The organism is Streptomyces tauricus (assembly GCF_014650955.1).
GTDB classification, from domain to species: domain Bacteria; phylum Actinomycetota; class Actinomycetes; order Streptomycetales; family Streptomycetaceae; genus Streptomyces; species Streptomyces tauricus.
Map to the genome: position 1 here is coordinate 57,672 of NZ_BMVY01000022.1, position 98,355 is coordinate 156,026.

Below are 98,355 nucleotides of genomic sequence, written 5' to 3' on the forward strand. Positions count from 1 at the left end.
TGCGCAGGACGATCTCCTCGACCTGGGTGGGGAAGAGGTTCACCCCGCGCACGATGACCAGGTCGTCGCTGCGGCCGGTGATCTTCCGCATCCGGCGGAAGACGCGGGCCGTGCCGGGGAGCAGCGTCGTCAGGTCCCGGGTCCGGTAGCGGATCACGGGCATGGCCTCCTTGGTGAGGGAGGTGAACACCAGCTCGCCCTCCTCGCCGTCCGGCAGCACCTCGCCCGTGAGCGGATCGACGACCTCCGGGTAGAAGTGGTCCTCCCAGATGTGCAGTCCGTCCTTCGTCTCCACGCACTCCTGGGCCACGCCGGGGCCGATCACCTCCGACAGCCCGTATATGTCGACCGCGTCGATGGCGAACCGTTCCTCGATCTCCCGGCGCATCTCCTCGGTCCAGGGCTCGGCACCGAAGATGCCCACCCGGAGGGAGGTGTGGCGCGGATCCACGCCCTGCCGCTCGAACTCGTCGAGAATCGTCAGCATGTAGGAGGGCGTCACCATGATGATCCCGGGCTTCAGGTCCTGGATCAGCTGGACCTGGCGTGCGGTCATGCCGCCGGATGCGGGGACGACCGTACAGCCGAGCCGTTCGGCTCCGTAGTGTGCGCCCAGTCCACCGGTGAACAGGCCATAGCCGTAGGCCACATGTGCGATGTCACCGGACCGGCCGCCCGCCGCGCGGATCGAGCGGGCCACCATGTCGGACCACATGGAAAGGTCGTTCTCGGTGTATCCGACGACCGTGGGGAGCCCCGTGGTGCCGCTGGAGGCATGGATGCGGCGAATACGTTCCCGGGGCACGGCGAACATCCCGTACGGGTAGTTGTCGCGCAGGTCCGCCTTCGTGGTGAAGGGGAAGCGGGCCAGATCGGCGAGCGAGCGGCAGTCCTCGGGCCGCAGCCCCGCCTTGTCGAAGGAGTCGCGGTAGAACGGCACGTTCTCGTACGCGTGCCGCAGGGTCGTGCGCAGCCGCTCCAGCTGGAGCGCGCGCAGGCCGTCCGCGTCGAGCCGCTCCCCGGCGTCCAGCAGGTCCGTCACATCCGCCACAGGCCTTCTCCCTCGCCCCTGGACCATTTCGGGCGACCGATCATTCGGTCGTGTCCTCGGGGATCAAGTAATCCAGCCCTACGGGCGGCCGTCAAGGCGTGCGGCGGGAACCGGCACCTCCCCTTCGCCCCTCTTCCCCGCCGGGGAACGATCGCTGTCCGGGAGCGGGGAGGGGTGCGGGTGCCACGTACAAGGAAGAGGGCCGCCGGGGCGGGAGGACTGGTCGCCGTGCTGGCGCTGACCTGCCTGGGGTGCGGGGTGGGGGAGACGGCGCCCGCCGTACGCGACGAAGGTGAGGCCGTGCGGGCGGCGGTGAAGGTCCCCTGCCGGGAGGCGCTGCGGTTCGCGGACCAGGAGCGGCTGCCCGCCGGGGCGAAGGACGCCGTCTGCGTGACGCAGCACGGCATCGACACGCTGTACGACATCCGGTTCCGGATCGGCCGAACCGACCTCGACACCTGGCTGGCCGACAGCTACCCCGATCTGGAGTTGCGTACGGACTGCGTCCAGGAGAGCGCCGACCGCTGCGGGCTCCTGACCCTTGAGCCGTACGCCGAAGGTGGCGCCGTCGCGGTGGAGTTGACGGTGCGGGACGGGAGCGACGGCCGGGCCCTCGTGCACTACCGGCCCTTCAACACGTGACCAGGCCGCTCAGCGGGCGGCCTCCGCCGCCACCGACCGTGCCCACCGGTAGTCCGCCTTGCCGCTCGGGGACCGCTGGATGGAGTCCGTGATCACCAGCTGGCGCGGGATCTTGTAGCCCGCCAGCTGTGTACGGCAGTGGGTCTGGATCTCGTCCAGGGAAGGCCGCCCCCCGCCCTCGCGCAGCTGCACCACGGCCGCCACATGGTTGCCCCAGGTCTCGTCGGGCACTCCGGCCACCAGTGCGTCGTACACGTCGGGGTGGGACTTGAGCGCCTGCTCGACCTCCTCCGGATACACCTTCTCCCCACCGGTGTTGATGCACTGCGAACCGCGGCCCAGGACGGTGACGACGCCCTCCTCGTCGACGGTCGCCATGTCGCCGAGCAGCACCCATCGCTCGCCGTCCTTCTCGAAGAAGGTCTCGGCGGTCTTCCTCGGGTCGTTGTAGTACCCGAGCGGCACGTGTCCGCGCTGCGCGATGCGGCCGGGCTCACCGACGGCGACCGGCTCGTACGTCGCCGGGTCCACCACCTGTGTACGGGAGTTGACCTGGATGCGGAAGCCGCGCCCGGGGCCCGAGTCGGCGGTCGCCGTGCCGTTGAAACCGGACTCCGAGGAGCCGAAGTTGTTGAGCAGCGTCACGTTCGGCACGAGGGCCTGGAACTGTGCGCGCACCGTCTCGGACATGATCGCGCCGGACGAGGAGACGCTGAACAGGGAGGAGCAGTCGGTGCCCTTCATGGGTCCGTTCAGTGCGTCGATCAGGGGACGCAGCATCGCGTCGCCGACCAGCGACACACTGGTCACCCGCTCCTTCTCGATGGTCCGCAGTACCTTCTCCGGCACGAACTTGCTGTGGATGACGATGCGTTGGCCGAAGTTGAAGCCGATGAAGGCGGTGAGGGTCGAGGTGCCGTGCATCAGCGGAGCCGTGGGGAAGAAGGTGATCCCGTCGCCGCCGGCCGCCACCCGCTCGGCGAGCTCCTCCGGCTTCTTCACCGGCTCCCCGGTCGGCGCGCCGCCGCCCAACCCCGAGTAGAACAAGTCCTCCTGACGCCACATCACTCCCTTCGGCATCCCGGTCGTGCCACCGGTGTAGATGATGAACTGGTCGTCGCCCGACCGGGCCGGAAAGCCCCGCCCGGGGGATCCGACGGCCTCGGCGGCCGTGAAGTCCAGTGCGGGCAGCGGAGGCGCGTCCGGGGCCGGTTCCCCCACCCGCACGAGGAGGCGCAGAGCCGGGGTGCGCGGCAGGGCGGCCGACACCCGTTCGGTGAACTCCGCGTCGAAGACCAGCGCGACCAGGTCGGCGTCCTGGTAGAGGTAGACCAACTCCTCCTCGACATAGCGGTAGTTGACGTTGACCGGCACGATCCGTGCCTTCAGGCACGCCAGGACGGTCTGCAGGTACTCGACGCCGTTGTAGAGGTGCAGTCCGAGGTGCTCACCGGGGCGGATACCGCTGTCGATCAGCTGGTGGGCGACCCGGTTGGCCGCCGCGTCCAGCTCCGCGTAGGTGAGGCGGCGCTCGGCTCCCGTACCGGGATGGTCGATGTGGACCAGCGCCTCACGGTCGGGGACCACGTCGACGACCGACTCGAACAGGTCGGCAAGGTTGTACTCCACCGCTCCTCCAGACCCCGGCAAGCAGAGACGGACATCGACGTGCGCCGAGACGAGCATGGGACGCATGGGGCGTATCGGACGCGCATCGATGCATGGACGTGCGTCATCGCTTCGCCGGTCATCAGAGCAAAGCCCGCCACAACTGTGAAGGGTCCGCGCAGAAGAAATCTGACTGCCTGTCAGAAAACCCTTGAACTGCTTCGGCGCCTCCTGCAACCTGTTCTCGTTCCTGAGACGGGAGGACGGCTATGGGTGGGACGGAACACCTCACCGTGCAGCGCGAAGGCGCCACACTGGTGCTCACGCTCAACAGGCCCGAGGCCAAGAACGCGCTCTCGCTGCCGATGCTGGTCGGCCTGTACGACGGCTGGATCGAGGCCGACGAGGACGACGCCGTCCGCTCGATCGTCCTGACCGGGGCGGGCGGCGTGTTCTGCGCGGGCATGGACCTCAAGGCCCTCGCGGGCAAGGGGATGGCGGGGCAGCAGCACCGGGAGCGCCTCACGGCCGACCCCGATCTGCACTGGAAGGCGATGCTGCGGCACCACCGGCCGCGTAAACCCGTGATCGCCGCGGTCGAGGGCCACTGTGTGGCCGGCGGCACCGAGATCCTCCAGGGGACCGACATCCGGGTCGCGGGGGAGTCCGCCACGTTCGGACTCTTCGAGGTGCGGCGCGGACTGTTTCCGATCGGCGGCTCGACGGTGCGGCTCCAGCGGCAGATCCCGCGTACGCACGCGCTGGAGATGCTGCTGACCGGGCGGCCGTACTCGGCGCGGGAGGCCGCCGGCATCGGGCTGATCGGGCATGTCGTGCCCGACGGGACCGCGCTGGAGAAGGCGCTGAACATCGCCGAGCAGGTCAATGCGTGCGGGCCGCTCGCCGTCGAGGCGGTGAAGGCGTCCGTGTACGAGACCGCCGAGATGAGCGAGTCCGAGGGGCTTGCCGCCGAGCTGAAGCGGGGGTGGCCGGTGTTCGACACCGCCGATGCGAAGGAGGGGGCGCGGGCCTTCGCCGAGCGGCGGGCCGCGGTGTACCGGCGGGAGTGACGTGCCGTCGGCAGGCCCGTACGCAGCCGCGGGCCCGTTGTGGCCGGCCACGCGGTTCCCCGCGTCCCTGGAGGGGCGCTGCCCCCGACCGGGGTCGAAAGTCCCCCGTGTGTGAGGAGATCCCCGTGCCAGAAGTGCTCAAAGCTCCCCTCGTCGTCGAGTTTCCCTTCACCCGGTCCCTCGGGCCCGTCCAGAGCGCGTTCCTCACCGGGCTGCGCGAGCGCGTCGTCCTGGGAGTGCGGACCGCCGACGGGCGCACTCTGGTGCCGCCCGTCGAGTACGACCCCGTCACCTCGCGGGAGTTGAGCGAGCTCGTCGAGGTCGCGGCCACCGGGACCGTCACCACCTGGGCCTGGAACCACGAACCCCGCCGGGGGCAGCCGCTGGACCGGCCGTTCGCCTGGGTGCTGGTGCGGCTCGACGGCGCCGACACCGCCCTTCTGCACGCGCTCGACGTCCCCGGTGGGCCCGACTCCGTGCACACCGGTCTGCGTGTCCGGGTCCGCTGGGCCGGGGAACGCTCAGGTGCCATCACGGACATCGCCTGCTTCGAGCCGTACGAGCCGGCCACCGACGAGACCTTCGCACCGGGCGGTCACGACGGGCGGTTCGAGGATCTGGTGACCGGCATCGTCGCGCCCGCCCGGCTCGACTACACGTACTCGCCGGGTCGCGCGCAGACCGCCTACATCCAGGCGCTCGCCGAGCGGCGGGTCGTCGGGGAGCGCTGTCCGTCGTGCCGCAAGGTGTACGTCCCGCCGAGGGGTGCGTGCCCCACATGTGGTGTGGCCACAGCAGAACGGGTCGAGGTGGGTCCTCGCGGCACAGTGACGACCTACTGCATCGTCAACATCAAGGCGAAGAACCTCGACATCGAAGTGCCCTACGTCTACGCGCACATCGCCCTCGACGGCGCCGACCTCGCCCTGCACGGCCGGATCGCCGGCATCCCCTACGACCAGGTGCGCATGGGGCTGCGGGTCGAACCGGTGTGGTCGGACGAGGGCGGCCACCCCGACCACTACCGGCCCACCGGCGAACCCGACGCGGACTACGAGACGTACAAGGAGCTGGTGTAGATGCCCGCGCCCAGGCCGCTCAGGGACATCGCCGTCGTCGCCTTCGCGCAGACCGACCACCGGCGCACCAGCGACGAACTCTCCGAGGTGGAGATGCTCATGCCGGTCCTGCACCAGGTGCTGGCGCAGACCGGGATGAGGACCAGCGACATCGGCTTCACCTGCTCCGGCTCCACGGACTATCTCGCGGGCCGGGCCTTCTCCTTCACCATGGCCCTCGACGGCGTGGGGGCCTGGCCGCCGATCTCCGAGTCGCACGTGGAGATGGACGGCGCGTGGGCCCTGTACGAGGCCTGGACGAAGCTCCTCACCGGCGACGCGGACACCGCGCTGGTGTACGCGTACGGCAAGTCGTCCCCCGGCTCCGTACGCGATGTGCTGACCCGGCAGCTCGACCCGTACTACGTGGCGCCCCTGTGGCCCGACTCCGTCGCCCTGGCCGCCCTCCAGGCGCAGGCGCTCATCGACGCGGGCGACACGGACGAACCGGCGCTCGCCGCCGTCGCCACCCGCAGCCGGGCCGCCGCCGCCGGCAACTCCCATGCGCAGCTGCGCGGTTCGGTGCCGCGGGGCGAGTACGCCGTGTACCCCCTGCGCACCGGGGACTGTCCGCCCATCGGTGACGGAGCGGCCGCCGTCATCCTCGCCGCGGGGGAGCGGGCCCGTGAACTGTGCGAACGGCCCGCCTGGATACGGGGCATCGACCACCGCATCGAGGCGCACGGCCTGGGGGTACGGGATCTGACCGACTCGCCGTCCACGCGGCTGGCGGCGGAACACGCCGGGGTCTTCGAACGGCCCGTCGACACCGCCGAGTTGCATGCGCCCTTCACCTCCCAGGAGGTGGTGCTGCGCAAAGCCCTGCGGCTGGACGAGGGTCCGGACGGCGGTGTCGAGGTCAATCCGTCCGGGGGAGCGCTCGCCGCCAACCCGATCATGGCCGCGGGTCTCATCCGTATCGGCGAGGCAGCCGACCGGATCCGGCGCGGTGAGTCCGACCGGGCGCTGGCACACGCCACTTCGGGGCCCTGCCTCCAACAGAACCTGGTCGCCGTACTGGAAGGAGACCCGCGATGAGCCGCGCGACGAACCCAGCGACGGGCCCCGCGACGGGTCTCGCGAAGAGCCCCGCGACGGGCAAGGAGCCCGTGGCCGTCGTCGGGATCGGTCAGACCAAGCACGTGGCGGCGCGGAGGGACGTGTCCATCGCGGGGCTCGTCCGCGAAGCCGCGCAACGCGCGCTCCATGACGCCGAGTTGACGTGGTCGGACATCGACGCCGTCGTCATCGGCAAGGCGCCCGACTTCTTCGAGGGCGTCATGATGCCCGAGCTCTACCTCGCCGACGCCCTCGGCGCGGTCGGCAAACCGATGCTGCGCGTGCACACCGCGGGCTCCGTCGGCGGTTCCACCGCGCTCGTCGCCACGAACCTGATCGCGGGCCGCGTCCACGGCACCGTACTGACCCTCGCCTACGAGAAGCAGTCCGAGTCGAACGCCATGTGGGGCCTGTCCCTGCCGATCCCCTTCCAGCAACCCCTGCTCGCCGGGGCGGGCGGCTTCTTCGCCCCGCACGTGCGCGCCTACATGCGCCGCACCGGCGCCCCCGACACGGTGGGCTCCCTGGTCGCGTACAAGGACCGCCGCAACGCGCTCAAGAACCCGTACGCGCATCTTCACGAGCACGACATCACGCTGGAGAAGGTCCAGGCCTCGCCGATGCTCTGGGACCCGATCCGCTACTCGGAGACCTGCCCGTCCTCCGACGGCGCGTGCGCGATGATCCTCACCGACCGGGCGGGGGCGGCCCGTTCGCCGCGGCCGGCCGCCTGGATGCACGGCGGCGCGATGCGCAGCGAACCGACGCTCTTCGCGGGTAAGGACTTCGTCTCCCCGCAGGCCGGCAAGGACTGCGCGGCCGACGTGTACCGGCAGGCGGGCATCGCGGACCCCCGCCGGGAGATCGACGCGGTCGAGATGTACGTCCCGTTCTCCTGGTACGAGCCCATGTGGCTGGAGAATCTCGGCTTCGCCGACGAGGGCGAGGGCTGGAAGCTCACCGAGTCCGGGGTCACGGAACTGGACGGCGATCTGCCGGTCAACATGTCGGGCGGGGTGCTGTCCACCAACCCCATCGGGGCCTCCGGGATGATCCGGTTCGCCGAAGCCGCACTTCAGGTGCGCGGGCAGGCGGGAGAACACCAGGTCGACGGCGCACGCCGGGCTCTCGGGCACGCCTACGGCGGCGGCTCCCAGTTCTTCTCGATGTGGCTGGTCGGCGCCGAGCCGCCCACCTCCTGAACTGTCCTTCTTACGTGGCCTGTGCGCGGCAGGTGCCGAAAGCTAGGCTGGCCGCGGACGACGAACCGGGAGGAGCACGGACGTGGCCGAGAGCACCATCCAGCAGCACCCGCTCGCGGGCTGGGACAAGCCGGAGCTTGACCTCAGCAGCGCCGACTGGCATTCGAGCAGCCGTGGACAGGGGGATGTCCAGATCGCCTTTGTCGAGGGTTTCATCGCGATGCGCAACAGTGGCCGCCCGGAAAGCCCGTCCTTGATCTTCACGCCCGCGGAGTGGGGCGCGTTCGTGTCGGGGGCGCGGGAGGGGGAGTTCGACCTCACCTGAGATCCGGCCCTCACCGGTCCTTCTGCGAGATCCGGCCTCACCGGTCCTCATGTGAGATCCGGCCTCACCGGAACTCCGGCCGCACTTGACGTCCGGCCTCACTCGGCTGTGAGGTTCGATCTCGTGCGCGGGGGCGTTTCTCGTCCCTTTTTCCGGACACGCGATCTTCGACCCCTTCCTGGGGCCGTGCCTGAGCGAGGCTGGCCACAGGAAGCGGAAGAAGACGTTCCGGAGGCGAGAATTCCATGAACACCCTGCCGGTCGGCACGACGTTGCCGGTCATCGCCGCGGTCGACGGAACGGACGACAGCCTGCGCGCCCTCGACTGGACGCTCGACGCGGCCCGCCGACGCGAGGCTCCTCTGCGTGTGGTCCATGTGCGGGAGCACGGCCCCTTGCTGCGGCCGGAGACGCTCACCGCCGTCCAGCCCGAGCCGGACACCGACCAGGTGCTCGACCTGGTCCGCGACCGGCTCAAGGGCCTGGGCGAGGACGCGCCGGTCACGGAGTATCTCGCGCTGGACGGCGCCCCGGCCGCTCTGCTGCCCGGTCTGGGCTCCGAAGCGCAGCTGATGGTGTTCGGCTCCCGCGGCCGTGGCGGTTTCGCGAGCCTGCTCCTCGGTTCGAACGGCACGGCCGCCGCGCGCGACGCGGAGTGCCCCGTCGTGGTGGTCCCCAGGCCGGGGCGCGAGGTGCACGACTCCGAACTCGTCACCCCGGGACCGCGTGTGGTCGTCGGACTGCATGTGGACAGCCCGAACAGCGAGGCCCTCGCCTTCGCGTTCGCCGAGGCCACGCGGCGCGGGGCCCGCCTCCAGGTGGCCGCCGTGTTCCCCTGGCCGGTGCAGGCCGGTGACCTCGTACCGCCGCCGGTGGTCGACGAGGACGCCATCGAGTCCGAGACGAGGACCCTGACCACGGGTTTCGTCGCACCGCACGCCGAGCGGCACCCCGGGGTCGGCGTCGATCTGCACGTCCTGCCCGGCGACGCGGCGGGCCAGCTCGTCGCGGCGTCCCGAGGGGCGGACCTCGTGGTGGTGGGCCGCCACCGCCGACGCCTGCTCGCACCCGCCCGCATGATGGGCTCCGTCACGCAGGCGGTACTGCTGCACGCGGCGAGCCCGGTGGCGGTGATTCCGCCCGAGGGGACGGAGGGGTGAACTGGCCCGAGGCCCGAGGCCCGAGGCCCGAGGGGCGGTGTCGTCGCGCGAGCGGCACACGAAAACGGCATAACCTCCTGACATGAGCGGAACGAGCGGTGGAACGGGCGCGGAACGTGATCTCGGCCGGCTGCTGAGCGGTATGGAACCCGCCCTGCACCCCGGCCGCTACGTCTTCACCACCGTCCCCGGCAGGACGCCACCCCCCGGCCTCTCACCCGTCGTCACCGTCGTCGAGGACGAGGGACTCACCCTCGTCGTCGAACAGGAGGACGCCGACGCCGCACGTCTGACCTACGACTATGTGGCCGGGTGGATCACCCTGCGCATCCACTCGGCGCTGGACGCCGTCGGACTCACGGCCGCCGTCGCCCAGGCACTCGCCGAATACGGCCTGAGCTGCAACGTCGTCGCGGGCTTCCACCACGACCACCTCTTCGTCCCGCACGAGCGGGCCGCCGAGGCGGTGGCGCTGCTGGAACAGCTGGCCGACCGCTCCGGTCGGTAACCGTCGGACGGGCCCGCGGCACTCGCCCCCGGCGTACGCTGAGGTGCCTGTAAGCCACGGTGCGCACCGTCTCCCCGCGTCGGCCGCACCACCGTGGCAGGGGGTGCGTCATGGGGCGGCAGGGCATGCGGAGCAGCGGAACGCTCTTCGAACGCGAGATGGAACTCGCGGCTGTGGACGAGGCGCTGGGCGAGGTGACCGGGTCACGCACGAGCACCGGGCCGCACCAGGAGGGCGCGGGGCCGCGCCGGTCAAGCGCCGGGCCGCGGCAGGAGGCCACTGGGCCGCGCCGAGCAAGCGCCGGACCGCCCCAGGAGGGCCCTGGAACGCGCCGGTCAAGCGCCGGGCCGCAGCAGGAGGACGCCGGTTCGCGCCGGTCAAGCGCCGCACCGCACCGGCAGGGCAGCCCAGCACCGCAGCGTGACGCCACCCCTCTCAGGGACGCTGCCGAGCCGCCCGGTCGGCCCCGGGGCGGGTTGCTCGCCTTTGCCGGGCGTGCCGGGATCGGTAAGACCAGCCTCCTCGCCGAAGTGCGCAGGCGCGCCGAGGCCAGGGGCTGCACGGTCCTGTCCGCGCGAGGCGGCGACCAGGAACAGCGCGTCGCCTTCCACGTCGCACGCCAACTCCTCCAACCCCAACTGGCCGGCATCCCGGAGACCGAACTCCGTACCTCGCTGGGCAGTTGGTACGCCATCGTCGGACCCGCGCTCGGCCTGTGCGCCGCCACCGACGGCTCGCCGCCCGACCAGCAGGGCCTGCGCGACGGACTCGACTGGGTCCTCACCCACCTCGCCGTGCGCCGGGCACCGATGGTCCTCGTCCTCGACGACGCGCACTGGGCGGACCCCGAATCGCTTGAGTGGCTCGCCGCGTTCGCGCCCCGCGCCGAGCAACTGCCCCTGCTCCTCGTCGTCGCCTACCGGCCCGACGAACTCCCGGACCACGCCGAGGCGTTCCGGGGTCTGCCCGGCCGTGCGGGCGGGCGCCCCCTCGACCTGGAACCGCTGAGCGCCGACGCCGTCGCCCGCCTGGTGCGCGAGACCCTCGGCACGCGCGCCGACGACGCGTTCTGCCGCGAGTGCTGGGCCGTCACCGCGGGCAACCCGTTCGAGACCGTCGAACTCACCGCGAAAGTACGCGACCGCGGGCTGGCGCCGACCGAACCGGGCGCGCACCTGCTGCGCGACCTGGCCGCCGCGGTCAAGGGCAGCGGACTGGTCGCCCGCCTGGAACGCCTCGGCACCTCCACCGTCCGCTTCGCCTGGGCCTGCGCCCTCCTCGGCACCGAGATCTCCCCGGCGCTCGCCGCGGCCGTGGCGGGCCTCGGCTCCGAGGAGGCGGCCGACGCGGCGGACGCCCTGCGCGACGCCCGTATCCTCACCGCCGACCTGACGACCGCCGACGTGACGACCGCCGATCTGACGACCGGCGACGCGATGGGCAAGGGCACGTTCGAATTCGTCCACCCGCTCATCGCCACCGCCGTCTACCGGGCCATCCCCGGCAGCTTCCGCGTCGCCCTGCACGGACAGGCCGCCTGGTGCGTCATCGACGCGGGGCTCGGTCCGTCCGCCGCCGCCCGGCACCTCATGGAGACCCACCCCGACGGGGACACCTGGGTCGTCCAGCAACTGCGTGCCGCCGCCCGCGAGACCCTGCGCGCCGGAGCACCCGACGCCGCGCGCCGCTACCTGGCGCGCGCCCTGCGCGAACCCCCGCCCCTCGCTGAACGCGCCGCCGTCCTCCACGAACTCGGCTGCGCCTCCCTGCTCACCGAACCGGCGACCACCGTCAACCATCTGCGGGCCGCCCTCGAAGAGCCGATCGACGACCCCGCGCTGCGCCACAGCATCGTCTACCGGCTCTCCCAGGTCCTCGCCCACAGCGACTGGCTCGGCGAGGCCTCCGACACCCTCGCCCGCGAGATCAAGGTGACCGGTGACGTACGCGTACGGCTGCGGATGCAGTCGGAGCAGTTCATGTGGGACGCCTTCCGGGCCGACGAACCCGAATCGCCGGCCCGCTCCCGCCGGCTGGCCCGGCTCGCCGACCGGCTGACCGGCCGCGATCTCACCGAGCGCTATGTGATCGGCCTGCGCGCCTGGGACGCCACCCTGCGCGGCGAACCCGCCCACATCGCCGTCCACCACGCGGAGCGGGCCCTGGCCGGCGGCCTGGGCTGGGCCGAGGCCGACCGCGGCTTCGAGGTGCCCGTCCTCGTCGCCCTCACCTTCATGTACGCCGACCGGCCGGGTCGTACGGAGGAACTGTTCGCGGCCGGGATCGCCGACTTCGAACGGCAGGGCTGGCGCGGCGCCCACCTCTCCTTCGGCTACACCCTGCTCGCGTACGTCCGCTTCCGGCGCGGCCGGCTCGCCGAGGCCGAGGACTTCGTCCGCGCGGGACTCAGGCTGGCCGAACGGGTCGGGCCAGGCACCCCCGCCCACTGGTACGCGGTCGGCATCCTCGTGGAGATCCTGCTCGCCCGCGGCCGGCTCACCGAGGCCACGCAGCTCGCCGAGGACCACGCCTTCGCGGAACCGTTCCCCGCCGCCGTCGTCTTCCCCGACTCCCAGACCGTGCACGGCGAGCTGCTGCTGGCCAGAGGCCTGGCGAAGGACGCCGCCGCCGAACTCGCGGCGGCCGGGCGCCGCCTCGACCCGCGCGGTATGCGCAACCCCGCCTGGTGCCCCTGGCAGCTGCACCTGGCCCGGGCCGAGAGCCACGACGCCCCGGAGCGGGCCGTGGCCACGGCGGCCGACGCGGTACGGCGGGCCCGCCTGTACGGAGCTCCGTCGGCGGTCGGCCAGGCGCTGCGCGCGGCGGCCGACGTCTCCTCGGGGCTGGCGCGCGTCAACCTCCTCGAAGAGTCCGTCGCCCATCTGGAGTGCTCCCCGGCGGCGTACGAACTGGCCTGCGCGCTCGTCGCCCTCGGCGCGGAGCTGCGCCGCAGCAGCCGGCCGGAGGAGGCCGCCGAGCACCTCTACCGGGGGCTCGACGCGGCCGTGCAGTGCGGCGCCGACGGTCTGGCCGAGGCGGCGCGCGACGAACTGGAGGCCGCCGGGCTGCGGCCCCGCCGCCTGCACAGCGCGGAGACGGACACACTCACCGCCCGGGAGTGCGCGGTCGCGGAACTGGCCGTGCGGGGCCTCACCGCGGCGGCCATCGCCGACCGGCTCCGCACGGAGGAGACGACGGTGGTGCGGCTGCTGTCGGCGGTGTACCGGAAGGTGGGGACGGACCGGACGGGGCTGGGGGCGGCGTTGGGCACGGCGAGGAGGGAGAGCCCGGGGGCCTAGGGGCCGCCGGCGGATCTCCGGGGTCGGTGGCCGCCGACCCCACGGCCGTACGCCCTCCGATGCACGTACCATTGCGGCATGTCCTTCCTCCGCCGCCGCAGCGCCACTCCCGCCGGGCCAGACTTCGACGTTCTGGCCATGGATCCGGGCGACTGGCCGGGCAATCTCGGCGCGGGCCTGCTGCCCGCCCCCGACGGCAGCTGCCAGGGTGTGTTCCTGCGGTACGACCTCTTCGGCGGCCGCGGTCCTGCGATGATCATCGGCAATCTGCCGGAGGGCTCCCCGGCCCGGGAGGTCGCCGAGGGCGAGGTCCCGTTCGAGGTGGCCCAGCTGCTGCAGGCCCTGGAGAACGACGAAGAGGTCGTCGTCACCGGCGCCGAGGACATGCCGGTCATGCAGGGTGACAACCTCCTCATCGTGCGCCGCCTGAAGCTCTCCGAGACGCGTATCTCCTGTGTGCAGTTCGACCGCAGCGACAAGGTCCTCGTGACGATCGCCGCCTGGGACCGCCCCATCACCGACGATCTGTACGCGCTTCTGAAGCCGCTGCCCGCGGAGCTGTTCCAGCAGGGCTGAACCGCACGGCCACGCGTCGCCCCGACGTCTTGATCCGACGCCGCACTCCGGCGCCATGATCCGGCGCGTCACCTCCACCGCCCCTCCGCCGTCTCCGTCTTTGTCATGACCCTTGCCGCTCGGGTGATCGGACCTCTAGCGTCAGGGGTCATGTCGTTTCAGTCATCTGAATCACGCGATGCGCAGCCGACCCCTGAACCTTCCCGAAGAGCCACACTGAGGACCGCAGTTGGCGGCGCGGCCGCTATCGCCGTGGGTTCCGGAGCCCTTGCGGCCACCGAGGCGGCGGCTGCGGATGCATCGGATACAGCAGATACATCGGATGTGTCGGCGGTGACGTCCCTGTGGTCCCCCGGGCTTTCGTCCCTCTGGTACACCGCCCCGGCCGACGACTGGGAGCGGGAGGCGCTGCCCATCGGCAACGGCGCCCTCGGTGCCACCGTCTTCGGCACCCTCGCCTCCGAGCGGCTGCAGCTCAACGAGAAGACCCTGTGGACCGGCGGCCCCGGTTCGGTCCAGGGGTACGACCACGGCAACTGGCGCGACGCCCGCCCCGGCGCGATCACCGCCGTGCAGGACCGCATCGACGCCGGGACCCGCCTCGACCCCGAGGCCGTGGCCGACGAACTCGGCCAGCCGAAGTCCGGGTACGGCGCCCACCAGACCTTCGGTGACCTCCACATCGACGTTCCGGACGCACCGGCGACGCCCCCGGACACGTACCGACGTGCACTCGACCTCGCCGACGCCGTGGCGACCGTTGCCTACACCCATGAACAGGTGCGCCACCGGCGGGAGTTCTTCGCCTCGTACCCCGACGGGGTGATCGTGGGACGGCTGAGCGCGGACCGGCCGGGCAGCGTCGCCTTCACCCTCCGCCACACCTCGCCCCGCGACGACTTCACCGCCACCGCCGTCACCACCGCGGCCGGCGGAAGGCTGACGGTCCGGGGCGCGTTGGCCGACAACGGACTGCGCTTCGAGGCACAGATCCACGTACGCGCGAACGGCCGGAGCGCCTCCGTCACCGCGAACTCCGACGGCACCCTCACCGTGACGGACGCCGACAGCGCCTGGTTCGTGCTGGCCGCCGGTACGGACTACGCCGACACGTACCCCGACTACCGGGGCGAGGACCCGCACGCGGCCGTCACCCGCGCCATCGACAGGGCGGGGGAACGACGGTACGAGTCACTGAGGGATCGTCATGTGAGCGACCACAGAGCCCTGTTCGGCCGTGTGGCGCTGGACGTACGCGCCGAGGTCCCCGACGTCCCGACGGACCAGCTGCTCGCGGACTACACGGGCGGCACCACGGCCACGGACCGCGCCCTGGAAGCCCTCTACTTCCAGTACGGCCGCTACCTCCTCATCGCGTCCTCGCGCCCGGGCTCGCTGCCCGCCAACCTCCAGGGCCTCTGGAACAACAGCACGTCACCGCCCTGGTCGGCCGACTACCACGTCAACATCAACCTGCAGATGAACTACTGGCCCGCCGAGGCGGCGAACCTCGCCGAGACCACGGCGCCCTACGACCGCTTCGTCGAGGCACTGCGCGCACCCGGACGCCGCACGGCGAAGGAGATGTTCGGCTCGCGGGGCTGGGTCGTGCACAACGAGACCAACCCGTACGGCTTCACCGGCGTACACGACTGGGCCACGTCCTTCTGGTTCCCCGAGGCCGCCGCCTGGCTGACCCAACAGCTGTACGAGCACTACCGGTTCGGCGGGTCGGTGGCCTATCTCCGCTCGACCGCGTACCCGGTGATGAAGGAGGCCGCCGAGTTCTGGCTCGACAATCTGCGCACCGATCCGCGCGACGGCACGCTCGTCGTCACGCCCGGCTACTCGCCCGAGCACGGCGACTTCACCGCGGGCGCGGCCATGTCCCAGCAGATCGTGCACGACCTGCTGACCAACACCCTGGAGGCGGCCCGCACTCTGGGCGACAGCCCCGCGTTCCGCGCGGAACTGGAGAAGACACTCGCCGATCTGGACCCCGGCCTCCGCGTCGGTTCCTGGGGGCAACTCCAGGAGTGGAAGGCGGATCTGGACGACCCGAAGGACGACCACCGGCACGTCTCCCACCTCTACGCGCTGCACCCCGGCCGGCAGATCGAACCCGGCGGCGCGTGGGCCGACGCCGCGAAAGTCTCCCTGACCGCGCGCGGGGACGGGGGCACCGGCTGGTCCAAGGCCTGGAAAATCAACTTCTGGGCCCGGCTGCGCGACGGCGACCACGCACACAGGATGCTCGCCGAACAGCTCAAGTCCTCGACCCTGCCGAACCTCTGGGACACGCATCCGCCGTTCCAGATCGACGGCAACTTCGGGGCGACGTCCGGAATCGTCGAGATGCTGCTGCAGAGCCAGTACGACGTCATCGAGGTCCTTCCCGCGCTGCCCGCCGCCTGGCCGGACGGTTCGGTCCGCGGGCTGCGCGCCCGCGGCGGCGCCACCGTCGACATCGAGTGGGCCGGCGGCCACGCGACCCGCCTCGCACTGACCGCCTCCCGCACGCGGCGCCTCACCGTCCGCAGCGACCTGCTGCCGGACGGCGGGACGACGTTCAAGGCCATCGCGGGCCGGAGGTACGTCTGGGGCGAACAGCCCGACAGAACCCCCGACAGGACCTAGGCCTACGTTCCCAGGAAGTGGAAGCCGGGTCGCGGATGCATGAGGAAGTCGTGGTGCGAGATGTTCCACGCGTACGCACCCGCGAGCCCGAAGGCCACGCGATCGCCCGCCCGCAACGCCGGCGCCGGGACGTTCCTGGCCAGGACGTCCTTCGGGGTACACAACTGGCCGGTGAGCGTGACGAGTTCACCGCCCGCGACCGGCCGGGCCCACGGATGCGGCCAGTCCTCCACCCTGAGCAGGGTGCAGGGCTGGTCGTGTCCCTTGGTCGCCGGAGTGCGCAGATGATGCGTGCCGCCGCGCACCACGGCGAACTCCTCGCCGTGACTGGGCTTCACGTCCAGCACCTCCGTCGCGTACCAGCCGCAGTACGCCGTCAGCGACCGCCCCGGCTCGATACGCAACGTCAGATCCGGGTGCCGCGCCAGCAGTTCGGCGAGCCCGGCCCCGTACGCGGCCCAGTCGAAACGCTCCTCGGAAGCCGCGTAGTCGACCGTCATGCCCCCGCCGACGTTGACCTCCGCGAGCCGTACCCCGTGCCGCTCCGCCAGCCGAACGGCCCAGTCCACGACGGACTCGGCCAGCCCGAGCTGTTCCGGGGCCCGGAGTCCGCTCGCCAGGTGCGCGTGTACGCCGACGAGTTCGAGGTGCGGACAGGAGCCGTCGGTGAGCAGACGCATGACCGTGTCCGCCTGGGCCGGGTCCAGACCGAAGGGTGAAGGGCGCCCGCCCATGGCGAGCGAACTCGCCGCCAACGAGCTGCCTGCCACGGGGAGGTTGAAGCGCGGCAGCACAGCGATCCGCCCGTCCGGGCCTACCTGCCGGGCCAGTTCGGCCAGCATGCGCAGCTCGTACTCGCTCTCCACATGGAAGCGCCGCACGCCCAGCTCCAGCGCGGTGACGATCTCGGCAGGAGTCTTGCCGGGACCGCCGAAGGCCAGCGGGCGGCCCGGTACCGCCTTGGCGACATGGACGAGTTCGCCGCCCGACGCGACCTCGTATCCGTCCACGTACGAGCTCAGCGCGGCCAGGATCTCCGGCTCCGGGTTGGCCTTCGCCGCGTAGTACAGCTCGACGCGCTCGGGCAGACAGGCGCGCACGGCAGCCGCGTGCGCACGCAGCGCCGTCAAGTCGTAGACGTACGCGGGAAGTTCACCGGGGGACAGAGAGAGCACCCGGTCCCGTACGGCGGCGGTGGGCTCAGTCATCGGGTGCCCCCGCTAGAGGTAGAGGTAGAGGTGGACGTAGATGTGGTCGTGCGGGGCGGGGCGCCTCCGCCGAGCGGCTCGCCGAGCGGCGAGGGCAGGTGGACGTATCCGGCCTCACGGTCGGCCTTGCGCTCCCAGCGGGTCAGGAGGTTCGTCTTGGCGGGCAGGGGCACTCCCGCGAGCAGCGCGGCCAGCGGCGGCGGGCAGCCGTATCGGTCGGCGTACGTCCGCAGGGCACCGCGGACCTCGGCCCACAACGCGGTCTCGGCACGGGGATGCAGATCGGCGAGGGCCGCGAGCAGCTCGGCGACGTGGTTCACGAGCAGGCAGTAGACGACCCGGTCCCAGCCGCGCTGCGCGTCGTACGTCATCGGGCCCGCGACCTCGGGCGGCAGCGAGGCAAGGATCCCGGCGTGCCGCTCGGGCACCAGCTTGGTGCCCTCCAGGTCGCGGAAGAGGACCTGGGCGGGCATGCCGTCGCCGTCGACGCAGATCAGCACGTTCTGCAGATGGGGTTCCAGGACGAGGCCGTGGTCGAAGTAGGCGGCGAGCACGGGCGGTACGAGCAGTCTGAGGTAGGCCGCCCACCAGTCGAGTGCGGCCCGCGGCCCGGCCCCGTCCAGGAGGCGGGAGATGTGCGCGGGACCGGTGGGGTACTCGTCCGCCACGGCCGCCGCGAGCAGCGGGGTGGTGCCGGGCAGGAGTCGGTGGGCCAGGCCCTCGCGGACGATGACGCCGAAGCCTTCCAGCAGCTCGCGGTCCGGTGTGCCGTCGGGTCCGGGCAGGGCGAGGCTGCGGTAGGCCGGCTCGCGGAGCACCGTGCTGCCGGGGAACCGCTCGGCCAGGTCGGCCAGCACGGGATCCAGTACCCGGGTGAGTGCGACGGCCCCGGAGAGTTCGTAACTGGCGTTCTTGCGCAGGCAGTTGGTGATCCTGATGTTCAGGCTGAACTTCAGGAACGACTCGCCGTCGTACAGGGTCCGGACGGATGCGGTGGCGGCGAACGGCCTGCCGCCCTGCCCGAGGTCGAGGACGTCCCCGCGTGCGAGAGCCTCGCGCAGCGTCGGGTGCTCGCGCAGCATCTCGTACTGCCAGGGGTGCGCGGGCAGCAGCCGGTAGCCCTCGGGGAGGGAGACGGGGGCGCTGTCGGTGCCGGGCCCCGGCCGGTCGAGCGCGGCCAGGGCGCCGGGCTCCGCGGACTCCTCCGCGATCAGGTGCTCGCGCACGGCGAGGTGGCGCAGCGGGAAGGCCGCACCGGCCTCCGGCGCGTAGGCGGGCCAGGAGTCCGCGTCCCCGGTGCGGGCCTTGGGCGTGGGGTGGAACCGGTGCCCGAACAGCAGCGACTGCTCGGAGGCGAGATAGGCGGTGACGGGCGTGTCCGCCGCCGGGCCGGTCCCGCGCCCCACGCGGTGAGTCCCTGTCCGTACGGGGAGGGACGCGGCGATGCTCCGATGGCTGGAGTCGATCTGTTCCAGGAACTCCTCGTTGCGCACACCGGTCCGCAGGGACAGCTCTTCCTGTGTGTGCTCCGCCAGTCGCCGCCAGCCGATCTCGCTCCAGCCGCCGTCTGCCGTCCGCTCGCTCACCGGTCCGGTGAAGCGGTGCGCGCCGAGCATCGACGTACGGCGCAGCGCGACCCGCAGCAGCACACCGCGGCGGGGCAGCCGCAGCACCAACTGGCGGTCGGTGAGGGCGGTCTGGTGCTCGGGGGCCGACACCTCACGCAGCAGGCAGTTGAGGAGCGTGTGCGCCACGACCTCGTCGGCCGAGGGGAGTCGGGCCTGCGACGCGGGATCAGGAGCGGCGCCGAGGGTGCGGCGGGGGACGGCGAGGGAGGTGCTACCGAGGGACTCGGTCAGCGAGGGCATGTGCGGCTCCAGCAAGTGCGAAGAGAGCGAAGAACGGTGGCGCGCAGGGAGATCCGGGCGCCGGGCGGGGCGGGGGCCGACAGCGCCGCGCCGCGGCACTCACGCCGAAGTCCCGACGGGCCGCAGGTAGTTGGGCCCGGTGGTGTAGTGCTTGTTGATGTCCGCGGCGCCCGAGCGTTCCTTGGTGAGGAGCGTTCCGGCGGTGACCATCGCCTTCACCGGCAGGCGCGGCGCGTCCAGCACCTGGGCCCGCAGCACCGCACCGGGCTCGCCCGCTCCCGTCCCGAGCCGTTCGATCGCCTCGGCGAGCCGGTCGCGCACGAGCCGCAGCAGCACCGGAAGAGCCGCGCGACCGTGCTCCGCCAGCCCGAAGGCGTAGGCGCCCGCGCACAGATGGACCGTGATGGTGGTGAACAGGTCGACGACCGGCCGGTCGCCCTCGGTGAAGGTCCTGGCGTCGTCGAAGTCCGCGAGCCCCGGGGCCGCGTCACCCAGCCGCTCGCTCAGCCGCGCGCTGTTGACGCGCGGCCCGTCGTTGTCCTTCAACAGCAGCCGCAGCCGTGTACGGCCGTCGTGCAGCCGGTCCAGGACCAGCGAGATGTTCTGCTGGTGCGACTCGAGCGCGATGCCATACCCGAACAGGGTGGTCTGCCAGTCGAAGAGCAGGGTCAGACAGGCGTCCAGCAGTGCGAGCACGTCACCGTCGTGGAAGCGGTCGGCGAGGTGGTCGACGACCAGGCGTCCGCCGGGTGCTCCGGCCAGGAGCGCGGCCATGGGGACGACGACGGAGTCCTGGAGGCCGTCGGGGTAGCGGCGGAACAGCGCGGCGAGCAGTTCGTGCCCGGCGTGCGCGTACACGGTCTCGTCGGCGTGCAGGATCGTGCTCCGGAAACGCGGCTCGCGGTCGATGATCCGCTCGATCAGCCGCTGTCCGGCGGCACCGTCCCGGAGGGTGCCGGGTTTGATGGTCCGCCGGTTGCGCAGCCCCAGCGTGGAGGTGGACAGGGGGAGTTTGACGTGCAGGGACGGCTGCGCGGAAAGGGCCACGGTACGCATCGACAGGGTCGGCACGGCTTCGAGGTGAGCGCCCTCGGCGAGCACGGCGCGGTCCGCCAGTCCGGTGGCGCGCAGGGCCCCTTCCAGCGCGGGCCCGACGGTCAACGGGTGTACGGGCAGCGCCACATGCGTACGGTCGAGCCCCGTGAGTCCGAGTCGCGCGGGGGTGGGCCAGCCGTCCGGAAGCGTCCCGGTGACGGCGTCCCGCGGCAGCGCGAGCCAGCGCAGAGCGAACCGCGGCGCGAACTCCGGTGCGTACGAACGTAGTTGTCGCTCGTCCAGTCCGGCGCGGCCGCGTGCGGTGGGGTAGACGGGGTGGTCCAGGTGGGCGGCGAGCGCGTCGAACGCGAGTCCTCCGGTCAGCCCCACCCAATGCGCGGGCGCATTGCCGTGACGGTTCGTCAGCGTCCGGGTCACCTCATCGCGGACCGCCGTGTGCAGCCGCATGGTGACCAGCGTCTGGCGGCACTCCTCGGCGAACGCGTCGAATCCGTCCCGGTCGAGGGGGTCGGCGAGGTCGCGCAGAGCGGCGAGGATCGTGTCGCACGTGTCGTAGGACTCGGGCTGGCATTTTCCGGGTCCCCCGGACTCTCCGGCCTCCCCGACTGCCCCGAACTCCCTTACAAGTAACGGAAGTCGGGCCGCGTACTCGCACTGGAACCCGTCCTCGACGACCGGCAGCAGGAGGTACTGCCCTTCGCCTGCGGCTTGTCGGAGCCAGGCGCCGTCCGGCCGGTGTACGAGCCTGCCGGACGAGCGCAGACCTACGACGTCCTCGCGCAGCAGGGTGCTGAGCACCCGGATCACCAGGTCGTCCTGAGAGGTGTCCGCAGTGTCGGTAGCGTCGGCGGTGTCGGTACCGGTATCGGGGAAGGAACCGGTCACGGCTGGATCTCCCACCGCTGCCCGGCCAGGAACCCGGTCACCGCCTTGTCCACGTCCTCCTGGACCGTTCCGGTGGCCCGCACCACCCCCAGGAAGTCGCGGTTGGTGCGGTACACCTCGTGCCGCTCACCGACCTCCCGGAGCGGCCGGTAGGTCAGCCGCACGCCGTCGACGGTGAGGTCGGCCGCGGCGGGAGCCGCGGTCAGTGTCCCCGCGCTCACGGCGCACGGGTAGTCCAGCCGGGCCACGCCGTCGCGCCGCGCGCCGAGCGAGGCGGGCAGCGGCTCACCCAGGTGCGTACGCAGGATGTGCTCGAAGAGCGGAATCTCCAGCAGGTGTGCCAGCAGCAGATCGCACTGGTCGCCTATGGCGCGGTAGTTGACCTCGATGATCCTGGCCCGGCCCTCGTGCACCACGAACTCGGTGTGGCAGGCGCCGAAACCGACGCTTAGCGCGTCGAGTTGAGCCAGTACCTGAGTCACGACCGCTTCGGGATGGGCCGCGACGAACGTCAGCCGCTCCTCTATGAAGTACGGCGGCGGGGAGAGCACGGTGTGGAAGCCGCCCAGGACATGGCGGACGCGACCGTCGCCGAGTGTCTCCAGGGTGTACAGCTCGCCGGGCAGGTACTCCTCGACGACCAGCGCCGCCCCGGGGCGCCGGCTGCGGATCTCCGCGCAGCGCGCCACCAGTTCCTCGGGGCCCTCGACGCGTACGACGTCCTCGCTGGCCACGCCCTCACGTGGCTTGACGACACACGGGTACGGCACGTCGAGGGCGGCCACGTCCGTGTCCTCGGTGACCTCCGCCGACCACACCGTGTCCACGCCGGCGGACGCGATACGGCGGCGCATCTCCGCCTTGTCCTTGGTGCGCAGGGCGACCCGCCAGTCCTTGCCCGGCAGGCCGAAGTAGTCGGCGGCCAGGGCGGCCTGGGTCTGCAGATGATCGCTGTTCGAGAAGACCGCGTCGGGGCGGCCGAGCGTCGAGATACGGCTGACGACGGAACGGAAGTCGCGGACGTCGCACTCCACGATCTCGATCCGCGGATACACGCGCCGATGGGCGTCCGGCTGGTCGGTGAGCACGGTCACGTCGAGACCGAGCCGTGCGGCGGCGGGGAGAAACCCCTCGGTGACGGAGTCGGTGGGGTTGAGGGCGAGGAGATACATACGCACGCGGGGGAACATCTTCCGCTCGTGGGTGGGCGGTTGCGGGTGAGCGGTCGGCCGGTGAGGTGTGGTGATCCGAGGAGAGGTGACAGGTGATAAAGCGCTGTGACGTGCGCCTTCCTTGATCGTTGCTCCGGAAGGGCTGTCACGTACTGCTGTTAGTGATCTCTATACTAAGGTAAGGCTTACCTCGTTTTCTCGCTTTGCCCCCTGCACAGGAGTACCGATGACCGTCGCTCTGGAGACTCCGTCGACCGGTGCGCCCACGACCGTGTCCGGCCTGCTCTCCGACACGTATCGGCAGCTGACGCAGGTGTGCCCGGCGTTGACGGTGAGCGTGGCGGACCCGGTGTCCCGCTTCACCCGAAAGAGCCTGAGCGGCGCCGAGTTGACGAAAGATCAGGACGTTCTTGAGGCGTTCCTGTCGGCCGAGGACTCCCGCATCCGGGAACGCTACGACCACGTCCCGCGCCGCGATGTCGCCGCTTCCCGTGCCCTCCACGACTACGCGTGGTCGGTCGGCCTGCTGATGAGCGGCGTCTGGTACCTCACCGGCCGGGTGCCGCGTGTCCGCCCCGAGGACGTGCGGATCGACCTGTCGTCCGGCACGTTCGAGATCACCCCCGGACCGGATCTGGCCTGCCTGCCGCAGGACCCGGCAGGCGCTCTCCCCGGGGTCCTGACGGTGCCGCACGAGGAGGCTCTGCGGTCGGAGTTGCGGGTCGCCGTCGCCGACCACATGGAGCCGCTGCTCACCGCGGTCGCCCCCCACATCCGCCGCGGCCCGCGCGCGCTGTGGGGCCTGGTCACCGACGACCTCGTCTCCGGCATCTGGTACCTCGGTCGCATGCTCGGCCGGGAACCGGACTCCGTGCGGGCCGCCACCGCGCTGCTGCCTTCCGCCGTCCCGCCCTTCCCCGGCGGGGCGGACTTCCGCCACCTCACCGGCGGCGACGGCCGGCAGCACCCGACCCGCACCCGTATGGGCTGCTGCCTCTACTACACGATCCGCCCCGCCGAGGCCTGCGCCACCTGCCCGCGCACCTGCGACGCCGAGCGACTGCGCCGGATCGAGTCCTGAACCCCGCCGCACGCGAGTGCCCGCCGCACACGAGTCCCGTCATGCACTGAGGGGCCGACGGACGGAACGCCGCCGGCCCCTCAGTGAGAACGTCCACGCGGACGTCTACGCGGACGGCATCACCCGCACATCGGCGGCCCGTACGAACGCCACCCGGTGTCCGAACTGGATCTCGTAGTACAGGTCCGAACCCCGCACCACCCGGTGCGGTGCCGTGTCGAAGGTCGGCGCGTAGAAGTACTCGCCGGGCACCTTGTCACCGACCGCGTACTTCTGCCCCGCGAGCAGCTTGTACGGCAGCGGCGAGACCGCCTGGACGGGCACACCCGCCGGGTACGCCTCCTTCTCCGGGTACGCGCGCCCGTACACGGGGATCTCGGCCAGCCCGTCCTTCGGGGTGATGACGGAACCGGCCGCGTCCACCGCCGTCGGCTGCTTCGCCGGGTTCTTGAACCAGGCCTTCTGGCCGAGGTACCAGATGGCGGTCCAGTCCCCGTCGCGCCCGGCGACCGCGTACTGCTGACCGGTGGAGACCCGTGAACCCAGGTCGTTCACGCCGGTCGTGGAGTCGCCACCGCCGGGCCGCAGGCCGATGTCCTTGACGAGCGGGGCGTCCTCGCGCGGCTCGGTGTAGAGGCGTACGGCGCTCGATCCGTGGACGGGGCAGGGTTCACCGGCGGTGACGCAGCCGGTGAACACCGGCTTGTTCGTGGCGAACTTCGGTGCGACGGTCACCAGGCCGCCCTTCGGGCCCGCCGTCGCGCGCAGCGGCTTGCCGAGCAGCGCGAAGTAGTGCGCCCAGTCCCAGTACGGGCCCGGATCCGTGTGCATCCCCGGGATGGTCGCGGTCGTCGTACCGGGCACGGTGTCGTGGCCGAGGATGTGCTGCCGGTCCAGCGGGATGCCGTACTTCTTGGCCAGGTACGTCACCAGACGCGCCGACGACCGGTACATCGCCTCCGTGTACCAGGTGTCGGGCGCGGTCAGGAATCCCTCGTGCTCCAGGCCGATCGACTTGGAGTTGATGTACCAGTTGCCCGCGTGCCAGGCCACGTCCTTGGCCTTCACATGCTGTGCGATGTGGCCATCGGACGAGCGCAGGGTGTATTGCCACGACACATAGGTGGGGTCCTGCACCATGGTGAGGACGCCGTCCCAGGCGCCCTCGGTGTCGTGGACGACGATGTACTTGATGCTCTGGGACTTCGGCCGGTCGCCCAGATCGTGGTTGCCGTAGTCACCGTCCCCGAACTCCTCGTACGGCGCCGGAATCCACTCGCAGGACACGGTCGACGGGCACTCGGTGGCGCCCGCGGCGGGCGCCCGCAGTCCCGCCTCCCTCAGCTGGGCCGTCGCCGGGCGCAGGCGGGGCTGCGCGGCGAGCGCGATCCGCTGCCCCGCGTCCGTCGTGCGCTCCTCGCCGCGACGGATCACGTCGAAGACGTCGTCGGCGTACCTCGCGGCCGTCGCCGTGTCGTCCGCGCCCGAGTAGCGCGCCACCGCTCCGTACCAGTCGGCCGCGTCGTCACTGAGCGGCTCACCGAGCCGCTTCTGGGCCGCGGCCAGCAGCGCGGCGCCGCCCGCCACGTTCGCGGCGGCGTCCGTGCGCAGCCGTTCCGCGGGGATGCCGCTCAGCTCGGCGGCCTTCGCCAGCGTCTTGAGGCGCGCCGGCAGCTGATCGTTCTCCGGCACCTGCGCGTCAGTGACCTGCGAGCCCGTGACCTTCGTGTCGGGCAGGAGGGTGTCGCGGGAGTCGTCACCCCGGGGGTCCTCCGTACCGTCGCTGTGGTGCGGTGCCACGGTCCGGGCGATCGCCGTGCGGGCGTCGGTCAGATGCATCGGCCCGTAGCCGCCCGTCACGCTCGGAGCCCCCGCGTGCGTGTCCCAGCGGGACTGCAGATAGGAGACGGCGAGGAGCACGCTGAGCGGTACGTCGTACTCGTCGGCCGCGTCGGAGAAAGCATTCTGCAGAGCCGCGGAAGGCGGGGAGGACGACTGCGCGGAGGACGCGGACGTCTGCCCGTCGCCGTTGTCGCTTCCGCCGTCGTACGGGGCGGCGCCGAGCAGGGGCAGCAGCAGTGCGGCCGAGGCGACGGCACCCGCGGTCCGGAGGGCACGTCTGTGCCGGACGGACGTGCTGGGGTCGGTGGGGGATCCTCGCAAAGCAGGCCTCCTGGGACGATCGGGCGTGACGGTGCGTACGGGGGCGAGTGTGCGTCAGTGGTACCGGCTCTCCGACGATCCGTCAATCATTCCCAGAGGCGGACGATTTCCCACGTCAGCGGTGGGGGTTCACCGATTTCGGTGCGGTGGTGACCCGGCCTGCGAGGCGTCAGTGGAGTGGACCTCTGATGCAAAGGGCGGCGGACATGAAGAAGGCCCGCGGTGCGCCCTGTCCCTGGGCATACCGCGGGCCTTCCGTCCCCGTCAGCGAGTACCGACCGCCGCACGAACGGCCTTGCGGGCCATCTGGCAGTCGTCGTGCAGCCGCCTCAGCAGCAGCCGCTGTTCCTCACCGGACGGCGCGGCGCCCGGGTGGGCCGGTCCCGGTGCCGCCGGGGTCGCCTCGTGCATGGACCGCTGCACGGCCGTCTCGTACGTACGGATCTCCCTGGTCAGGACGAGCATCAGGTTCACCAGGAACGCGTCACGCGCCGCGGGTCCCGCCGACTGGGCCAGCTGGCTGATCTGGCGGCGGGCGCCGGGCGCCTCCCCGAGGACCGCCCACAGCGTGGCCAGGTCGTACCCCGGCAGATACCAGCCCGCGTGCTCCCAGTCCACCAGCACTGGACCGGCCGGTGACAGGAGCATGTTCGACAGGAGGGAATCGCCGTGACAGAACTGGCCCATGCCCTGGCGGCCGGCCGAGTGTGCGATGCCGTGCACCAGTTTCTGCAGGTCGCCCATGTCCCGGTCGGTGAGCAACCCCAGCTCGTGGTACCGGGAGATCCGCGCCGCGTAGTCCAGCGGGGCGTCGAACGTCCCCGCCGGCGGTCGCCACGCGTTCAGCCGGCAGATCGCGCCGAGTGCCGCCCTGATGTCCGCGCGGGGCGGCGCCTCCACCGGATGCCGGTTCAGCGCCGCCACCCGTCCCGGCATCCGCTCGATCACCAGGGTGCAGTTGTCCGGGTCCGCCGCGATCAGCCGCGGCACCCGCACCGGTGGCCGGTGCCGGACGAACGAGCGGTATGCCGCTATCTCGTGCCGGATCCGCTCGGTCCACACGGGGGAGTGGTCCAGTAAACACTTGGCCACGGCGGTGCTGCGCCCTGTCGTACCCACCAGGAGCACGGAGCGTCCGCTGCGGCGCAGCACCTGCACCGGAGCGAACTCCGGACAGATCCGGTGCACCGACGCGATCGCCGTACGCAGTTGGGCGCCCTGGGGGCCGGACAAGTCGAGTCTCCCGCTGAGCGGTGGTGTCCCGAGCCCCGGGATGCGCCGTGCCCGGCCGGCACCCAGCACGGGGGCCGTCGGACGCGCGGGGTCGAGGTAGGGGCCGCCGCCACCCGGGCGGGCGTGCAGCGACCGGGGTGGGGCGGACACGGAGGACGATGCTGTGTACATGGGCGAAACAGATCCCTTCGTGTGCCGGCGAGTTGCCGCGCTACCCGCCCCGGTCGCGCCGGTACACCCTGGGGAATGTCCCTCGGTGACCGGGTCGGGGTGGCGCGTTCCTACCTGACACCCGGCGCCCACTGGCACACCATCTGGCGTGCCCTGGCGAACCCTGGCGAATAGTCGCTCAGCAACTGACAGACGGTTACTGTCAACTCAGCCGAGAACCTGGGGGCTTGACGTGAGCGGACAACCCAACACCCGACTGTCGGACCTGTTCGGCCTGGCCGGCTGGTCCAAGGGCGAACTCGCGAGGATGGTCAACCGGCAGGCGGCGGCCATGGGCCACCCCCAGCTGGCGACGGACACCTCAAGGGTGCGGCGGTGGATCGACACGGGAGAGATCCCGCGCGATCCGGTGCCGCGGGTGCTGGCAGCACTGTTCACCGAGCGTCTCGGCCGTGTCGTGACCATCGAGGATCTCGGTCTGGTCCGGCACGGGCGTACGGGGAAACGGCCGGGCGGCGGGAGTGAACATCCCGACGGCGTGCCGTGGGCGCCCGAGCGGACTGCCGCGGTCCTCACCGAATTCACGGGAATGGACCTCATGCTCAACCGACGCGGCTTGGTGGGCGCGGGCGCCGCGCTCGCCGCAGGATCCGCAATCAGCAGCTCCATGCACGAGTGGCTGCACACCGATCCGGCCCTGGTGGCCGACGCCCCTGAAACCGACGATCTCCTGCACGCCGACCCCGCTGGGTTCGACCGTTACGAGGCCGCCCCCATCGGGTCGCAGGAGATCGAGGAACTGGAGCGCTCGGTCGAGGTGTTCCGGGCCTGGGACGCGGCCCGCGGTGGCGGCCTGCAGAGAAAGGCTGTCGTAGGACAGCTCAACGAAGTGGGAGGAATGCTCTCCTACCGGCACCCCGACCATCTGCAGCGGCGCCTGTGGGGCGTCGCCGCCAACCTCGCCGTCCTCGCTGGCTGGATGTCGCACGACGTCGGCCTGGAGCCCACGGCGCAGAAGTACTTCATCATCGCCGCCCACGCGGCCCGGGAAGGCGGTGACCGGCCCCGGGCGGGCGAGGCGCTCTCCCGGGCGGCCCGCCAGATGGTGCACCTGGGCCGGCCCGACGACGCGCTGGACCTCATGAACCTCGCCAAGTCGGGATCCGGCGACGAGGTCCTGCCGCGTACGCGGGCCATGCTCTACACCATCGAGGCCTGGGCACAGGCGTCGCTGGGCAAGGGTCAGGCCATGCGGCGCACCCTGGGCGAGGCGGAGGACCTCTTCGTCTCGGACAAGGGCGACGTGCCGCCACCGAGCTGGATGCAGCTCTTCGACGAGGCGGACATGCACGGGATGCAGGCCCTGGCCTACCGGACGCTCGCGGAGCACGACCCGGCCGCGGCCGCCGTCGCGCAGCGCCACGCCAAGGAGGCTCTGGCGCTGCGGGAGAAGGGCCGGGACCGGTCGAAGATCTTCGACCATCTCTCGCTCGCCTCCGCCTGCTTCATCGCCGACGACCCCGAGCAGGCCGACCGGTACGCACGCCTGGCCCTGACGTCGATGGGTTCGAACTCGTCCCATCGCACCTGGGACCGGCTCCGGGAGATGTACCGGCTGACGGGGCAGTACTCCAGCTATCCGAAGATCCACGATCTGCGGGAGGAGATCAAACTGTCCCTGCCCAAGGGCTCGTTGAAGCCGAGGGGCAGCAACGGCGCACGGGCGTAAGGGGTCCGCGCCCCGAGATCGGCGATCCGGGCCGCCCGCCTCAGGACTCCTCAGACGGTGAACTCCTCAGGCGGTGACCCGGGCGAGCAGTACGCAGGCGTCGTCCTCGCGTTCCGTCTCCCCGAACTCCTCCACCACTGTCCGTACGCAGTCCTGGGCGCTGCGGGCCTGCTGGAAGCGGGGGGCCAGGTCGAGGAGACGGCTGACGTCCGCGGTGCTCTCCACCGTCCCGGTCGCGTCCGCTCGGGGGCGTCCCCACCGTGGGGGCACCAGTCCGTCGGTGTGCAGGAGCAGCAGGTCGCCCGGTTCCAGGGGCACTTCGGCCTGCCCGTAGACGGCACCCGAGGTGGCGCCGAGCAGGACGCCGTCCGGCGGAGCCAGCATGCGCCCCGTCCCGTTGCGGAACAGCAGCGGGGCGGGGTGTCCGGCCTGCGCCCAGACGAGGGTCCGGCTCCTCGGCCGGTAGCGGCAGCACACCGCGCTGCCCAGGGCCGGCTGGACGGAGGAGTCGAGTAACTGGTTGAGCCAGGACATGAGCTGGCCCGGCTCGGTGCCCGCCACCGCCATGCCGCGCAGCGCGCCGAGCAGCATCGCCATGCCCGAGGTGACGGCGACGCCGTGGCCGGTGAGGTCGCCGACGCTCAACAGGGTCTGCCCGTCGGGCATGTCGAGGGCGTCGTACCAGTTGCCGCCGATCAGCGAGCTGGTCGAGGAGGGCAGATAGCGGGCGGCCAGATCCAGTGCTCCCGGGCCCTGCCGCGGGAGCGGCGGGGAGCCGCGCCACGGCGGCAGGACGGCTTCCTGCAACTCGACCGCGAGACGGTGTTCGGTCCGGGCGGCCTGCCGTTGGCGCTGCAGCGAGTCGTGGGTCTCGCTGACGGTCCGCTGGCTGCGCCGCAGTTCGCTGACGTCCCGCAGGACGGCCCACATCGACGCGGTGCTGCCGTCCGCGTCGAGCACCGGCTCACCCATCATGTGCACGGTCCGTACGCCGCCGTCGGGCCGGACCATACGGAACTCCCCGTCGATCGGTTTGCCGTCGATCAGACAGTCCGTGACCATCGAGGTCAGCCTCGGCCGGTCCTCGTCGAGGACGACGGAGGGCAGTTCGTCGAGGGTGAGCGGGGGAGCGGCGGGGTCCCGGCCGAGGATCTGGTACAGCTCACCGGACCAGGTCGCCTCGTCCGTCAGCAGGTTCCACTCGGCACTGCCGACCCGGCTGATCAGCGAGCCGCGCCCGGGGGACGCGGGCGGCACGGCCCGTACGGCGGGAGCTGCCGGCTCCTGCTCGGGGGGCGCGGCCGAGGGGCCGTCCCGCAACTGCGACAAGTGCGCGTCGAGGTCGTCGAGTTGATGCACGGCCAGGTCGCACAGGGCGCGCTGCCAGCGCCCCTCCGGGTCCGTGCGGTCGGCCGGCGCGTCGCGCCGTACGGCGTCCATGTCGCCCCGGAGGCGGCGCGTCTGCGAGATGAGCGCGTCGACCGAGCCGCGCGGAGGCGGCTGGGCGGCCGGATGGTCCGCCGGGAGTGGGGACGGCATGACGTACTCCGATGCAGGCACGGTACGACCAAGGCAGGGGGAGGGACCGCTACGACTGTTGCACAGCCCGCGACGCGCTGTAAGGGATTCGGCAACACACGAGAGGGTGGTGCCTGAGGCATGTGCCGCTGTCCTCACGGAGGACCTGACCGGGACGAATCCCGTACGCGGATCGGCGGTCGAGCCGTACTCAACCGAGGTGAGCCTGAAGGGCGCTCCCCGCCCCTGCCAGTCGCAGCACGGCGTCCAGACCCCGGGGCTCGCCCGGTACGGCTCCGGCGGGCAGCACGTAGGCGCGGAGCCCGGCGCCCGCCGCCCCGCCGTCCTTCGCCGGATGGTCGCCCACCATCAGTGTCCCGGCGGGCGCGACCCCCAGCTCGCGGCAGGCGTGCCCGAAGAGCGCCGGGTCGGGCTTCTCCGTGCCGTACGCGTAGGAGTGCACCCACGACGAGAAGTACCGGTCGAGCCCGTGGTGCGCGAACGTCGGCCGCAGGTCCCAGCCCACGTCACTGACCACGCCCAGGGCGATCCCCTCGTCGGTCAGCCGTGCGAGCGTCGAAGCCGTGTCCGCGTACGGCACCCAGTGCTCGGGCGCCTGCAACTGCGCGTAGAGCGCGTCCGCGTGCGGCGCGAGCTCCCGCACCGACGCGTACCACGTGGTGAACGCGTGCCGGTGCGCGCGCGAGGACACATCACGCCCACGCTGCGCCTCGATGACGTCCGGGTCGACCAGCCCTTTCTCTAGCCCGTCCAGAAGCTCGTCCATCTCCCGCTCGCCGACCGGGCGTTGGAGCGCGGTGCGGATCCGGTCCGCGTACGCGCCCATCTGGAAGAGCGTGCCGCCGAAGTCGAACAGGACGGCCCGGACGGGCGACGGGCCCTGCGTGGAAGGCGCGGCGCGCAGGGGCCCCTCGGGGCCGCAGACCGGGAGCGGGGAGCGAGTCATTCGATCTTCCTAGCCGCTCCGCCCGGCAGGGGCAATGGTCGTGTTCCGGTCGGCGCCCCCCGGGGGGAGGGCAGGTCAGTAGCGCTGGGCCTGGGACAGTTTCGGGGTCAGGGCCGGTTCGGCCGGCTTGCGGCTGACGGCGAGCGGCTGGGCGCGTTCGCCGGGCGCGAGGTCCTCGGCGCCGACGTACCTGGTCTCCACCGTCTTGCCGGAGTCGTCGAGGAAGTCGACCCGCACGGCGTACGAGGCCTCGCTGTCGGTCTTGTTGGTGATGTTCACCAGGACGACGAGCAGGCCGCCGGTCCCGGACCGGGGTTTGCCGGTCATGGAGACGTCGGACATGGCGTTCCCCTGGCCCTTGACGTCCTTGAGCGCCTTCTCCGCGGCCTTGTTGGCCCGCTCCACCTCCGCCGACACGGACGCCTCGAAGGAGGAGGCCGCGGCCGAGGCGGACGACGCCGCCGCGGAGGCCGCGGCGCGCGCGGACTCGACGACCGACTCCTTCATGGAGGGGGCCGTCCCCGAGAAGGACGCGGTGTCGGGAGGCGACGGGCGTTCGCTGAAGGAGGGGGTGGAGGTGTCCGAGCCGCTGTCGGTGCTGCACGACGTGACGGCGCTCGCGACCGCGGCCAGGGCCGCCACCGCGACGACGGTCGAACGCGTGCGGCCCGGTCGGCGGGGCCCGCGGGGCCTCTGGGGCGGTGGTGTGTTCATCGGGTGCTGTCCTCGCTGTCGCTGCCTGGGAGGCCGGAGAGGGCGGCCGGGTCGAAATGAACCTTATGTCGGAAAATCCGCGCAGGCATGCCGTGCGGGCCCGTAGGCGCACGGCCCGCGGGCCCGTCCGAAAATGCCTCGCCTGTTCCGCCGCACGTTCGCCCCCGCGTGACCCCTGGCGCAGAACGAGGGCGCGACTGAGCCCGGCCGCGGCCGGACCGGCGCCGGACCCCCTCAGTACCGGAGCACTCCCGCGATGCCCTGTGCCTCGGCCAGTGTCCCGTCCGGGACGAAGCGGACCTGCGCGCCGGTGTCCAGGCACTGTTCGACGATCTCGTCCACGATGTCGTGCCGGGCGTCGAGATCGTCGCCGTCGGCCGGGACGAGATGGTCGCCGCCGTCGTCGCGCACCGTCACGCGGTAGTTCTCCTCGACGGCCAGCAGACCCACGCGGCCGGCGGTCGCGTTCTGCCACACCTCGTCGACGCCCGCCGCGAACGCCCGGCGGCCCTTGGCGCTCTCCAGCTCGGTCGTCACCGTGTCGATGTTCCTGAGGTCCTCGGCCGTGACCAGCGGACGGACCGCCTGCCACACCGCCTCGGGCCCGGCGTGCCCGAGACCGCCGTGCGGGACGTGGACGGCGTCGTCGGCGACGGTGCCGACCTCGCCGAGGAGCGAGAGCGCGGCCTGTTCACCGGCGAGGTACACGGGCCGCGGGGCGGAGCGCAGGACACCGGCGAGGGCCGTGTCGGCGTCCCGCAGGAAGCGGCGCGTCTCCTCGTCGCGGAACGTGCTCGGCACGTCCCCGACCCGTTCCTCGCGCTCGACGTCCTGCGGCTCCAGGCTCCGCGTGAGCGGGAAGCCCGCCATGTGCGCCTCGGCGACGCGCTCTGAGCCACCACTCCACAGCGCGATCCGGTCGGCGGAGACCGTCAGTACCCAGAACGGGCTCTCCGCGGCCTGGGCCGCGACGAGATTGCGGGTCAGGAACGTGTCCGAGAGGACGACGCGCTCCGGAACGGTCCGGGGCAGCGACCACACCTGGTGCTCACCGGGCGCCGCGAAGATCACGAGGCCGTCCTCGGAGTGGCTCAGATCGACCTCCGCCAGCGCCTGTTCGAGCTGCTGGACGACGTCCGTCCGCCGCTCACGGGTGACCGCGGGGTCGGCCTCCAGTTGCTTCTTCGCCTCGGCCAGCACATTGCGCAGCCGGACGGGATCCTGCGCCTTGTCGGGCTCCCGGCGGTGGGTCGGCGTCAGTACCGACACCGCCGGATAGGGCCGCGGCCGACGCAGCTCGGTCAGAGTGGCGGAACTCAGCACATGCTCCATACAGGCACCATAGGACCGAATCGACGGTGAGGCATTCGGAGGAACCGGGTCGGACAAAAGGGGCAAACGGCTGTTAGCGTCGCCGGACAGTCACGTCGCGTCTCCCTGCCACGTCCGAGGACCCATATGAGCCAGGCCGAGACCGGAAACGGGACCGAGTCCCGGACACCCGCAGCCAAACTGACCCTGCCCACCCTGACCACGATGGTCGTCGGCTCCATGGTCGGTGCGGGCGTCTTCTCGCTGCCCCAGCGCTTCGGCCAGGAGACCGGCGTGGCCGGCGCGCTCATCGCGTGGACGGTGGCCGGCACCGGCATGCTCATGCTGGCCTTCGTCTTCCAGCGGCTCGCGCTGCGCAGACCCGACCTCGACGCCGGTGTGTACGCCTACGCGAAGGCGGGCTTCGGCGAGTACCTCGGCTTCTTCGCCGCCTTCGGCTACTGGGCGAGCGCCTGCGTCGGCAACGTGACGTACTGGGTGCTCATCATGTCGACGATCGGCGCGATCGCCCCGGCGCTCGGCGACGGCGACACGGTCCTCGCCATGCTGCTCTCCTCCGCGGGCCTGTGGGCGTTCTTCCTGCTCATCAGCCGGGGCGTCAAGGAGGCCGCGGCCATCAACCGGATCGTCACGGTCGCCAAGGTCGTGCCCATCCTGGTCTTCGTCCTCATCGCGCTGTTCTGCCTCAAGCCCAGTGTCTTCGCCGAGAACTTCGCCGGCGCCGACTACGCCGGATCGCTCTTCCAGCAGGTCAAGGGCACCATGCTGGCCACGGTCTTCGTGTTCCTGGGCGTCGAGGGCGCCAGCGTCTACTCCCGGCACGCCAAGCGCCGCGAGGACGTCGGCCGCGCGACCGTCCTCGGCTTCCTGAGCGTCTTCGCGATCTTCGCCTCGGTCACCATCGTGTCGTACGGGATCCGTCGATGAGCGAGATCGCCGAGCTGCGGCAGCCGTCCATGGCGGGCGTCCTGGAGGAGGCGGTCGGCACCTGGGGCAAGGTGTTCGTCAGCGTCGGCCTGATCGTCTCCGTCCTCGGCGCCTACCTCGCCTGGACCCTGATGGCCGCCGAAGTGCTCTTCGTCGCCGCGAAGGACGAGGACATGCCCCGCTTCCTGGGGCGCTCCACGGCGGCCGACGTGCCCGTGCCGGCCCTGGTGATGACCACCGTGCTCACCCAGATCGTCCTCGTCGTCACCCTCTTCTCGGACGACGCGTTCAACTTCGCGCTCGATCTCACCAGCGCTCTGACCCTCATCCCGTTCCTGCTGGCCGCCGCGTTCGCCGTCAAGGTCGCGCGGTCCGGCGGCGCGGGCCGGCGGGACCTCCCCATCGCCGCCCTGGCCACCTTCTACACCGCGTTCCTCCTCTACGCGGCCGGCCTCAAGTACCTCCTCGTGTCCTTCATCATCTACGCGCCCGCCACGTTCCTCTTCGTCATGGCCCGCCGCGAACAGGGCCGACGGCTCTTCTCGCCCGGCGAACTCGTCATCCTCGCGGTCTCGGTGGCCGGCGCCGTCGTGGGCGTCGTCGCGCTCGCGCGCGGCTGGATCAGGCTCTGACCCCGCAGACCACGGCACACTCCGCGAAAGGCAGACCGTGACCCCACAGGACACCCCGGCCCGGCCCGCGTACGGCGTTCACTCCGAGGTGGGCAGACTGCGCAAGGTACTGGTCTGCGCACCCGGCCTCGCCCACCGCAGACTCACCCCCACCAACTCCGACGACCTGCTCTTCGACGACGTGATGTGGGTGGAGAACGCCCAGCGCGACCACGCCGACTTCGTCGACACGATGCGCGAACGCGGCGTCGACGTCGTCGAACTGCACGACCTGCTCGCACAGACCATGGCCGACCCCGATGCCCGTGCCTGGCTGCTCGACCGCAAGATCACCGCGAACGAGGTCGGCCTCGGACTCATCGACGACACCCGCGCCTTCCTGGAGTCCCTCGAACCCCGCAGACTCGCCGAGTACCTGATCGGCGGCCTGGCCACGGTCGACCTGCCCGACGAGTTCCGCGACGGTTACGTGTCCCTCGCCCGCGAATCGACCGGCGTACGCGAGTACTTGATGCCGCCGCTGCCGAACACCCTCTACACCCGGGACACGACCTGCTGGCTCTACGGCGGGCTCACGCTCAACCCGCTGTACTGGCCCGCCCGCCACGACGAGACGCTGCTCATGAAGGCGATCTACACCTTCCACCCGGACTACCGGGGCTCCGCGGTGTGGTGGGGGGATCCCGAACTCGACTGGGGGCAGGCCACGTTCGAGGGCGGCGACATCATGCCCGTCGGCAACGGCGTGGTCCTCATGGGCATGAGCGAGCGCACCTCCCGCCAGGCGATCACCCAGGTCGCGGCCGCCCTGTTCGCCAAGGGAGCCGCCGAGCACGTGATCATCGCGGGCATGCCCAGACTGCGTGCCGCGATGCACCTCGACACCGTGTTCACCTTCGCCGACCGGGACCTGGTGACCCTGTACCCGACCATCATGGACAGGGTCCACACCTTCTCCCTGCGGCCCGCCGACAAGGCACCCGGCGTCGAACTGACCGACGAGGGCTCCCGCCCCTTCGTGGACGTCGTCGCGCAGGCCCTCGGGCTCCCCGCCCTGCGGGTCGTGGAGACGGGCGGTGACGTCTACGCCTCCGAACGCCAGCAGTGGGACAGCGGCAACAACGCCGTGGCGCTGGAGCCCGGCGTGGTGTTCACGTACGACCGCAACACCCAGACCAACACCCTGCTGCGCGAGGCGGGCGTCGAGGTCATCACCATCGTCGGCGCCGAACTGGGGCGGGGGAGGGGCGGCGGGCACTGCATGACGTGCCCGATCGTGCGCGACCCGGTCGACTTCTGAACGTGCCGCGCACTCCCGTCGCCCCTCGTCGTACGCCGTCGTACGCCGTCGTACGTCGTCGTGCGGGGCTCAGTCCTCCGAGCCGCACGAACTGCCGTCGGCCGGCAGCTGCCCGTACAGCAGGAAGTCGTCGACCTTCCGGTGGACGCACTTCGAGGAGGAGTAACCGGTGTGGCCCTCGCCCTTGTTGTCGAGGACGACGGCCGACGGGCCGAGCCGGTCCGCGGTCTCCGTGGTCCAGCGGTACGGCGTGGCGGGGTCGCCCCGGGTGCCGACGAGGAGCATCTTCGGGGTGTCGACGTCCCGCACCTCTTCGCGGATGTACGAGGTGCCCTTGGGGCGTCCGTAGCACATCAGGGCCTGGGCGAGCCGGTACCGGCCGAAGACCGGGGACGCCTGCTCGTACCGGGCGCGCAGCCTGTCGAGGTCCCCGACGACCTGGTCGGCGGTGGGCCGGTCGGGGTCGTCGGCGCAGTTGATGGCCATGAGCGCGGCCGGGAGGTTGTCGAGCGGGATCTCGCCCTCGTCGACGAGACCGCCGTCCCGGTGGGGGAGCGAGCTGCCGCCGACGTAGAAGCTCATGATGCCCCGCGTGTCCCCGTCCTGGACCAGTGCGGTGAGCGCCTGTGAGAGGGCCGGCCACAGCTCCTTGCTGTAGAGGGCCTGTCCTATGGCGCCCACCAGGTCCTGGCCGGAGAAGGGCATACCGAAGTCCGCGGGCACCGGCGCCTCGTCCAGCGAGCCGATGAGCCGGAGCACCTCCTCCCGGGCCGAGCGCGAGTCCTGCCCGAAGGCGCAGTTGATGTCCTCGGTGCACCAGTCGAGGAAGTCCTCCAGGGCGGTCTGCTGGCCCTGGGCGCCGGTGATGCCCTGCTCGCTCAACGGTTCGGTGAGGGTGTCCACGCCGTCGAGGACCATACGGCCGGTCTTGTCGGGGAACTGGGCCGCGTACACCGCGCCCAGTCGCGTTCCGTACGAGAAGCCGAGGTAGTTGAGCTTCTTGTCGCCGAGGGCGGCGCGCATCACGTCGAGGTCGCGCGCGGCGTCGACCGTGCCGATGTGCGGCAGTACCGGCCCGGAGTGCTCGGCGCAGTCCGCGGCGAGCTTGCGCAGCACTTCGAGAGCGGCCCGCGGATCGTCGCTCTCGTCCGCCTGTGCCTCCGACTCCGCCTCTGCTTCCGCTTCCGCGTCCTGGCCGGGGTCGGTGGCCTCCGCCGAGTCGTCCGTGCCCTCGCCGCAGCTGACCGGGGAGCTCCGGCCGACGCCGCGCGGATCGAAGGTCACCACGTCGTAGCCGTTCGTAAGCCCCATGAAGTCCTCACCGCCGTCGGCGAGTTCACCGACCCCCGGACCGCCGGGGCCGCCGAAGTTCAGCAGCACCGAGCCTCTGGACTCGCCGGTCGCCCGGAACCTCGCCATGGCCAGGTCGAGCGTCCCTTCGGTGGGTTTCGCGTAGTCGACGGGGACGGTCACCTTCCCGCACTGCAGGCCGTCGGGCAGTCCGTCGCCCGGACAGGCCGACCACTTGATCGACTGGTCGTGGAAGCGGGACAGGTCGGGTCGGTCGTCGGCAGCGGCGGCCACCGACGGCAGCCCTGCTCCCAGCAGGGCCAGCGTCATGGCGCAGGCGAAGGCTCGGCGTTGGCGCGTCGACAGCATCAGGCCTCCCGGGACGCCCCGGCCCGCGGCCGGGATTTCCCCCTCGATCACGATAAGGGGGCACCCGCGGCCACGCCTCTCGGCGAGCGGGGCGGCGGACCAGGCCTTATCCTGCGCCGCCCTCTCCCGCACAGCCGCGCGCACGGTCCCCGGCAGCTTCCCGCCCAGCCGCTCGCTCGGCCGCCGCCCCTTCCGCCGCCGCTCGTTCGCCGTCCGCTCGAAGGGGGGTGTTTGCCGGATGAGCCATAACCTGCGTGGTTTGCCCGCGTTTAAACGGTGCGGGCGCCTGCTCGCGACCATGTCCTGGAAGGCAGGGAACCTATGAAACGGGTTGCCCGAAGTGGTTTGATCATCGTGGCCGCCGCCTCCGGCGCCGTGGCCGTGACCATGCCGGTGTACGCGGACTCCGCGGCCGACGGCGGCACGGCCCACTCACCCGGGGTGATCTCCGGCAACACCATTCAACTCCCGGTGGACGTGCCGGTGAACGCGTGCGGGAACACCGTGAACGTGGTCGGCCTCCTCAATCCCGCGGCGGGCAACAGCTGCGCCAACGGGGGCGGCGACGGCAAGGGAAGCGGCCACGACGGCTCCGCGGGCGCGGTGGCCGAGGGCGCCGAGACGGACTCCCCTGGCCTGATCTCCGGCAACGGCGTGCACCTCCCGGTCCAGCTCCCCGTGAACGTCTCCGGCAACTCGGTGAGCGTGGTCGGCATCGGCAACCCCGCCGTCGGCAACGAATCCACGAACACCTCGGGGGAGGGGCCGCAGCTCCCGGAGAAGCCGTCCGGCCCGAAGCCGGCCCAGCCGTCGGAGCCGCCCGTGGACCCGGCCGAACCGGCCGAGCCCGACGACCCCGCCGACCCGGTGGAGGCCGAGGGGCCGCAGATCCTGCCGCAGGCGGTCCCCCAGGCCGCCCTCGCCCGGACCGGTACGGACCTGATGGGTCCGACGGTCGCCGCGAGCGCCGCGCTGCTGCTGGGCGGGGCCGCGCTGCACCGCCGCTTCCGGCCCGCCGCCGTACAGCGGCGGTCGGCGCGCGGGAACGGGAGCTGACCCGAAACCGCCGGCGCGCCGGAGCAGGCGCGCCGACTCGGTGTCGCACGCGAGCGACGCGTCGATTTCCGGCCGAGCGACACCTTTGAAGGGAAGGCCCCACCGGTCACCGCGACCGGTGGGGCCTTCCGTGTGCGAGCGTGTGACGCCGAAGGACCGCGTCCGCCCGCTCCCCGCCCTCGCAATGACGCCCGCCTCCCCGCGAACCCACGCCCCCCGAACGGAGCGCATCGATGATCTCTCCGAGCCCCGAAGGTCTCGTCGTCACCCGGGCCTCGCTCGACGACTGGCCGTTGATCAGGGCATGGGCGGCGGCCGAGGGATGGGATCCGGGAGTGTCGGACGGGCTGTGCTTCTTCGCCCAGGACCCGGAGGGCTTCTTCCTCGGCCGGATCGACGGCGAGCCGGTCTCGGCGATCTCCGTCGTCAACCACGGCGCCGATTACGCCTTTCTCGGCTGCTATCTCGTCCGGCCGGACCAGCGCGGTCGCGGCTACGGAATCACCACCTGGAGAACGGCCCTGGCCCACGCGGGCGGACGGACCGTCGGACTCGACGGGGTGGTCGCCCAGCAGGGCAACTACCGGAAGTCGGGATTCGAACTCGCCTACAAGACCTTCCGATTCGGCGGAGTCCCCACACCGGTCGCGGCCCCCGCCACCGCCCCCGGCGTCCGCCGTGCCGAGGCGAGCGACCTCATGGCGGTCGTCGCGTACGACAGCGGCTGTCACCCCGCCGACCGGCCGCGGTTCGTGGAGAGCTGGCTCGGCGCCACGGGGCATCGCTCCCTGGTCCGGATCGTCGACGGGCGGCTCACCGGCTACGGCGTGATCCGGCCCACCGCCGGTCCCCCGCGCATCGGCCCGCTGTTCGCGGACACCCCGGACGACGCCCGAGCCCTGTTCGCCGCACTGATCGGCGAGGCCGAGGGCGGACCGGTCTCCATCGACATCCCCGAGACGCACACGGCGGCCGTCGCCCTGGCCGAGGAGCACGGCCTCACCCCGTCGTTCGAGACGGCCCGTATGTACACGGGTCCGGTCCGGCCGTACGCCACGGACCGCGTGTACGGGGTCACGACGCTGGAACTCGGCTAGCCCCGGCCCGAGGTGGTCGGGCCCGAGGTGGTCAGGCCCGGCGGGACCTCGTCGCGGCGGCTGAACATCCACTCCATGCGCGGCTCGACGGCGAACCGGAAGACCGTGCGGACCGGGGCGGAGCACAGCGCGGTGATGAGGCCCACGGCCGCCGCGGTGACGGCCAGTTCGCCGAGCGCGGTGTGCAGCCAGGGATGGTCGTACCAGTCCCAGAAGCGGGACGCCTTGATGACGAAACCGTGCAGCAGATAGCCGTACATCGTGCCCGCGCCCAGCGCCGTGCACCACAGGTGCCGCCAGGGCACCCAGGACAGGAAGCAGGCCGTCAGGACCAGGGCGAGGCAGAACAGCGCCGGGGTGCTGAACAGCCCCACCCAGTTCGGCGCGCCCTGGCCCGTGACACTGCCCCGGTGGTAGAGCCACCCCGCGCTGAACCAGGGCGCCACCAGGTACGCCGTGACCAGCGCCGCGGCTCCCACCGGCAGCGCGAACAGCCGTACGCGCCAGGTCCGCAGCCGTTCGAAGTGCTCGGCGCGCAGTGTCAGACCGAGCACGAAGAACGGCAGGAATCCCAGCACCCGCTGGATGGAGATGTCCCCGCCCAGATCCGGTGACACGGCGGCCAGCACGGCCAATGCCAGCGCCACGGGCACCGGGTGACGGAGTGTCAGCCAGATCGGCGTGGTGATCCGCCAGATGAAGAGCGCGAGCAGGAACCACATCACGTACCAGGGGTCCAGCAGGCTCAGCGGGTAGCCGGGGTCGTGCCGCGCCCACCGGTAGAACAGCGTGTACGCGGTCTCGAAGACCAGATACGGCACGACGACGCTCGTCAGGAGCCGCCGCACCCGGCCCGGCGCCATGTCGAAACTCCGCGAGAAGTAGCCGGACACGAGGGCGAACGCGGGCATGTGGAAGGCGTAGACCGTCAGATACGCGGCGGTCGCGACGCGGCTGCCGTGGGTCAGGGGTTCCCAGGCGTGGCCACAGGCCACCAGCACGATGGTGAAGTACTTCGCGTTGTCGAAGTACGGATCCCTGCGCGCGGACGAGGACGAGGATGAGGATGAGGACGCGGGTGCGGACGCGGGCGCCGACTTCGCCGGGGCCGCGGTGGGGCGTTCCCGTGGCGCGGTCGGCGGCGCGGGGGCTGACAGATCGTGCGACACCACATCTCCTGGCCTCGGTGGCGGTGAGCCGATCTCTCCCGCCTGCCCCCTCACCTACGGCTCAGTCGCACCCCGCGTTCGCTCGTACGTCCGAGGGGCCTCCCGGTGTTCCAGCGTTCTGGTGTCCCGGCGTTCCGGGGGAAAGGCGCGGCGGCGGCCCGTGGCGACGGTCGCGAGGGCCACCGTGACCAGCACGAGCGTCGTCCAGGGCAGGGCTCCGGGGCCCGAACTCTCCAGGACCAGACCGCCGGTGAGGGAACCGGCCGCGATGCCCGCGTTGTGGACGGTGGTCTGGAGCGAGGTGGCCACGTCGGCGTTCGCGGTGCCGGAGGCGTCGACCAGGGCGGTCTGGATCAGCGTCGGCGCACCGCCGAACGCCACACCCCACAGGGCGACCGCGGTCAGCAGGACGGCGGCCTGCCCGGCCCAGGCGCCCAGCGCGAGCATCGCCGCCGCGAGCAGGGCGAGCGCTCCCAGCAGGGTCTGCCGCAGCCGCCGGTCGACCAGGACGCCGGTGAGCCAGATCCCGGCGACGGTCGCGCCACCGAACACCAGCAGCACCAGCCCCGTCCGGCCGAAACCGGCGTCCTCGGCGAAGGGCGCGACGTACGGGTACATCACCTGATGGCCGACGAGCAGCGTCAGCGTGACGGACAGCACCGTGCCGATGCCGGGCAGCGCGGCGACGCGTACCAACGGCACGCGTTCGCCGGGCGGTTCGCCGGGAAAGCCCGGCACCCGGCGCCGTATCCACACCACGAGCAGGACGGCCGACACCGCGGGCGCGGCGAACGCGGCACGCCAGCCGAGCGCGCCGGCCAGCGCCGTGCCCGCGGGAAGGCCCAGGCAGAGGGCGAGCGTGATGCCCGCCAGCACGATCGCGATGGCCCGGCCGCGCCGCTCCGCGGGCACCATCCGGGCCGCGTACCCGACGAGCATGGCCCAGAGCGTGCCGCCCATGACCCCGGCCGTCAGCCGCGCCGCGAACGTCAGCCCGTACGAGGAGGACAGGGCGGTGACGGTGTTGGCCGCCGCGAAGCCGAGGAGCGCGCCGATGAGCACGGGGCGCCGGGGCAGCCCCCGCAGCGCGGCCGTGAGCGGGATCGCGGCGAGGAACGACGCGAGGGCGTACCCGGTGACCAGGAAGCCCACCCGCGCCTCGGAGACGCCGAGATCCGGGGCCATCCGGGGCAGCAGGCCAGCCGGGAGCAGTTCCGTCAGTACGGCGGTGAAGGCGGCCGTGGACAGCGCGAGCAGCCCGGAGAGCGGCAGCCGGGGCGCGGTGGCGGCGGGCGTGCCGGTGCCACCGGAGACAGGGGCGGTCGTCATCGGCCCAGGCTGGAACACTCACATCAGTGTGAAGGCAAGGCGTAAGTCTCCACGTCCGAATCCCGCCAGCGTCAGCGAGCGCGCCCGCCCACCATGGGAAGTGGAAAGGGAGGCGACCATGACCGTGTGGACGACGATCGACAGCCCGCTGGGCGAACTGCTACTGGTCGGTGAACCGACCCCGGACGGTGCGACGACACTGACGTCGCTGTCCATGCCGGGACAGCGCAACGCCCCGACCCCGAGGGCTGATTGGCAGTGCGACCCGGGCCGTTTCACCGACGTCGAACGACAACTGACCGCTTACTTCGCCGGTGAACTCACCCGGTTCGAGATCGAGTTCACCCCGACCGGCACGGATTTCCAGCGGCGTGTGTGGGACGCCCTGAAGGAGATTCCGTACGGCACGTCGACCACGTACGGCGCGCTCGCCGAGCGGATCGGGCTGCCCCGCGAGCGGATCCAGGCCCTGGGCGCGGCGATCGGCGCGAACCCGCTGCTCGTCGTCCGCCCGTGCCACCGCGTCATCGGCGCGGACGGATCCATGCGCGGCTACGCCGGTGGCGTCGAGCGCAAGGTCCGGCTGCTCACGCATGAGGGAGCCCTGCAGCCGACGCTCCTCTGACGCTCGGGGCGAGCGGCCCCGAAACTCCGTTGCCGAGCCGGGCAACGGATGCTGGAGTGGCCGGATGGATCACACAGCGGTACTGGCACTGTTCGACCGGGAGATGCGTGAGCACGCGCGGCCCTTCGGCCCCGACTCCGTCGTGGAGCGCGTCGGCGGGGTGGTCCGGCACGTGGGATCGGAACAGGGCTGGAACGGAGTGCTCTGGTCGGACCTCACGGAGTCCGACGCGGACGCGGCGATCGCCGAGCAGTGCCGCTACTTCGCGCGGCTCGGCCGCGAGTTCGAGTGGAAACTGTACGGGCACGACCGGCCGCATGATCTGGGGCAGCGCCTGCTGGCCGCCGGATTCACCCCCGAACCGGCGGAAACCCTGATGGTCATCGAGGCCGGAGAACTGGACCTCGACGCTGGGCCGCCGCCGGGCGTCGAGCTGCGGCCCGTCACCGACGCCGCCGGGGTCGGCCTCATGGCCGACGTCCACGAGCAGGCCTTCGGAACCCCCGGCACCGGGCTGCGCCACCAGCTGCTCGCCCAGCTCGACGAGGCCCCGGACACGCTCGTCGCGGTCGTGGCCGTCGCCGACGGCGTCCCGGTCAGCTCGGCCCGGATGGAACTCGTCCCCGGTACACAGTTCGCCGGTCTGTGGGGCGGCGGCACCGTCGAGGCCTGGCGGGGCCGTGGCATCTACCGCGCCCTGATCGCCCACCGCGCCCGTGTCGCCGTCGACCGCGGTTACCCCTACCTCCAGGTCGACGCCTCCGACCAGAGCCGTCCCATTCTGCGGCGGCTGGGTTTCGCCCCGCTCACCACGACCGTCCCGTATGTCCACGCGGCGCCCTGACCCCACGTCAAGAGGGGGCCGAACAGCCTTCGGTGAGGGCCGGTCGGCCCCGGGCGGCGGGAAGGGGGCCGTGGCATGCTGCGGGAGATGGGCACGTACCGTCCCGGGATCGGCCTCCCGCGCTGCCACGTCTCTCCCGCGCCGGGCGCACGGTCGAGGCCGTGGGCCCGCCGACGCGGAGGGGAAGACGTGCCGGCGGGCCCGGAACCGGTACGCACGGTCACGCGACGATGTCGCGGAGCCTTTGGGGGGCGGGACGTCTACGCCTCGCAGGAGGTCTCCGCCTCGGAGGGCGGTCGGAGGACAGGACGTCTCCGCCACGCCGGGCGTCTGCCGCGGGAAGCCCGCGGGGCGCCGGTCATGACGGAGACGTCCTGTGACAACTCCTCCTACGGTGTCGCGCCGAACGGTGTGCGGCGCGCAGCTCCGCAGGCGGCGTACGGTGTGCCGCAGCGGGCCGTTCTCGTCAGCGGCGGCGTGCCTTCGAACGGTCCAGCGCCGCGACACCGAGCGCCGCGAGCCCGATCTGGATCAGCCACTCGATCCAGTCCACCCCGTCGGTGTCGCCCACGTCCAGCGCGTTCGCGAGCACCGAACCGATGAGTGCGGCCACGATGCCCACCGCGATCGTCCACAGGATGCCGATGCGCTGACGGCCGGGAACCACGAGCCGGCCCAGCACGCCGATGACAATGCCGATCACGACGGCACTGATGATTCCCGAGATCTCCATCTCAGCCCCTCTTCGCCCCTCTTCTTCGTACTCCTTACGCATAGGAGTGCCCCCTGGAGCGGAGTGCAGTCCGAGCCGTTTCCCGGCTCACCGGCCACGGCTCCTCCGGCTCAGCGGTCGCCGTCGGGAACCCAGCCCGTGACCCCCAGTACGTCACGCGCGATGTCCATCACCCCGCGGTCGTCCGTGACCACGCGCACGGTGTCGGCGGGCACCCGTTCCTCCAGCAGCCGCGCCTTCATCGCGCTGCCCCGCAGCTCCTGCTCCAGTTCCGAGCCGATCTCGCGTCCCTTGAGGCGCTTGGCCGCGGTGGCGTCGCCGGCGGTCAGGAGCACCCGCACGAGCCGTACGTCCTCGCCGATCGCCCGCTCGAACATCCCCGCCGCCTCGGCCAGCACGCACACGGTGTTCGTGTAGATCAGCCGATGGTGGCCCAGCTCGGCGAAGTTCCCCCACACCGCCGCCAGATTGCGCTCCGTGATGCGGGCCCGGTGCGGGTCGTCCTCCGGTGCCGGATGCACCTGCCCCATGAAGTCGCCCTCGATGACGGCGTGCGCGACCCCGGCCCTGCGCAGCCGCGCCGACACCTCCCAGCCGACCGTCGACTTCCCGACCCCGGCCCGGCCGCCGATGAGCAGAACCTCCGCATGTCCCATGTGAGCAGCCTGCCATTCGCGGGCTCTCAAGGAGCGCTGGTGAGACACCATGTCCGCAGGGCGATCTCGCGTCCTCGTGACATCCGCAGGGGGGGTTCCTCGTCGGTGCGGACGAAACCGGCGCGCCGGGCGACGGCGGCACTGGCCGTGTTGGCCTCCTCGATGCACAGCACCACGCGGCGGGCTCCCATGTGCCGCAGGGCGTAGGAGGAGAGCAGCCGGACGGCCCGGGAGGCCAGGCCCAGGCCGCGGTGGGCGGCGCCGACTCCGTACGCGATCTCGGCGTCCCGCTCGTCGGCCTTGCTGCGGAACAGCAGGACCTCGCCCCGCGGCAGGCCGCCGTCCGTGGTGATCGCGAGCTGCACCTTGCGTCCCTGCGCCCGGGCCTCCTGTGCCTCGGCGAGGTAGATCCGCGCGGCGGGCGGGTCGAACGGCGAGGCCACCGGCGTCCAGCGGGCCATCTCGGGGTCGTCGTACAGTGCGATCAGCGCGTCCAGGTCGTCCCCGGACCATTCGCGCAGGTGAACTCCCTCTCCTTCGAGCCGTAGGTACGACGGGGCGTCGAGTGTCAGCGGACTGTCCATGGGGTGATCCTGCCCCGCGCGCGGGCGGGCGGCCAAGGGCGCGTGCCGCACGCTCACTCCGCGAGGGTGCGCCCCGGGCCGGCGAGGCCCTGGCAGGGAGCGCTCGCACGGCGTACCGCCGCACGGCTCGCGGACGCGGAATCGCCCTGGTGGTAGGCCTTTCCCGACGGTTCGACGCCGTCCGGGAACCCCTGGTGACGTACCGCGGGCGGCGGGGGCGCGAGCGGTTCGGTGACGGCCGTGACGGCCGGGGCATGGGCCGGATCACTGTCCGAAACCCGCTCCCGCCACGCGTCGGCTCAGGCGCGTGTGGCGCTCGCGCGCACCGGATGGTTGAGGAAGAAGCACAGGAGCGGCAGACCGTCGAGGAGAGGGTTGCCCCAGTGTGCGTCGGCGAATTCGACCCCCGGGGCTCCTTCGTCCGGTACCTCTTCCAGTCTTCGCCGATTGACATGCAGGCAATCGCCTGCATAACGTTGAGTGTGCGATCGGATGAAGGAACAGAGGCAGTGAACGAGCCCGGCCCGGCCAGGGACGCGGCGACCGACCAGGTCTTCAAGGCGCTGGCCGACGGGACACGCAGACGGCTGCTCGACAGGCTGCACGAACACAGCGGTCAGACGCTGGGGGAGCTCTGCGAGCACATCGACATGACCCGCCAGTCGGTGACCCAGCACCTGTCCGTACTGGAGGCGGCCAACCTCGTCAGCACGGTGCGGCGGGGACGGGAAAAGCTGCACTACCTCAATCCCGTACCGCTCCACGAGATCCAGGAGCGGTGGATCGACAAGTTCGAGCGTCCGCGCCTTCGCGCGCTGAGCGCACTCAAGCGACGAGCCGAGGAAGACATGACCGACAAGCCGACATTCGTGTACGTCACCTACATCGCCAGCACGCCGGAGAGGGTCTGGGAAGCGCTCACCGACGCCGATCTGACCGCCCTCTACTGGGCCCACAGCAACGTCTCCGAGGACTGGCGCCCGGGCTCCCGTTGGGAGCACCGGCGCACGGACGGAACCGGCGTCGCCGACGTGGTCGGCACCGTCGTGGAGAGCGAGCCGCCCACCCGCCTGGTCACCACCTGGGCCTCGCCCGAGGAGGAGGGGCAGGAGGACAAGCACTCGAGGGTCACCTACGACATCAGGCCGCACGGCGACATCGTCCGGCTCACCGTCACCCACGAGGACCTGGCCGACGAGACCGCGCTGCAGCAGATCTCCCTCGGCTGGCCGGCCGTCCTGGCCAACCTGAAGTCGCTCCTGGAGACCGGGAAGCCGCTGCCGCAGGAGCCGTGGCTGGTACCCGAGCACTGACCGCGGGGCCGGGCCGAGGCCGTGCGTCGGCCGGTCCGCGGCGCCTGGCGCGCGGACCGGCCGACCGTCCTCGTCCGTCCTCTCGGCATCCGTCCTCTCAGCGAAGATCTGTCCTCTCGGAGTCGTCCGTGCGGGGCCCTGCTGCCTCTGTGGGTCCTGCTACGGCTATGGGTCCTGCTACGTCTGTGGCGTGCTCTTCGCCGAGGCGGCCGCGCACAGGAACCCCATCACCACGGCCAGGACGCCGATGATGATGTTGTTGAGCACGACACCCGCGTCGGGGCTGCTGCCCACGATCCACGGCGAGACGATCATCCACACGCCGATGGCGCACATGGCCCAGCTCAGGCCGTACATCCGGGCCGGGTTGACGGTGAACCCGAGAGCCAGCAGGCCGATGGCGATGCCCATGATGAGGTTGTGCGTCACCATGGCGGGCTGGCTCGTCGTGTAGTGGAGAATCCACGGGGAAGCGGCGCAGTACAGACCGAGCAGGAACACCGGTCCGTCCACGAGCGCCACATCGCGACCACCGAGCATGCGGGCATAGCGATCCCGCATCTCGGGCACATCGGGGTGACGGGTGATGTCACCTCTGGTGTTCGAGACGTTGGCCATGACTCGACTCCTTTGTCTCTGCTGCGCGCTTTGTCTCTGCTGTGCGGGCGGAACGCGATAGACGCCGCTTGAGTCCAGTCTGCTCTTATTTATTCCTTATGTGTAGAGATGCGTACATATATCTGTAGGTCATCCGGCCAATCCGGGCCTGTCGCAGCTTCGGAATACCCACGACGACTCCGAGTGGAGACGGCTGGGAGGAAGCACGATGGCAGCAGCGTCACCGGACGCCACGGCGGGGGACGGGGAGGGCATACCGGGGCGGACCGATCGGGCCGGGCCCACCGGCGGGCCCGGACGGCGCACGGCGGTCGTCGGCTCGGGTGTCGCCGGGCTCACCGCCGCGTACATCCTCGGGCGTACGCACCGGGTGTCCCTGTACGAGGCGGACGAGCGGCTCGGTGGACACGCCCACACCCATGAGCTGACGTCGTCGGACGGCCGGGTGCAGCGCGTCGACTCCGGTTTCATCGTGCACAACCGCCGCACCTATCCGAACCTGCTCCGGCTCTTCGCCGAACTCGGCGTCGCCACGCAGGAGTCGGAGATGAGCATGTCCGTACGCTGCGACGGCTGCGGCCTCGAATACGCGGGCGCACGGGGCCCCGCGGGACTCCTCGCCCAGCCCCGGAACGCGCTGCGCGGCCGGTACCTGCGCATGCTCTCCGAGGTGCCGCGCTTCCACCGGGCCGCGCGGCGACTGCTGGCCCGGGCGGACGCGGGAGCCGGGGCGGCGGACGACGCCCTCACGCTGGGCGGGTTCCTGGCCCGGCAGCGCTTCTCCGCCTACTTCGTCGCGCACTTCATGACCCCCCTGGTGTCGGCGGTGTGGTCCTGCGACGCGGCGACGGCCCAGCGCTATCCGGCGGCCTATCTGTTCCGCTTCCTGGCGAACCACGGACTGCTGTCGATCGGCGGCTCACCGGTTTGGCGCACGGTGACCGGCGGCTCGCGCGCGTACGTGGACCGGGTCGCCAAGCACATCGACGCGGTGCACACCTCGACCCCCGTCCGCGCGGTCCGCCGGCACCACGACCGCGTCGAGATCACTGCCGGGGACGGCACCACCGCCACGTACGACTCGGTGGTGCTGGCCGTCCATCCCGACCAGGCGCTGCGTCTGCTGGCCGACCCCACCGAGCAGGAGCGGGACGTGCTCGGCGCCTTCCGCTACTCCCGCAACACCACCCTCCTGCACACCGACACCTCACCGCTGCCGCGCGCCCGTGGAGCGCGCGCCTCGTGGAACTACCTGATGCCGTCGTGCGCCGCGGGCGCCGACCGGGTCAGGGTCAGCTACGACATGAGCCGGCTCCAGCGCCTCGACGCACCCGAGACGTACGTCGTCACCCTGGGCGGCCTCGACCGGGTCGACCCGGACCAGGTCCTCGCCCGCATGGTGTACGAACACCCCGTCTACACACCGGAGTCGGTGGCCGCGCAGCGGCGGCTCCCCGCGCTGAACACCGCCGTCACCGCGTACGCCGGCGCCTACCACGGCTGGGGTTTCCACGAGGACGGCTGCCGTTCCGGGGTGACGGCGGCCGAGGCGCTGGGAGTGACGTGGTGACCCACGCCCCCGCCCCTCGCCCGGCCACCGACCCGCCCGCCCCTCGCCCGGAGACGGTCACGCGCGTCCCTCGCCCGGACACGGTCACGCCCGGCCGCCGCCCCGGCACGGTCACGCCCGCCCTCTACTCGTGCGAGGTCACCCACGTCCGGACGGCGCCGACCCGGTACTCCATGCGCCATCGCACCTATCTGTGGCTCATCGACCCCGACCGGCCGCCCGAACTGCCGTGGTACCTGCGCCCGTTGGCCGGGTTCGACGCCCGCGACCACTTCGGCGGGGGCGCGCCGACGATCCGCGCGGGCCTCGACCGCTTCCTCGCCTCCCGCGGCGTCCACCTCGACGGCGGCTTGGTGGTGATGCTCGCCCACGCCCGCGTACTGGGCCACGTCTTCAACCCGCTCAGCCTCTACTGGTGCCACGGCCCCCAGGGCGAACTGCGCTGCGTCGTCGCCGAGGTCCACAACACCTACGGGGAGCGGCACAGCTATCTGCTGACCCCGGACGAGGCCGGAGTGGCGCGCACCGCCAAGGAGTTCTACGTCTCGCCGTTCTTCCCCGTGGACGGCGCCTACCGCATGCGTCTGCCCGTGCCGGACGACCGGCTCGACCTGAGCGTACGGCTGGAGCGCGACGGCGGCCGGCCGTTCACCGCGACCGTCCGCGGCACCCGCCGCCCCGCCACCCGGGGCGCGCTGGCGCGTGAGGCCGTGCGCCACCCGTGGTCCACCGCGGCCGTCTCGGCCGCCATCCGTGTCCACGGCATCCGCCTTTTCCTGCGGGGACTGCCCGTCCAGCCCCGCCCCCGTCATCGATCCCAGGAGAGTGCCGAATGAGGACAGCGGAGCCCGGCTCCATCGCCGGACGGCGTATGGACGCGGACCCCGAACTGTGGCCGGACGTGGTCGACCGGCCGGGTGCCTCGCGCGCCCGGACCGCTCTCACCCGGACCCTGGTACGCCGGGCGCTGGAACGCCTGCCGCTGCGGGTGCGGTTCCCCGACGGGACGCAGTTCGGCGCGGGCGGACCGCTCGTCGAGATCCACGACCCGGAGGCGTTCCACCGCCGTGTCGGCACCCGGGGCCTGATCGGATTCGGCGAGTCCTACATGGCGGGGGAGTGGGACGCCCCCGACCTGGTCGCCGCACTCACCGTCCTCGCGGGCAGCCTCGCGGAGCTGATCCCGGCACCGCTGCAGCGACTGCGCGGACTGTGGGCCCCCAGGCAGCCGGGCTCCCAGCGCAACACACCCGGCGGCGCCCGCGACAACATCAGCCGCCACTACGACCTGTCCAACGACCTGTTCGCGCTCTTCCTGGACGACACCCTCAGCTACTCGGCGGCCCTGTTCCGGGGCTTCCCCGCCACCTGGCCGCTCCTGGCCACCGCACAGCACCGCAAGATCGACCGGCTGCTCGACCTCGCCGAGGTCGGCGCGGGCACCCGGCTGCTGGAGATCGGCACCGGCTGGGGCGAGCTGGCGCTGCGGGCCGCCGCCCGCGGCGCCCATGTCACCTCCCTCACCCTCTCCCGTGAACAGCGGGACCTCGCGATCGAGCGGGTCCGCGAGGCGGGCCACGCCGACCGGGTCTCCGTGGAGCTGTGCGACTACCGCGAGGCCACCGGGACGTACGACGCGGTGGTGAGCGTCGAGATGATCGAGGCGGTCGGCGTGGAGTTCTGGCCCGTCTACTTCCGTACGATCGACGCCCGCCTCGCCCCCGGCGGCCGGGCCGCGCTGCAGGCCATCACCATGCCGCACGAGCGGATGCTGGCCGCCCGCCACACCTTCACCTGGATCCAGAAGTACATCTTCCCCGGCGGCCAGGTGCCCTCCGTCGAGGCGGTGGAACAGACCGTCCGCGACCACACGCGGCTGAGTGTCACCCGCCGCGACGCCTTCGGCGCGCACTACGCGGAGACCCTGCGCCTGTGGCGCGAACGGTTCGCCGCCCGCGCGGACGAGGTCGGCGCCCTCGGCTTCGACGAGACCTTCCGCCGGATGTGGACCTTCTACCTGTCCTACTCGGAAGCCGGGTTCCGCTCCGGCTACCTCGACGTCCAGCACTACCTGTTCACGAAGGAGAACCCGTCCCGATGAGTACCGCCCGCCCCGCCCGACCCGGGGCCGCCCACCGGCTCGCCGCGCCGGCCGAGGACGCGCTCGGCGGCCGTCTCCCGGTCCGGCTGCGCGCCTGGGACGGCAGCGAGACCGGCCCCGCCGACGCCCCCGTGGTCGTCGTACGCTCCCGGCGCGCCCTGCGCCGACTGCTGTGGCAGCCCGGTGAACTGGGCCTCGCCCAGGCTTACATCACCGGCGAACTCGACGTCGAGGGCGACCTCGCCCAGGCGCTGCGGGCCGTGTGGGGAGCCGTCCGTGAGCGGGGCGAGCATGCCCCCCGGTTCACGACGGCCGACCGCGTCAGGGCGGTACGGACCGCGCTGCGGCTGGGAGCCGTCGGCCCGCGCCCCGCCACGCCCGCCTCCCAGGCGCGCCTGCGGGGCGGACTGCACAGCAAGGCCCGCGACCGGGCCGCCATCAGCCACCACTACGACCTGTCGAACGACTTCTACCGGCTGCTCCTCGACGAGACCATGGCGTACTCGTGCGGCTACTGGACGAGCGACGAGGCCGAGTTCACGGACGCCGACGCCCAGCGGGCCAAGCTGGAACTCATCTGCCGCAAGCTGGATCTCGCCCCGGGCGCCCGGCTGCTCGACATCGGCTGCGGCTGGGGCTCCCTCACGCTGTACGCCGCCGAGCGGCACAAGGCGCAGGTCACCGCGGTCACCCTGGCCCGCGAACAGGCCGCGTACATCCGGGAGCAGGTCCGCGAGCGCGGTCTTGAGCACCAGGTCGACGTGGTGTGCCAGGACTACCGGGACATCGTCGGCGGCGCCTACGACGCGGTCGCCACGGTGGAGATGGGCGAGCACGTGGGGGACGCCGAGTACCCGGCGTTCGCCGCCGCCCTGCACCGCTTGGTGCGACCGCGCGGCCGTGTCCTCGTCCAGCAGATGTCCCGGGGGAGCAACGCCCCGGGCGGGGGTGAGTTCATCGAGGCGTACATCGCGCCCGACATGCACATGAGACCCATGGGACGGACGGTCGGGCTGCTGGAGGCCGCCGGCCTCGAAGTGCGGTCCGTGGAGTCGATGCGCGAGCACTACGTCCGCACGATCGAGGGCTGGCACCGCACGTTGGAGGACCACTGGGACGCGTTCGTCCGGCTGGTGGGCGAGGAGACCGCCCGGGTGTGGCGGCTCTACCTGGTCGGCGCAGCGCTCGCGTTCGAGGAGGGACGCATGGGCGTCGACCAGATCCTCGGCGTCCGTCCGGCGCCGGGCGGGGACAGCGGAATGCCGCCCTCGCAGCGCTCCTGGTACACGGCCCTGGACGGACGGTGAACGGGTTCCCCTGGGCGGCCTTCGCCCAGAACCTCGCTTACGCGGCAGCCGCCGCGCTGACCGTCATGCTCGTCACCTTCGCCGTCGCCGTCCGCAAGGGCCTGCACCGCGTCGTGGACGTCGCCTGGGGCGTCGGCTTCACCGCCGTCGCCCTCGTCTCGTTCCTCGCCTCCGCCGGTGAGGGGGACGAGGGGCGACGCCTCCTGGTCACCGCCCTGACCGCGGTGTGGGGGCTGCGGCTGGCCGCGCACATCGCCTGGCGCGGCCGGGGCCACGGCGAGGACCCGCGCTACGACGCGATGCTCGCCAAGGCCCCCGGCAACCGCGACCTCTACGCGCTGCGCATGGTCTACCTGCTGCAGGGCGCCCTCGTCTGGCTGGTGTCACTGCCCGTCCAGGCCGCGCAGTACGTGTCCGGCCCCCTGAGCGGATTCGTGTGGGCCGGGGTCGTCCTGTGGGCGGTCGGGATGTTCTTCGAGACGGTCGGGGATTTCCAGCTCGCCCGGTTCAAGGCGGACCCCGCGAACCGGGGCAGGATCATGGACCGCGGCCTGTGGAGCTGGACCCGGCACCCCAACTACTTCGGCGACTTCTGCGTCTGGTGGGGCCTGTTCCTCCTGGCCTGCGACTCCGGAGCGGCGGCCGCGGTGTCCGCGGTGTCCCCCCTGGTGATGAGCTTCCTGCTCGTCAACGGCAGCGGGAAGCCCATGCTGGAGCGGCACATGGCGGAGCGTCCGGGATTCGCCGAGTACCGGGCGAGGACCAGCGGCTTCTTCCCGCGCCCGCCGAAGCGGAGTGGCTGAGGCCCACCGGAGGCCGGGCCGCAGGGGCCACGCAAAGCTGACTGTGCCGCTCCCTCCCCCGCCGGGGAGGAAGCGGCACAGTCGGTCCGGTCAGGCAGGGAACGTCATCAGGGCCACGGGATCAGAGGTCGGCTCGGCCGAGCCGCCTGCCGGTTCGACCGTGATGCCCATCCCGGACGCCCCGTCCACCGCCCCCTCCAGGAGGACCGCCTCGGCCGTCCGGTGGGAGTCCATCAGCCCGGCCGACCGCATGGTGCCCCCGTCGTCGAACCACAGCTGATAGACCTTGCCGCTCGGCGGGGCGGCCATGCCCGAGGCGATGAAGACCGCCTCGTCCCGGCTCTTGGAGACCACCACCGTGCCGCGGGCCCCGCCCGCCAGTTCGGCGCCGGCCGTCCTGGCGTCCGAGGCGGCCAGCACGGCCGCGATCGCATCCGTACGGCGCTCCGACCGCCGGGCCTGCTCACTCGCGTCCTGCGCCCGCTCGTACTGCCACACGGTCGTCCCGCCGAACGCGGCCACCCCGGCCACACAGGCGGCGAGCGCCCACCGGGACAGCCTGCGGGCCCGGATGCCGCCGCCCGGGGGCCGGGTCAGGGGCACGACGCGCGGGCTGTCCTGGCGGACCGCCGTGATCCTTCGCATGACCCGGCTCTTGAGAGCGGAGGGCGAGGAGACGGAGACGGCGAGACCGAGCCGGGCCGCGGTCTCGCTCAGTTCGAGCGCCTCCCGCGCGCAGGCCTCACAGTCCGCGGCGTGCCGTTCGAACGCGCCCCGCTCCTCGTCGGAGAGCGCGTGCAGCGCGTACGCGCCCGTCAGCGTGTGCAGGTCGACCGTGCTCACGCGGTCACCCCCAGGCAGTCACGCAGCCGGATGAGGCCGTCGCGCAGCCGGGTCTTGACCGTGCCGAGCGGCAGTGCCAGCGACTCGGCCACCTCGCGGTAGGTCAGGCCGCGGTAGTACGCCAGGGTCACGGACTGACGCTGCAGTTCCGTCAGGGTGCGCAGACAGCGCCGAACCTGTTCGCGTTCCAGTCGGGCTTCCACCTGTTCCGTCACCTCGTCGTACTCGGGGGCGTGGTCGAGCAGGGCCGCCCTGTGCTCACGTGCGGCGGAGGCCTCGACCGAGCGGACCCGGTCGACGGCACGCTGGTGGGCGAGAGTGAGCACCCAGTTGATGACGGAGCCGCGTTCGCGCCGGTAGCGGGCGGCGGAGCGCCACACCTCGACCAGTACTTCCTGGGCCACCTCCTCCGACTGGGCCTGATCGCGCAGCACGCCGCGCACGACGCCGATGACGGGGCCCGCCACGACGTCGTAGAGCCCGGCGAAGGCCTGCTGGTCACCGAGGGCGACGCTGCCCATCAGGTCCTGCAGATCAGGTTCGGCCGAGGGGTTCTTGCCGATGTGCACGGCTTCTTTCACGAGGGGGTCCTCCGGGAGGCGAGCTTCGTACGGCTGGAATCCGTTGCCGGGGAGCCGGCGGATTGGTCAGGGGCGGATCTCTCTGCCCGTCCGTCCGTGCCGGGGCGCGTCGGCCGAAGCCCGAGTCCGGGGCGCCGTCGATGGTCCGGGACGGCGCCCCGGGCTGTTGGGCCGCGCCGGCGGGCCGAACGCCGACGCGACCTCCCCTCCCGGGACAGCCGACTGCCCCGGGAGGAGGTTCCGCGGGAGCGGCGGGCCGTGCCGCTCCTTGCCGTCCGGTCTTCCGGCGATACGGGCAGCCCGGATGCACCGACGTGACATCGGTCCGTTCCGAAGCGAAAGAGGCACGCCTCGAAATGAAGGTGACGTGAAGTGAAGCGAAGTTGGTCCGGTTTGTGGCAGCACTGAAAAAGATGCATCGTTTTTGCGTCGAACTGCGTCACCGGAGGTGCGTACCCGTCGGAACGGCCCGATCGCCGTCATGTCAGCCGCTCACTTCGCGGCGCAGTCCGTGCTTCAGCTGGTGCAGCCCGCGGCGGGCATGGCTCTTGACGGTCCCCAGCGGCAGACCGGTGCGCCGGGCGATCTGGGTCTGCGTCAGGTCCTCGTAGAAGGCGAGGCGCAGGACCCGCTGCTGGGTGGTCGGCAGCTTGGCCATCTCCCGCCCCACCAGCACCCGGTCGAGCACGGCCTCGGGCCGTTCCGCCACCGGATCGGCGAGCACCAGGACGGCCCCCGCCGACGCGACGAGCTCGGCCCGGCGGGTCCGGGCCGCCAGGGCATCGGCGATCTTGCGCTTGGCGATGCCGACGATCCACCCGGCGATCGCGCCGCGCTCGGGCCGGTAGCCGTGCCGGCCGCGCCACATGCCCAGGAACACCTGCTGGGTGACGTCCTCGGCCTCCTTGTCGTCGCCCAGCGCCCGCCGGGCGAGCGTGTGCACCAGGGGCGACCACCTGTCATGGGCTGCGGCGAGGCAGGCCTCGTCGCCGCGCACCAGGCCCCGGGCCACCTCTTCGTCGGTCAGTGGTTCGTCGTGCGGCACCCGCCGGGGAACGGTCAGCTGCGCGGGCGTCTTTTGTCCGGTCATGGCTCACGGCTCCTCGCCTCGGACGTCGGCCTCCAGGCCGCGCGGGCGGCCCGGTGCGGTCATCCTGGGAGCGATGGGGCGAAGCCTTCAAACCGCGTCGATTCTGCGTCGTATAGTCGTTTCCATGGATGAGCGGAGGGGGGACCCGGGTCTCCCGGAACCCGATACGAAGGAGACCGCGGCGGTCGGTACGGGGATGACGACCGGCGGCCTCGCCCGCCGTCTCGGGGTGTCGCCGACCACGCTGCGCTCGTGGGACCGCCGGTACGGACTGGGTCCCGCGGTCCGCGCCGACGGCCGGCACCGCCGCTGGACACCCCAGGACGTGGCCGTGCTGGAGGCGATGTGCCGGCTCACCTCGGCGGGAGTGCCACCCGCCGAGGCGGCACGCGCCGCCCGGGAGGCAGCCACCGGCACGGTGTCCGTCGAGGGCCGGGCCATGCAGGACGGAACCCGCCCGGCGCCTGCCGACCGGTCGCCCGCCGACCGCGCCCCCGTACCGGAGGACCTGCCGCCCACGGCCGACGACCGGCCGTCCGGGAGCGGCCGACGCTCGCAGGCGGCGGCCACCCTGCCCCTCGGCGATGTGCGCCAGGAATGCCGCGGACTGGCCAGGGCGGCCGTACGCCTCGACGCCCCGGCCGTGGACGGCCAGCTGACCTCGGCCGTCCGGCGGTACGGTCTCGCCGTCGCCTGGGAGGAGGTGATGGTGCCGACCCTGCACGCCGTCGGACGCAAGTGGGCGTCGTCCGGCGACCGCTATGTCGAGGTCGAACACATGCTGTCCTGGCACATCTCCACCGTGCTCCGCCGGGTCACACCGGTCTCACGGACGGCCCTGCCGGACAGCGCGCCGGGCCCCGTGGTCCTGGCCTGCGTCCCCGGCGAGCAGCACACGCTTCCCCTGGAGGCGCTCAACGCCGCGCTCACCGAACACGGCATGCCCACCAGGATGTTCGGCGCGGCGGTGCCGGCGGAGGCACTCACCGCGGCGGTACGCCGACTGGGCCCCGCGGCCGTCGTCCTGTGGGCCCAGGCCCGTTCCACGGCGAGCCTCCCCCTGGCCCGGCACGTCGCCGCCACGCAGTGGGGCGTGCGAGGCGCCCGCAGGCATCCGACGGTCGTACTCGGCGGCCCCGGCTGGGCGGGCCGTTCGGCCCAGGGCATGCTGCGCCCGCCGAGCCTGAACGAGGCCCTGTCCGTCCTCACGGCCCGCTGGGAGAGCGCCGCGCCCGGACCGGTGGGCTGACCGGGGACAGGTCGGCCGGTCGCCGTCTCAGACGCGCCCGCGGGCGTGCCGGAAGCGGGTCAGCGCGTCGGCGAGGTCGACGACGGGCTCGGGATAGTCGTAGGCGGCCCGCTCGGGCCCCTTGAGCTTCCACGGCTCGTGCACGGCGGCCCCGGCAAGCCCTTCGAGTTCGGGCACCCAGCGCCGTACGTACGCGCCCCGGGGGTCGTACCGCTTGCCCTGGACGACCGGGTTGAGGACCCGGTTGGGGCGGCTGTCGGTGCCCGTTCCCGCCACCCACTGCCAGTTGAGCTGGTTGTTGGCGATGTCACCGTCCACGAGGAGGCTGAGGAAGTGGTCGGCGCCCACCCGCCAGTCGACGTACAGCGTCTTGGCGAGGAAGCTCGCGGTCAGCAGGCGTCCGCGGTTGTGCATCCAGCCCTCGTGACGCAGTTGCCGCATGGCCGCGTCGACGACGGGATAGCCGGTCAGCCCCGCCTTCCAGTCCTCGATCTCCTGCCCGGCCGAGTCCGGTGACCGCCACAGGTCGTTGCGGGTGCGCAGGTCCTTCTGGGACGCGGCGGGCCGCGCGGCCAGCACCTGGTGGTGGAAGTCCCGCCACGCGAGCTGCCGTACGAAGGCCTCGGCGCCCGGCCCGCCCGCCTTGCGTGCCCGGTGCACCAGCTCCACGGCGGACAGCGTGCCGAAGTGGAGGTGAGGGGAGAGGCGCGAGGTGGCGTCCCCGGCGAGATCGTCGTGGCCGTCCACGTACGCGTGGACCCCGCTCCGCAGCCAGGCCGTGAGCCGCTTCCTGCCCTCGCGCTCGCCGCCCGCGGCGAGCGCCGGGGACAGGCCGGACAGTTCCCCGCGCGTGGGCAGCCGCTCCGAACCGATGCCCTCCGGTACGCGCACGGCGCGGGGCGCGCCGAGCACCGGACGCTGGTGGTACAGCTCCCAGCGCCGGAAGTACGGGGTGAACACCGCGAAGTGGTCCGAGGAGGCCGGTGTGACCGCGCCGGGTGCCAGGGCGGTGACGACCTCGTCGTGGACGTGCAGCCGGCGCCCGTCGCTCTCCAGGGCGGCTCGCAGCCGTTCCTCGCGCCGGTGGGCGTGGGCGGACACGTCGGCGGCCATGTGCACCTCGTCGGCGTCCGTCTCGGTGACCACCTTGCACACCTCGTCGACGAGGTCGCCCGAGCGGTGCACGAGCCGGCCGCCGCGCTCCCGCAGACCCGCGTCCAGGTCCCGCAGGCAGTCGGCGAGGAACGCCAGCCGGTTGGGCGCGGCGAAGCCGGCCCGGTCGACCGCCCGGTCGCGCACGAAGAGGGGCACCACCGTGCGCGAGCCGTCGAGAGCCGCGTGCAGCGGCGGATGATCGTGCAGCCGCAGGTCGGAGGTGAACAGGACGACCGAGACGTTCATGGCGGGACTCCGGGACTCCGGGAGGGGAGGAAGGGGGTGAGCCGGGGGCCGCGGTGCCGGCGGCCATCAAGTACTTCCGGACCGGGCCGCCCGACGGATGCGGCCGTCGCGGGGCGGCCGGGGCGGGGCGGCCGGTGCGGCGGCCCGCGTCAGCCGGCGGGCGTGCGCGACGGTGCCGCCGCCGGGGGACCCGTCTTCGCGGCGGTGCGCGCGATGTTGCGGGCCATGCCGCCGAACACGACGGCGTGGAACGGCGACACGCTCCACCAGTAGGCGTGGCCCAGCAGCCCGTGCGGATGGAAGAGGGCGCGCTGGCGGTAGCGGACGCGGCCGTCGTCGCCCGTCTCCGCGCACATCTCCAGCCAGGCCAAGCCCGGGAGCCGCATCTCGGCGCGCAGGCGCAGCAGCCGGCCCGGTTCGATCTCCTCGACGCGCCAGAAGTCGAGCGAGTCGCCGACCCGCAGCCGGGCCGCGTCCCGGCGCCCCCGGCGCAGGCCCACCCCGCCGATCAGCCGGTCGAGGAGCCCGCGCGCCGCCCAGGCGAGCGGGAAGGAGTACCAGCCGTTCTCGCCGCCGATGCCCTCGATCACCCGCCACAAAGCCTCGGGCGAGGCGTCGACGACCCGTTCGCGCCGGTCCGTGTAGAGGCTGCCGCCCGCCCAGTGGGGGTCCGTGGGCAGCGGGTCGCTGGGGACGCCGGGCAGCGAGGCGGACGACCAGCGGGTGGTGACCCGGGCGTCCTGGATGCGCTGCAGCGCCAGGCGCACCGACTCCTCGAAGGGGATCGGGGTGCCGGGCGGGTCGGGCACGTACCGGGCGATGTCGTGCTCGTGGCAGACCACCTCGTGGCGCAGCGACTCGGTCAGCGGGCGGGCGATGGACCGCGGCACGGGAGTGACCAGGCCGATCCAGTGGCTGGACAGCCGCGGGGTCAGGAAGGGCACGGGCACGATCAGCCGCCGGGGCAGCCGCGCGACGGTCGCGTACCTCACCATCATCTCCCGGTACGTCAGGATCTCCGGGCCGCCGATGTCGAAGGTCCTGCTGACGTCGTCCGGCATCCGGGCGCTGCCCACGAGCGTGCGCAGGACGTCCCGCACCGCGATCGGCTGGATCCGCGTGTGGACCCAGTTGGGGGTGACCATCACCGGCAGCCGTTCGGTGAGGTACCGCAGCATCTCGAAGGAGGCCGAGCCCGAGCCGATGATGACCGCCGCGCGCAGCACGGTCGTCGGGACACCGCAGGCGAGGAGGATGCGCCCGACCTCGGCGCGGGAGCGCAGATGCGGCGAGAGTTCCCGCTCGGGCACTCCGGCGGGGGTGAGTCCGCCCAGGTAGACGATCCGGCGTACGCCCGCCGCGCGGGCCTGCTCCCCGAAGATCCGCGCGGCCCGGCGGTCGGTCTCCTGGAAGCCCTTGCCCGTGCCCAGCGCGTGCACCAGGTAGTACGCGACATCGATGTCCCGCATCGCGGCGGCGACCGACTCGGCGTCCGTGACGTCGCCGCGTACCACCTCGACGTCACCGGCCCACGGATGGTCCCGCAGCGCGCCGGGGGAGCGGGCCACACAGCGCACCCGGTGCCCCTCGGTGAGGAGCTCCGGGACCAGGCGGCCGCCGATGTACCCCGTCGCGCCCGTCACCAGGCAGCGCAGCCCGGTTCCGGTGTCGTCACCGCTCATGGTGGTGTGGCCCTTCTGGTCGTCCTGTCCGGCTCTGTCCGCTGGCCTCCTCGTGATCCCTTCCCCGCGCCGGCCCTCCACGGATGCGCCGAGTGGGCCACACGGGCCATACGGGTCATCCGGGTCATGAGCGTCCGGGGCGTACGGGTACATGTGCGGGGCGATCGGGGGCAGACGAGTTTCTGCAGAGACGTCGGTTCACACGGAAGGTCGGTCGTCATGGGTGCGAAGGTGCTGGAGCAGTTTCCCGCGGGAGCCCCGCGCGGATCGTGGCCCGCGGAGGAGTACGCGGCGCGTCGTCGGGCCGAGGGCGAGCCCGCGGCCGTGGTGATGGATCTGGAGTCGGACGCGTTTCTTGTGGTGGTCCCGGCGCACGAGAACGACTGACGACGACCGGCCCTCCGCCCGCGGACGGCTTCGCGTCAGGCCGTGGGGCGCACGGCTTCGGACATCGTTCCCCCGAGTGCGGCCGCCCGGCGCACGAACACCTCGTGCAGATCGTGCGCGGCCCGAGGCACCGAGTCCGCCCTGCGCCGCTGGAGCATCAGCAGCACCCGCGTAGAGTCGCCGGCCAGTGGCCGGCAGGTGATCGCCCCCTGCCGGGTCAGCGGATCGTCGATCACACTGAAGTCGGGCAGCACCGTGGCGCCCAGCCCCTCCGCGACCATCAGCTTGCCCATCTCCGCGCCGTCGGTGGAGTAGGAGAAGGACGGCTCACGGTCGCCCAGGAGCCGGTGCACGAACCGGTTCATCACATAGCCGGAGCGCATGGCGATGAGCGGCTGGGCGAGCAGGTCCGGCACGCTCACCACGGACAGCGACGCCAGTGGACTGTCGGGCCGCACACACACGACCGGCCGCCCCCACAGCAGTTCCGTGTACTCGAAGTCGGCGGCCACGTCGTCGCCCTCCAGGTGGTTCACCAGACCCAGGTCGAAGCCGCCCTCCAGGAGGGTCCGGTGGATGTCCGACTGCTGCGCGCCCACCACCTCCACCTGGGTCTCCGGGTGCGCAGCCCGGAACTCGCGCACGGCCGGGAACAGGAGCGGGACCGTCGCCGCGTTCACCGTGCCGACGCGCACCATGCGGCTGATGCGGTGCTGCTCGCCCGCGGCGCCCCGCAACCGGTCCACCGCCTCCAGCACGTTGATGATGTGGGGCAGCAGCTCCCGCCCCTCCGCGCTCATCTTCGCCCCGGAGCGTTTCCGCTCCAGGAGGTCGACCCCCAGTTCACGCTCCAGGTTGCGGACGGTCTCGCTCAACGCGGGCTGCGAGAGGTGGAGTTCCTCGGCGGCCCGGCGCAGTGAGCCGAGCCGGGTGACCGCCGTGATGTATTCCAGCTGCTCTATGCGCACCCGGTCACAATGCGGGGCCCGTACTGCCCTGTTCAAGGGTTTCCCTGTCACGCCTTCGTGAAATTCGCCGGTCCGGGATACGAGACCGATCGGGTATTCCTTGACGGTCCGGACCGCCGGCTGCCACGATCGAACACATGATGATGCGACTGGACCTCACGCGGCGACGCCATGTCGACCTCGCGCGCGTCTCCAGCGCCGCCTGTTGCTCCGTGGCCTGATCCGCCGGATCCGCGGCCCGAATCGCCGGGCCCGCCGCGCCCCACCACGTTCCCCCCAAGGCTCCCGGCCGCCGCCGATCGCTGTCGCTGGCCGTGCGACGCATTCCGCCGCCCGAATTCGACGATTCACCGAACGCCGCCGACGCCAATGAGCGGACGCCGCGGACGCCGCTGAATCGGCCCCCTGAATTCGGCCTGCCCGAATTCCCGCAACAGGAGTTCCCCATAAGCACCGTCACGCCCGCCGACCCGCAGACCCGCCCCGCCCCGGAAACCGCCCAGGAGTGGATCGACCGCGTCACCGAGGCGGCCGCCGTTCTCGCCACCGCCGCCCGCCGGCGCACCGTCCGCATCCACACCCTCCACGACCCGGTCGCCTACAAGCGGCGCGAGGTCGGCCGCCGGGTCCTCGAAGGAGAGCTGCCCGAACCCACCTGGTACTCCTGACCGATCCCGTCCGGGGCGCCTCCCACGCCGAGGGGCCCCCGTCCCGAAAGAGGACCCATGGCCACCGTCCTGTCCGTCTCCGGCAGCCCCTCCGCCTCCTCCCGCACCAACCGCCTGCTGCGCCACCTCGACCACCGGCTGACCGCACAGGGCCACGAGGTGATCCCGCTCGACGTCCGTACGATCCCCGCCGACGCCCTGCTCGGCGCCGACTTCCGGCATCCGGCGATCGTCGAGGCCACCGCCCTCGTCGCCCGGGCCGACGGTGTCGTCATCGGCACCCCCGTCTACAAGGCCGCCTACTCCGGGGTCCTCAAGGCGCTGCTCGACCTGCTCCCGCAGTACGCCCTCACCGGCAAGACCGTGCTGCCCCTGGCCACCGGTGGGACGACCGCACATGTGCTGGCCATCGACTACGCGCTGCGCCCGGTCCTCAGCTCCATGGGTGCCCGACACATCGTTCAGGGCTGGTTCACCCTCGACAAGGACATCGTCGTCGGTGAGGACGGCGGACTCACCGTGGCGCCCGCGGCGACCGAGGCGCTGACCCAGGTGCTCGACCAGTTCTCCGAGGCGCTGGGCCGCCGGCCGGTCCTGGCCGCGGCGAGCTGACCATGTCCACACAGATCTCCGAGGAGACCGGCGCGCGGCTCCCGGCGGAAACCCCCGTGCGGGGGACGGCCGCGGTCATCGCCGACGACGCCGAAGCCCTGGCCGTGGCAGCCGCCCTGGCCGACGTTTTCCGGGTCGGGGCCACCGGCCGGGACGCCGAACGCAGGCTTCCCCGCGCCGAGTTGGACCGGCTCTCCGCCTCCGGTCTGCTCGCCGTCACCGTGCCCGCCGAGCACGGCGGCGCCGACGTGACCCAGGAGACGCTCGCCGAGATCTTCCGCCTCCTCGCGTCCGCCGACGCCAGCCTCGCCCAGATCCCGCAGAGCCACTTCGTGTACGTCAACGTGATCCGCCGTCAGGGAACGCCGGAACAGCGGGCGTTCCTCTTCGGCGAGGTACTGGCCGGGCGCCGCTTCGGCAACGCCCAGTCGGAGGCCGGCACCAAACACGTCCAGGACATCCGCACCCGCCTGGAACGGCGGCCGGACGGCTCGTACGTCCTCACCGGCGTCAAGCACTACTCCACGGGCGCCCTCTTCGCCGACTGGATCCCCGTCCTCGCCCGCACCGAGGACGACGACCTGCACGTCGCGTACGTACCCCGGGACGCCGAGGGCCTTGAGGTCGTCGACGACTGGGACGGCATGGGCCAGCGCACCACCGCCAGCGGTACCGTCCGGCTCGATGCCGTGCCCGTGCCCGCCGACCGGGTCCTCCCGCACCATCTCACCTTCCGGGGACCGCAACTCCACGGCGCGGTGGCCCAGTTGCTGCACGCCGCCATCGACGCCGGGATCGCCGCCGGCGCCCTCGCCGAGGCCGTCGACTTCGTCCGCACGAAGAGCCGCCCGTGGTTCGAGAGCGGAGTCGACACCGCGGCCGAGGACCCGCTGCTCATCCAGCGCTTCGGGGAACTGGCCGTCCAGGTGCGGGCCACCGAGGCGCTGCTCGGCGCGGCGGCCCGCGCGGTCGACACGGCCCGCGCCGGCCTCACCGAGGAGTCGGCCGCCGAGGCGTCCGTCGCGGTGGCCGCCGCCAAGGCGCACGCGGCGGCGACCGCCGTCGAGGTGTCGAGCGCGCTCTTCGAGGTGTCCGGCACCCGGTCCGCCCTCAACTCCCTGAACCTGCACCGGCACTGGCGTGACGCACGCACCCACACCCTGCACGACCCGCCCCGCTGGAAGATCCAGCACATCGGCCGGTACGTACTGAACGGCACCCTGCCACCGCGCCACGGACTCCTCTGAACACGACGGAGTCCCCTGAGCCGGAAACCGAAGAGCCACCCCCCACCTGAAAAGCCGCCCCCCACGCGAAGAGCCGCCCCCTCACACCGCCCGCGCCCCGATCGGAGAACGCACCCGTGTCCCTCACCTTCCACTGGTTCCTGCCCACCAACGGCGACAGCCGCCATGTCGTCGGGGGCGGCCACGGCACCCCGGCCACGGTGTCCGGCCGGGACCGGCCGCCGACGGTCGCGTACCTCAGTCAGATCGCCCGCGCGGCCGAGGACCTCGGCTTCGTCGGCGCGCTGACACCCACCGGGGCCTGGTGCGAGGACGCCTGGCTCACCACCGCGATGGTCAGCCAGCACACCGAGCGGCTGAAGTTCCTGGTCGCCTTCCGGCCCGGCTTCGTCTCGCCGACGCTCGCCGCGCAGATGGCGTCCACCTTCCAGCGCCAGTCCGGCGGACGGCTCCTCCTCAACGTCGTCACCGGCGGCGAGAGCCACGAGCAGCGCGCCTACGGCGACTTCCTCGACAAGGACGCCCGCTACCGCCGTACCGGCGAGTTCCTGCAGATCGTCCGGGGCCTGTGGGAGGGCGGGACCGTCGACCTGGACGGCGAGTTCCTGAAGGTCGAGGACGCCAAACTGGCGCGCGTGCCCGACCCGGTCCCCGAGGTGTACTTCGGCGGCTCCTCGCCCATCGCCGGTGAGGTCGCCGCCAAGCATGTGGACGTCTACCTCACCTGGGGCGAGCCGCCCGCCCAGGTCGCAGAGAAGATCGCGTGGGTGCGCGCGCTGGCCGAGAAGGAGGGCCGCACCGTCCGGTTCGGCATCCGGCTGCACGTCATCACCCGGGACAGCTCCGAGCAGGCCTGGGCGGAGGCGGAACGACTGCTCGCCGGCTTCGACCCGGAGACCGTGAAGTCCGTACAAGCAGGCCTCGCCCGCAGCGAGTCCGAGGGCCAGCAGCGCATGCTCGCCCTGCACGGCGGCGGCAACCGGGACGGGCTGGAGATCCACCCCAACCTCTGGGCGGGCATCGGCCTCGTGCGCGGCGGGGCGGGCACCGCCCTGGTCGGCAGCCACGACGAGGTCGCCGAACGCATCACCGAGTACCACCGCCTCGGCATCGACGAGTTCGTGCTCTCCGGCTACCCGCACCTGGAGGAGGCGTACTGGTTCGGCGAGGGCGTCCTGCCCCGGCTCGCCGCACAGGGCCTGTGGCAGCACCCGTTCGCCGCCCGGTCCGCCCCCTCGGCGCAGGTGCCGTTCGCGAGCTGAGCCCCCCGGCGGCCGCCCCGCGCCCCGGAAAATCGCTGTACGCGACCGCCGCCCGGGTGATGACCTTGTGCGAGCCGCCCGGCTCGCACAAGGCAGCGGGACGGCGGGGGAGAGGGGGGACGGCTGTGACCGTCAAGAACGTCCTGCTGTCCGGCATCGTAGGCTCGACCGCGTACGGACTGGCCCGCGAGGGCTCCGACGTGGACCGGCTCGGTATGTTCGCCGCCCCCACCGAGGACTTCCACGGCCTGCACGGGCCGAAGGAGACCCACGTCACGACCAAGCCCGACAACACCCTCCACGAAGCGGCCAAGTGGTGCAGGCTCGCCCTGGGCGGCAACCCGACCGTCACGGAACTGGTCTGGCTGCCCGACGAGTTGTACGAGGTCCGCACCCCGCTCGGCGACGAGCTGATCGGCATCCGCACGACCCTGCTCTCCGCGAAACGGGTCCGCGACGCCTACCTCGGGTACGCCACCCAGCAGTTCAAGCGGCTCTACGACCGCGGGGACGGCCCCTCCTCCGCGGACACCCGCAGGCGCACCGCCAAGCACGCCCGCCATCTGCGGCGCCTGTGCCACCAGGGCTTCGAGCTGTACGCCACCGGTGCCCTGACCATCCGCATCGAGGACCCGGACGACTACCACCGCTTCGGCGAGCAGGTGGCGGCCGACGCGATGGTCGCGCTGCCCCTGCTCCAGCGGTACGAGGCGGCCTTCGACGAGACCCGCAGCGCCCTGCCGGACCAGGCCGACGAGGCCCCCGCCGAGGCCTGGCTGCGCCGGGTCCGGGCCGAGTACTTCACACGGCCCGGGCCGTGAGCGGGCCGCTCATACGCTCAGCGCCTCCCGCACCGACCGCTCGGCGTCCTGGCCCCCCTCGCCCGACGAGGTGACCCGCCCCGCCTCCAGGACGTAGTACCGCTGCGCCGCCCGCATCGCGAACCCCACGTGCTGCTCGACGAGGAGCACGGAGAGCCCGCCGCGCGCGGCCAGGGCGAGGATCGTCTCCTCGATCTCCGCCACGACCGAGGGCTGGATGCCCTCGGTCGGCTCGTCGAGCAGCAGGATCCGGGGGTCCGTCACCAGGGCGCGCGCGATGGCGAGTTGCTGCCGTTGTCCGCCCGACAGCAGCCCCGCCCGCCGTGTCGACAGGGTGCGCAGCACCGGGAAGAGGTCCAGCGCCTCCGCGATCGCCGCCTTCCCGCGCCTGCGGCCGTCGGCGACGAGCTGGAGGTTCTCCGCCGTGGTGAGATGAGGGAATGCCTGCTGCCCCTGCGGCACGTACGCCATACCGCGGGCCACGCGCTCGTGGGGCCTGCGGCGGGTGACGTCCTCGCCGTCGAGCCGGATCGCGCCGCCCGACGGGGTGAGCAGTCCGACGGCCGCCCGCAGCAGGGTGCTCTTGCCCGCGCCGTTGTGCCCGAGCACCGCCGCGACACCGTCGTCCGGCACCTCGACGGAGACGCCGTGCAGGACGAGACTGCGGTGGTAGCCGACCCGGATGTCGTCGATCTCCAGCTTCATGCGCCTCGCACCTCCTGTACGGCGGCGCCGGTCAGACCGCCCGGGGTCCCGCCAGCCGGTTCCGGCTCGTCCGGCAGCTCCGGTCCGGTGTCCCCGAGATCCGCGTTCCCGAGAGCCGCGTTCCCGAGGGGCGCGTTCCCGAGGGGCGTGTCTCCCAGAGCCGTGTCCCCAAGAGTCGTGTCCCCGACGGCCGCGTGCCCCAGGTACACCTCCTGCACCCTGGGGTCGGCCTGGACCTCGGCCACGGTCCCCTCGCTCAGCACCCTGCCCGCGTGCAGCACACTGACGCTGCGCGCGAAGGACCGCATGAAGTCCATGTCGTGCTCGATGACGACCACGGTCCGCTCCTCGCTGATGTGCTCCAACAGCTCGCCCGTCGCCTGCCGTTCGTCATGGCTCATCCCGGCGACCGGCTCGTCGAGCAGCAGCAGCCGTACGTCCTGCACGAGCAGCATGCCGATCTCCAGCCACTGCTTCTGGCCGTGCGCGAGCGTCCCGGCGAGAGTGTCGGCGAGGTCCGCGAGCCCGACCGTCTCCAGGGCGCGGGCGACGGGTTCCGGTACGCCCTTGCGGCGCCGCAGCATCGTCAGCATGCCGCGCCCGGCACCGGCCGCGATGTCCAGGTTCTGCAGGACCGTCAACTCCTCGAAGACCGTGGCGGTCTGGAACGTCCGGCCGATGCCCGACCGGGCGATCCGGTGCACGCTCCGCCCGAGCAGTTCCTCGCCCCCGAAGCGGACCGAGCCCTGCGCCTTCACCAGCCCGGTGACGGCGTCGACGAGCGTGGTCTTGCCCGCGCCGTTCGGCCCGATCAGAAAGCGCAGGTCACCCGGCCGCACATCGAGGTCCACACCGTCGACCGCGGTGAACCCGTCGAAGGACACCCGCAGGCCACGTATCCCCAGACCCGAAAGCTCGCTCATACCGCTCCTCCCAGGGGAACGGCAGGCGCCTTCTCCTCGCCGGCGTTCCCGACCGTGTCCCCGTCCGCGCGCCCGCCGGCGTCTCCGTCCCTGCCTCCGTCCATGTTCCCGCCCGCGTCGCCGCTCCCGTGCGAGGCCCGGCGCCGCCGCACGATCCCGGCCAGCGACACCAGGCCGCCCGGCAGGAACGCCAGGGCCACGATGAACAGCAGCCCCTGGAAGTACGTCCAGGCCGCCGGGAACTCCTCCGACAGGGCCGTCTTCGCCCAGGCCACCCCGATCGCGCCCAGCACGGCCCCGGCGAGGCTCGCCCGGCCGCCGACCGCGGCGCCGATGACGAACTCGATCGACGGGACGATGCCGATCATCGCCGGGGAGATGATGCCGACGGCTGGCACGAACAGGGCCCCCGCGAGCCCGGCCGTCCCCGCCGCCACGACGTACGCGACGAGTTTGACGTTCGCCGGGTCGTACCCGAGGAAGCGCACGCGTTCCTCCGAGTCCCGTACGGCGACGAGGAGTTCGCCGTACCGGCTGTGCATCAGCTGCCGGACCAGCACGATCAGGAGCAGCAGCACGGCGGCGATGACGAAGTACACCATCCGCTGGTTGACCGGGTCGTCGAGGTCGTAGCCGAAGAAGCCCTGGATGTCGGTGAGTCCGTTGGTGCCGCCGGTCGTCGCCTGCTGGCCGATCAGCCAGATCGCGAAGGCCGCGGCGAGCGCCTGGCTGAGGATCGCGAAGTAGGCGCCCTTGACCCGGCGGCGGAAGATGAACGAACCGAGGATCGCCGCGACGGCCATCGGCAGCAGCACGGTCGCCGCGAGCGCGAACAGCGGATTGCCGAACGGGCGCCACCACCAGGGGAGTTCGGTGGCGGTGCCGTACAGCTGCATGAAGTCGGGGAGGTTGCCGGGACCGGCGTCCGCGATCTTCAGATGCATCGCCATGGCATAGCCGCCGAGCCCGAAGAACACACCCTGGCCGAGCGTGAGCAGGCCGCCGCGTCCCCAGGCCAGACAGATGCCGACGGCCACCATCGCGGTGCACAGGTACTTGGCGAGCAGCCCGAGGCGGAAGTCGGAGAGCGCCAGCGGCGCGACGGCGAACAGGGCGACGGCAGCCGCGCCGACACCCGTCCACGCGCGGGCGGACGGGTCTTTGAACAGAGTCGGCAGGGTCATACGAGACTCCTCGTACGCAGTGTGTACAGCCCCTGGGGCCGCCACTGGAGGAAGGCGACGATGGCCACGAGGACGAGTACCTTCGCCACGCTGACCGTGGTGGAGTACTCCAGGACGGACTGCATGACGCCGAGGGCGAACGCGACGATCACCGTGCCCTTGAGCTGGCCGATGCCGCCGACCACGATCACCAGGAACGCGTCGATGATGATGTTGGTGCCCATCGTCGGCCCGATCGGCCCGACCAGCGTCAGCGCGACGCCCGCGACCCCGGCGAGACCGGAGCCCAGGAAGAACGTCGTCCGGTCCACCCGTGAGGTGGAGATGCCGGACACCTCGGCCAGGTCCCTGTTCTGCACGACCCCGCGGATCCGGCGGCCGAGCGACGTCAGCCGCAGGGCCAGCGACAGCGCGACGACGGCCGCGACCGCGAGAGCGAGGATGAACAGCCGGCTGTTGGCGAAGGTCAGCGGGTCGTCGCCGCCGATGACGGTGATGTTCCCGGTGAGCCAGTCGGGCGCGCGGGTCTGTACGTTGGGCGCGCCGAAGATGTCCCGGGCGAGCTGCTGGAGCATCAGTGACACACCCCAGGTGACGAGCAGTGTGTCGAGCGGGCGCAGATACAGGCGCCGGATGAGCACCCACTCCAGCAGCGCGCCGAGCGCACCCGCCACCAGGAAGGCGACGGGCAGCGCCACGAGCAGGGAGACGCCCGCACCGGAGATGGACTTCTGGAGGACGTACGTGGTGTAGGCGCCGGCCATGATGAACTCGCCGTGGGCCATGTTGATGACGTTCATCTGGCCGAAGGTGAGCGAGAGGCCGAGCGCGATGAGCAGCAGGACGGCACCGATGCTGATGCCGGTGAAGGTCTGACCGAGGATCACGGTCATACGGCGGCTCCGAGGAGGCAGGACGTGGGGGCCTCGCGGGTGAGGCCCCCACGCGCGGTCGGTCAGGAGAGGCCGGAGGCCCAGTCGTAGCCCTTCAGGAACGGGTCCGGCTCGATCGCCTCGCCGGAGTCCCACACCTGCTCGATCAGCCCGTCGGTGCCGATCTTCCCGATCCGGGCGGTCTTGGAGATGTGCTGGCTCGCGCCGTCCACGGTGACCTCGCCCTCGGGGGCGTCGAAGGTGATGCCGTCCGAGGCGGCCTTGACCTTCTCCGGGTCGAAGGACTTCGCCTTCTCGACCATCGCCTTCCAGAGGTACACCGAGGTGTACGCGGCCTCCATCGGGTCACTGGTCGGCTTGTCCTTGCCGTACTTGGCCTTGTACGCCTTCACGAACGCGGTGTTCGCCGCGCCGGGGGTCGTCTGGTAGTAGTTCCAGGCCGTCAACTGCCCTGCCAGGTACTGCGATCCGATCGACTTGACCTCTTCCTCGGCGATCGACACCGAGACGACCGGCATTCCCTCGGCGGTCAGTCCCGCCGACTTGTACTCCTTGAAGAAGGCGACGTTCGAGTCGCCGTTGAGGGTGTTGAAGACCGCGTCGGCCTTCGAGGCCTTCACCTTGTTGGCGATCGTGCTGAACTCGGTGGAGCCCAGCGGCGCGTAGTCCTCACCGAGCACCTTCATGCCGTTGGCCTTCGCGTACGCCTTGATGATCTTGTTGGCGGTGCGCGGGAAGACATAGTCGCTGCCGACGAGGTAAATGCTCTTCTCACCCTTGCTCTTCAGATAGTCGAGTGCCGGGACGATCTGCTGATTGGTGGTCGCCCCCGTGTAGAAGATGTACGGGGATTCTTCGAGGCCCTCGTACTGCACGGGATAGAACAGCAGGGACTTGTTCTTCTCGAAGACGGGTTTCACCGCTTTGCGGCTCGCGGAGGTCCAGCAGCCGAAGGTGGCCGCGACCCGGTCCTCCTTGATGAGCTTGCTCGCCTTCTCGGCGAACGTCGGCCAGTCGGAGGCGCCGTCCTCACTGACCGGCTTGAGCTGCTTGCCGAGCACCCCGCCCGAGGCGTTGATCTCCTCGATCGCCAGCCTCAGCGAGTCGCGTACGGTCACCTCGCTGATCGCCATGGTGCCGGAGAGCGAGTTGAGCAGGCCGACCTTGACGGTGTCGCCGCTGGTGTCGGCCTTGGCGGCCTGGTCGGACGAGCCGCCCGCGGCGTCGGTCTTGGCGCCGCACGCGGTGAGCGCGAAGGCGGTGGCGAGCGCCGCGGCACCCGCCAGCACCCGGCGCCGGGACGAACGGGAACCGCTGGGACCATTGAGGCCGCTGGGACCGCTGAATGCACTGAGACCGCTGAACGCACTGGAACGGCTGGACAAATGGACCCCCTCGGGCTGGGAGGACAACCTCCTCCTGGCGTGCGGTCCACAGCCTCAAGTCAGCCTGTTTCCACGGCGTTTCGCATTACTTTCCCGGCGGTATCTTCCCGCTCTCATCGGGCTCTCGGCGGGCAACAAAAAATACCTCGGCCGGAATTCGAGACATGAATTCACAGTTCGCCCGAGGCATTCTAATTACTTCCTGTGGGAAGTATCTTCGCGCAAGCGTGAACCTGTCAAGGCCGGGACTCGTGAAGATTCAGCTGGGCCACCACGTCGAAGTCCACCCCGTCCGCCCGCGCCAGGTAGATCCGCTGGCGCACATGCCCGCCGCGCAGCCGGAGCAGCCCGCGGGGCCCCTCGTAGGAGACGGTGTCCGCGGCGGCGCCGATCGCGGTGACGTCCAGGGTCCTGGCCCGGTCGATGAGCGCGGCGAGCAACAGCACGCCCTCGTAACACGATTCACCGAGACTGCCGAGCACCGGTGCCTGAACGCCGTACCGTCCGGCGTACTGGCCGTGGAAGTCCAGCGTGTCCTGGTTGGCGAGGGAGGCGAAGAACCCGGCCGTGCTGTAGAGGCCGGCGGTGGCCGCCGGGCCGCTCGCCATCAGCATGTTCTCGTCCATCAGGGTGCTCAGGCGCAGACATCGTCCGTCGAGCCCCGCCGCGGCGAACGCCCGGTTGAAGCGCACGGCGTCGCTGCCCACGAGCAGCATCAGCACCCCGTCCGCCTCCGACCGCTCGACGCGCCGCAGCACCGCGTCGAAGTCATGGGTGCCGAGCGGCAGATACGCCTCCGCGCAGACCTCGCCGCCCGACGCGCGTGCGTAGCGGTGCGCGGCCCTGGCCGTACGGCGCGGCCACACATAGTCGTTGCCCACGACGAACCAGCGGCGCACCCGGTGCTCGCGGGCCAACAAGCCCATGGCGGGCCGGAGTTGGGCGTCCGGTGTCTCGCTCGTGAGGAACACGCCCGCCGTGCGCTCCCCGCCTTCGTACAGCGCCGTATACACATAGGGCACCCGATGGGCGATCCGCGGCGCGAGTGCCTGGCGTACGGAGGAGATGTGCCAGCCGGTGACGCCCTGCACGATGCCGAGACTCACCAGCGCCTCGACGTTCTCGGCGACGCGCCGCGGTTCGGCGCCGCCGTCGACCGGCAGCAGCCGCAGTTCCTTGCCGAGCACCCCGCCGGAGCGGTTGACCTGTTCCGCGGCGAGCCGCGCGCACAACTCGCAGGTGGGTCCGAAGATTCCGGCGGCGCCCTGGAGGGGGAAGACCAGCGCCACGCTCACGACCGAGTCGTCAGCCGTGAACCAGTCGAGCGGAAGCGGGTCGAACGAAGGAGGGGCGAAAGGAGAGTCGAATGAAGGAGGGCTGAACGAAGGCGGGTCGAGCGGAGGCGGGTCGGGCCGGACCATGAGGGCATGATTCCGGGAACGTCCGGTGAACTCCAGTCCGTCTCGGGGTGCGGTCGGTGCCGCGCGCCGCACGGGCGAGGTCCGTGATGAAAACGGGACTTGTACGATGTGCCGATCCCCTGGAGCGCTGATTCTCGGGAGCGAGGAGCAGGATGCCGACCCCACCTCCGCGCCGGTCCCATGACCTCGTGCACCTTCTGACGCGGGCCGAGCGGCTGGCGGCGCGCCGGCTCCAGGCCGCCCTGGAGGAACACGGCTGCTCGCTCGACGCCTGGCGGGTGCTCTCCCTGCTCTCCGACGGCGAGGGCCATCCCATGACGGCGGTCGCGGAGGCGGCCTTCCTGCCGCCCGCGACCCTCACCAAGCTGGTCGACCACCTCGTCGACCAGAACCTGGTCCACCGACGGGTGGACCCCCTCGACCGGCGGCGCATCCTCGCCCACCTCACCCCGCGCGGCGAGACGTACTGGCGGCGCGTCGACCGCGAGGTGCGCACGCGGTGGCCCGCCCTGGGTGACGACGACGAGGAACTGCTGCGCGGTCTGCTCCACCGGCTCGCGGACGCGCTCGACGGGGCGGCGGCAGTCCCCGAGTCCTCGGTGTGACCCGACGATCACAGGCGGTGTGTCCGGCCTGTGGGGAATTCACGATGCCGTATAAATGGTTGGCATATACATCGAGCTTGTCGCTCGACCCACCGAGCGCGGGTCACGCACCCGCCCCGACCAGCGAGGCACCGTGAACCAGCCCACCCCCGAGCAGCCCGCCGACGTCGTGGCCCGGCTGCGCGCCACCTTCCGCTCCGGCCGCACCCAGCCCGTCGAGTGGCGCGCCGGCCAGCTGAGCCGCCTGCGCGAGATGCTCACCACGGACGGCACGGCACTCGCCGCCGCCCTCCACACCGACCTGGGCAAGAGCTCCACCGAGGCCTTCCGTACCGAGATCGACTTCGTCGTGCGCGAGATCGACCACACCCTCGAACACCTTGACGAGTGGCTGCGCCCCGAGCCCGCCCCCGTCCCCGCGCACCTCGGCGCCGACGCGACCGGCTGGACGCGCTACGACGCACTGGGCGTCGTCCTGGTCATCGCCCCCTGGAACTACCCGGCGCAGCTCCTGCTGGCCCCGATGCTCGGCGCGCTCGCCGCGGGCAACGCGGTGGTCGTCAAGCCCAGCGAACTGGCCCCCGCCACCTCCGCCGCACTGGCCCGGCTGCTGCCCCGGTACCTGGACACCGAGGCCGTCGCCGTCGTCGAGGGCGGCATCCCCGAGACCACGGCCCTGCTCGCCGAGCGCTTCGACCACATCTTCTACACCGGCAACGGCACGGTCGGCCGCATCGTGATGACCGCCGCCGCGAAGCACCTCACCCCGGTCACCCTCGAACTCGGCGGCAAGTCCCCGGCCTTCGTCGACCGGGGCGCCGACCTCACCGTCGTCGCCGAGCGCCTGGCCCGCGGCAAGTTCCTCAACGCCGGACAGACCTGTGTCGCGCCCGACTACGTCCTGACCGACCCGGAGACCGCCCGCGCCCTGGAGCCCGTACTGACCGAGGCCGTCGAGAAGCTGTACGGGGCCGACGCGTCCACCTCCGCCGAGTACGGGCGGATCATCAACGAGCGGCACTTCGACCGGCTCAGCGGCCTGCTCGACTCCGGCCGGGTCGTCGTCGGCGGCGCCACCGACCGTGCCACGAAGTACATCGCGCCGACCGTCCTCGCCGACGTCGAGCCCGACGCGCCCGTCATGCGCGAGGAGATCTTCGGCCCGGTCCTGCCGATCGTGACCGTCCCCGGTCTCGACGAGGCCATCGACTTCATCAACGACCGCGACAAGCCCCTCGCCCTCTACGCCTTCACCGAGTCGGACACCACCCGGCAGCGGCTCGCCGCCGAGACCTCCTCCGGGGGCCTGGGCCTCGGTCTGCCGCTCGCCCATCTCACCGTCTCCGACCTGCCGTTCGGCGGCGTGGGGGAGAGCGGCATGGGCAACTACCACGGCCGCTACTCGATCGAGACGTTCAGCCACCGCAAGGCGGTCCTGGAGAAGCCGCTGAGCTGAAGCGGCCGACGGGGCCGGGCCCGCCGATCCGAAGTGGCGCGGCAGCGGGGCGGGTTGACTGGTCTACACCCTTGACTGGTCCAGACCAAGGTGGTGGAGTGTGCCTCACTACCCCCCACCACGGCCGCCCCGTACGCCGCGGCCGGTCTCCCCGGCACGTGCGTACAAGGTCCGCCCCGCGCTGCCCCCGTACGGTGCGCGGCCGTGCTCCGTGAAGGAGTTGACCCTGTGTCCAGGCGCCGTATCTCCGCGTTCGTGGCCGCGATCGTCCTCGGAACCGCCGCACCGGTGCTGTTGCCGGCCTCGGGCGCGTCCGCCGCGGCCTGTTCGAGCTACCCGAGCTGGGTGGCCGGCAAGTCCTACGTGACCGGGAACATCGTCCGGTACACCGACGGCAAGGCCTACATAGCCGAGCACGACAACCCGGGCTACGACCCCACCATCAGCACCTGGTACTGGGAGCCGTACGCCTGTGACAACGGACCCACCAACCCCTCCGGGTTCGTCGTCAGCGAGGCCCAGTTCAACCAGATGTTCCCGAACCGGAACTCCTTCTACAGCTACAGCGGGCTGAAGGCCGCGATGAGCGCCTACCCGGCCTTCGCGAACACCGGCAGCGACACGGTGAAGAAGCAGGAGGCCGCGGCCTTCCTCGCCAACGTCAACCACGAGACCGGCGGCCTGGTCCACATCGTCGAGCAGAACACCGCCAACTACCCGCACTACTGCGACTGGGGCCAGCCCTACGGCTGCCCGGCCGGCCAGGCGGCGTACTACGGCCGCGGTCCCATCCAGCTCAGCTGGAACTTCAACTACAAGGCCGCGGGCGACGCGCTCGGCATCGACCTCCTGAACAACCCCTGGCTCGTGCAGAACGACTCGGCGGTGGCCTGGAAGACCGGCCTCTGGTACTGGAACACGCAGTCCGGCCCCGGCTCCATGACCGGCCACAACGCGATGGTCAACGGCGCGGGCTTCGGCCAGACCATCCGTTCCATCAACGGTTCGCTGGAGTGCGACGGCAAGAACCCGGCCCAGGTGCAGAGCCGGGTGGACAGCTACCAGCGGTTCGTGGGGATCCTCGGCACGACCGCGGGCAACAACCTGTACTGCTGACACACCACGTGAGCGCTGTTCCCCGGCCGAATCGCCGGCCGGGGAACAGCGCTCACGTGTGCCGTGCGGGGTCAGCCGAACATGCCCCACGACGTGGTGCCGTTCACCGCCATCAGGACGCACAGCACCACGATGTCCGCGATGCCGAGCCACAGCCCGAGCAGTGCCCTGAAGCGGCGGGGTGTGCCGCGTCGCAGGGCCATGACGGCCAGGACGATCGCGATGGGGCCGAGGAAGAAGTTGAGGACGAGAAGTCCGACCAGGCCGAGCACGAAGGAGGCCACGGCCATCCCCTCGGTGTCCCGCCTGCCGGTCGGCCGCCCGCCGGTTCCCTGCTCGCCGCTCTCCCGTCGCCGGGACTCCGTCAGTCGCATCACGTCACGCCCTCCGGGTCCGGCTGCCGCTGCCGTGCCTGCGCCGCTCGCGCACCGCGAACACGGCCAGCCACACGGCGATGGCCGCACCGGCCACGAGGGTCACGGGCAGGGGGAGATAGGCGGCCGAGCCGATCAGGACGGCCAGCAGGAGAACGGCCACTACAAGAAGGATCACGTCTGCTCCCGTTCGCGCGGGGACATGGGCAATGCTGTCGATCGCCTCTTCATGAACATGCGGATACGGGTGTCCCGGCGGCGCGACATCACACCTGCGAACACTTCGGGCCGGTGGCGAAGATTCGCCCCGCCGCTCAGGGGTACCCCACGGTCTTCCGCCAGATCCACGCAGAACGGGAAGGTCGCCTGTGCCCGAAAAGAACGTGTCCGATGTGAAGAACGATGTGCAGAACGTCTTCGTGATAGGTCTCGACGACGCCAACCTGCCCACCCTCGAAGCGGCCGCGGCAGCCAGGTCACTGCGGTACCACCGGCTGCTGACGATCGAGGAACTGCAGGGCGGCGAGGTCTCCGTCCCCGAACTGATCGACAAGGCCCGGGCCGTACTGGACGCCTTCGACGGCAGTATCGACGCGATCGTCGGCTACTGGGACTTCCCCGTCAGCACCCTCGTGCCGATCCTCGCCGAGCACTACGGGACCCGCAGCACCAGCCTGGAGTCGATCGTCAAGTGCGAGCACAAGTACTGGAGCCGGCTGGAGCAGCAGAAGGTCACCGACCGGCACCCGCGGTTCGGCCGGGTCGACCTGGACACCGACGACCCGCGGCCGCCTGAGAACGTCCGGTTCCCGATGTGGGTCAAGCCCGCGCTCTCGTACTCCTCCGAACTCGCCTTCGGCGTCAAGGACATGGACGAGTTCCGGGACGCCGTCCGGCAGATCCGCGAGGGGATCTCCCGGGTCGGCCGGCCCTTCGAGGACATCCTCGGCCGGATCGAGCTGCCGCCAGAGATGGAGGGCGTCGGCGCCCAGGTCTGCCTCGCCGAGGAGGCGATGACGGGCCTCCAGGTCGCCGTCGAGGGGTACGTCCACGAGGGCGAGGTCACCGTCTACGGCGTGCTGGACTCCATCAACTACCCCGACACGTCCAGCTTCCAGCGGCACCAGTACCCCTCGACGCTGCCGCCGCCGGTGATCGCCCAGCTGCACGACGTCACCGAGCGCGTCATGCGCCGGATCGGCTTCGAGTCGGCCACCTTCAGCGTGGAGTACTTCTTCGACCCGAAGACCCAGGAGATCAGCCTGCTGGAGATCAACCCGCGGCACTCCCAGTCCCACGCCGAACTGTTCGAGTACGTCGACGGCGTGCCCAACCACCACGCCATGCTCGGCCTCGCCCTGGGCGACGACCCGGCCATGCCGCAGCGCAAGGGCCCGTACGCGATGGCCGCGAAGTGGTACTACCGCTGGTTCACCGACGGGGTCGTGCGCGATGTGCCCTCGGCCGACGACCTCGCCCGTATCGAGCGCGAGTCCGACGGCGTCCGCGTGGACGTCACCACCGAGGAGGGGCAGGTCCTCTCCGACCTGTCCCAGCAGGACTCCTACAGCTACGAGCTGGCGCACATATTCACCGGCGGGAACAGCGAGGAGGAGCTGAGGACGAAGTACGACCACTGCGTGGCCGCCCTGGGACTCTCCTTCGACGAGAGCCCCAAGGAACAGCCGCACGCCTGACGACCGCCGAGCAAGGAGCAAGTCCGCCTCATGCGCTACGTGAGCAATCTGCCGTACGCGACGAAGGAAGAGGAGGACGTCCGTATCCCGATGTCCGACGGCGTCCAGCTGTCGGCCCGTGTCTGGCGCCCCACCTCCTCCGACAACGAGCCCGTGCCCGCGGTGCTGGAGTACATCCCCTACCGCAAACGCGATCTCACCTCGGTGCGCGACTCCATGCACCACCCCTACATCGCCGGTCACGGATACGCGTGCGTGCGCGTCGACCTGCGCGGCACCGGCGACTCGGAGGGGGTGCTGAGGGACGAGTACCTGGAACAGGAACAGGCCGACGCCGAAGCGGTCCTCGCCTGGCTCGCCGAGCAGCCCTGGTGCGACGGCAACACCGGCATGATGGGCCTGTCCTGGGGTGCCTTCGCCGCCCTCCAGGTGGCCGCACGGCAGCCGCCGAGCCTGCGCGCCGTCGTCATCGCGTCCTTCACGGACGACCGGCACGCGGACGACATGCACTACATGGGCGGCGCCATGCTGTCGGACAACCTCGCCGAGGCCGGCACCATGTTCGCCTACGCCACCTGCCCGCCCGACCCCGCCGTGGTCGGCGACCGCTGGCGCGAGATGTGGCACGAACGCCTGGAGAACACCGGCCCCTGGGTCCTTCCCTGGCTGCGCCACCAGCGCCGGGACGACTACTGGCGGCACGCCTCGGTCGCCGAGGACTACCAGGCCGTGCGGTGCCCGGTCCTCGCCTCCAGCGGCTGGGCCGACGGCTACTCCAACGCCGTGACCCGGCTGCTCGGCAACCTGGACGTGCCCCGCAAGGGACTGATCGGCCCGTGGTCGCACAAGTTCCCCCACCTCGGGGAGCCCGGGCCCGCCATCGGCTACCTCCAGGAAGTGGTGCGCTGGTGGGACCACTGGCTCAAGGGCGTCGACAACGGCGTGATGGACGGCCCCATGCTGCGCACCTGGATGCAGGACAGCGTGCCCCCGTCCACCTCGTACGAGGAGCGCCCGGGCCGCTGGGTCGCCGAGCCCACCTGGCCCTCTCCGCAGATCAGTCCCGTCAGGTACCCGCTGACCCGGCACCGCATCGGTACTCCGCTCGATACCGATGCCGATACCGATGCCGGTGCTGACACCGGTGGCGAAGGGATGACGGTGCGTTCCCCGCTGTCCGTCGGGCAGTTCGCGGGCAAGTGGGCCTCCTACAACGCGCCCCCGGACCTGCCGTACGACCAGCGCGAGGAGGACGGCGGCTCCCTCGTCTTCGAGACCGAGCCGCTGGCCGAACGGCTGGAGATCCTCGGCTCACCGACCGTGGAACTGGACCTCGCGGCCGACCGGCCGGTCGCGATGGTGGCCGCGCGCCTATCCGACGTGAGCCCCGACGGCGCCGCGACCCGTGTCACCTACGGTCTGCTCAACATCACCCGGCGGGAGAGCACCGAGCACCCCGAAGCCCTGGAGCCGGGTACGCGCTACCGCGCGACCGTCCAGCTCAACGGAGTTGCGCAGGCGTTCCCGCCCGGCCACCGGGTCCGCCTCTCCCTGTCCACGTCGTACTGGCCGCTCGCCTGGCCGCCCCCCGAGCCGGCGCTGCTGAGCGTGTACGAGGGCTCCAGCACCCTCACGCTCCCCGTCCGCCCGACGGACGAGCCCGACGGGGTGCCGGCGAACCCCTTCGAGGAGCCCGAGGGGACACCCCCGCTGTCCGTCACCCGGGTGACCGCCCCGGACGCGCGCTGGGAGGTGAAGCGCGACATGGTCGACTACCGCGCCGAGCTGGAGATCGTGAAGGACCAGGGCCTCGTCCACTTCGACGAGATCGGGCTCGACGTCGGCCGTCGCGCCTACGAGCGCTACACGTCCGTCGCCGACGACTTCACCTCGGCGACCGGCGAGTCCACCTGGACCATGCGCTTCAGGCGCGACGACTGGGATGTCCGCGTGGAGACGCACACGCGGCTGACCTGCGACGAGACGGACTTCTTCGTCGACGCCACGCTGGACGGCTACGAGGGCGAGCGCCGGGTCTTCTCCCGCACCTGGAACGAGACGGTGCCGCGGGACCTGCTCTAGGCGGCCCACGGGCGACGACGCGTCCCCGGACCTCTCCGGGGACGCGTCGTTCTCCACTGCCCGGGCACCAGAAGGAGGAGAGGGAGCACCACGACCACACCAGGACACGGCACAGCACGACACGGCACACCACGACACGGAACAGTCACGACACGATCGAGGAGAAGTTGAGGCGTGAGCACACTCACTGGTCTGGAACGAGCCATGGAACGCTTCGGAGGGTCACTCCTCGCGCACTTCCGGCACAAGGAACCGGTCGAACTGATCGAGGCCCTGCACAAGGAGTGCGACGACCACATCGTGGTGTGCAGTGAGAGCCGGACCGTCGTCCCCAACGCCTACGACGTCGAGCTGGCCGAGTTCGCCCACGAGGAGCTGGAGCGCAACGGCGGCCGCATCGACCAGGTGCTCACCGACAGCCTGCTGCGCCACGGCGAGCGGATGGGCTACGAATGGGCCGGCCCGCTGACGGTGCACGTCACCCGGTCGGCGGACCTGCCCAACGGCCGGTACCGGGTGGCGAGCGCTGTCATGAAGCATGTGCGGGCCGGCGCCTTCCAGCACTGACCGGCGCCTTCCCGCACCGACCGTCGGACCGGGCCGGTCCGTCAGTCCCGTCGCAGAGGTGTCGGCGGCAGCTCCTCCTCCTCGGGGATGAGGTGGACCGCCGCCTCCTCGGCGCCCGCTGCTCCGCCGTCGATACCGATGTCCGAGGCGACGGCCTCCTTGGTCATGTCCTCGTGCGCGCCCTCGTCCGGCGCCACCAGCCGGCCCGCGCGCTCGTCGCCGACCTCCGGGTCGGCCGTCTCGCCCTCCCCGTAGGGCAGGTCACCGACGCTGTCGCCGGCCGGGGTCTCCTCGTCGGGGACCTCCTGGCGCAGCCGCTCGTCGAGTGACTCGCCCTCGTGCTGCTCGGCCGCCGTGACGCCGGTCTTGTTCACACCCAGCGGCTTCTCGGGCGGCGAATAGCCCTCATCGAGCACATCGTCGTACGTACGTTCGTCCACCGCGTCCTGGAGGTCCAGCGGGGCGGCGTCCGCCTGCTCCTCATTGGTCCCCGTGGGCTGGTAGACGTCGTCGGCCATGTTGTCGTCGCTCATGTTCGGCCTCCCGGCGCAGTGATCATTTCTTTCCCCGTAGGAGTAACGCGGTGCCCGGCATGCGCCCCGTGAAACGCCGCGCTATTGACCGGTACATACCAAGCCGATTGAGTGTCCCGCGCAGACCCCCCACTTTTCCGGCCGCCGACCAGGCGCCGCCGCGCTGCCGAAGGGACCTCACCGCCATGCGGAGACACCGCCCCCTGCTCGCCCTCACCGCCGCCGGAGCGGCACTGGCCACCGCCCTGGCCGCTCCCTCCCACGCCGCGGACGTGCCGACCTCGGGCGTGTTCTACGTACAGAGCGCGGTCACCGGCCTGAACGCCGCCGACAGCGGGGGAGCGGTCGTCCAGCGCAACCCCAAGGGCAACGAGGACCGTCAGCAGTGGACGCTCCGGGCCACCGGCACCTCGTACGTCCTGGAGAGCACCGACACCGCGGGCAGCTGCCTGGGCCGCTCCGGGGGCCAGGCGAGGACCGTGGCCTGCGCGGGCGCGGACGCCTCGTGGGAGATCACGTCGACGGGCACCGACCGGTACCGGCTCAAGGTGCCAGGCGCCGACCAGTACCTGACCGTCGGGGCCAAGGCCTCCGGCGCCAACTATCCCGCGCAGCTCGTGGTGGGCGCGGCGGGCGACCCCGCCGCCTGGTACCTGACCCCGGTGACGTCCCCGGCCTCCCCGATGCCGTCCGCGGACCGGCGCACCCTGGACCAGGTCACCTTCCTCACCTCCCACAACGCCTACGCGAACGGCGTCGACGGCGGATTCGCGCCGCCCTTCGTCAACCTCGTCCCGAACCAGAGCCGGGGCATCAACCAGCAACTCGCCGACGGCGTACGCGGGTTCATGCTGGACATCCACCAGACCCCGGACGGCGCGATCCTCTGCCACAACAGCTGCACCCTCGTCAGCAGGCCGGTGGCCCTGAACGTGGACCTCCAGCGCATGGTCGACTTCCTCCGGCAGAACCCCGGTGAGATCGTCACCGTGTTCCTGGAGGACTACGTCGACCCGGGCGTCCTGCGCGCCGAACTGGCCCGTGTGAACGGCCTGTCCGACGTCCTCTACCGCCCGGACCGGAGCGGCGTACGCGTCAACGGCTGGCCCAAGGTGGCGGACCTGATCGCCGCCAACGACCGGCTGCTCCTGTTCACCGACCACAGCCGCTCCGCCGACCAGTCGGCCGGGCTCACCCGGGACAGCTTCGGCGTCATGTACCAGCGCGAGTGGACCGTGGAGAACTACTGGTCCATGGGCTCGGGCCTCGGCAGCTCCGACTGGTCCTGCTACAGCCGCTGGTACGACGCGAACACCAACGTCCCCCTCACGGCGACTGCGCCGCCCTTCCGCCCGCTCTTCGTGATGAACCACTTCCGGGACACGGCGATCGCCTCGACCGCGACCACCGACAACACCAAACTCACCGACCGGGCCCAGCGCTTCTGCCAGCCCGCCGCCCGCAAGAAGCCCAACTTCCTCGCGGTGGACCGCTACGACCTGGGCTCACCGGCCTCGGCGGTGGCGACCCTGAACACGTACACGTACTGACCTTCCCGTACCGACGCGCACGGCTGCCCCCGGCGGAACCGGGGGCAGCGACGTACGAACCGCTCGACGGGGCGTGGCGCGCGGTCAGCCGAGCTGCGCGTGCAGGAACTCGACCGTGCTCCGCCAGGCCCGCTCCGACGCCTCGGGGTCGTGGACCTCCGGGCGGCCGTCGTTGAAGAAGGCGTGGTCGGCCGGGTAGACGCGGAAGTCCGGGGTGATGCCGGACTGCTCGCGGATGGTCTCGCCGAGCGGGGCGAGGGAGTCGACGGGGATGGCGGAGTCCCGCTCGCCGTAGTGGCCGAGGATCTGGGCCTTGAGGCCGGAGAAGTCGGGAGCCTCGCCCTGGATGACCCCGTAGAACGGGACGGCCGCGCGCACGCGCGGGTCGGTGGCCGCCTGGTAGAGGACGAAACCGCCGCCCATGCAGAAGCCGACCGAGCCGACGGTCTCGGAGGTGACCTCCGGCATGGCCAGCAGATGGTCGACGGCGCCTGACAGCAGCTCGACTCCGCGGGCCACGGGAAGCTCCTGCATCATGCGGTACGCCTCGCCGCTCTCGTGGGCGACGTTGCCGCCGTAGAGATCCGGCGCCAGCGCCACGAAGCCCTCCTTCGCCAGGCGCTCGGTGACGTCCGCGATGTGGTCGGTCAGCCCCCACCACTCCTGGATGACGATGACGCCGGGCCCCCGGCCGGACGGGGGCAGGGCCAGGTAACCGTGCGCGGTGGCGCCGCCGCTCGGGAAGGTGACGTTCTGATGGGCGGGTGCCCCGGTCGACCTGGGCTTCTCGGACATGGTGTGTCACTCCTGTCACTTGATCCTTCCCCCAGCATGCAGGAGGCGGGTGCCACGCGGGCAGGCGACCCCCCGACGATGGCGTATCCTCGCGTGTTACGTATAACCCCTGCGGCCGCACCCGCCGCCGCACCTCCGCCGCTGCGCCCTTGCCGCCGCCAACCCTGGAGAGGCCCCGATGCGACGCGTTGCCCTGGTCACCCTCGTCGTCGACGACTACGACGAGGCGATCCGCTTCTACACCGACGCCCTCGGCTTCCGGCTCGCCGAGGACACCCCACGGCCCGACGGGTCCCGCTGGGTCGTCGTGGAACCCGGCACCGGGGACCAGGGCACCGGGCTCCTGCTGGCCCGCGCCAAGGACGAGGCCCAGCGCGGCCGGGTCGGCGACCAGACCGGCGGCCGGGTCGGCTTCTTCCTGCACACCGACGACTTCGCCCGCGACCACGCCCGGATGACCGCCGCGGGCGTGACCTTCCTGGAGGAACCGCGACACGAGCCGTACGGCTCGGTCGCCGTCTTCCAGGACCTGTACGGGAACAGGTGGGACCTGCTGCAGCCGGCCGCCCCCGCCGCCGACAGCACCCCCCAGTAGCCCAGCGCCATCCCCACCGGACCCCCATCACAGCGACCTGCCGAGGAACACCGCATGACCGCGCCCCGCACCGACTCCAGCACCGACCTCCCTCTCGACGCCGACACCATCCGCAGGCTCCCCAAGGCCGTCCTGCACGACCACCTCGACGGCGGCCTGCGCCCCGCGACGCTCGTCGAACTCGCCGTCGCGGTCGGCCACACCCTCCCCACCACCGACCCGGACGCGCTCGCCGCCTGGTACTACGAGGCGGCCAACTCCGGCGACCTGGTCCGCTACATCGCCACCTTCGAGCACACCCTGGCCGTCATGCAGACCCGTGAGGGACTGCTGCGCACCGCCGAGGAGTACGTGCTCGACCTCGCCGCGGACGGAGTCGTCTACGGAGAGGTCCGCTACGCCCCCGAACTGCTGCTGAACGGCGGGCTCACGCTCCCCGAGGTCGTCGAGACCGTGCAGGAGGGCCTGGCCGCGGGTATGGCGAAGGCGACGGCCGCCGGTACGCCCGTCCGGGTCGGCACGCTGCTGTGCGGGATGCGGATGTTCGACCGCAGCCGCGAGATCGCGGACCTGGCCGTGGCGTTCCGGGACGCGGGTGTCGTCGGCTTCGACATCGCGGGCGCCGAGGACGGCTTCCCGCCCGCCGACCACCTCGACGCGTTCGCGCACCTGCGCGTCGAGAACGTCCCGTTCACCATCCACGCCGGTGAGGCGCACGGCCTGCCCAGCATCCACCAGGCGCTCCAGGTCTGCGGCGCCCAGCGCATCGGGCACGGCGTGCGGATCACCGACGACATCGTGGACGGCAAGCTCGGCCGGGTCGCCGAGTGGATACGCGACCGGCGGATCGCCCTGGAGATGTGCCCGACCTCCAACCTGCAGACCGGTGCGGCCACCTCGATCGCCGACCACCCGATCACCCGGCTGCGCGACCTGGGCTTCCGCGTCACCCTCAACACCGACAACCGCCTCGTCTCCGGCACCACCATGACCCGCGAGATGTCCCTGCTCGTCGACGAGGCGGGCTGGACCCTCGACGACCTCCGCACGGTCACGGTCAACGCGCTCAAGAGCGCGTTCATCCCCTTCGACGAGCGAAGCGCCCTGATCCGGGACGTGGTCCTGCCGGGGTACGACCTCGGGCCGCGCTGACACGTGTCGAATAAGTCGTGGCCGAAAGTGTTCGACGGCTGAGGGAGCGGCGGTCCGCCATGCGGTGGACCGCCGGTCTCCCGGCGTCGGCGCGATCATCGGATTCCGGCATAACTGCTCAAAAGGCACCTGATATGGGAGCGAAAGCGCCGGAACGGGCGAGCGGGAGGCGCCCACGGGACGGAAAGGTCAGGCGTTCAACTTCGGCCAGGACTGGACTGTTTGAGCCATCGAAAGATCATTAACCTGTTCCTCGACGGCACGCATCCAACACGAGGAGTTCCGTGTCCACTGCCCAGCAGGCGCCCGACATCCTCTCTCCCGAGTTCGCCGCGGATCCCTACCCCGCGTACGCGGCGATGCGGGAGAAAAATCCCCTGATCTGGCACGAGGCCACCCAGAGCTACATCCTTTCCCGTTACGACGACGTCGAACGTGTCTTCAAGGACAAGAAGTCCGAGTTCACGACCGACAACTACGACTGGCAGCTGGAGCCGGTCCACGGCAAGACGATCCTCCAGCTCAGCGGCCGTGAGCACGCGGTGCGGCGGGCCCTCGTCGCCCCCGCGTTCCGCGGCAGCGACCTCCAGGAGAAGTTCCTGCCGGTCATCGAGCGCAACTCGCTCGCACTGATCGACGCCTTCCGGGAGACCGGTTCGGCCGACATCGTCAGCGACTACGCGACCCGGTTCCCGGTCAACGTCATCGCGGACATGCTGGGCCTGGACAAGGCCGACCACGCCCGCTTCCACGGCTGGTACACGGCCGTCATCGCCTTCCTCGGCAACCTCTCCGGTGACGCCGAGGTGACCGCCGCCGGTGAGCGCACCCGCCGGGAATTCGCCGAGTACATGATCCCGATCATCCGCGACCGGCGCGACAACCTGGGTGACGACCTGCTGTCGACGCTCTGTGCCGCCGAGGTCGACGGTGTCCGGATGAGCGACGAGGACATCAAGGCGTTCTGCAGCCTGCTGCTCGCCGCCGGCGGGGAGACCACCGACAAGGCGATCGCCAGCATTCTCGCCAACCTCCTGATGAACCCGGAGCAGTTGGCGGCGGTCTACGAGGACCGGAGCCTGATCCCCGCGGCCTTCGCGGAGACGCTGCGCTACACCCCGCCGGTCCACATGATCATGCGGCAGTCGGCCACCGACGTCGAGGTCTCCGGCGGCACCATCCCCAAGGGGGCCACGGTGACCTGCCTCATCGGAGCCGCCAACCGGGACGAGGGCCGCTACGGCGACCCCGACCGGTTCGACATATTCCGGGACGACCTCACCACGACCTCCGCGTTCTCGGCGGCGGCCGACCACCTCGCGTTCGCGCTGGGCCGGCACTTCTGTGTCGGCGCGCTGCTCGCCAAGGCGGAGGTCGAGATCGGCGTGAACCAACTGCTCGACGCCATGCCGGACCTGCGCCTGGCCGACGGCTTCGACCCGGTCGAGCAGGGCGTCTTCACCCGAGGCCCCCAGTCACTCCCGGTCCGCTTCACCCCGGTCGGCGCCTGACCACCCCACGTCTTCTGCGGGTCGGGATCACGTATCCCGACCCGCAGAAGACACAGCGCCCCGAAGGACAGCGCCCCGAAGGGGCGCGGGGAACGGCGCACCCAGCCACGACGCACCCGCAGGCACACAACGCACCCGCGGACAACGAGAACCGCACCCAGCGGACCGCTAGTGCACCGCGGGAGTGAACTGCACCGGCAGCGACGTCAGCCCCCGCATCCAGATGGACGGACGCCACGTCAGCTCCGAGGGGTCCACACCCAGTACCAGGTCGGGCAGCCGCTCGAGCAGCGTCTCCACCGCCGTACGCGCCATCACGTCCGCGAGGAGCGGCGCCGGATACGGGCAGCGGTGCTCGCCGTTGCTGAACGACAGGTGCGAGGAGTTCTCCGCGCCGACATGCGACTCGGGCCAGATCTGCGGGTCCGTGTTGGCCGCCGCGAGACCGAGGACGAGGCAGTCACCCTCACGGATGAGCCGCCCGCCGAGCTGGGTGTCGCGCACGGCCCAGCGGCCGATGAAGTTCTGGGTCGGGGTGTCCAGCCACAGCACCTCGTTGAGCGCGTCGCCGACACTGACCCGGCCGCCGGAGACGTTGACCGCGAACCGCTCGTCGGTCAGCAGCAGACGCAGGGTGTTGCAGATCCAGTTGGCGGTCGGCTGCTGGGCGGCGGCGATGACGGAGATCAGGTCCTGCACGATCTCCTCGTCGCTGAGCCCCGCCGGGTCCTGCAGCATCCGGGAGGTGACATCGGGACCGGGGCGGTCCCGCTTCTCCTTCACCAGCTGCATGATGCGCTCCCCGACGCGCATGTACGCCGCCACCGGGTCGTCGCCCTCACCGGCGTCGAGCGAGATCCGCAGGTCGTCGACGAGCCGCTCGGTGTCCTCGCTGCCCTGGGGCATACCGCACATCCACAGCACGGCGCGGGCCGGCAGGGCATGCGCGTACGTGCTCATCAGCTCGGTCTGCCCGCTGCCGCCGAACGAGGCGATCAGCTGCTCGGCGATCGACTGGCACTCACGGGCCAGTTCGAACTGGTCGACGCCCTCCAGCGCCTGCGTGATGACGCCGGCCCGGCGCTGGTGCTCCGGGCCCTCGGTGAACAGCACGGACGGCTGGTAACCGACGAACGGCATCAGCGGCCAGTCCGCCGGAATGTTCGGCCACTGGTTCCAGCGCCGGGAATCCCGCGCGAACAGCTCGTCATGGCTGGTCACATAGCTGACCTCGGGATAGCCGAGGACGAGCCAGGCCGGGATGTCGCCGTCGAGGAAGACCGGAGCCACCGCTCCGTGGTCCCTGCGCATCGTGCGGTACAGCTGCGAGGGCGTCTGCTGGTACTCCAGACCGCCCAGTTGCACGGCTGAACCGTGCGCGGGGCAGCCGGGCGGGGGAGTGTTCGAGGAACGGGAGCCGGTGGTGTCGCTCACGACGTCCCCTCCTGGGACAGGGCCAATGCGTAGAGGTGGTCCACGAGAGTGATCAGGACTTCCTTGCCCGACGACCTGACCCGCGCGTCACAGTCGACCATGGGCACATGGTCGCCCAGCGCGAGTGCCTGCCGGATCTCGTCGAGCGAGAACCGCTGCTCGTCGTCGTCGAAACGATTGACGGCCACCACGAACGGCGTCTTGTGGTGTTCGAGCCGATCGATCGCGTACCAGGAGTCCTCCATGCGCCGGGTGTCGACGAGGACGATCGCGCCCAGGGTGCCGGAGAACAGCCGGTCCCACAGGAACCAGAAGCGCTCCTGGCCCGGCGCGCCGAACAGGTAGAGCACCATCCGCTGGTTGAGGCTGATGCGCCCGAAGTCGAAGGCGACGGTGGTCGTCGTCTTGCGCTCCACACCCGCCGTCTCGTCGACGCCCTGCCCCGCCTGCGTCATCACCTCTTCGGTGTTGAGCGGCCGTATCTCGCTGACCGAGCGGACCAGGGTGGTCTTGCCGGCGCCGAAACCGCCCACGACGACGATCTTCAGTCCGGTCTCGGCGGCATCGGCCAGCGGCGTGCGCTGGGCGGGCAGCTCAGAGGTTGCGGAGCCCATGGAGCACCTCCTGCAGCAGTGCGGTTTCGGGGAGGGTCGCGACGGAATCGGCCGCGCGGGGGTGACGGGCGCTCACCTTGCCCATGGCATGGAGGTCGCCGAGGAGGATCCGTACCACGGTGATGGGCAGCTTGAGCTCGGCCGAGACCTCGACCAGTGCCGTCGGGTGACGGCACAGTTCGAGGATCCGGACGTGCTCGGACTGCATCCCGGCGGTCGGCTCGCACTCGCTGACGATCAGCGTGACCAGGTCGAAGGCGTCATCGGCTTCGCTGCGTCCGCCCGTGACCGTGTAGAGCCGGTCGGGGTCGCCGATGTCCACGGGTTTGCGGCTCACGCCGAGGCACCCCTGGTGACGGGCGTGCGCGGTTCGGCCCGCAGATGGTCACCGATCTGTTCCACCAGCTCGGTCATCTGATGGCCGACGACGCCCGGGTCGGCGCTCTCCTCGGCGACGACCGCGAGGTGCGCGCCCTGGCCGGCCTCGACGATGAACAGGAGGCCTCCGTGGAACTCGGTCATGGAGTGCCGGACGCCGCCGGTTCCGTCGCCGAACTCCACGGACGCGCCCTGGGCGAGCGCCTGGATGCCGGAGCAGATCGCCGCCAGCTGGTCGGCCTGGTCGAGGGTGAGGTGTTCCGTCCAGCACAGCTTCAGACCGTCCCGGGACAGGACGAGTGCGTGGCGGGTGCCCGGCGTGCGCTCCAAGAGGTTCATCAAGAGCCAGGTGAGGCTGTTGTCAGTGGTCTCCATGATGGGCGGGTCGGGTGCTGACCAGTCGGTGGTCACCCGGCCCGTTCCTCCAATCCAACGGGGTGCGGCGAATCAGTGCGGGGTGGGCTTCAGAGCTGTGCGAAGGGCTGAGGGGGCTAGCCGTCCGCCTCGGGCCCGGTCTCGGGTCGGGCGTCCTCGCCGGGGGCGGCGGGGGAGCCGTCGGTGTTTCCTCCGGCGTGCCGGCCGCGATGGAAGGCGCCGAACCGGCTGCCCGCGTCACGCGCCGGGGCGTTCGCGTCGGGCTCCGCCCTGGACGGCTCGGGAGCGGCCTTCGACCGGCCGCGTTCCGCCTCGGCCATGGTGCGGCCGGGGGCCCGGACGGGCAGTCCGCCCGGAGTGGCCGCGCCGCGCCTGCGGGGCATGTCGACCGGGGGCGCCTCGTCCACGGGCGCGGCCGGCTGCGGAGTGCGTACCGGAAACGATTCCTCGGCCGCGGGGACCGGTGCGGGGACCGCAGCGGAGGCCGGTGTCGCGGCCGGTGCGGCGGCCGGGAGGTCCGCGCCGGGGCGCGGACGCTCAGGACCGACCGGCTCACGTTGCTGAGCCACCAGCTGGGGCGGCAGCAGGACGACGACACCGGTGCCGCCGCGCGAGGAGGGGCGGTAGTTCACGCTGATGCCGTGCTTGGCGGCGAGCCGTCCCACCACGCTCAGGCCCAGCCGGGTGCCCTGGAGCGAGGCCAGGTCGGTGACCTGGCCCGACACGGACTCCTCGGCCCGGCGCATGGAGGCGTCGGACATCTTCAGTCCGCTGTCCTCGATGGTGATGACGAGACCGGCGCTGCGCTCCTCCACGTACACGTGGACCTCGTCGATCGGCGGCGAGAAGTTGGCGGCGTTGTCCATGAGTTCGGCCAGCAGGTGCATGACGCCCTCGGCGGCGAAGCCCGCGATGGAGGCCTTGCTGGAGTTGTGCAGCCGCACCCGCCGGTAGGCGGCGATCCGGCCGACGGAGCCGCGCAGGATGCTCTCCATGACGATCGGCTTGTTCCACACGCGGCTGGAACGACCGCCCATCAGCAGGGCGAGCCGGTCGGTCATGAGGCCGAGCTGGGAGGTGCTGTGGTCCAGCCGCAGCAGATCACCGAAGATCTCCCCGCCGTGGCGGTCCTGCATGTCCCGAAGGTCGGCGAGCATGCCGACGGTCTTGGCCTGGACCCGGCTGAGCGCCTTCGCGGAGGCGGCCTGGGCGGCGGCGGAACGGCGCTCGCTGTAGGCCAGTTCACGGATGAACGATTCCGCGGGGGAGCGCAGCAGCGGGTTGGTCGGCCAGTCGAGCTTCGCCAGCACGGTGTCGGCCGAACTGCCCTCGCGCAGCAGGGACACCGCGGCGGGCAGGGTGTCGTGGGTCAGCCGCTCCAGTTCCTGCGTCCCCTTGGCCAGTTCGCGGCGCATCATGTCGAGGTCCGACTGCGCGTCGGCGGTCCGCCGTACGGACTCGGCGACCTCGGTGGTGAAGACGTGCAGCATCCGGCGCAGATACGGGTCGGAGGGGGTGGGCAGACCGGCCAGGACCTTGTCGGCGCCGACGCCGTTCTTCAGCTGCTCGGCCACCGCCGGCAGGGTCACGTTGACCAGCTGATCCGTCTCGGCGCCGTGCTGGCTCCAGTTGTTCTTGGTCATCTCCAGTTCGCCGGTCCGCGACACCGTCTGGCGGTGGGCCTTGCGCAACCGGGCGGCGGTGAAGGCGACGACGGCCGCTATGCAGACCCAGGCGGCTGTCGCCGTACCCGCCACCCATGGGCGGGCTCCCTCGGGGGCGAGGCCGACGGCCGCTCCGGCACCCGCGGCCGTGACGACCAGGACCGCGGGGAACACGACCGGAGTGGAACCCGTCTTCTGCGCAGATCGGCGCTGACGGGGGCGAGCAGGCACTGGCATTCCGCGGTCCCTCGGTCCGTGCGAGCAGGAGTACGTCCACAGGTGAAACGTCGCCGAGAACACGGAAGATGAGAGGTCGCCTTCCGGATCAAGCGCGTCGCTCATGCTAGTCACCGGACCTGGCAGTCGGGCCCGGCAGGGGGCTCATCCCCCCGATCACTTCACATCGTCGGGAAATGGCTACCGCGAAACGCCTCTGTGGTAGATGAACTGAGTTGACGTCAACCGGCCGCTGACAAGCGGCAGTCGGCAGTTTCGTGCGCTTTGCCGCCCCCGATCCGTGTTCGAAACTTCGTCACCTTCGATTCAGGGGGTGCGTTTTCGGCCAACTAGCCGCTGATCCCGGCCGATGAGCCGACCGTCTCGACGGCCAGAACCTCCGTGTCGAGCAGCGACATGAAGGCCCTCGCCGCCGGGCTGGTCGCCTCCGGCGGCGGCAGCATCGCGACCGTCTCGTACGGCGTCTCGGTGTCGGCCTTGAGCGGGAGGGCCGGGAGGGCCGGCCGCTTGTGGGCGAAGTGGCGCGGCACGACGGCGATGCCGAGGCCCTCCTCTACGAGGTCGAGCAGGCTGTGCACGTCGTTCACCTCCAGGGTGACCGTGCGCTGCACCCGCGCCGCCGCGAAGGCCGCGTCGGTGGTGCGGCGCGGCCCCCAGTCGGGGTGGAAGTCGACGAAGGCCTCGCCGCCCAGCTCGTACGGGGTGACCGGACCGCCGCCCGCCAGCCGGTGCGAGGGATGGCAGACGACGGTCATCGGCTCGCGGGTCAGCGGCAGGCTGCGCAGCTGCTCCGTGTCGGCGCGGGTGGTCACCGCGAACGCCAGATCGAGCCGCCCCGCGGCGACGTCCTCCGCGAGCGCGCCCGACCCGGCCTGCCGCAGCCGGATCTCCACATCCGGATGCCGCCTGCGGAACTCGGCCAGCAGCGGCGCCACGTGCACGCCCGCGATGCACTGCTCGGTGCCCAGCGAGAGCGTGCCGCGCAGCACGCCCTGTACGGCGGCCACCGCGTCGTGGGCCGCGCGGACCTGTGCCAGGATCCGCTCCGCCTCGGTCAGCAGGGCCCGCCCGGCCTCGGTGAGCGTGACCCGGCGGGTGGTGCGCACGAACAGCGGCGCGCGCAGTTCGCGCTCCAGCGCGCGGATGGAGGCGGACAGGCCGGACTGCGACACCATGAGGCGTTCCGCCGCCCGGGTGAAGTGCTGGTCCTCGGCGACCGCGACGAAGTGCTGAAGGTGGCGCAATTCCATGATTGAGAAGCGTATCCGCTGAATCCCATCCGATTCTCCTGTTGGACCGCTGTCCTGGGGCAGGCGAGAGTGGACACCGGTCCACTCCGTACCGACCCCTCTGGAGAACGCGTTGTACACCGCACACACCGACCGCTACGCGGACATGCCCTACCGGCGCACCGGACGCAGCGGCCTGAAGCTGCCCGCCCTCTCCCTGGGCCTGTGGCACAACTTCGGCCCCGACCGGCCGGTGGACACCCAGCGCGCGATCCTGCGGCGAGCGTTCGACCTGGGTGTCACCCACTTCGACCTGGCCAACAACTACGGGCCCCCGCCCGGCGCCGCCGAGTCCGCCCTCGGTGACGCGCTGAAGGCGGACTTCGGGCCGTACCGCGACGAGCTGGTCATCTCCTCCAAGGCCGGCTACCTGATGTGGCCGGGCCCGTACGGCGAGTGGGGCTCGCGCAAGTACCTGCTGTCCTCGCTGGACCAGAGCCTGAACCGCATGGGCCTCGACTACGTCGACATCTTCTACTCGCACCGCCCCGACCCGGAGACTCCCCTGGAGGAGACGATGGGCGCCCTGCACTCGGCCGTCCAGCAGGGCAAGGCGCTGTACGTCGGTGTCTCGAACTACTCGCCGGAGCAGACCCGTGAGGCCGCCCGCATCCTGGGCGAGCTGGGCACCCCGCTCCTCATCCACCAGCCGCGCTACTCGATCCTCGACCGGCGCCCCGAGGAGGAGGGGCTGCTGGACACGCTCGACGAGCTGAAGATCGGGTCCATCGCCTACTCGCCGCTGGAGCAGGGGCTCCTCACGGGCCGCTACCTGGACGGCATCCCGGAGGGTTCGCGGGCCGCGAGCGACAGCCCCTTCCTGAGCGCGGACAAGCTGACCGAGGAGCTCGTCGCCGACCTGCGCGCCCTGAACGACATCGCCAAGTCCCGCGGTCAGTCGCTGGCCCAGATGGCGCTGGCCTGGGTGCTGCGCGGCGGCAGGGTCACCTCCGCGCTGATCGGCGCGAGCAGTCCGCAGCAGCTGGAGGACAGCGTGGCCGCCACGGGCAACCTGGAGTTCTCGCAGGACGAGCTCGACCGGATCGACGCGCTCGTACGGTAGCGCTCCGCGAAGCGGTCTGCCGGGGGCGCGGTGATGTGTCCGCGGGCCCGGTGGGGCCCGGTCGCGCAGTTCCCCGCGCCCCTTCCGGGGCGCGGGTGCCGCGTCCACCGGATCAGGGTCACTCCGCGGCGGGCACCCTGTCGAGGAAGCCGAACACGCTCCGTATCCGGTCGTCCTCGGTCAGGGTGATCACGTCGAAGCCGGCGACGGGCGCCGAGCCGTCCGTGGTGTTCACCAGCTCCCAGCCGAAACGGGCCGTGCCGTGATGGCCGTCCACCGGCCCGGCCGGACGGAAGACGAAGCCGGGAAACTGCTCGTGGGCCGCGGCGATCACGGCCGCGATCCCCTCGTGCCCCCTGACATCGGCGAGCGGGTCGGTGTACCCGCCGTCCGCGGTCCAGGCGGCGGCCACCGCCTTCGCCAGGGCCTCCGCCCCGTCCGCGTTCCAGGCATCGAAGTAACGGGCTACGGCGGTCTCGTACCGGTTCTCGTTCGCGGACACGTTCACGGTCATGAGGAATCAGCCTCCAGCGAGGTCTTCGGGATGCGGTACCGCAACCATGCCGGGCGCCGCCGGGACCGTCGATTACCCCGCGGGTAATGCGCCGCCGGGCACGCGACGCGCACCGCGCGACCCGTACCGCCGAGCCGTTTCGGCCAAACAGGACCGTGAATATGCCAGGAGACTGGCCGGAAAGGCATGGTGACACTGTGTCAGGAGTGGCGATACTCAAAGGCTAGGGCAATTCACCCTTCACCACTCCTCGGAACAGCGCCACGGTGCACCGGAAACGAGCCGCGGGAAAGAGAGGCCGACAGGCGGCGAGCGGATGCGATGGGGGAGTGATCGTGCACGATGAATTCCTGTGCCACGTCACCGCGTACGGAGTCTGTGGCGGAATGTGGGTCGGTGTACCGCTCGGCACCTACCGGGCCCCCACCCTGGCCCTGGCCATGTGGTGGTTACGGGACCGGGCGTCCTGGATCGCCGAGCGCCTCGATCCCGATCCCGGCGCCCCCTACTTCCCGCCGAACTCGATGGCGCCCGTCGCCGGGACGACGCCCGATGTGCCCGGCCTGCTGCGCGCCTGGTGCGGTGACATGGTGCAACAGGATCTGGTCGCCGAGGAGTTGGCCGCCGGTCATCTGGTGCGCATCGCCACGAGTGACGAGACCACCGAGTACGAACTGCTCGCGGAGTCCGTCGACGCCCTGCGGATGCAGCGGACCCTGCCCTCTCTGTCCGCCCCGGCCGCCTGAACCCGCGCCCCTCCCTCGCCGGCCCCCGGCCTCGGCTGCCGGGCCCCCGCGCCCGCAGCAGGCGCATATGTGGGCGAATAGCTAGAATTCAGGCATGGGAGAGCGGTCCGCGGTGCCCGACCTCGTCCTCGAAACGGAGACGGGTTCCACGCTGATGACCCCGGACCACGAGTACCACGTCGGCCGGGACCCGCTCAGCGACATCGTCATCGAGGACGCCCGGGTCTCCTGGCACCACGCGGTCCTGCGGCCGGGCACCGACCACTGGACGCTGGAGGACGAGAACAGCACGAACGGCACGTACGCCGACGGCCGCCGCGTCCACGAGTGGGACGTCGGAGCCGGCAGCGTCATCCACTTCGGCGCCCCCTCCGACGGCCCGCGCGCCGTGCTCGCCGACCGGCCCCCGCCCGCCCCCGAGCGGCCCTCGGTCGTCTCCGCGCCCGCCGCGACCGGCACCTTCCGCCGGCCCACCAGCGTGCGCCCGCTGCCCTCCCGCACCGTCCGGATCGGCCGCTCCGGCGACAACGACCTCGTCGTCGACGACCTCGGCGTCTCCCGGCGCCACGCGGAGCTGCGCGCGCTGCCGGACGGGACGTACGAGATCGTCGACCTGGGCAGCCACAACGGCACGTTCCTCAACGGGCAGCCCGTCACGCGCTCCCGTGTCGGCGCGGGCGACATCGTCGGCATCGGCCACTCGGCGTTCTGCCTGGTCGGCGACCAGCTCCAGGAGTACGTCGACACCGGCGAGGTCTCGCTCGACGTGCAGGACCTGTCCGTCGCCGTCGACCGGGGCCGCAAGACGCTCCTCGACCGGGTCTCCTTCCCCGTCGGCGAGAAATGCCTGCTGGCCGTCGTCGGACCCAGCGGCGCGGGAAAGTCCACGCTCCTCAACGCCCTGACCGGGCAGCGCCCCGCCGACCGCGGCACGGTCCTGTACGACGGCCGCGACCTCTACCGGGACTACGCCGAACTGCGCCGGCGCATCGGCCTCGTACCGCAGGAGGACATCCTGCACGCCCAGCTGACCGTGCGGCGCGCCCTCACGTACGCCGCCGAGCTGCGCTTCCCCCAGGACACCGCGAAGGCCGAGCGCAGGGCCCGCGTCGACGAGGTCATCCGCGAACTCGGTCTCGAACAGCGCGCCGGGCAGCCCATCCACAGCCTCTCCGGCGGCCAGCGCAAACGCGTCAGCGTGGCCCTCGAACTGCTCACCAAGCCGTCCCTGCTCTTCCTCGACGAGCCGACCTCCGGCCTCGACCCCGGTATGGACCGCTCCGTGATGCACATGCTGCGCGGACTGGCCGACGACGGGCGGACCGTCGTCGTGGTCACCCACAGCGTGCTCAGCCTCGACGTCTGCGACCGGCTGCTCGTCCTCGCGCCCGGCGGAAAGGTCGCCTACTACGGGCCGCCCGAGGAGACACTCGCCTTCTTCGGCTACGAGCAGTGGCCGGAGGCGTTCGAGGCGTTCGAACGGGACCGCGAACGGGACTGGGCAGGCGACTACCGCGCGTCGGTCCAGCACCGCCAGTACATCGTCAACTCCGCCACCCAGCCGCGCCTCCCGCGGACCGACCCCGCGCCCGGCGCCTTCGCCCGGCCGCCCAAGGCGCAGAGCTGGGGATCGCAGCTGGGCACACTCGTGCGCCGGTACGCCGCCGCGCTCGGCGCCGACCGCACGTTCCTCGCCATCATGATCGCCCTGCCCTTCGTGATGGGAGCGATGGCCCGGGCCCTGGCGGGCAGCAGGCTCACGCAGGAGACGGCGATGAACGCGCTGCTCATCCTCTGCGTCGGCGGAGTCCTGACGGGCGCGGCCAACGCCGTACGCGAACTGGTCAAGGAACGGGTGATCTACCAGCGGGAACGGGCCGTAGGCCTGTCCAGATCGGCGTACCTGATGTCCAAGGTCGTCGTCCTCGGCACGGTCACCGTGCTCCAGGCCGTCGTACTGACCCTGGTGGCGCTGCTCGGCGTCGACCTGAACGCGCCAGGCGGCGAGGGCGTCCTCCTGCCACCCCTCGTGGAGATCACGGTCGCCGTCGCCCTGCTCGCCTTCACCGCGATGATGCTCGGGCTCCTCGTCTCCGCGCTGGTACGCAAGGAGGAGGTCACGATGCCGCTGCTCGTGCTCCTCGCCATCGTGCAGGTCGTGTTCTGCGGCGCGCTGCTCAAACTCGACGGGGTCCCCGGCATCGAACAGCTGTCGTGGCTGGTGCCGTCGCGCTGGGCGCTCGGCGCCATGGCCGGGACCATCGGACTGGCCCGGCTCGTCCCGGGCGAGCTGACGGCCGACCCGCTGTTCCGGCACTCGGCCGGAGTGTGGCTGCTCAACATGGGCATGCTCGTCGTCCTCTCCGCCCTCTTCGGCTACGTGGTGGCCCGGCTGCTCAGACGCCACGAACCCGCGGTCATGCGGAAGTAGCGTGGGGGAGCCAGACACGATGACGACGACCACTCCCGGCTTCCGCCCCACCCATGTGGTCCCGGGGGACGGCATGCCGGCCTGGGACGCCCCCGACCCGGTCCGGCCCACCGTTCCCCTGGACGCCCTCCTGCCGGTCCGGCTCGTCGAACGGCGCGGCGACTGGGGGCACGTCGTGTGCGCCAACGGCTGGTCCGCGTGGGTCGACGGCCGTCTGCTGGTGGCCGTCCCGCAGGACCCGCCGCCCGCCGGGCAGCCGCTCGCCCGCACCGCCGACCCGCGTCCGCTGCTGGCCCGCGTCGAGGAGACGCTGCGCCGCTACCGGCGGCACGTCGAGGAACTGGCGGCCGGACGCCTCGACCGGGAGGCGTTCCACGACCTGACGACGGGGATGCGGGTCGGGATCGTCGTGGAGGGGGAGGCCGTCTGGCTGTACGAGGCCGAGCACGAACGCTGGGTGTACTGCGACGGCACCCGCGTGAGCACGTACGCGACGCGGGAGCCGCCGGCCGCGGCGGCGGACGGCTCAAGCCCGGGCGACGGCTCAAGCCCGGCGGCCTCGGGCCCGGCGGCCTCGGGC

86 protein-coding genes and 3 pseudogenes (1 of these 89 cut by a window edge) are annotated in these 98,355 nt (G+C 71.6%); 47 read left to right on the forward strand and 42 right to left on the reverse strand.

Translation table 11 applies throughout. The features are described from left to right. A protein-coding gene (gene paaK, locus IE278_RS27715) for a phenylacetate--CoA ligase PaaK (RefSeq protein WP_189776001.1) crosses the window boundary here: on the reverse strand, positions 1–1,051 show its 5' portion. 245 nt of this gene lie to the left of the window's left edge; 1,051 of the gene's 1,296 nt are visible here — the first part of the coding sequence; the start codon lies at positions 1,049–1,051; the stop codon falls past the left edge of the window. 180 nt (positions 1,052–1,231) lie between these two features. Between paaK and IE278_RS27720 the strand changes: the two genes are divergently transcribed. Beyond that, positions 1,232–1,693, forward strand: coding sequence for a hypothetical protein (locus IE278_RS27720; protein WP_189776002.1), 462 nt, complete (start codon positions 1,232–1,234; stop codon positions 1,691–1,693). Positions 1,694–1,702: 9 nt separating this feature from the next. Here IE278_RS27720 and IE278_RS27725 read toward each other — a convergent pair whose 3' ends face one another. Beyond that, positions 1,703–3,322: an acyl-CoA synthetase gene (locus IE278_RS27725; RefSeq protein WP_189776003.1), complete on the reverse strand. Its 1,620-nt coding sequence runs from the start codon at positions 3,320–3,322 to the stop codon at positions 1,703–1,705. A 248-nt stretch (positions 3,323–3,570) separates the two neighbouring features. On the opposite strand from IE278_RS27725, the gene IE278_RS27730 reads away from it, so the two are divergent. The 10 genes and pseudogenes from IE278_RS27730 (at position 3,571) to IE278_RS27775 (ending at position 16,255) form a co-directional block, all read left to right on the forward strand. Then, positions 3,571–4,371: a crotonase/enoyl-CoA hydratase family protein gene (locus tag IE278_RS27730; RefSeq protein WP_189776004.1), complete on the forward strand. Its 801-nt coding sequence runs from the start codon at positions 3,571–3,573 to the stop codon at positions 4,369–4,371. Positions 4,372–4,496: 125 nt separating this feature from the next. Next, positions 4,497–5,450, forward strand: coding sequence for a Zn-ribbon domain-containing OB-fold protein (locus IE278_RS27735; RefSeq protein ID WP_189776005.1), 954 nt, complete (start codon positions 4,497–4,499; stop codon positions 5,448–5,450). Then, entirely contained in the window at positions 5,451–6,527 is a 1,077-nt protein-coding gene (locus tag IE278_RS27740; protein WP_189776006.1) for a thiolase family protein, read from the forward strand. It begins immediately after the preceding gene. Further along, positions 6,524–7,750 (forward strand): thiolase family protein, encoded by a 1,227-nt coding sequence (locus IE278_RS27745; RefSeq protein WP_246570745.1) that lies wholly within the window; start codon positions 6,524–6,526, stop codon positions 7,748–7,750. Before IE278_RS27740 ends, IE278_RS27745 begins: the two co-directional genes overlap by 4 nt. Positions 7,751–7,832: 82 nt before the next feature. Further along, on the forward strand, positions 7,833–8,075 hold the full coding sequence (locus tag IE278_RS27750; protein WP_055617755.1) for a DUF397 domain-containing protein: 243 nt from the start codon (positions 7,833–7,835) through the stop codon (positions 8,073–8,075). Positions 8,076–8,320: 245 nt separating this feature from the next. Next, positions 8,321–9,235, forward strand: coding sequence for a universal stress protein (locus tag IE278_RS27755; protein WP_189776007.1), 915 nt, complete (start codon positions 8,321–8,323; stop codon positions 9,233–9,235). An 82-nt stretch (positions 9,236–9,317) separates the two neighbouring features. Continuing rightward, on the forward strand, positions 9,318–9,743 hold the full coding sequence (locus IE278_RS27760; RefSeq protein ID WP_189776008.1) for an ACT domain-containing protein: 426 nt from the start codon (positions 9,318–9,320) through the stop codon (positions 9,741–9,743). Between the two features lie 476 nt (positions 9,744–10,219). Further along, a pseudogene (locus IE278_RS27765) lies at positions 10,220–13,009 on the forward strand (ATP-binding protein); the annotation flags it as partial. A 111-nt stretch (positions 13,010–13,120) separates the two neighbouring features. Further along, the gene (locus IE278_RS27770) at positions 13,121–13,618 is read left to right on the forward strand and encodes a hypothetical protein (protein ID WP_107019075.1); all 498 of its coding nucleotides are present in this window, start codon (positions 13,121–13,123) and stop codon (positions 13,616–13,618) included. Positions 13,619–13,834: 216 nt separating this feature from the next. Next, positions 13,835–16,255 (forward strand): glycoside hydrolase family 95 protein, encoded by a 2,421-nt coding sequence (locus IE278_RS27775; protein ID WP_189776078.1) that lies wholly within the window; start codon positions 13,835–13,837, stop codon positions 16,253–16,255. A 2-nt stretch (positions 16,256–16,257) separates the two neighbouring features. Here IE278_RS27775 and IE278_RS27780 read toward each other — a convergent pair whose 3' ends face one another. From IE278_RS27780 to IE278_RS27795, 4 genes are all read right to left on the reverse strand, one after another. Next, complete coding sequence (locus IE278_RS27780) at positions 16,258–17,463, reverse strand: type III PLP-dependent enzyme (RefSeq protein WP_189776010.1); 1,206 nt, start codon at positions 17,461–17,463, stop codon at positions 16,258–16,260. Next, a complete protein-coding gene (locus IE278_RS27785; RefSeq protein WP_189776011.1) occupies positions 17,460–19,331 on the reverse strand; it encodes an IucA/IucC family protein in 1,872 nt (623 codons plus the stop codon). Before IE278_RS27785 ends, IE278_RS27780 begins: the two co-directional genes overlap by 4 nt. A 99-nt stretch (positions 19,332–19,430) precedes the next feature. Beyond that, complete coding sequence (locus IE278_RS27790) at positions 19,431–21,272, reverse strand: IucA/IucC family protein (RefSeq protein ID WP_189776012.1); 1,842 nt, start codon at positions 21,270–21,272, stop codon at positions 19,431–19,433. Continuing rightward, positions 21,269–22,450, reverse strand: a complete 1,182-nt coding sequence (locus tag IE278_RS27795) for an ATP-grasp domain-containing protein (RefSeq protein WP_189776013.1) — start codon at positions 22,448–22,450, stop codon at positions 21,269–21,271. The genes IE278_RS27790 and IE278_RS27795 overlap by 4 nt, the downstream gene beginning before the upstream one ends. A gap of 220 nt (positions 22,451–22,670) precedes the next feature. Between IE278_RS27795 and IE278_RS27800 the strand changes: the two genes are divergently transcribed. Continuing rightward, complete coding sequence (locus tag IE278_RS27800; protein WP_189776014.1) at positions 22,671–23,525, forward strand: (2Fe-2S)-binding protein; 855 nt, start codon at positions 22,671–22,673, stop codon at positions 23,523–23,525. A gap of 105 nt (positions 23,526–23,630) precedes the next feature. Here IE278_RS27800 and IE278_RS27805 read toward each other — a convergent pair whose 3' ends face one another. Both IE278_RS27805 and IE278_RS27810 read right to left on the reverse strand, forming a co-directional pair. Beyond that, positions 23,631–25,688 (reverse strand): N-acetylmuramoyl-L-alanine amidase, encoded by a 2,058-nt coding sequence (locus tag IE278_RS27805; protein WP_189776015.1) that lies wholly within the window; start codon positions 25,686–25,688, stop codon positions 23,631–23,633. 264 nt (positions 25,689–25,952) lie between these two features. Further along, on the reverse strand, positions 25,953–27,092 hold the full coding sequence (locus tag IE278_RS27810; protein WP_189776016.1) for an aminoglycoside phosphotransferase family protein: 1,140 nt from the start codon (positions 27,090–27,092) through the stop codon (positions 25,953–25,955). Positions 27,093–27,324: 232 nt separating this feature from the next. Between IE278_RS27810 and IE278_RS27815 the strand changes: the two genes are divergently transcribed. Then, positions 27,325–28,821, forward strand: coding sequence for a DNA-binding protein NsdB (locus IE278_RS27815; protein WP_189776017.1), 1,497 nt, complete (start codon positions 27,325–27,327; stop codon positions 28,819–28,821). Between the two features lie 66 nt (positions 28,822–28,887). Here the strand turns inward: IE278_RS27815 and IE278_RS27820 are convergent, their stop codons facing one another. From IE278_RS27820 to IE278_RS27835, 4 genes are all read right to left on the reverse strand, one after another. Next, complete coding sequence (locus tag IE278_RS27820; protein WP_189776018.1) at positions 28,888–30,360, reverse strand: PP2C family protein-serine/threonine phosphatase; 1,473 nt, start codon at positions 30,358–30,360, stop codon at positions 28,888–28,890. A 190-nt stretch (positions 30,361–30,550) separates the two neighbouring features. After that, positions 30,551–31,306 (reverse strand): HAD family hydrolase, encoded by a 756-nt coding sequence (locus IE278_RS27825; protein WP_189776019.1) that lies wholly within the window; start codon positions 31,304–31,306, stop codon positions 30,551–30,553. Positions 31,307–31,381: 75 nt separating this feature from the next. Beyond that, positions 31,382–32,020, reverse strand: a complete 639-nt coding sequence (locus IE278_RS27830; RefSeq protein WP_189776020.1) for an FxLYD domain-containing protein — start codon at positions 32,018–32,020, stop codon at positions 31,382–31,384. Positions 32,021–32,254: 234 nt separating this feature from the next. Next, complete coding sequence (locus IE278_RS27835; RefSeq protein WP_189776021.1) at positions 32,255–33,352, reverse strand: baeRF3 domain-containing protein; 1,098 nt, start codon at positions 33,350–33,352, stop codon at positions 32,255–32,257. Positions 33,353–33,478: 126 nt separating this feature from the next. On the opposite strand from IE278_RS27835, the pseudogene IE278_RS27840 reads away from it, so the two are divergent. Beyond that, positions 33,479–34,911 (forward strand): annotated as a pseudogene (locus IE278_RS27840) (basic amino acid/polyamine antiporter). Positions 34,912–34,948: 37 nt separating this feature from the next. After that, positions 34,949–36,211: an arginine deiminase gene (locus IE278_RS27845; protein ID WP_189776022.1), complete on the forward strand. Its 1,263-nt coding sequence runs from the start codon at positions 34,949–34,951 to the stop codon at positions 36,209–36,211. Between the two features lie 69 nt (positions 36,212–36,280). On the opposite strand, the gene IE278_RS27850 is transcribed toward IE278_RS27845, so the two are convergent. Beyond that, positions 36,281–37,870 (reverse strand): alpha/beta hydrolase, encoded by a 1,590-nt coding sequence (locus tag IE278_RS27850; RefSeq protein ID WP_189776023.1) that lies wholly within the window; start codon positions 37,868–37,870, stop codon positions 36,281–36,283. Positions 37,871–38,191: 321 nt separating this feature from the next. Here IE278_RS27850 and IE278_RS27855 point away from each other — a divergent pair, with 321 nt between their 5' ends. Next, on the forward strand, positions 38,192–38,926 hold the full coding sequence (locus IE278_RS27855; RefSeq protein WP_189776024.1) for a chaplin: 735 nt from the start codon (positions 38,192–38,194) through the stop codon (positions 38,924–38,926). Positions 38,927–39,159: 233 nt separating this feature from the next. Next, entirely contained in the window at positions 39,160–40,023 is an 864-nt protein-coding gene (locus IE278_RS27860; RefSeq protein WP_189776025.1) for a GNAT family N-acetyltransferase, read from the forward strand. Here IE278_RS27860 and IE278_RS27865 read toward each other — a convergent pair. Together IE278_RS27865 and IE278_RS27870 are read right to left on the reverse strand one after the other, a co-directional pair. After that, positions 40,020–41,192 carry an acyltransferase family protein gene (locus tag IE278_RS27865; RefSeq protein ID WP_246570747.1) on the reverse strand — a complete coding sequence of 391 codons (1,173 nt, stop codon included), beginning with the start codon at positions 41,190–41,192 and terminating at the stop codon, positions 40,020–40,022. The two genes, IE278_RS27860 and IE278_RS27865, sit on opposite strands and share 4 nt — an antisense overlap. A 54-nt stretch (positions 41,193–41,246) precedes the next feature. Further along, a complete protein-coding gene (locus IE278_RS27870) occupies positions 41,247–42,521 on the reverse strand; it encodes an MFS transporter (RefSeq protein ID WP_189776026.1) in 1,275 nt (424 codons plus the stop codon). A 118-nt stretch (positions 42,522–42,639) separates the two neighbouring features. Here IE278_RS27870 and IE278_RS27875 point away from each other — a divergent pair, with 118 nt between their 5' ends. Both IE278_RS27875 and IE278_RS27880 read left to right on the forward strand, forming a co-directional pair. Further along, positions 42,640–43,146 (forward strand): methylated-DNA--[protein]-cysteine S-methyltransferase, encoded by a 507-nt coding sequence (locus tag IE278_RS27875; RefSeq protein WP_189776027.1) that lies wholly within the window; start codon positions 42,640–42,642, stop codon positions 43,144–43,146. 64 nt (positions 43,147–43,210) lie between these two features. After that, positions 43,211–43,990, forward strand: coding sequence for a GNAT family N-acetyltransferase (locus IE278_RS27880; protein WP_189776028.1), 780 nt, complete (start codon positions 43,211–43,213; stop codon positions 43,988–43,990). 466 nt (positions 43,991–44,456) lie between these two features. On the opposite strand, the gene IE278_RS27885 is transcribed toward IE278_RS27880, so the two are convergent. The 3 genes from IE278_RS27885 to IE278_RS27895 all read right to left on the reverse strand — a co-directional run bounded on the left by IE278_RS27885 (position 44,457) and on the right by IE278_RS27895 (position 45,963). Further along, positions 44,457–44,723, reverse strand: coding sequence for a GlsB/YeaQ/YmgE family stress response membrane protein (locus tag IE278_RS27885; RefSeq protein WP_189776029.1), 267 nt, complete (start codon positions 44,721–44,723; stop codon positions 44,457–44,459). 110 nt (positions 44,724–44,833) lie between these two features. Beyond that, entirely contained in the window at positions 44,834–45,379 is a 546-nt protein-coding gene (locus IE278_RS27890) for a nucleoside/nucleotide kinase family protein (RefSeq protein ID WP_189776030.1), read from the reverse strand. Positions 45,380–45,405: 26 nt separating this feature from the next. After that, positions 45,406–45,963, reverse strand: a complete 558-nt coding sequence (locus tag IE278_RS27895; protein ID WP_189776031.1) for a GNAT family N-acetyltransferase — start codon at positions 45,961–45,963, stop codon at positions 45,406–45,408. A gap of 509 nt (positions 45,964–46,472) precedes the next feature. On the opposite strand from IE278_RS27895, the gene IE278_RS27900 reads away from it, so the two are divergent. Next, entirely contained in the window at positions 46,473–47,276 is an 804-nt protein-coding gene (locus IE278_RS27900) for an ArsR/SmtB family transcription factor (protein WP_246570749.1), read from the forward strand. Positions 47,277–47,453: 177 nt separating this feature from the next. Here IE278_RS27900 and IE278_RS27905 read toward each other — a convergent pair whose 3' ends face one another. Then, complete coding sequence (locus tag IE278_RS27905) at positions 47,454–47,894, reverse strand: SPW repeat protein (protein ID WP_189776033.1); 441 nt, start codon at positions 47,892–47,894, stop codon at positions 47,454–47,456. Between the two features lie 208 nt (positions 47,895–48,102). On the opposite strand from IE278_RS27905, the gene IE278_RS27910 reads away from it, so the two are divergent. From IE278_RS27910 to IE278_RS27930, 5 genes are read left to right on the forward strand one after another with little or no spacing between them, the layout of a single operon-like run. Next, positions 48,103–49,464: an NAD(P)/FAD-dependent oxidoreductase gene (locus IE278_RS27910; protein WP_189776034.1), complete on the forward strand. Its 1,362-nt coding sequence runs from the start codon at positions 48,103–48,105 to the stop codon at positions 49,462–49,464. Then, the gene (locus IE278_RS27915; protein ID WP_189776035.1) at positions 49,461–50,300 is read left to right on the forward strand and encodes a DUF1365 domain-containing protein; all 840 of its coding nucleotides are present in this window, start codon (positions 49,461–49,463) and stop codon (positions 50,298–50,300) included. Before IE278_RS27910 ends, IE278_RS27915 begins: the two co-directional genes overlap by 4 nt. Further along, positions 50,297–51,565 carry an SAM-dependent methyltransferase gene (locus IE278_RS27920; RefSeq protein WP_189776036.1) on the forward strand — a complete coding sequence of 423 codons (1,269 nt, stop codon included), beginning with the start codon at positions 50,297–50,299 and terminating at the stop codon, positions 51,563–51,565. The genes IE278_RS27915 and IE278_RS27920 overlap by 4 nt, the downstream gene beginning before the upstream one ends. Then, positions 51,562–52,872: a class I SAM-dependent methyltransferase gene (locus tag IE278_RS27925; protein ID WP_189776037.1), complete on the forward strand. Its 1,311-nt coding sequence runs from the start codon at positions 51,562–51,564 to the stop codon at positions 52,870–52,872. Before IE278_RS27920 ends, IE278_RS27925 begins: the two co-directional genes overlap by 4 nt. Beyond that, the gene (locus IE278_RS27930) at positions 52,869–53,675 is read left to right on the forward strand and encodes a DUF1295 domain-containing protein (protein ID WP_189776038.1); all 807 of its coding nucleotides are present in this window, start codon (positions 52,869–52,871) and stop codon (positions 53,673–53,675) included. The genes IE278_RS27925 and IE278_RS27930 overlap by 4 nt, the downstream gene beginning before the upstream one ends. Before the next feature lie 90 nt (positions 53,676–53,765). Here the strand turns inward: IE278_RS27930 and IE278_RS27935 are convergent, their stop codons facing one another. The 3 genes from IE278_RS27935 to IE278_RS27945 all read right to left on the reverse strand — a co-directional run bounded on the left by IE278_RS27935 (position 53,766) and on the right by IE278_RS27945 (position 56,189). Further along, positions 53,766–54,518, reverse strand: a complete 753-nt coding sequence (locus tag IE278_RS27935; RefSeq protein ID WP_189776039.1) for an anti-sigma factor — start codon at positions 54,516–54,518, stop codon at positions 53,766–53,768. Then, entirely contained in the window at positions 54,515–55,099 is a 585-nt protein-coding gene (locus tag IE278_RS27940; RefSeq protein ID WP_189776040.1) for a sigma-70 family RNA polymerase sigma factor, read from the reverse strand. Before IE278_RS27940 ends, IE278_RS27935 begins: the two co-directional genes overlap by 4 nt. Before the next feature lie 484 nt (positions 55,100–55,583). Beyond that, positions 55,584–56,189 (reverse strand): sigma-70 family RNA polymerase sigma factor, encoded by a 606-nt coding sequence (locus tag IE278_RS27945; protein WP_189776041.1) that lies wholly within the window; start codon positions 56,187–56,189, stop codon positions 55,584–55,586. A gap of 124 nt (positions 56,190–56,313) precedes the next feature. Here IE278_RS27945 and IE278_RS27950 point away from each other — a divergent pair, with 124 nt between their 5' ends. Further along, positions 56,314–57,438 (forward strand): MerR family transcriptional regulator, encoded by a 1,125-nt coding sequence (locus IE278_RS27950; protein ID WP_189776042.1) that lies wholly within the window; start codon positions 56,314–56,316, stop codon positions 57,436–57,438. Positions 57,439–57,465: 27 nt separating this feature from the next. On the opposite strand, the gene IE278_RS27955 is transcribed toward IE278_RS27950, so the two are convergent. Both IE278_RS27955 and IE278_RS27960 read right to left on the reverse strand, forming a co-directional pair. Next, positions 57,466–58,839 (reverse strand): cryptochrome/photolyase family protein, encoded by a 1,374-nt coding sequence (locus IE278_RS27955; RefSeq protein ID WP_189776043.1) that lies wholly within the window; start codon positions 58,837–58,839, stop codon positions 57,466–57,468. A 149-nt stretch (positions 58,840–58,988) separates the two neighbouring features. Then, on the reverse strand, positions 58,989–60,521 hold the full coding sequence (locus IE278_RS27960; protein ID WP_189776044.1) for an SDR family oxidoreductase: 1,533 nt from the start codon (positions 60,519–60,521) through the stop codon (positions 58,989–58,991). Between the two features lie 219 nt (positions 60,522–60,740). Here IE278_RS27960 and IE278_RS27965 point away from each other — a divergent pair, with 219 nt between their 5' ends. Continuing rightward, complete coding sequence (locus IE278_RS27965; RefSeq protein WP_189776045.1) at positions 60,741–60,908, forward strand: DUF8839 family protein; 168 nt, start codon at positions 60,741–60,743, stop codon at positions 60,906–60,908. A 35-nt stretch (positions 60,909–60,943) separates the two neighbouring features. Here the strand turns inward: IE278_RS27965 and IE278_RS27970 are convergent, their stop codons facing one another. Further along, positions 60,944–61,876, reverse strand: coding sequence for a LysR family transcriptional regulator (locus IE278_RS27970; RefSeq protein ID WP_189776046.1), 933 nt, complete (start codon positions 61,874–61,876; stop codon positions 60,944–60,946). Between the two features lie 143 nt (positions 61,877–62,019). On the opposite strand from IE278_RS27970, the gene IE278_RS43285 reads away from it, so the two are divergent. The 6 genes from IE278_RS43285 to IE278_RS27995 all read left to right on the forward strand — a co-directional run bounded on the left by IE278_RS43285 (position 62,020) and on the right by IE278_RS27995 (position 66,486). Beyond that, positions 62,020–62,097, forward strand: coding sequence for a putative leader peptide (locus IE278_RS43285; protein ID WP_356543944.1), 78 nt, complete (start codon positions 62,020–62,022; stop codon positions 62,095–62,097). 93 nt (positions 62,098–62,190) lie between these two features. Further along, entirely contained in the window at positions 62,191–62,544 is a 354-nt protein-coding gene (locus IE278_RS27975; RefSeq protein ID WP_189776085.1) for a hypothetical protein, read from the forward strand. A 57-nt stretch (positions 62,545–62,601) separates the two neighbouring features. Next, a complete protein-coding gene (gene ssuE, locus IE278_RS27980; RefSeq protein ID WP_189776047.1) occupies positions 62,602–63,156 on the forward strand; it encodes an NADPH-dependent FMN reductase in 555 nt (184 codons plus the stop codon). Positions 63,157–63,158: 2 nt separating this feature from the next. Further along, positions 63,159–64,403 (forward strand): SfnB family sulfur acquisition oxidoreductase, encoded by a 1,245-nt coding sequence (locus IE278_RS27985; RefSeq protein ID WP_189776048.1) that lies wholly within the window; start codon positions 63,159–63,161, stop codon positions 64,401–64,403. A 116-nt stretch (positions 64,404–64,519) separates the two neighbouring features. After that, complete coding sequence (locus tag IE278_RS27990) at positions 64,520–65,665, forward strand: LLM class flavin-dependent oxidoreductase (protein WP_189776049.1); 1,146 nt, start codon at positions 64,520–64,522, stop codon at positions 65,663–65,665. A gap of 125 nt (positions 65,666–65,790) precedes the next feature. Next, positions 65,791–66,486: a nucleotidyltransferase domain-containing protein gene (locus tag IE278_RS27995; protein ID WP_246570751.1), complete on the forward strand. Its 696-nt coding sequence runs from the start codon at positions 65,791–65,793 to the stop codon at positions 66,484–66,486. Between the two features lie 9 nt (positions 66,487–66,495). Here IE278_RS27995 and urtE read toward each other — a convergent pair whose 3' ends face one another. The 6 genes and pseudogenes from urtE to IE278_RS28025 all read right to left on the reverse strand — a co-directional run bounded on the left by urtE (position 66,496) and on the right by IE278_RS28025 (position 72,871). Continuing rightward, the gene (gene urtE, locus IE278_RS28000; RefSeq protein ID WP_189776051.1) at positions 66,496–67,191 is read right to left on the reverse strand and encodes an urea ABC transporter ATP-binding subunit UrtE; all 696 of its coding nucleotides are present in this window, start codon (positions 67,189–67,191) and stop codon (positions 66,496–66,498) included. Positions 67,192–67,370: 179 nt separating this feature from the next. Continuing rightward, positions 67,371–68,114: pseudogene (urtD, locus tag IE278_RS28005) on the reverse strand (urea ABC transporter ATP-binding protein UrtD); the annotation flags it as partial. After that, positions 68,111–69,298, reverse strand: coding sequence for an urea ABC transporter permease subunit UrtC (gene urtC, locus IE278_RS28010; protein WP_246570753.1), 1,188 nt, complete (start codon positions 69,296–69,298; stop codon positions 68,111–68,113). The gene urtC and the pseudogene urtD, both read right to left, overlap by 4 nt. After that, positions 69,295–70,191, reverse strand: coding sequence for an urea ABC transporter permease subunit UrtB (gene urtB / locus IE278_RS28015; protein WP_189776052.1), 897 nt, complete (start codon positions 70,189–70,191; stop codon positions 69,295–69,297). Before urtB ends, urtC begins: the two co-directional genes overlap by 4 nt. 62 nt (positions 70,192–70,253) lie before the next feature. Further along, a complete protein-coding gene (gene urtA / locus IE278_RS28020; RefSeq protein ID WP_349294318.1) occupies positions 70,254–71,480 on the reverse strand; it encodes an urea ABC transporter substrate-binding protein in 1,227 nt (408 codons plus the stop codon). A 332-nt stretch (positions 71,481–71,812) separates the two neighbouring features. After that, positions 71,813–72,871, reverse strand: a complete 1,059-nt coding sequence (locus tag IE278_RS28025; protein ID WP_246570755.1) for a substrate-binding domain-containing protein — start codon at positions 72,869–72,871, stop codon at positions 71,813–71,815. Between the two features lie 278 nt (positions 72,872–73,149). On the opposite strand from IE278_RS28025, the gene IE278_RS28030 reads away from it, so the two are divergent. From IE278_RS28030 to IE278_RS28040, 3 genes are all read left to right on the forward strand, one after another. Beyond that, on the forward strand, positions 73,150–73,602 hold the full coding sequence (locus IE278_RS28030) for a MarR family winged helix-turn-helix transcriptional regulator (RefSeq protein ID WP_189776054.1): 453 nt from the start codon (positions 73,150–73,152) through the stop codon (positions 73,600–73,602). Between the two features lie 133 nt (positions 73,603–73,735). Then, positions 73,736–75,058 (forward strand): aldehyde dehydrogenase family protein, encoded by a 1,323-nt coding sequence (locus tag IE278_RS28035; protein ID WP_189776055.1) that lies wholly within the window; start codon positions 73,736–73,738, stop codon positions 75,056–75,058. A gap of 228 nt (positions 75,059–75,286) precedes the next feature. After that, positions 75,287–76,174, forward strand: coding sequence for a glycoside hydrolase family 19 protein (locus IE278_RS28040; RefSeq protein ID WP_107019030.1), 888 nt, complete (start codon positions 75,287–75,289; stop codon positions 76,172–76,174). Positions 76,175–76,245: 71 nt separating this feature from the next. Here the strand turns inward: IE278_RS28040 and IE278_RS28045 are convergent, their stop codons facing one another. Together IE278_RS28045 and IE278_RS28050 are read right to left on the reverse strand one after the other, a co-directional pair. After that, the gene (locus IE278_RS28045) at positions 76,246–76,548 is read right to left on the reverse strand and encodes a DUF4190 domain-containing protein (RefSeq protein ID WP_189776081.1); all 303 of its coding nucleotides are present in this window, start codon (positions 76,546–76,548) and stop codon (positions 76,246–76,248) included. Between the two features lie 4 nt (positions 76,549–76,552). Continuing rightward, positions 76,553–76,726: a hypothetical protein gene (locus IE278_RS28050; RefSeq protein WP_189776056.1), complete on the reverse strand. Its 174-nt coding sequence runs from the start codon at positions 76,724–76,726 to the stop codon at positions 76,553–76,555. Between the two features lie 190 nt (positions 76,727–76,916). Between IE278_RS28050 and IE278_RS28055 the strand changes: the two genes are divergently transcribed. From IE278_RS28055 to IE278_RS28065, 3 genes are all read left to right on the forward strand, one after another. Then, positions 76,917–78,245 (forward strand): ATP-grasp domain-containing protein, encoded by a 1,329-nt coding sequence (locus tag IE278_RS28055; protein ID WP_246570756.1) that lies wholly within the window; start codon positions 76,917–76,919, stop codon positions 78,243–78,245. Positions 78,246–78,275: 30 nt separating this feature from the next. Beyond that, entirely contained in the window at positions 78,276–80,327 is a 2,052-nt protein-coding gene (locus IE278_RS28060; RefSeq protein WP_189776057.1) for a CocE/NonD family hydrolase, read from the forward strand. A gap of 174 nt (positions 80,328–80,501) precedes the next feature. After that, on the forward strand, positions 80,502–80,894 hold the full coding sequence (locus IE278_RS28065; protein ID WP_189776058.1) for a DUF3662 domain-containing protein: 393 nt from the start codon (positions 80,502–80,504) through the stop codon (positions 80,892–80,894). 41 nt (positions 80,895–80,935) lie between these two features. Here IE278_RS28065 and IE278_RS28070 read toward each other — a convergent pair whose 3' ends face one another. Next, positions 80,936–81,427 (reverse strand): DUF5709 domain-containing protein, encoded by a 492-nt coding sequence (locus IE278_RS28070; protein WP_189776059.1) that lies wholly within the window; start codon positions 81,425–81,427, stop codon positions 80,936–80,938. 185 nt (positions 81,428–81,612) lie between these two features. Here IE278_RS28070 and IE278_RS28075 point away from each other — a divergent pair, with 185 nt between their 5' ends. Next, positions 81,613–82,977: a phosphoinositide-specific phospholipase C-related protein gene (locus IE278_RS28075; protein ID WP_189776060.1), complete on the forward strand. Its 1,365-nt coding sequence runs from the start codon at positions 81,613–81,615 to the stop codon at positions 82,975–82,977. An 84-nt stretch (positions 82,978–83,061) separates the two neighbouring features. On the opposite strand, the gene IE278_RS28080 is transcribed toward IE278_RS28075, so the two are convergent. Next, positions 83,062–83,772 (reverse strand): dienelactone hydrolase family protein, encoded by a 711-nt coding sequence (locus tag IE278_RS28080; protein WP_189776061.1) that lies wholly within the window; start codon positions 83,770–83,772, stop codon positions 83,062–83,064. Positions 83,773–83,950: 178 nt separating this feature from the next. Between IE278_RS28080 and IE278_RS28085 the strand changes: the two genes are divergently transcribed. The 3 genes from IE278_RS28085 (at position 83,951) to IE278_RS28095 (ending at position 87,030) form a co-directional block, all read left to right on the forward strand. Further along, a complete protein-coding gene (locus tag IE278_RS28085; RefSeq protein WP_189776062.1) occupies positions 83,951–84,367 on the forward strand; it encodes a VOC family protein in 417 nt (138 codons plus the stop codon). Positions 84,368–84,421: 54 nt separating this feature from the next. Continuing rightward, on the forward strand, positions 84,422–85,519 hold the full coding sequence (locus IE278_RS28090; protein ID WP_189776063.1) for an adenosine deaminase: 1,098 nt from the start codon (positions 84,422–84,424) through the stop codon (positions 85,517–85,519). Between the two features lie 284 nt (positions 85,520–85,803). Beyond that, a complete protein-coding gene (locus IE278_RS28095; protein ID WP_189776064.1) occupies positions 85,804–87,030 on the forward strand; it encodes a cytochrome P450 in 1,227 nt (408 codons plus the stop codon). A gap of 168 nt (positions 87,031–87,198) precedes the next feature. Here IE278_RS28095 and IE278_RS28100 read toward each other — a convergent pair whose 3' ends face one another. From IE278_RS28100 to IE278_RS28125, 6 genes are all read right to left on the reverse strand, one after another. Then, positions 87,199–88,464: a cytochrome P450 gene (locus IE278_RS28100; RefSeq protein WP_189776065.1), complete on the reverse strand. Its 1,266-nt coding sequence runs from the start codon at positions 88,462–88,464 to the stop codon at positions 87,199–87,201. Beyond that, positions 88,461–89,078 (reverse strand): GTP-binding protein, encoded by a 618-nt coding sequence (locus IE278_RS28105; protein ID WP_107019020.1) that lies wholly within the window; start codon positions 89,076–89,078, stop codon positions 88,461–88,463. Before IE278_RS28105 ends, IE278_RS28100 begins: the two co-directional genes overlap by 4 nt. Beyond that, entirely contained in the window at positions 89,059–89,415 is a 357-nt protein-coding gene (locus tag IE278_RS28110) for a DUF742 domain-containing protein (RefSeq protein WP_189776066.1), read from the reverse strand. The genes IE278_RS28105 and IE278_RS28110 overlap by 20 nt, the downstream gene beginning before the upstream one ends. Next, the gene (locus IE278_RS28115) at positions 89,412–89,831 is read right to left on the reverse strand and encodes a roadblock/LC7 domain-containing protein (protein WP_189776083.1); all 420 of its coding nucleotides are present in this window, start codon (positions 89,829–89,831) and stop codon (positions 89,412–89,414) included. Before IE278_RS28115 ends, IE278_RS28110 begins: the two co-directional genes overlap by 4 nt. A 116-nt stretch (positions 89,832–89,947) precedes the next feature. Then, positions 89,948–91,732: an ATP-binding protein gene (locus tag IE278_RS28120; RefSeq protein ID WP_189776067.1), complete on the reverse strand. Its 1,785-nt coding sequence runs from the start codon at positions 91,730–91,732 to the stop codon at positions 89,948–89,950. 329 nt (positions 91,733–92,061) lie between these two features. Continuing rightward, on the reverse strand, positions 92,062–92,982 hold the full coding sequence (locus tag IE278_RS28125; RefSeq protein ID WP_189776068.1) for a LysR family transcriptional regulator: 921 nt from the start codon (positions 92,980–92,982) through the stop codon (positions 92,062–92,064). Positions 92,983–93,094: 112 nt separating this feature from the next. Here IE278_RS28125 and mgrA point away from each other — a divergent pair, with 112 nt between their 5' ends. Beyond that, the gene (gene mgrA / locus IE278_RS28130; RefSeq protein ID WP_189776069.1) at positions 93,095–94,084 is read left to right on the forward strand and encodes an L-glyceraldehyde 3-phosphate reductase; all 990 of its coding nucleotides are present in this window, start codon (positions 93,095–93,097) and stop codon (positions 94,082–94,084) included. A 118-nt stretch (positions 94,085–94,202) separates the two neighbouring features. Here the strand turns inward: mgrA and IE278_RS28135 are convergent, their stop codons facing one another. Then, a complete protein-coding gene (locus IE278_RS28135) occupies positions 94,203–94,586 on the reverse strand; it encodes a nuclear transport factor 2 family protein (protein WP_189776084.1) in 384 nt (127 codons plus the stop codon). 347 nt (positions 94,587–94,933) lie between these two features. Between IE278_RS28135 and IE278_RS28140 the strand changes: the two genes are divergently transcribed. The 3 genes from IE278_RS28140 to IE278_RS28150 form a co-directional block, all read left to right on the forward strand. Next, a complete protein-coding gene (locus tag IE278_RS28140) occupies positions 94,934–95,344 on the forward strand; it encodes a hypothetical protein (RefSeq protein WP_189776070.1) in 411 nt (136 codons plus the stop codon). 94 nt (positions 95,345–95,438) lie between these two features. Beyond that, positions 95,439–97,775: an ABC transporter ATP-binding protein/permease gene (locus IE278_RS28145; RefSeq protein WP_189776071.1), complete on the forward strand. Its 2,337-nt coding sequence runs from the start codon at positions 95,439–95,441 to the stop codon at positions 97,773–97,775. Between the two features lie 19 nt (positions 97,776–97,794). Further along, the coding region (locus IE278_RS28150; protein ID WP_246570759.1) for an SH3 domain-containing protein at positions 97,795–98,355 on the forward strand (561 nt) is incomplete at its 3' end.

Coding starts and splice junctions, on each gene's coding strand:
- IE278_RS27730 (WP_189776004.1), top strand. CDS start 3,571: ATGGGTGGGACGGAACACCTCACCGTGCAGCGCGAAGGCGCCACACTG.
- IE278_RS27740 (WP_189776006.1), top strand. CDS start 5,451: ATGCCCGCGCCCAGGCCGCTCAGGGACATCGCCGTCGTCGCCTTCGCG.
- IE278_RS27745 (WP_246570745.1), top strand. CDS start 6,524: ATGAGCCGCGCGACGAACCCAGCGACGGGCCCCGCGACGGGTCTCGCG.
- IE278_RS27755 (WP_189776007.1), top strand. CDS start 8,321: ATGAACACCCTGCCGGTCGGCACGACGTTGCCGGTCATCGCCGCGGTC.
- IE278_RS27760 (WP_189776008.1), top strand. CDS start 9,318: ATGAGCGGAACGAGCGGTGGAACGGGCGCGGAACGTGATCTCGGCCGG.
- IE278_RS27770 (WP_107019075.1), top strand. CDS start 13,121: ATGTCCTTCCTCCGCCGCCGCAGCGCCACTCCCGCCGGGCCAGACTTC.
- IE278_RS27780 (WP_189776010.1), bottom strand. CDS start 17,463: ATGACTGAGCCCACCGCCGCCGTACGGGACCGGGTGCTCTCTCTGTCC.
- IE278_RS27785 (WP_189776011.1), bottom strand. CDS start 19,331: ATGCCCTCGCTGACCGAGTCCCTCGGTAGCACCTCCCTCGCCGTCCCC.
- IE278_RS27800 (WP_189776014.1), top strand. CDS start 22,671: ATGACCGTCGCTCTGGAGACTCCGTCGACCGGTGCGCCCACGACCGTG.
- IE278_RS27810 (WP_189776016.1), bottom strand. CDS start 27,092: ATGTACACAGCATCGTCCTCCGTGTCCGCCCCACCCCGGTCGCTGCAC.
- IE278_RS27820 (WP_189776018.1), bottom strand. CDS start 30,360: ATGCCGTCCCCACTCCCGGCGGACCATCCGGCCGCCCAGCCGCCTCCG.
- IE278_RS27825 (WP_189776019.1), bottom strand. CDS start 31,306: ATGACTCGCTCCCCGCTCCCGGTCTGCGGCCCCGAGGGGCCCCTGCGC.
- IE278_RS27830 (WP_189776020.1), bottom strand. CDS start 32,020: ATGAACACACCACCGCCCCAGAGGCCCCGCGGGCCCCGCCGACCGGGC.
- IE278_RS27835 (WP_189776021.1), bottom strand. CDS start 33,352: ATGGAGCATGTGCTGAGTTCCGCCACTCTGACCGAGCTGCGTCGGCCG.
- IE278_RS27850 (WP_189776023.1), bottom strand. CDS start 37,870: ATGCTGTCGACGCGCCAACGCCGAGCCTTCGCCTGCGCCATGACGCTG.
- IE278_RS27855 (WP_189776024.1), top strand. CDS start 38,192: ATGAAACGGGTTGCCCGAAGTGGTTTGATCATCGTGGCCGCCGCCTCC.
- IE278_RS27860 (WP_189776025.1), top strand. CDS start 39,160: ATGATCTCTCCGAGCCCCGAAGGTCTCGTCGTCACCCGGGCCTCGCTC.
- IE278_RS27870 (WP_189776026.1), bottom strand. CDS start 42,521: ATGACGACCGCCCCTGTCTCCGGTGGCACCGGCACGCCCGCCGCCACC.
- IE278_RS27875 (WP_189776027.1), top strand. CDS start 42,640: ATGACCGTGTGGACGACGATCGACAGCCCGCTGGGCGAACTGCTACTG.
- IE278_RS27880 (WP_189776028.1), top strand. CDS start 43,211: ATGGATCACACAGCGGTACTGGCACTGTTCGACCGGGAGATGCGTGAG.
- IE278_RS27885 (WP_189776029.1), bottom strand. CDS start 44,723: ATGGAGATCTCGGGAATCATCAGTGCCGTCGTGATCGGCATTGTCATC.
- IE278_RS27890 (WP_189776030.1), bottom strand. CDS start 45,379: ATGGGACATGCGGAGGTTCTGCTCATCGGCGGCCGGGCCGGGGTCGGG.
- IE278_RS27895 (WP_189776031.1), bottom strand. CDS start 45,963: ATGGACAGTCCGCTGACACTCGACGCCCCGTCGTACCTACGGCTCGAA.
- IE278_RS27905 (WP_189776033.1), bottom strand. CDS start 47,894: ATGGCCAACGTCTCGAACACCAGAGGTGACATCACCCGTCACCCCGAT.
- IE278_RS27910 (WP_189776034.1), top strand. CDS start 48,103: ATGGCAGCAGCGTCACCGGACGCCACGGCGGGGGACGGGGAGGGCATA.
- IE278_RS27920 (WP_189776036.1), top strand. CDS start 50,297: ATGAGGACAGCGGAGCCCGGCTCCATCGCCGGACGGCGTATGGACGCG.
- IE278_RS27925 (WP_189776037.1), top strand. CDS start 51,562: ATGAGTACCGCCCGCCCCGCCCGACCCGGGGCCGCCCACCGGCTCGCC.
- IE278_RS27945 (WP_189776041.1), bottom strand. CDS start 56,189: ATGACCGGACAAAAGACGCCCGCGCAGCTGACCGTTCCCCGGCGGGTG.
- IE278_RS27950 (WP_189776042.1), top strand. CDS start 56,314: ATGGATGAGCGGAGGGGGGACCCGGGTCTCCCGGAACCCGATACGAAG.
- IE278_RS27955 (WP_189776043.1), bottom strand. CDS start 58,839: ATGAACGTCTCGGTCGTCCTGTTCACCTCCGACCTGCGGCTGCACGAT.
- IE278_RS27960 (WP_189776044.1), bottom strand. CDS start 60,521: ATGAGCGGTGACGACACCGGAACCGGGCTGCGCTGCCTGGTGACGGGC.
- IE278_RS27965 (WP_189776045.1), top strand. CDS start 60,741: ATGGGTGCGAAGGTGCTGGAGCAGTTTCCCGCGGGAGCCCCGCGCGGA.
- IE278_RS43285 (WP_356543944.1), top strand. CDS start 62,020: ATGCGACTGGACCTCACGCGGCGACGCCATGTCGACCTCGCGCGCGTC.
- ssuE (WP_189776047.1), top strand. CDS start 62,602: ATGGCCACCGTCCTGTCCGTCTCCGGCAGCCCCTCCGCCTCCTCCCGC.
- IE278_RS27985 (WP_189776048.1), top strand. CDS start 63,159: ATGTCCACACAGATCTCCGAGGAGACCGGCGCGCGGCTCCCGGCGGAA.
- urtE (WP_189776051.1), bottom strand. CDS start 67,191: ATGAAGCTGGAGATCGACGACATCCGGGTCGGCTACCACCGCAGTCTC.
- urtC (WP_246570753.1), bottom strand. CDS start 69,298: ATGACCCTGCCGACTCTGTTCAAAGACCCGTCCGCCCGCGCGTGGACG.
- urtB (WP_189776052.1), bottom strand. CDS start 70,191: ATGACCGTGATCCTCGGTCAGACCTTCACCGGCATCAGCATCGGTGCC.
- IE278_RS28030 (WP_189776054.1), top strand. CDS start 73,150: ATGCCGACCCCACCTCCGCGCCGGTCCCATGACCTCGTGCACCTTCTG.
- IE278_RS28045 (WP_189776081.1), bottom strand. CDS start 76,548: ATGCGACTGACGGAGTCCCGGCGACGGGAGAGCGGCGAGCAGGGAACC.
- IE278_RS28060 (WP_189776057.1), top strand. CDS start 78,276: ATGCGCTACGTGAGCAATCTGCCGTACGCGACGAAGGAAGAGGAGGAC.
- IE278_RS28070 (WP_189776059.1), bottom strand. CDS start 81,427: ATGAGCGACGACAACATGGCCGACGACGTCTACCAGCCCACGGGGACC.
- IE278_RS28075 (WP_189776060.1), top strand. CDS start 81,613: ATGCGGAGACACCGCCCCCTGCTCGCCCTCACCGCCGCCGGAGCGGCA.
- IE278_RS28080 (WP_189776061.1), bottom strand. CDS start 83,772: ATGTCCGAGAAGCCCAGGTCGACCGGGGCACCCGCCCATCAGAACGTC.
- IE278_RS28085 (WP_189776062.1), top strand. CDS start 83,951: ATGCGACGCGTTGCCCTGGTCACCCTCGTCGTCGACGACTACGACGAG.
- IE278_RS28090 (WP_189776063.1), top strand. CDS start 84,422: ATGACCGCGCCCCGCACCGACTCCAGCACCGACCTCCCTCTCGACGCC.
- IE278_RS28105 (WP_107019020.1), bottom strand. CDS start 89,078: ATGGGCTCCGCAACCTCTGAGCTGCCCGCCCAGCGCACGCCGCTGGCC.
- IE278_RS28115 (WP_189776083.1), bottom strand. CDS start 89,831: ATGGAGACCACTGACAACAGCCTCACCTGGCTCTTGATGAACCTCTTG.
- IE278_RS28120 (WP_189776067.1), bottom strand. CDS start 91,732: ATGCCAGTGCCTGCTCGCCCCCGTCAGCGCCGATCTGCGCAGAAGACG.
- IE278_RS28125 (WP_189776068.1), bottom strand. CDS start 92,982: ATGGAATTGCGCCACCTTCAGCACTTCGTCGCGGTCGCCGAGGACCAG.
- IE278_RS28145 (WP_189776071.1), top strand. CDS start 95,439: ATGGGAGAGCGGTCCGCGGTGCCCGACCTCGTCCTCGAAACGGAGACG.